Origin of the sequence: Vibrio sp. vnigr-6D03 (assembly GCF_002835515.1) — a bacterium.
GTDB lineage: Bacteria > Pseudomonadota > Gammaproteobacteria > Enterobacterales > Vibrionaceae > Vibrio > Vibrio penaeicida.
Genome location: NZ_PIZL01000016.1, coordinates 1 through 115,343 on the forward strand (window position 1 = coordinate 1; position 115,343 = coordinate 115,343).

94 protein-coding genes, 2 tRNA genes, 2 pseudogenes and 1 CRISPR repeat array (1 of these 99 running past the window's edge) are annotated in these 115,343 nt (G+C 44.3%); of the genes and pseudogenes, 55 read left to right on the forward strand and 43 right to left on the reverse strand.

The genetic code is table 11. From position 1 onward, the window contains the following. Positions 1 to 61: 61 nt before the first annotated feature. Positions 62 to 949, reverse strand: a complete 888-nt coding sequence (locus CW749_RS13095; RefSeq protein ID WP_180958400.1) for an OmpA family protein — start codon at positions 947 to 949, stop codon at positions 62 to 64. A 201-nt stretch (positions 950 to 1,150) separates the two neighbouring features. Between CW749_RS13095 and rnt the strand changes: the two genes are divergently transcribed. Further along, positions 1,151 to 1,801: a ribonuclease T gene (gene rnt, locus CW749_RS13100; protein WP_201797008.1), complete on the forward strand. Its 651-nt coding sequence runs from the start codon at positions 1,151 to 1,153 to the stop codon at positions 1,799 to 1,801. Positions 1,802 to 1,873: 72 nt separating this feature from the next. Continuing rightward, a complete protein-coding gene (locus tag CW749_RS13105; RefSeq protein ID WP_101112584.1) occupies positions 1,874 to 3,199 on the forward strand; it encodes a Na+/H+ antiporter family protein in 1,326 nt (441 codons plus the stop codon). Positions 3,200 to 3,391: 192 nt separating this feature from the next. On the opposite strand, the gene CW749_RS13110 is transcribed toward CW749_RS13105, so the two are convergent. Beyond that, positions 3,392 to 3,724 (reverse strand): Grx4 family monothiol glutaredoxin, encoded by a 333-nt coding sequence (locus CW749_RS13110; RefSeq protein ID WP_101112585.1) that lies wholly within the window; start codon positions 3,722 to 3,724, stop codon positions 3,392 to 3,394. 331 nt (positions 3,725 to 4,055) lie between these two features. Here CW749_RS13110 and sodB point away from each other — a divergent pair, with 331 nt between their 5' ends. The 4 genes from sodB (at position 4,056) to CW749_RS13130 (ending at position 7,714) form a co-directional block, all read left to right on the forward strand. Then, positions 4,056 to 4,640 (forward strand): superoxide dismutase [Fe], encoded by a 585-nt coding sequence (sodB, locus tag CW749_RS13115; protein WP_101112586.1) that lies wholly within the window; start codon positions 4,056 to 4,058, stop codon positions 4,638 to 4,640. A gap of 165 nt (positions 4,641 to 4,805) precedes the next feature. Continuing rightward, positions 4,806 to 6,119: a 3-deoxy-D-manno-octulosonic acid transferase gene (locus CW749_RS13120; RefSeq protein ID WP_237322441.1), complete on the forward strand. Its 1,314-nt coding sequence runs from the start codon at positions 4,806 to 4,808 to the stop codon at positions 6,117 to 6,119. 152 nt (positions 6,120 to 6,271) lie between these two features. Next, on the forward strand, positions 6,272 to 6,775 hold the full coding sequence (locus CW749_RS13125; protein ID WP_101112587.1) for a VC2046/SO_2500 family protein: 504 nt from the start codon (positions 6,272 to 6,274) through the stop codon (positions 6,773 to 6,775). Positions 6,776 to 7,033: 258 nt separating this feature from the next. Then, complete coding sequence (locus CW749_RS13130; RefSeq protein ID WP_101112588.1) at positions 7,034 to 7,714, forward strand: SDR family oxidoreductase; 681 nt, start codon at positions 7,034 to 7,036, stop codon at positions 7,712 to 7,714. 145 nt (positions 7,715 to 7,859) lie between these two features. Here CW749_RS13130 and adhE read toward each other — a convergent pair whose 3' ends face one another. Beyond that, the gene (adhE, locus tag CW749_RS13135) at positions 7,860 to 10,574 is read right to left on the reverse strand and encodes a bifunctional acetaldehyde-CoA/alcohol dehydrogenase (RefSeq protein WP_101112589.1); all 2,715 of its coding nucleotides are present in this window, start codon (positions 10,572 to 10,574) and stop codon (positions 7,860 to 7,862) included. Positions 10,575 to 11,411: 837 nt separating this feature from the next. Between adhE and CW749_RS13140 the strand changes: the two genes are divergently transcribed. Beyond that, the gene (locus CW749_RS13140) at positions 11,412 to 12,290 is read left to right on the forward strand and encodes an ion transporter (RefSeq protein WP_101112590.1); all 879 of its coding nucleotides are present in this window, start codon (positions 11,412 to 11,414) and stop codon (positions 12,288 to 12,290) included. On the opposite strand, the gene CW749_RS13145 is transcribed toward CW749_RS13140, so the two are convergent. The 4 genes from CW749_RS13145 to yejK all read right to left on the reverse strand — a co-directional run bounded on the left by CW749_RS13145 (position 12,274) and on the right by yejK (position 16,810). Then, positions 12,274 to 12,783 carry a hypothetical protein gene (locus CW749_RS13145; RefSeq protein WP_101112591.1) on the reverse strand — a complete coding sequence of 170 codons (510 nt, stop codon included), beginning with the start codon at positions 12,781 to 12,783 and terminating at the stop codon, positions 12,274 to 12,276. The two genes, CW749_RS13140 and CW749_RS13145, sit on opposite strands and share 17 nt — an antisense overlap. Before the next feature lie 204 nt (positions 12,784 to 12,987). Beyond that, positions 12,988 to 14,100 (reverse strand): aspartate-semialdehyde dehydrogenase, encoded by a 1,113-nt coding sequence (gene asd / locus CW749_RS13150; RefSeq protein WP_101112592.1) that lies wholly within the window; start codon positions 14,098 to 14,100, stop codon positions 12,988 to 12,990. A 237-nt stretch (positions 14,101 to 14,337) separates the two neighbouring features. Beyond that, complete coding sequence (locus CW749_RS13155; protein ID WP_101112593.1) at positions 14,338 to 15,738, reverse strand: Hpt domain-containing protein; 1,401 nt, start codon at positions 15,736 to 15,738, stop codon at positions 14,338 to 14,340. A gap of 70 nt (positions 15,739 to 15,808) precedes the next feature. After that, complete coding sequence (gene yejK / locus CW749_RS13160; RefSeq protein WP_101112931.1) at positions 15,809 to 16,810, reverse strand: nucleoid-associated protein YejK; 1,002 nt, start codon at positions 16,808 to 16,810, stop codon at positions 15,809 to 15,811. An 83-nt stretch (positions 16,811 to 16,893) separates the two neighbouring features. Between yejK and CW749_RS13165 the strand changes: the two genes are divergently transcribed. The 3 genes from CW749_RS13165 (at position 16,894) to CW749_RS13175 (ending at position 19,106) form a co-directional block, all read left to right on the forward strand. Beyond that, positions 16,894 to 17,121, forward strand: a complete 228-nt coding sequence (locus CW749_RS13165) for a YejL family protein (protein WP_101112594.1) — start codon at positions 16,894 to 16,896, stop codon at positions 17,119 to 17,121. 25 nt (positions 17,122 to 17,146) lie between these two features. After that, positions 17,147 to 18,943 (forward strand): DUF3413 domain-containing protein, encoded by a 1,797-nt coding sequence (locus CW749_RS13170; protein ID WP_101112595.1) that lies wholly within the window; start codon positions 17,147 to 17,149, stop codon positions 18,941 to 18,943. An 86-nt stretch (positions 18,944 to 19,029) separates the two neighbouring features. After that, positions 19,030 to 19,106: transfer RNA gene (locus CW749_RS13175), tRNA-Pro, on the forward strand. A 44-nt stretch (positions 19,107 to 19,150) separates the two neighbouring features. Here the strand turns inward: CW749_RS13175 and CW749_RS13180 are convergent. Genes CW749_RS13180 through CW749_RS13195 form a run of 4 tightly spaced genes read right to left on the reverse strand, consistent with a single transcriptional unit; the run spans position 19,151 to position 23,412 of the window. After that, positions 19,151 to 20,272 (reverse strand): acetoin dehydrogenase dihydrolipoyllysine-residue acetyltransferase subunit, encoded by a 1,122-nt coding sequence (locus CW749_RS13180; RefSeq protein ID WP_101112596.1) that lies wholly within the window; start codon positions 20,270 to 20,272, stop codon positions 19,151 to 19,153. Further along, positions 20,269 to 21,282: an alpha-ketoacid dehydrogenase subunit beta gene (locus CW749_RS13185; protein ID WP_101112597.1), complete on the reverse strand. Its 1,014-nt coding sequence runs from the start codon at positions 21,280 to 21,282 to the stop codon at positions 20,269 to 20,271. The genes CW749_RS13180 and CW749_RS13185 overlap by 4 nt, the downstream gene beginning before the upstream one ends. Before the next feature lie 20 nt (positions 21,283 to 21,302). Continuing rightward, positions 21,303 to 22,286 (reverse strand): thiamine pyrophosphate-dependent dehydrogenase E1 component subunit alpha, encoded by a 984-nt coding sequence (locus CW749_RS13190; RefSeq protein ID WP_101112598.1) that lies wholly within the window; start codon positions 22,284 to 22,286, stop codon positions 21,303 to 21,305. Beyond that, the gene (locus tag CW749_RS13195) at positions 22,279 to 23,412 is read right to left on the reverse strand and encodes an NAD(+)/NADH kinase (protein WP_101112599.1); all 1,134 of its coding nucleotides are present in this window, start codon (positions 23,410 to 23,412) and stop codon (positions 22,279 to 22,281) included. The genes CW749_RS13190 and CW749_RS13195 overlap by 8 nt, the downstream gene beginning before the upstream one ends. 570 nt (positions 23,413 to 23,982) lie before the next feature. Here CW749_RS13195 and CW749_RS13200 point away from each other — a divergent pair. The 3 genes from CW749_RS13200 (at position 23,983) to CW749_RS13210 (ending at position 33,022) form a co-directional block, all read left to right on the forward strand. Next, positions 23,983 to 25,908 carry a sigma-54-dependent Fis family transcriptional regulator gene (locus tag CW749_RS13200; protein ID WP_101112600.1) on the forward strand — a complete coding sequence of 642 codons (1,926 nt, stop codon included), beginning with the start codon at positions 23,983 to 23,985 and terminating at the stop codon, positions 25,906 to 25,908. Between the two features lie 128 nt (positions 25,909 to 26,036). Further along, positions 26,037 to 26,127, forward strand: a tRNA-Ser gene (locus CW749_RS13205). 817 nt (positions 26,128 to 26,944) lie between these two features. Beyond that, complete coding sequence (locus tag CW749_RS13210; RefSeq protein WP_101112601.1) at positions 26,945 to 33,022, forward strand: TcdA/TcdB pore-forming domain-containing protein; 6,078 nt, start codon at positions 26,945 to 26,947, stop codon at positions 33,020 to 33,022. Positions 33,023 to 33,975: 953 nt separating this feature from the next. On the opposite strand, the gene ptuB is transcribed toward CW749_RS13210, so the two are convergent. The 4 genes and pseudogenes from ptuB to CW749_RS28395 all read right to left on the reverse strand — a co-directional run. Further along, positions 33,976 to 34,767 carry a retron Ec78 anti-phage system effector HNH endonuclease PtuB gene (gene ptuB, locus CW749_RS13215; protein WP_101112602.1) on the reverse strand — a complete coding sequence of 264 codons (792 nt, stop codon included), beginning with the start codon at positions 34,765 to 34,767 and terminating at the stop codon, positions 33,976 to 33,978. Continuing rightward, complete coding sequence (ptuA, locus tag CW749_RS13220; protein WP_101112603.1) at positions 34,754 to 36,367, reverse strand: retron Ec78 anti-phage system effector ATPase PtuA; 1,614 nt, start codon at positions 36,365 to 36,367, stop codon at positions 34,754 to 34,756. Before ptuA ends, ptuB begins: the two co-directional genes overlap by 14 nt. Beyond that, positions 36,368 to 37,315 carry a retron St85 family RNA-directed DNA polymerase gene (locus CW749_RS13225; protein WP_101112604.1) on the reverse strand — a complete coding sequence of 316 codons (948 nt, stop codon included), beginning with the start codon at positions 37,313 to 37,315 and terminating at the stop codon, positions 36,368 to 36,370. Between the two features lie 354 nt (positions 37,316 to 37,669). Then, positions 37,670 to 37,973: pseudogene (locus CW749_RS28395) on the reverse strand (integrase); the annotation flags it as partial. Positions 37,974 to 38,589: 616 nt separating this feature from the next. Here CW749_RS28395 and CW749_RS13235 point away from each other — a divergent pair. Then, positions 38,590 to 39,324, forward strand: a pseudogene (locus CW749_RS13235) (NUDIX domain-containing protein); the annotation flags it as partial. A 493-nt stretch (positions 39,325 to 39,817) separates the two neighbouring features. Here the strand turns inward: CW749_RS13235 and CW749_RS13245 are convergent. Further along, complete coding sequence (locus CW749_RS13245; protein WP_180958401.1) at positions 39,818 to 40,660, reverse strand: helix-turn-helix transcriptional regulator; 843 nt, start codon at positions 40,658 to 40,660, stop codon at positions 39,818 to 39,820. Between the two features lie 71 nt (positions 40,661 to 40,731). Here CW749_RS13245 and CW749_RS13250 point away from each other — a divergent pair, with 71 nt between their 5' ends. Further along, positions 40,732 to 41,466 carry a GMP synthase gene (locus tag CW749_RS13250; protein ID WP_101112605.1) on the forward strand — a complete coding sequence of 245 codons (735 nt, stop codon included), beginning with the start codon at positions 40,732 to 40,734 and terminating at the stop codon, positions 41,464 to 41,466. A gap of 71 nt (positions 41,467 to 41,537) precedes the next feature. On the opposite strand, the gene CW749_RS13255 is transcribed toward CW749_RS13250, so the two are convergent. Both CW749_RS13255 and CW749_RS13260 read right to left on the reverse strand, forming a co-directional pair. Then, positions 41,538 to 42,227, reverse strand: a complete 690-nt coding sequence (locus tag CW749_RS13255; protein WP_101112934.1) for an MOSC domain-containing protein — start codon at positions 42,225 to 42,227, stop codon at positions 41,538 to 41,540. Positions 42,228 to 42,269: 42 nt separating this feature from the next. Further along, positions 42,270 to 42,512 carry a hypothetical protein gene (locus CW749_RS13260; RefSeq protein WP_101112606.1) on the reverse strand — a complete coding sequence of 81 codons (243 nt, stop codon included), beginning with the start codon at positions 42,510 to 42,512 and terminating at the stop codon, positions 42,270 to 42,272. A 200-nt stretch (positions 42,513 to 42,712) separates the two neighbouring features. On the opposite strand from CW749_RS13260, the gene serC reads away from it, so the two are divergent. Beyond that, positions 42,713 to 43,855 carry a 3-phosphoserine/phosphohydroxythreonine transaminase gene (gene serC / locus CW749_RS13265; RefSeq protein ID WP_101112607.1) on the forward strand — a complete coding sequence of 381 codons (1,143 nt, stop codon included), beginning with the start codon at positions 42,713 to 42,715 and terminating at the stop codon, positions 43,853 to 43,855. Here the strand turns inward: serC and CW749_RS13270 are convergent. Further along, positions 43,827 to 44,582 carry an IclR family transcriptional regulator gene (locus CW749_RS13270; protein ID WP_101112608.1) on the reverse strand — a complete coding sequence of 252 codons (756 nt, stop codon included), beginning with the start codon at positions 44,580 to 44,582 and terminating at the stop codon, positions 43,827 to 43,829. The two genes, serC and CW749_RS13270, sit on opposite strands and share 29 nt — an antisense overlap. Before the next feature lie 329 nt (positions 44,583 to 44,911). Here CW749_RS13270 and CW749_RS28400 point away from each other — a divergent pair, with 329 nt between their 5' ends. From CW749_RS28400 to CW749_RS13285, 3 genes are all read left to right on the forward strand, one after another. Then, positions 44,912 to 45,115 (forward strand): hypothetical protein, encoded by a 204-nt coding sequence (locus tag CW749_RS28400; RefSeq protein ID WP_101112609.1) that lies wholly within the window; start codon positions 44,912 to 44,914, stop codon positions 45,113 to 45,115. Positions 45,116 to 45,574: 459 nt separating this feature from the next. After that, positions 45,575 to 45,865, forward strand: a complete 291-nt coding sequence (locus CW749_RS13280) for a DUF1778 domain-containing protein (RefSeq protein WP_101112935.1) — start codon at positions 45,575 to 45,577, stop codon at positions 45,863 to 45,865. After that, positions 45,841 to 46,392: a GNAT family N-acetyltransferase gene (locus tag CW749_RS13285; RefSeq protein ID WP_145997851.1), complete on the forward strand. Its 552-nt coding sequence runs from the start codon at positions 45,841 to 45,843 to the stop codon at positions 46,390 to 46,392. The genes CW749_RS13280 and CW749_RS13285 overlap by 25 nt, the downstream gene beginning before the upstream one ends. 736 nt (positions 46,393 to 47,128) lie before the next feature. Here CW749_RS13285 and CW749_RS13290 read toward each other — a convergent pair. Both CW749_RS13290 and CW749_RS13295 read right to left on the reverse strand, forming a co-directional pair. Further along, positions 47,129 to 47,617 (reverse strand): NUDIX domain-containing protein, encoded by a 489-nt coding sequence (locus tag CW749_RS13290; RefSeq protein ID WP_101112611.1) that lies wholly within the window; start codon positions 47,615 to 47,617, stop codon positions 47,129 to 47,131. Positions 47,618 to 47,809: 192 nt separating this feature from the next. Next, positions 47,810 to 48,742, reverse strand: a complete 933-nt coding sequence (locus tag CW749_RS13295; RefSeq protein WP_101112612.1) for a histone deacetylase — start codon at positions 48,740 to 48,742, stop codon at positions 47,810 to 47,812. A gap of 314 nt (positions 48,743 to 49,056) precedes the next feature. Here CW749_RS13295 and CW749_RS13300 point away from each other — a divergent pair, with 314 nt between their 5' ends. After that, a complete protein-coding gene (locus tag CW749_RS13300; RefSeq protein ID WP_101112613.1) occupies positions 49,057 to 49,758 on the forward strand; it encodes an SDR family oxidoreductase in 702 nt (233 codons plus the stop codon). A 1-nt stretch (position 49,759) separates the two neighbouring features. On the opposite strand, the gene CW749_RS13305 is transcribed toward CW749_RS13300, so the two are convergent. The 8 genes from CW749_RS13305 to accD all read right to left on the reverse strand — a co-directional run bounded on the left by CW749_RS13305 (position 49,760) and on the right by accD (position 58,414). Continuing rightward, on the reverse strand, positions 49,760 to 50,659 hold the full coding sequence (locus tag CW749_RS13305) for a LysR family transcriptional regulator (protein WP_101112614.1): 900 nt from the start codon (positions 50,657 to 50,659) through the stop codon (positions 49,760 to 49,762). 4 nt (positions 50,660 to 50,663) lie between these two features. Next, complete coding sequence (locus tag CW749_RS13310) at positions 50,664 to 51,869, reverse strand: M20 aminoacylase family protein (protein ID WP_101112615.1); 1,206 nt, start codon at positions 51,867 to 51,869, stop codon at positions 50,664 to 50,666. Positions 51,870 to 51,871: 2 nt separating this feature from the next. Beyond that, positions 51,872 to 52,765, reverse strand: a complete 894-nt coding sequence (locus CW749_RS13315) for a VOC family protein (RefSeq protein WP_101112616.1) — start codon at positions 52,763 to 52,765, stop codon at positions 51,872 to 51,874. Further along, the gene (gene epsC / locus CW749_RS13320; RefSeq protein ID WP_101112617.1) at positions 52,765 to 53,529 is read right to left on the reverse strand and encodes a serine O-acetyltransferase EpsC; all 765 of its coding nucleotides are present in this window, start codon (positions 53,527 to 53,529) and stop codon (positions 52,765 to 52,767) included. Before epsC ends, CW749_RS13315 begins: the two co-directional genes overlap by 1 nt. 15 nt (positions 53,530 to 53,544) lie before the next feature. After that, positions 53,545 to 55,083: an aldehyde dehydrogenase family protein gene (locus CW749_RS13325; protein ID WP_101112618.1), complete on the reverse strand. Its 1,539-nt coding sequence runs from the start codon at positions 55,081 to 55,083 to the stop codon at positions 53,545 to 53,547. Continuing rightward, positions 55,080 to 55,997 carry an NAD(P)-dependent oxidoreductase gene (locus CW749_RS13330; protein ID WP_101112936.1) on the reverse strand — a complete coding sequence of 306 codons (918 nt, stop codon included), beginning with the start codon at positions 55,995 to 55,997 and terminating at the stop codon, positions 55,080 to 55,082. Before CW749_RS13330 ends, CW749_RS13325 begins: the two co-directional genes overlap by 4 nt. A 250-nt stretch (positions 55,998 to 56,247) precedes the next feature. Further along, a complete protein-coding gene (gene msrB, locus CW749_RS13335) occupies positions 56,248 to 57,381 on the reverse strand; it encodes a peptide-methionine (R)-S-oxide reductase MsrB (protein WP_101112619.1) in 1,134 nt (377 codons plus the stop codon). 166 nt (positions 57,382 to 57,547) lie between these two features. After that, on the reverse strand, positions 57,548 to 58,414 hold the full coding sequence (accD, locus tag CW749_RS13340) for an acetyl-CoA carboxylase, carboxyltransferase subunit beta (RefSeq protein WP_101112620.1): 867 nt from the start codon (positions 58,412 to 58,414) through the stop codon (positions 57,548 to 57,550). Positions 58,415 to 58,555: 141 nt separating this feature from the next. Here accD and CW749_RS13345 point away from each other — a divergent pair, with 141 nt between their 5' ends. The 6 genes from CW749_RS13345 to CW749_RS13375 all read left to right on the forward strand — a co-directional run bounded on the left by CW749_RS13345 (position 58,556) and on the right by CW749_RS13375 (position 63,499). After that, positions 58,556 to 59,452, forward strand: coding sequence for a LysR family transcriptional regulator (locus CW749_RS13345; protein ID WP_101112621.1), 897 nt, complete (start codon positions 58,556 to 58,558; stop codon positions 59,450 to 59,452). Positions 59,453 to 59,707: 255 nt separating this feature from the next. After that, positions 59,708 to 60,217: a type VI secretion system amidase effector protein Tae4 gene (locus CW749_RS13350; protein WP_101112622.1), complete on the forward strand. Its 510-nt coding sequence runs from the start codon at positions 59,708 to 59,710 to the stop codon at positions 60,215 to 60,217. 419 nt (positions 60,218 to 60,636) lie between these two features. Further along, entirely contained in the window at positions 60,637 to 61,104 is a 468-nt protein-coding gene (locus CW749_RS13360; RefSeq protein WP_101112624.1) for a hypothetical protein, read from the forward strand. Next, positions 61,094 to 61,639: an ATP-binding protein gene (locus tag CW749_RS13365; protein ID WP_101112625.1), complete on the forward strand. Its 546-nt coding sequence runs from the start codon at positions 61,094 to 61,096 to the stop codon at positions 61,637 to 61,639. The genes CW749_RS13360 and CW749_RS13365 overlap by 11 nt, the downstream gene beginning before the upstream one ends. A 68-nt stretch (positions 61,640 to 61,707) precedes the next feature. Further along, positions 61,708 to 62,943, forward strand: coding sequence for a hypothetical protein (locus CW749_RS13370; RefSeq protein ID WP_101112626.1), 1,236 nt, complete (start codon positions 61,708 to 61,710; stop codon positions 62,941 to 62,943). Continuing rightward, positions 62,918 to 63,499, forward strand: a complete 582-nt coding sequence (locus tag CW749_RS13375) for a GNAT family N-acetyltransferase (protein ID WP_101112627.1) — start codon at positions 62,918 to 62,920, stop codon at positions 63,497 to 63,499. The genes CW749_RS13370 and CW749_RS13375 overlap by 26 nt, the downstream gene beginning before the upstream one ends. Positions 63,500 to 63,655: 156 nt before the next feature. Here CW749_RS13375 and CW749_RS13380 read toward each other — a convergent pair whose 3' ends face one another. The 3 genes from CW749_RS13380 to CW749_RS13390 all read right to left on the reverse strand — a co-directional run bounded on the left by CW749_RS13380 (position 63,656) and on the right by CW749_RS13390 (position 68,384). Then, positions 63,656 to 65,635: a DNA topoisomerase III gene (locus CW749_RS13380; RefSeq protein ID WP_101112628.1), complete on the reverse strand. Its 1,980-nt coding sequence runs from the start codon at positions 65,633 to 65,635 to the stop codon at positions 63,656 to 63,658. Positions 65,636 to 65,749: 114 nt separating this feature from the next. Next, the gene (locus tag CW749_RS13385) at positions 65,750 to 66,298 is read right to left on the reverse strand and encodes an NAD(P)H nitroreductase (protein WP_101112629.1); all 549 of its coding nucleotides are present in this window, start codon (positions 66,296 to 66,298) and stop codon (positions 65,750 to 65,752) included. 82 nt (positions 66,299 to 66,380) lie between these two features. Further along, positions 66,381 to 68,384 carry an NADPH-dependent 2,4-dienoyl-CoA reductase gene (locus tag CW749_RS13390; protein ID WP_101112630.1) on the reverse strand — a complete coding sequence of 668 codons (2,004 nt, stop codon included), beginning with the start codon at positions 68,382 to 68,384 and terminating at the stop codon, positions 66,381 to 66,383. Positions 68,385 to 68,554: 170 nt separating this feature from the next. Between CW749_RS13390 and sppA the strand changes: the two genes are divergently transcribed. Next, positions 68,555 to 70,405 (forward strand): signal peptide peptidase SppA, encoded by a 1,851-nt coding sequence (gene sppA, locus CW749_RS13395; protein WP_101112937.1) that lies wholly within the window; start codon positions 68,555 to 68,557, stop codon positions 70,403 to 70,405. A gap of 283 nt (positions 70,406 to 70,688) precedes the next feature. Beyond that, positions 70,689 to 71,702 (forward strand): asparaginase, encoded by a 1,014-nt coding sequence (ansA, locus tag CW749_RS13400; protein WP_101112631.1) that lies wholly within the window; start codon positions 70,689 to 70,691, stop codon positions 71,700 to 71,702. Between the two features lie 106 nt (positions 71,703 to 71,808). On the opposite strand, the gene CW749_RS13405 is transcribed toward ansA, so the two are convergent. After that, positions 71,809 to 72,093 carry a DUF1315 family protein gene (locus CW749_RS13405; RefSeq protein ID WP_101112632.1) on the reverse strand — a complete coding sequence of 95 codons (285 nt, stop codon included), beginning with the start codon at positions 72,091 to 72,093 and terminating at the stop codon, positions 71,809 to 71,811. Between the two features lie 111 nt (positions 72,094 to 72,204). Here CW749_RS13405 and CW749_RS13410 point away from each other — a divergent pair, with 111 nt between their 5' ends. Next, the gene (locus CW749_RS13410) at positions 72,205 to 73,035 is read left to right on the forward strand and encodes a DUF2989 domain-containing protein (RefSeq protein WP_101112633.1); all 831 of its coding nucleotides are present in this window, start codon (positions 72,205 to 72,207) and stop codon (positions 73,033 to 73,035) included. A gap of 38 nt (positions 73,036 to 73,073) precedes the next feature. Here the strand turns inward: CW749_RS13410 and msrB (CW749_RS13415) are convergent, their stop codons facing one another. Then, on the reverse strand, positions 73,074 to 73,529 hold the full coding sequence (gene msrB, locus CW749_RS13415; RefSeq protein ID WP_101112634.1) for a peptide-methionine (R)-S-oxide reductase MsrB: 456 nt from the start codon (positions 73,527 to 73,529) through the stop codon (positions 73,074 to 73,076). 302 nt (positions 73,530 to 73,831) lie between these two features. Here msrB (CW749_RS13415) and gap point away from each other — a divergent pair, with 302 nt between their 5' ends. The 24 genes from gap to CW749_RS13535 all read left to right on the forward strand — a co-directional run bounded on the left by gap (position 73,832) and on the right by CW749_RS13535 (position 102,498). Beyond that, positions 73,832 to 74,827, forward strand: coding sequence for a type I glyceraldehyde-3-phosphate dehydrogenase (gap, locus tag CW749_RS13420; RefSeq protein WP_101112635.1), 996 nt, complete (start codon positions 73,832 to 73,834; stop codon positions 74,825 to 74,827). 275 nt (positions 74,828 to 75,102) lie between these two features. Continuing rightward, on the forward strand, positions 75,103 to 75,990 hold the full coding sequence (locus CW749_RS13425; protein ID WP_101112636.1) for a D-hexose-6-phosphate mutarotase: 888 nt from the start codon (positions 75,103 to 75,105) through the stop codon (positions 75,988 to 75,990). 328 nt (positions 75,991 to 76,318) lie between these two features. Then, positions 76,319 to 77,029 carry a response regulator transcription factor gene (locus CW749_RS13430; RefSeq protein WP_101112938.1) on the forward strand — a complete coding sequence of 237 codons (711 nt, stop codon included), beginning with the start codon at positions 76,319 to 76,321 and terminating at the stop codon, positions 77,027 to 77,029. 10 nt (positions 77,030 to 77,039) lie between these two features. Further along, entirely contained in the window at positions 77,040 to 78,677 is a 1,638-nt protein-coding gene (locus CW749_RS13435) for an ATP-binding protein (protein WP_101112637.1), read from the forward strand. Positions 78,678 to 78,755: 78 nt separating this feature from the next. Further along, on the forward strand, positions 78,756 to 79,769 hold the full coding sequence (locus CW749_RS13440) for a DUF2860 family protein (RefSeq protein WP_101112638.1): 1,014 nt from the start codon (positions 78,756 to 78,758) through the stop codon (positions 79,767 to 79,769). A gap of 81 nt (positions 79,770 to 79,850) precedes the next feature. Further along, positions 79,851 to 80,183: a hypothetical protein gene (locus CW749_RS13445; protein ID WP_101112639.1), complete on the forward strand. Its 333-nt coding sequence runs from the start codon at positions 79,851 to 79,853 to the stop codon at positions 80,181 to 80,183. A gap of 79 nt (positions 80,184 to 80,262) precedes the next feature. Further along, positions 80,263 to 81,081, forward strand: coding sequence for a 23S rRNA (guanine(745)-N(1))-methyltransferase (rlmA, locus tag CW749_RS13450; protein ID WP_101112640.1), 819 nt, complete (start codon positions 80,263 to 80,265; stop codon positions 81,079 to 81,081). An 80-nt stretch (positions 81,082 to 81,161) separates the two neighbouring features. Next, positions 81,162 to 82,055 carry an AraC family transcriptional regulator gene (locus CW749_RS13455; protein ID WP_145997852.1) on the forward strand — a complete coding sequence of 298 codons (894 nt, stop codon included), beginning with the start codon at positions 81,162 to 81,164 and terminating at the stop codon, positions 82,053 to 82,055. Positions 82,056 to 82,327: 272 nt separating this feature from the next. Further along, positions 82,328 to 84,490 (forward strand): TonB-dependent siderophore receptor, encoded by a 2,163-nt coding sequence (locus tag CW749_RS13460; RefSeq protein WP_101112642.1) that lies wholly within the window; start codon positions 82,328 to 82,330, stop codon positions 84,488 to 84,490. A 130-nt stretch (positions 84,491 to 84,620) separates the two neighbouring features. Continuing rightward, positions 84,621 to 85,337: a siderophore ferric iron reductase gene (locus CW749_RS13465; protein WP_180958402.1), complete on the forward strand. Its 717-nt coding sequence runs from the start codon at positions 84,621 to 84,623 to the stop codon at positions 85,335 to 85,337. A 12-nt stretch (positions 85,338 to 85,349) separates the two neighbouring features. Continuing rightward, on the forward strand, positions 85,350 to 86,117 hold the full coding sequence (locus CW749_RS13470) for an ABC transporter ATP-binding protein (RefSeq protein ID WP_101112644.1): 768 nt from the start codon (positions 85,350 to 85,352) through the stop codon (positions 86,115 to 86,117). Further along, positions 86,111 to 87,022, forward strand: coding sequence for an iron-siderophore ABC transporter substrate-binding protein (locus tag CW749_RS13475; protein ID WP_101112645.1), 912 nt, complete (start codon positions 86,111 to 86,113; stop codon positions 87,020 to 87,022). The genes CW749_RS13470 and CW749_RS13475 overlap by 7 nt, the downstream gene beginning before the upstream one ends. Next, entirely contained in the window at positions 87,022 to 89,028 is a 2,007-nt protein-coding gene (fhuB, locus tag CW749_RS13480) for a Fe(3+)-hydroxamate ABC transporter permease FhuB (protein ID WP_101112646.1), read from the forward strand. The genes CW749_RS13475 and fhuB overlap by 1 nt, the downstream gene beginning before the upstream one ends. A 114-nt stretch (positions 89,029 to 89,142) precedes the next feature. After that, positions 89,143 to 90,096, forward strand: a complete 954-nt coding sequence (locus tag CW749_RS13485; protein ID WP_101112647.1) for a ChaN family lipoprotein — start codon at positions 89,143 to 89,145, stop codon at positions 90,094 to 90,096. Between the two features lie 219 nt (positions 90,097 to 90,315). Beyond that, complete coding sequence (locus tag CW749_RS13490; protein ID WP_101112648.1) at positions 90,316 to 90,675, forward strand: hypothetical protein; 360 nt, start codon at positions 90,316 to 90,318, stop codon at positions 90,673 to 90,675. Between the two features lie 586 nt (positions 90,676 to 91,261). After that, the gene (betI, locus tag CW749_RS13495) at positions 91,262 to 91,870 is read left to right on the forward strand and encodes a transcriptional regulator BetI (protein WP_101112649.1); all 609 of its coding nucleotides are present in this window, start codon (positions 91,262 to 91,264) and stop codon (positions 91,868 to 91,870) included. A 19-nt stretch (positions 91,871 to 91,889) separates the two neighbouring features. Continuing rightward, positions 91,890 to 93,350: a betaine-aldehyde dehydrogenase gene (betB, locus tag CW749_RS13500; protein WP_101112650.1), complete on the forward strand. Its 1,461-nt coding sequence runs from the start codon at positions 91,890 to 91,892 to the stop codon at positions 93,348 to 93,350. Between the two features lie 25 nt (positions 93,351 to 93,375). Further along, positions 93,376 to 95,076 (forward strand): choline dehydrogenase, encoded by a 1,701-nt coding sequence (gene betA, locus CW749_RS13505; RefSeq protein WP_101112939.1) that lies wholly within the window; start codon positions 93,376 to 93,378, stop codon positions 95,074 to 95,076. Positions 95,077 to 95,120: 44 nt separating this feature from the next. Continuing rightward, positions 95,121 to 96,059, forward strand: coding sequence for a choline ABC transporter substrate-binding protein (locus CW749_RS13510; RefSeq protein WP_101112651.1), 939 nt, complete (start codon positions 95,121 to 95,123; stop codon positions 96,057 to 96,059). Positions 96,060 to 96,158: 99 nt separating this feature from the next. Then, entirely contained in the window at positions 96,159 to 97,001 is an 843-nt protein-coding gene (choW, locus tag CW749_RS13515) for a choline ABC transporter permease subunit (protein ID WP_101112940.1), read from the forward strand. Between the two features lie 2 nt (positions 97,002 to 97,003). Further along, on the forward strand, positions 97,004 to 98,224 hold the full coding sequence (gene choV, locus CW749_RS13520) for a choline ABC transporter ATP-binding protein (protein WP_101112652.1): 1,221 nt from the start codon (positions 97,004 to 97,006) through the stop codon (positions 98,222 to 98,224). A 164-nt stretch (positions 98,225 to 98,388) separates the two neighbouring features. Beyond that, complete coding sequence (locus CW749_RS13525; protein ID WP_101112653.1) at positions 98,389 to 100,266, forward strand: BCCT family transporter; 1,878 nt, start codon at positions 98,389 to 98,391, stop codon at positions 100,264 to 100,266. Positions 100,267 to 100,463: 197 nt separating this feature from the next. Next, positions 100,464 to 101,861, forward strand: coding sequence for a hypothetical protein (locus CW749_RS13530; RefSeq protein ID WP_101112654.1), 1,398 nt, complete (start codon positions 100,464 to 100,466; stop codon positions 101,859 to 101,861). Between the two features lie 193 nt (positions 101,862 to 102,054). Next, a complete protein-coding gene (locus CW749_RS13535; RefSeq protein ID WP_101112655.1) occupies positions 102,055 to 102,498 on the forward strand; it encodes a hypothetical protein in 444 nt (147 codons plus the stop codon). 57 nt (positions 102,499 to 102,555) lie between these two features. On the opposite strand, the gene CW749_RS13540 is transcribed toward CW749_RS13535, so the two are convergent. The 6 genes from CW749_RS13540 to cas1f form a co-directional block, all read right to left on the reverse strand. Then, a complete protein-coding gene (locus CW749_RS13540; protein WP_101112656.1) occupies positions 102,556 to 102,996 on the reverse strand; it encodes a YcgN family cysteine cluster protein in 441 nt (146 codons plus the stop codon). Between the two features lie 90 nt (positions 102,997 to 103,086). Beyond that, positions 103,087 to 104,074: direct repeats of the CRISPR family, unit length 28 nt; unit sequence TTTCTGAGCTGCCTGTGCGGCAGTGAAC. 130 nt (positions 104,075 to 104,204) lie between these two features. Next, positions 104,205 to 104,756 carry a type I-F CRISPR-associated endoribonuclease Cas6/Csy4 gene (gene cas6f / locus CW749_RS13545; RefSeq protein ID WP_101112657.1) on the reverse strand — a complete coding sequence of 184 codons (552 nt, stop codon included), beginning with the start codon at positions 104,754 to 104,756 and terminating at the stop codon, positions 104,205 to 104,207. 8 nt (positions 104,757 to 104,764) lie between these two features. Beyond that, positions 104,765 to 105,775, reverse strand: a complete 1,011-nt coding sequence (cas5fv, locus tag CW749_RS13550) for a type I-Fv CRISPR-associated protein Cas5fv (RefSeq protein WP_101112658.1) — start codon at positions 105,773 to 105,775, stop codon at positions 104,765 to 104,767. A gap of 9 nt (positions 105,776 to 105,784) precedes the next feature. Next, positions 105,785 to 106,732: a type I-Fv CRISPR-associated protein Cas7fv gene (cas7fv, locus tag CW749_RS13555; RefSeq protein ID WP_101112659.1), complete on the reverse strand. Its 948-nt coding sequence runs from the start codon at positions 106,730 to 106,732 to the stop codon at positions 105,785 to 105,787. A 3-nt stretch (positions 106,733 to 106,735) separates the two neighbouring features. Next, complete coding sequence (locus tag CW749_RS13560) at positions 106,736 to 109,669, reverse strand: CRISPR-associated endonuclease Cas3'' (RefSeq protein ID WP_101112660.1); 2,934 nt, start codon at positions 109,667 to 109,669, stop codon at positions 106,736 to 106,738. Next, positions 109,666 to 110,664, reverse strand: coding sequence for a type I-F CRISPR-associated endonuclease Cas1f (gene cas1f / locus CW749_RS13565; protein WP_272897857.1), 999 nt, complete (start codon positions 110,662 to 110,664; stop codon positions 109,666 to 109,668). Before cas1f ends, CW749_RS13560 begins: the two co-directional genes overlap by 4 nt. 294 nt (positions 110,665 to 110,958) lie before the next feature. On the opposite strand from cas1f, the gene CW749_RS13570 reads away from it, so the two are divergent. After that, on the forward strand, positions 110,959 to 111,207 hold the full coding sequence (locus tag CW749_RS13570) for a YkgJ family cysteine cluster protein (RefSeq protein WP_101112662.1): 249 nt from the start codon (positions 110,959 to 110,961) through the stop codon (positions 111,205 to 111,207). A 162-nt stretch (positions 111,208 to 111,369) separates the two neighbouring features. Further along, entirely contained in the window at positions 111,370 to 111,897 is a 528-nt protein-coding gene (locus CW749_RS13575) for a DUF2799 domain-containing protein (protein WP_101112663.1), read from the forward strand. Positions 111,898 to 111,964: 67 nt separating this feature from the next. On the opposite strand, the gene recR is transcribed toward CW749_RS13575, so the two are convergent. The 3 genes from recR to dnaX all read right to left on the reverse strand — a co-directional run. Then, positions 111,965 to 112,564 carry a recombination mediator RecR gene (gene recR, locus CW749_RS13580; protein ID WP_101112664.1) on the reverse strand — a complete coding sequence of 200 codons (600 nt, stop codon included), beginning with the start codon at positions 112,562 to 112,564 and terminating at the stop codon, positions 111,965 to 111,967. A 21-nt stretch (positions 112,565 to 112,585) separates the two neighbouring features. Beyond that, positions 112,586 to 112,915 (reverse strand): YbaB/EbfC family nucleoid-associated protein, encoded by a 330-nt coding sequence (locus CW749_RS13585; RefSeq protein WP_101112665.1) that lies wholly within the window; start codon positions 112,913 to 112,915, stop codon positions 112,586 to 112,588. A gap of 92 nt (positions 112,916 to 113,007) precedes the next feature. Continuing rightward, a protein-coding gene (dnaX, locus tag CW749_RS13590; RefSeq protein ID WP_101112666.1) for a DNA polymerase III subunit gamma/tau crosses the window boundary here: on the reverse strand, positions 113,008 to 115,343 show its 3' portion. It continues 1 nt past the right edge of the window; the window shows 2,336 of its 2,337 coding nt (coding positions 2-2,337); its start codon straddles the right edge of the window (only 2 of its three bases are visible, at positions 115,342 to 115,343); it ends in the stop codon at positions 113,008 to 113,010.

Consider the following 115,343-nt stretch of genomic DNA (forward strand, 5'->3'; position numbering starts at 1 on the left):
CCTTTGTCAGCAGTCTGAAGCGCCGATTGGCGCTTCTTTTTTTGTTTAACAGAATCTTTTACTAAACCTGTGTACGCCCTAACGAAATCACAACTCGGCGGTTCTTATCTTTGCCAAGAGGAGAGCTGTTATCGGCTACTGGTCTTCTCTCACCAAACCCTTGAACTTCAATTCTATTTTGCGGTAATCCTATCGACTGGAAGTATTCACTCAATACACCAGCTCGGCGCTCGGACAAGCTCTGATTGCCCTTCTTACCACCACTAGAGTCGGTATACGCCGCAACCAAAACCAAATCGATGTCCTTGTTGTGTTTCACGTATTCGGCAATTTTGGCCAGCCGTTTTTGTGAGGCTTTGTTTAGTTGGTCACTGTTGCGATCATAATGCAAAATCGTAAAGGAAATATCTTCGAAGCTGTACGGCAATAGCTGGCTAATGCACATACTAAAAGCATTGTAGGAGTGTTGGAATAGTACCGATGACAGAGCAACCTCTACCCTTTTATCACGGCTTTGCCAGTCCGCATAGCCAAAGGTCGGATAACGCCCCTTTTCAAGTTCGGAGAGAAGTCCCCAAGCAGTTTGCCCCCCAATGTAACCATCAAACTGCTTGAAGAACTTCAAATTGGAAATCTGTTCTGCGTTTTCTCCCGCTCTCCATATAGGCGGCATCGATACCAATGAAACGTTGCGAGTTTCTCCCATAGGGCGATACATTTTTAATTCAAAGTCGAGATTGATTTTCTTGCTAGCACGAGAAGTAAACACAGCTGAGCCGTAATTAGGTATGGGATGCACCAATTGGCACTCTAATGGTGTGTTCACCGACATTTCCCATTTCGACTGACCAGGATTAGCCACATAACGAGTTTGTATGGCGGAAGCACTGCTCGACGCTACCATCGCTAAACCCATAAGGCTAAAATTGAACCATATGTTTTTCTTCATTACTGTCTCTTCTTTCATCAAAACGGCTTGGCGTTGCCGCTTTTGCCACAAAAGCCCCTCTAATTGACGCTTTTATGTAAATTTACATTATCAATGCAAAAACCCCGCCAGATTTTCTATTCCTCTTTAGAAAGGATTAAGTATCGCTAAACGGTATCGCTTGGGTATAATGCGATGCTTGTCACATGGAACAGAATAAATATGACTGAGATAAACAGCGACCTTACATTGAAACAACGCTTTAGAGGCTACTTCCCTGTCGTAATTGATGTGGAAACAGCTGGATTTAATGCAAAAACCGATGCACTTCTAGAAATTTGTGCCGTCACGTTAAAAATGGATGAAGAAGGCAACTTAGTGCCAGCGTCGACCATTCATTTCAATGTCGAGCCGTTTGAAGGGGCAAATTTAGAAAAAGAAGCGCTTGAATTCAATGGAATTCGCGACCCGTTCAGTCCTCTTCGAGGTGCCGTCACAGAAGCCGAAGCACTCAAAGAAATATATAAGCTCGTGCGTAAGGAACAAAAAGCAGCAGACTGTAATCGCGCCATTATTGTTGCTCACAATGCGACGTTTGATCATAACTTTGTTATGGCGGCAAGCGAGAGAAGCAAACTCAAGCGAGTACCTTTTCACCCGTTCGCAACGTTTGATACAGCAACCCTAAGTGGTCTTGCCTATGGACAAACTGTACTGGCAAAAGCATGTAAAGTGGCAGGAATGGAGTTCGATAACAAAGAAGCTCACTCAGCGCTTTATGATACAGAAAAAACCGCAGAGTTGTTTTGTGGCATTGTAAACAAATGGAAAGCACTGGGTGGGTGGCCACTTCATACTGAAACAGAATCTTAATACCGTTATTTCACAACAATAAATCTTAAAACTTATTCGCAAACACTACATCTAAAACTACCTGAGAAATATATGAACCCCGTTGTAATTTCTGTGTGCATCATGTTGGTACTCGCTCTGATGCGAGTCAACGTTGTCGTTGCACTCACTTTTAGCGCCGTCGTTGGCGGTCTTGTATCTGGAATGTCACTCAATGAAGCTGTATCCGCGTTTGAAAGCGGTCTGGGCGGCGGAGCAACCATCGCTCTAAGCTATGCCATGCTTGGCACATTTGCTGTGGCAATTTCGAAGTCTGGTATTACCGATATGCTCGCCAATGCCGTTATTCGAAAGATAAATGGCTCGGAAAGTAAAACAGCGTCCACTGGATTGAAATACTTCATTCTTGTTGCGCTCATTTTAGTTACCATGTCGTCTCAAAACATCATTCCCGTGCACATTGCGTTCATCCCCATTCTGATCCCACCTCTCTTGCAAGTGTTCGCCAAATTCAAGTTAGACAGACGTTTAATTGCTTGCTTGCTCACGTTTGGGTTGATCACCCCTTACATGGTTTTACCTATTGGATTTGGTGGGATTTTTCTAAACAACATCTTGCTTAAGAACTTGCACGACAACGGTTTGGATGTCGTGGCATCGCAAGTTCCTGTTGCCATGTTACTCCCTGCAGCCGGAATGATATTTGGCTTACTCACTGCGTTATTCTTTAGTTACAGCAAGCCACGGGACTATAAAGAGATAACGTTAGATAACTCAGCTCAAAATCAACAGCCAGAAGTGAAAAGCAAAAACATTTGGATAGCTATAGTCGGCATCGTGACAGCGCTTGCCGTGCAACTGGCTACTGGTTCAATGATTATTGGTGCCTTAGCGGGCTTTATGGTGTTCACATTTGGTGGCGTTATTGCGTGGAAAGAAACGCAAGATGTTTTCACTAAAGGTGTTCACATGATGGCAATGATAGGTTTTATCATGATAGCTGCTGCCGGATTTGCAGCCGTAATGAAACAAACTGGAGGCGTTGAATCGCTAGTAGAAGCGCTTTCTACCTCTATTGGGGATAACAAGCCCTTAGCCGCGCTGTTAATGTTGATTGTCGGCTTACTGGTCACAATGGGCATTGGCTCGTCGTTTTCGACCATTCCTATCTTGGCAACGATTTATGTACCATTAGCCATTGCATTTGGCTTCTCTCCCCTTGCAACTGTGGCTTTAGTTGGTACAGCAGCTGCATTAGGAGATGCAGGTTCACCAGCATCAGATTCCACATTAGGGCCTACATCTGGGCTAAATACGGATGGACAGCATGAACATATATGGGAAACCGTGGTTCCGACATTTATTCACTACAATATACCGCTCATCGCCTTTGGCTGGATTGCAGCGATGGTGTTGTAGTTTTTATAGCAGCCCCTAACGCTTGTTGTTTTTAAAAGAACTGTTGTTCTAAAAAATCTGTTGAGCCCTAAAGGACTATTGAAATAAAAAAGGCTTGGTGATCGAAATCACCAAGCCTTTTCTTTCTATTTGTATACAAGAAGCTTAAACACAGAAAGCTTAAGTACAGAAAATTCTTAAGCACAAAAAGTATTATTCTGCGTCTTCAATTTTCGCTGCAGCTTCTTTAATAAGAGGCTGTAGTTCACCTTTCTGGAACATCTCAATGATGATATCGCAACCACCAACTAGCTCACCTTCAACCCAAAGCTGTGGGAATGTCGGCCACTGAGCGTATTTTGGTAGCTCTGCGCGGATATCCGGGTTTTGCAGGATGTCTACATATGCGAATTTCTCGCCACACGCCATAAGCGCTTGAGAAGCTTGAGAAGAAAAACCGCAGCTTGGCAGTTTTGGTGAGCCTTTCATGTAAAGAAGGATTGTATTTTCAGCAATCTGTTGCTTGATTTTGTCGATGGTTTCCATTGCGTCCTCGTTAATGGATGCGTTAACTATCAGACCATTCTACTGGTTTAAGTCAGAATAAAAAGTCCTTAATGACTAGGGTTATTACTTTTTAATCTATCAGGCACTGGGTTCCCATTCTAAGTTTTAAAAAACTCTCTGCTTTTTCTTTTAATAAAGTAAAAACTTGCTAAACTAAATCAAAAATTTGGGCTGAACTTAGTATCTTAAGATTTCTTGGATACAGACAGTATTGGCTCATATAAAAGTCAAAAAGACTTAATAATAAAATACACACTGGAAGCAATCCGAAAGAGGTAGCACTCTTTCACATACAATGGAGAATCGAGCAATGGCATTTGAACTACCAGCTCTTCCTTACGCTAAAGATGCGCTAGAACCACATATTTCTGCGGAAACTTTAGATTTTCACCACGGCAAACACCACAATACATATGTGGTAAAGCTGAACGGTCTAGTACCTGGTACTGAATTCGAAAACAAATCTCTTGAAGAAATCATCAAATCTTCAACGGGCGGTATTTTCAACAATGCAGCACAGATCTGGAACCACACGTTTTACTGGCACTGCCTAGCACCAAATGCTGGCGGCGAACCTACTGGTGCAGTAGCTGACGCTATCAACGCATCATTCGGTTCTTTCGAAGAGTTCAAAGCAAAGTTCACTGATTCCGCAATCAATAACTTTGGTTCTTCTTGGACTTGGCTTGTGAAAAAGTCTGATGGTTCTTTGGACATCGTTAACACTTCAAACGCAGCAACACCACTTACAGAAGAAGGTATTACTCCTCTTCTAACTGTTGATCTGTGGGAACACGCTTACTACATCGATTTCCGTAATGTTCGTCCTGATTACATGGGTGCATTCTGGGCATTGGTTAACTGGGACTTCGTAGCAGAAAACCTAGCAAAGTAAGACAGTACAGATAGAAAATTCGAACCCATGCGATAAGCGTGGGTTTTTTTATGCTCTTATTTTTTGCACTCTTGTTTTTTTGAAATCTGGGCGAATTGCAACTTGATGTAAACATGTAAAAAGGTAGGATATTCACCATATCTCTTAATCCCTCAAAGGCACACCGTGAAATTTGACGCTTATTTAGAAAAGCACTTTCAAATTCTGTTCTTTCTTATTTTGGCTGCTGGCACCCTCTTTTCCATTTATTACTCGGGAAACCAGCTACTAGATGGCGACCAAGACCAAATGCTTTTAAAAGGCTATATGGGCGCTTATGCCGGCAATTGGCTCCCGTTTGGCAACTATGGCAGTACAGTGGGCAATGTGCCCGGCTATCTCTCAGCATTGGTTGTAGGTGGTCCTCTTCTTTTATGGGATTCCCCTTGGGCTCCAATGGCCTTTTTGATCGCCATCCGTATTGCTTCTGTTTTTATCTTAGATGCCGTTCTTAAACATTATTTCTCAAAACCAGTGCGACTGGTTTTTGTATTGCTCGTTTGGTTTAGCCCATGGATGCAATACGACAACGTTCTCTATAACCCTTCTTACCTTCTGTTTTTTGCTGCACTTCATTTTTGGACTGCTTTCAAAATGCGTGAGGGAGTGTCTTTTGGGTACAGCTTTTTGCATGTGCTCTCCATCGGTATGGCAATGCAACTTCATTTCTCATGGCCGTTGTTAGCGTTTGTCTCGTTTTATTTGCTGTATCGTGGCTTAGGGAAAGTTTCTTGGGTAGGCGTTATTTGTGGAGTTTTGGTGACTGGAGCTTCATTGATTCCATATTTCATCGAGATGATGAACAATGATCAAATTGTACAAGAAAGCGACCGCTATATCGGCTACGGATTAACCCATGTATATCCTGTATTAAAATCTGTGCTTTATTGGATTCGCTATGGATCCATGATGTTCTCTAACAAAGCCATCGCAAATAGTACATTTGAATGGATCACGACAATAGAGTTTGCTCGATTAGCGTTAGTCTACTTCTGGAAAGCTTGGGTATTTGGAGTGGGTGCATTTACAGTTGTCGTGTCTGCGCGCTATAGCTGGCGTTTATGGAAACACGTAAAACCAATGATTCGGAAATCTGAAGACGTCGCCACAAAAGAAGATTGGCTGCCACTTTATGCTTTTGGTGTCTTCATTGCGATTCTGATATGCGCAGCATTAGCCCCTATCACATTCAACTATTGGCACTTAATGCTCGCCTACCCTTTCGCCATCATCCCTATTCTATACGGTGTTAAGCAGTTTTTAGAAAGCAAACCAGAGCGCTTTAAGTTGTTCTTCTTGATTGCAGTTTGTCATCTGGTGTTGGTGAATATCGTCGCGTCTAACGACAGTAGGAAATACTCATCATCCGCCAGTTATGTTGAGCAAGTGAATAAGTTTGTAAAAGATCATCATTCTGTGATTTACAAAAAGAGTGAATGAGTACTAAAGATACTAGGTAACTTGCGAAATACTCTGTTAGATCAAAAATAGGCGACCATTTGGTCGCCTATTTTTCTAAATCGAAAAAAACTCAAAATTTCCTAAAGTTAACGATTCTCCTGCCGCTAAAAGAACATTGAGCGAGGAGCGTCATGAACATTCATACATTAGACAAAGCGGCTATCATTAGCGAACTCAATGTGGGCTCTGGCATCAGCCAGGCAGTCAACACTGGGCGTCGCGCCGATTTTGCTTTACTTGTATCCATGTTTTCAAACGATGTTCGAGACAATACCCCCGTTGAAGCCGTTGAGACTCAAGAAATCAGCGATGATAGATTGAGACAACAGTTTGACTTAGCCGAACCTCAGGCACTTCGTTCTAATGAAGAATCCTATGAACGTTCTGCACTGCAGGCAAATTTATTTCATAAATCGGGGATCGCTAGCGCAAGACTCGCTCACGGACTTTCCCCTGATGCTCTAGCCTACTTACCTCAAGGCACTCATGATCTACCTGAAGAGGTTTATCACAACCTCTCAGGCCACGAACGCCGCAAACTCGCTGAAACAACGACCACCAACGTTGTTCCTCAGGAAATTTATAAGCAGATGTCTGAAGCAAGCCTACTACACAAACTTAAGATGTCGGCTTAATCTAAGCCAAGATGCAATCTCATTTTTGAGACAATTTTCAGATCGCAAGCATTTCTAGCGAGACTCAAATCATAAAGAATCACCCCAAAACCCTTTCATCAGAAAACTATGATGTTATTCACATCATGCGCTCGATATTTTACCCATGATAGTTATTCACACGTTACTCCGCGCTTAATAACGACTTATCCAGAGTTCAGTGTGAATAACTTAAAGAACCAAATAATAACAATACGTTAACTAGAGTGAGGTATCCCAATGGATATACGAAACTCAGTGGTTTTAATCACTTCTGCAGGTTCAGGGCTAGGCAGTACATTAGCAGTGCATTTTACCTCTTTAGGGGCTCGCGTTGTTGTCGCTGACACAGATTCGATAGCGCTTTTAGAAACCGTAAAACGCTGCCGCACTTTGTCTGACAGTATTTACTATTACCCGCTTCCAGACCACTCTTCCGAGAGTATTCAGTCTTTGTTTAATTACATTGACGAGCGGTTTCCAAATGGTGTTGATGTGCTGATTAATAATTGGCCCAGCATGCCGCTTCCAAGACTATTTGGCAGTGAACAAGGAGAGGAGTTCACTCACAAATTGTCGTCATTGGCTTCGTCCCTGTATGGTTACGGGAAAGCCAGTGCTCTGAGGATGCGCATGCATAAAAAATCGGGGGTTATTGTAAATTTAACTTCTCACCAGCAACACAATCTGCCGGAAGGGCATGAGAATGTTTCTGCGATGATTGTTGGATTTACTCAAACATGGGCGAAAGAGCTCGACCCGTTTAACATCCGTGTGGGAGGTGTCATACCCACACAATTTCGCACTAAGGACAGTGCCAATGGTGATTGGGCATACGTGCAGGATGAAATGATTAGAAACACTGAATACATAGTCTCCAATGACTATTTTAATGGTCGCGTAATGGCTTCAGAAGCATAGATAACCTGAACTCAGGTTAGATAAACACACGGTTTATTTGCGACTTTTTATAGGAACGATACAGAAAAGCTCCACCAAATGGTGGAGCTTTGTTTTTCCCGAAAGGTTATCGAGTGCTAGCGAGAACCTTTTTCAAGCATCTTGCTTACGCTTCTGCTTTTTCTTTCTTTGTCGCTTTTGCGGCTTTAGGTGCTGGTTTTGCAGCAACTTGGTCTGCTTTTTTCTTAATTACGGTTGTGCCTTCGAAAGTTTCACCTTCAATGTATGGCTTACCGTAGTATGCAGACAGCATCACTTCTTTCAGCTCAGAAATTAGAGGGTAACGTGGGTTCGCACCAGTACATTGGTCATCGAACGCGTCTACCGCTAGTTCATCAATCTTCGCTAGGAAATCAGCTTCGTTCACACCTGCAGCTTGGATAGACTTAGGAATGTCCAAGTTATCTTTAAGCTCGTCCAACCAACCTAGAAGACGCTCGATCTTCTGAGCCGTACGGTCACCTGGTTGAGTTAGGTCTAGATGGTCTGCAACTTCAGCGTAACGACGGCGCGCTTGTGGGCGATCGTACTGAGAGAATGCAGTCTGCTTAGTTGGGTTGTCGTTTGCGTTGTAGCGTACAACGTTATCAATCAACATTGCGTTAGTCATACCGTGCGCAAGGTGGAACTCAGCACCAATCTTGTGCGCCATTGAGTGACATACACCTAGGAATGCGTTAGCAAATGCGATACCAGCGATAGTTGCAGCATTGTGAACTTTCTCACGAGCAATCGGGTCGTTAGAACCGTTCGCATAGCTAGATGGTAGGTACTCTTTTAGCATCTTAAGTGCTTGTAGAGCTTGACCATCAGAGTATTCGTTCGCAAGAACGGATACGTAAGCTTCAAGTGCGTGAGTTACCGCATCGTAGCCACCGAATGCACATAGAGACTTAGGCATGTTCATTACTAAGTTAGCATCTACAATAGCCATTTGAGGCGTTAGCTCGTAGTCGGCTAGTGGGTATTTAGCACCAGTTTTGTCATCGGTAACAACCGCAAATGGTGTTACTTCTGAACCTGTACCTGAAGTGGTTGGGATACAAACCATTTCAGCTTTTTTACCCATTTTAGGGAACTTGTAAATACGCTTACGAATGTCCATAAAGCGCATTGCAAGGTCTTCAAATGCTGTTTCTGGGTGCTCGTACATTACCCACATGATTTTCGCTGCATCCATTGGTGAACCACCACCAAGCGCGATGATGACATCAGGCTGGAAGCTCTTCATTGAATCTGCACCTTTTTGTACAGCAGACAATACTGGATCCGCTTCTACATCAAAGAACGTTTGTACTTCCATACCGTTCGCTTTCAGGATGCTGATGGTTTCATCTGCGTAACCGTTATTGAATAGGAAACGGTCTGTTACGATGAACGCACGCTTCTTACCTTCAAGGTCGCCAAGTGCTACTGGAAGGCTACCGCGACGGAAGTAGATAGACTTAGGTAGTTTATGCCACAACATGTTCTCAGCTCGCTTAGCTACAGTTTTCTTGTTAATTAGGTGCTTAGGACCTACGTTCTCAGAAATTGAGTTACCACCCCAAGAACCACAACCCAATGTTAGTGAAGGTGCAACGTTGAAGTTGTACAGGTCACCGATACCACCGTGAGTCGTTGGGATGTTGATTAGGATACGAGCTGTTTTTAGTTTGTCGCCGAAGTAACGAACACGGTCTGCGTTCTTATCTTGGTCAGTGTATAGACCAGATGTGTGACCGATACCGCCGATCTCAACCATTGTTACCGCTTGAGCCACTGCGTCTTCGAAGTTATCAGCACGGAACAAACCAAGAGTTGGAGACAGTTTCTCGTGAGCGAATTCATCGTCGTATGAAACTTTACCTAAACCTTCACCAACAAGTACTTTCGTGTCTGCTGGTACCGTTACACCTGCCATTTCAGCGATAGCTGGCGCTGGCTGACCTACGATTTTCGCGTTTAGGTTGCCTTCGATTAGAAGAACTTTACGTACTTTCGCTGCTTCGTCTTTGCTTAGAACGTAAGCTTTGTGAGAAGCAAAACGCTCTTTCACTTCGTCATACACTTCATCAACAACGATAGCAGCCTGCTCAGAAGCACATACAACACCGTTATCGAAAGTCTTAGACATTAGGATTGAAGCGACTGCACGTTTGATGTCTGCAGTTTCATCAATAACGACAGGAACGTTACCTGCACCAACACCGATAGCTGGTTTACCAGAAGAGTAAGCCGCCTTAACCATGCCTGGACCACCAGTTGCAAGGATAAGTGCAATGTCGTCGTGCTTCATTAGTGCATTAGAAAGCTCAACAGAAGGTTGGTCGATCCAACCAATGATGTCTTTTGGTGCACCTGCCGCAACAGCCGCATCTAGAACAAGCTTAGCAGCGTCATTCGTAGAGTTCTTTGCACGAGGGTGTGGCGAGAAAATAATCGCATTACGCGTCTTCAAAGAAATAAGAGACTTGAAGATAGCTGTAGAGGTAGGGTTAGTTGTTGGAACGATACCACAGATGATGCCTACAGGCTCCGCGATGGTCATTGTGCCAAGGCTTTCGTCTTCGTCTAGAACACCACATGTTTTTTCATCTTTATACTTATTGTAGATGTACTCAGAAGCAAAGTGGTTTTTGATAACCTTATCTTCAACAATACCCATACCAGACTCTTCGACCGCTTGCTGTGCTAGAGGAATACGAGCTTGGTTAGCGGCTAGAGATGCTGCGCGGAAAATTTTATCTACTTGCTCTTGAGAGAAAGTAGCAAATTCTGCTTGAGCCGCTTTAACACGTGCGACCATTGCATCAAGTTCAGCCAGATTAGTTACAGGCATAATGAATCTCCTAAAATAGAAAAATATTAAAAACTTTTTATTAAGGTTGCTGCCTTAAGTTTTTAACGTTTCGTCAATCACTTATCGAACCACAGTCTTAGTAAATTGCTTTCAGGACTGAGTATAATATTTCAGGCTGTGAAAAAAATTGACTCAGATCAGTTATGAAAAACTAAATACTACTTACTGGGTATATGAAAAGGAAAAACCCAAACAAATGATTGATAATTAAGTATATTTAAGCAAAATAACAATATGCTTAAAAAAGAATCAAACAAATAAGTAAACACAAAAAACAACAGCACTCTGTAAGAAAATTTCATTTTTGTTCATTTCTAGAACAAAATACCTCGATTCCACTCTTGAGATGCAACTGGTTACTCAACCATGCAACCATTTCAGACAGATGAACACAGCGTGTTTTTTAACAACTTTTCATATTCGTACAAAACACCTTTCATTTCCACTTATTTCACAACCTGTAACACATTCATTACCCCATGCTAGCTACGAGTAACAGGCGCACCTAAGAACAGAGCAAATCGTTAGAATACACTTCATCTACAGAAGATAATTCCCTTACCTTTTAAGAAGTTTTTAAGATGGCTTTTATACACATCGCAATGTGTTCTTTTCTAGCCGAAAACATGAGAGAAAAATCGCGTAGTGAATTAAACGTTATCGTTTTAGCGCACATATTTAGTCTTGGCGTGCACATTTAGCTTCTATACCCAAGTATACGAGCGGGCTGACACGAATTTTTGCGTTGCACTTGGACTTTTTATCTACCCGAATTCGGTTAAGATACATGGCAAGAATTTCAAATTTATATTCAACATGCCAAAGCACGCTTTAAAACATCATCTTTACGTCGTTATTTTCGGTACTCATACCACAGCAGGAAGAATTTTCGACATATCGCTTATCATCGCTATTTTGGCATCGTTAACTGTACTGGTTGTGGACTCCACTTTACCGGCAGACAGTATTTGGTCCACTAGGCTTCTTTATGCAGAGTACGCCTTTACAGCACTGTTCACAGTCGAATACCTACTCAGGCTTTACTGCTCACCAAAACCTAGTGCATACGCCAAAAGCTTTTACGGTGTCATCGACCTACTAGCCATTTTGCCCACTTACTTTGTACTCCTTTTCCCTTCTGCCTCTTTTATTGCAGTCATTCGCTTACTCCGTGTAATGCGTATTTTCAGAATTTTGAAGTTGGTTCGCTATCTTCAAGATTCCAATCTACTGCTTCGCTCTTTGTTAATGTCACGTCGGAAAATTCTGATTTTTTTCAGCACTGTCGCCATATTGGTCACCATTTTTGGCTCGCTTATCTTTGTAATCGAAGGGCCACATAACGGTTTTACGAGTATTCCGCAAAGTATTTACTGGGCAATCGTAACCATCACGACAGTTGGCTATGGTGATCTCGTGCCTCAAACCCCTATCGGTAAGGCCATTGCATCACTGACCATGTTACTGGGTTACTCTATTTTGGCGGTGCCTACGGGGATCATTACAGCTGAATTGAATCATGAGATGAATGCGCATCGAAACCTAGTTAAATGCCCTAACTGTTCAAGCAATGGGCATGAATCGGATGCGCTTTACTGTAAGCATTGTGGAGGAGAGTTAGCGTCACCAGACGCGAGAGTCGTGCCTGTTGAAGTGGATGAAGTAAAGAAAGATAAAATCAGCAACCGCGAGTAACACTTTCGACAATAAACCGGTCGCCCACATACATCGGTGCGGTGTACCTAATGTAGCACTGCGTTTCTAAGATACCGTTTCGGCTTGGGTGTTCAACCCATTCGGAACGTGTCAGCAACCAAGAATCTTTACGATTGGTGTGAACCGCATGATGCGCGACCCAAACCCAAGGCTTGTCGGTATGGCGGTATCCCATATTTATATCAACAAAGTTCGCTAAACCACCGATTCTAACGCTTGGGTAACCAAACTGCAGTTGCCCAAACCCTTGCAACATACCGAATTCATCTTGTTCCACGCCTTCTTCAATAGCTTGTAAATTAGCCACTTCCGCAGCATGCGTGACTTTGCTGGCTAACCCCTCAATGAGCGCTTGGTTGTACTCTTTCTGCATACTGAAAAACTTAGGTGCAGCGGTGACTGCCATTAACGAGAACACCGTCATTCCCATTAGCCCTTCAAACATTGAAAACCCATAATTCAGCCTAAGCATTGCCTTTCCTTCAGCTCACAACTTGTACTTTATAACTTGAGTATAGTTGGATGTTAAAAATTGCCAGTCAGAAGTACGTAAACGCTAGGAAATAATTAGGACAGAGCGAACCTGAGAATATAAATAAATGGAAAGGGATTAAATCAAACAAAAAGCGCTTCTGGATTAGAAGCGCTTTCAAAGGAATTTATGTCATTGAAAATATTAATTTTCAGACAAAATAATTCTTAGTGTTCTACGTAACGGCTCTGCAGCACCCCAAAGTAGCTGATCACCTACGGTAAATGCGTTAAGGAAATCGTCTCCCATCGACATTTTACGTAAGCGGCCAACAGGAACAGATAACGTGCCAGTAACTTTAGCCGGTGTTAGTTCTTGCGCGGTGATATCGCGATCGTTTGGAACAACTTTCACCCAGTCATTGTGGGTTGCAATCATCTCTTCGATCTCATCCAATGGGATGTTCTGCTTCAGCTTAATCGTTAATGCTTGAGCGTGGCAACGCATTGCACCAATACGAACACATGTGCCATCAATAGGGGTTGGTGAGCTTTGAGAGCCCAAGATCTTATTTGCCTCTACGCCAGCTTTCCACTCTTCTTTGCTCTGACCGTTTTCGCGTTTAACGTCGATCCAAGGAATCAAAGAGCCCGCAAGAGGTACGCCGAATTGGTCTGTTGGGAAAGAAGAGGCACGCAGTGTTTCTGCTACTTTTTTGTCGATATCGAGAATAGAGCTCGCTGGGTTAGCTAATTCCGTGCTAACTGAATCATTGATTACGCCCATTTGAGAGATAAGCTCTCGCATGTTTTTCGCGCCAGCGCCAGAAGCCGCTTGATACGTCATCGCGCTCATCCACTCAATGTGACCTTTTTCGTATAGCCCACCTAATGCCATAAGCATCAAACTAACCGTACAGTTACCGCCAACAAATGTGTTTGTACCGCCATGAATACCTTGCTGAATTTGCGCTAGGTTAACGGGATCAAGTGTAATAATGGAGTCTTCAGCCATACGTAGTGTCGACGCTGCATCGATCCAGTAACCTTTCCAACCTGCCTGACGCAATGCTGGGTATACTTTCTCTGTATAGCTGCCACCCTGGCAAGTAATAACGGCATCAAGCTGTTTCAAGCTTTCAATATCAAACGCATCTTGAAGAACACCAGCCTCTTTACCAAAGTTTGGGGCTGGAATACCAACCTGCGAGGTGCTGTAAAAAACTGGCTCGATGACATCAAAGTCTTTTTCTTCGACCATTCTCTGCATCAGAACCGAACCGACCATACCACGCCAGCCTACAAGACCTACTCTCATTGTTTACACTCCATGTCTCTTTTTAAACAAACTCCCCCATCTATAAGATTTTTGAGACATGAAAACAAGCCTTTTCAGCCTAAATACACAAAAAAGCCACGATACAGAGGAAATTGACGACTTTTGGAATTGTTTACTTCGTCAGGATTAAGAAAGAAGTAGATGCAGAGATTTGCGGAATGGGGTTAAAAACAAAAACACCATAGAAATTCCATGGTGTTTCTATCTATCAAGAATCTAAGCGGTATTTACTGCACCCAAGTAAGATTCAACATCATCTACAGTAAGCTTCAAACATCGCTCAAGCTCTAATATTGATTGCTCTGACGGAAAAGCGCCCTCTTTCAAAACATTCTCTATTTCGGCGCAAATGTCTCGAAGGCTGGTAGTACCTAAATTGCCTGCAACGCCTTTTAAGCTATGCGCGATTCGATGTGCCTGATCTTTTTCTTTTACCAGTGCATCTTTTAGCTTGTTCACATCATCACCATGGTCTTGCAAAAATACATTGAGAACCATCAAAACAGACTCTTCATCATGATCAAAGGTTTCAAGCATCGCATCTGGGTTAAAACCACTGGGAAGAGCAGTATTTGACACGTTGACAGGTTCACTCGTACTCGTCGAGATCTTGCTTTCGTCCGGCAAAATGAATGACGTATGCGAGTTTACATTCGAGGAGCTCGCGCTTGGCAAATCAGAATGTTGAAGGCTCTCACTTTTGATAAGTGGAGCACCATTCATTTCGTCAGTTGCAGTTTGAGTCGATGTATTCGACCCTTGAGCAATGGAGGTACTTTTAGATTGACTACTAAGCTCATCTCCCTCGGATTTTGTACTTACTGTCCCTAATCGCGTAGGTCGAGATACCCCACTATATACAAACCACGAGAGAGCGAAAATCAACACCCCACCCAAGAGAAGGGTGAGCGTAAAAATCCTTTTTTCAGACTCCTTAAAGCCAAATTTCACCTCATCTATTTCTCGTACTATCGAATGCTTGATGATCTCTTCTGTCACATAGCTAAGCTGCGCATGCTCAGCCAAAATAATCGAGGATTGAGATAGCAAAGTTTGAATCTGTCTTTTATAAGAAGCGTCAAATTGCTCAGACCGAAGCATTATCGATTCAAGCGTCATGAAATTGGGAGGGTTAAGGTTAGTATCCGTATAAAACGAGCTAAACATATAGGCACCAAGCTCATTGTAAAGAGTGACTAACCCATCGGGTACACCTTCACTGCTTTTTGCCTTGAGAATTTGGTCCGAAAGCCCACGAATGTCCATTGCAACATTCAAATAGTTTTCAGCCCGCTCTACAAATCGATCGGTTAGATAGACCAATTGCGCCGTTTCTGGGCTCCAGAAACCTGCGTTTGTGCCGGACTCAATCTGAACAGCAACGGATTTAACCAGCTCAAGGCTAAGAGACATCTGCTCAATATGTTGAGCTCGAATAGGATCGGGGAAAGAAAGGGTATAGCGGAATTCTTCTATCTGGCTAGACAACAAATCTACAGATTCTGCATCCTGACGCAACTGGCTAAACTGAACATAAAAGACGGTAGAAATAACGCCCCAAACCAACAAGACAGCAAAGATAAGGAACTTGATGTTTTTTTTGCTACTTTCATCCATAAAATAGCTCTTTATTGTGCGTGAGTTAATTAGATAAGGTGGCTCTACAACCACCTTATCTATTCGAGTTCTATGAACGACGCGTTAACTGATCTCGCAAGTTAGGCGGCGTACCTTTTAGTGTTAGCGTGTCTGTTTCTGGATCGTAAAAAATGCGCTCGCCTAGCAGCAGACTGTCAAAATTGATAGAAACACCACCACCAGCGCCAACAAACTTCGTTAATTTCCGAACGGTAGAACGGTCACCGGGAAAACTCTCTTCAAGATCATAGCCTTGGTCTTGAGTGTAGTCTAAGAAACTGGTCCCATCATTACTTGTTGGCAATTCGCCAGACAGCTCACGAATTTCAACTTCATCACCCGATTTAATCTGCTCATTACAGTAATCGAAGACTTGCTTACGATATTGAGTTGCTTCTTCTTTTTCAAGTTTTGAGTCCGAGCAAAAATCTTCCACTGCCTGCATGAGAACTTGGTTCTGCACTTTCGTATCAAGCCCGACATCCGCTTGGAGGAAATCTAAGAAGAAATCCGAGACTTTGCGCCCCACTCTCCCCTTAATAAACGTAAGATACCGGTTCGATTCTTCGTCTGTCGCGTAAGTCGATAGGTCTATTCTTGCCGCAATATCCATTTTGCTGATATCAAGATAGTCTGTTGCACTGATTTCTAGCCCTTCTGTCACTTTCAAGCTTTCATTTGATGGAAGCAAGCCCACAAACAAATATTCAGTCGCAAGTGATTGATACTCAGCAAAAACTAAAATACCTTCATCCGCAAATGGGTACTTAGACAATTCTTCTTTTAACCTGGTAGCACTTATCTGAGAAAAATCGTAAAAGCTCTTCTCATTTTGGCGAAGTTCTTGCAACCATGCTTTAAAATCGCTGTCTGGTTTAAACGTACCAAAGCCTTTACCTGCTTTGCTATTAAAAACCCGATGCAATTCGGCAACCAGGTTTTCGGATGATCCTTCATTAGGAAGCGACTCTTGGCGAAAATTAACCGTCAATTCTTCTTGCTCATTTTTAACCAGCTTATGAAGGATGACGTTTGAAAGATGCAGACTCATAATAATTTTGTCGTGTTCTAGTTTCAGTTGAGAGGGAGAGTAGGTTATCATAAGCCGCTTTTACTATCATTATCAGAGTCTATATGCCGATAACATCTAAATACAGTGACGAACAAGTTGAATCTATCTTGGCTGAGATTGCAGCCGTACTTGACAAAAACGGCGCAAATACAGAGCTTTCATTGATGATCGCGGGAAATATCGCAACGAATGTCTTAAATCAAAACGTTCCTGCTTCACAACGTAAGGTAATTGCTGAAAAATTCGCTCAAGCACTTATCTCATCCGTCGATAGCGATGCAACGCACTAATTCAATCAATAAGACTGAAATATAAATGGTAGATAGCGAAAATACATACAGTGAACGCGTTTCTCGTCTTGTGAGTTGGGGGCATTGGTTTGCCTTCTTCAATATCATTGCGGCAATGCTGATTGGTACTCGGTACATTACTCAGTCCCCATGGCCCGACACCCTGCTAGGGCAAGTCTATTTAGCCGTATCTTGGCTTGGGCATTTTGCTTTTTTAATTTTTGCTATCTACATATTGGTGCTATTTCCGCTCACCTTTTTGGTGCCATCGCGGAAATTGTTCCGATTCCTCTCAGCGTGTTTTGCTACCGCTGGTCTTACTGTCTTACTTCTTGATACTCAGGTTTATCAGAACCTTCACCTTCACTTGAATCCAGTCGTCATGGATTTATTGATGAGTGAAGAAGGTAATTTCACCCCTGAGTGGCAACAATTCTTTATTTTTGTGCCCGTCATCTTTTTGATGCAAATAGCTTTGTCTGAATGGGTGTGGCGCAAAAAACGTAAACTTGCACACAAACACATAGGTAAACCGCTGGCTGCTGTTTTCTTCGTGTGTTTTATTGCAAGCCATCTAATCTATATCTGGGCAGATGCATTCTTCTACAACCCAATTACCAGCCAACGCGCAAACTTTCCGCTGTCTTACCCGATGACGGCAAAAAGCTTTATGGAAAAGCACGGCTTACTGGATAAAGAAGAATATTTGGACAGGCTTGATAGCTATTCTGGCGATGTAAAGCTGGTTCAATACCCGATTGAGCCTTTGGCGTACGAAAGCCGAGGCAAAGACTTAAATGTCTTAATCGTTATGGTTGATAACCTAAGAGCCGATGCCGTTACAGCTGACACCATGCCAACGCTAAACGCCTATGCGAGCCAGCACTTGAACTACACAAGCCATTACAGCGCCAGTAATGATATGTATGGCGTGTTTGGATTGTTCTACGGTTTACCAAGCAGCTACGCCGAAAGCATAAAAGCGCAGCAAGATGCGCCTTTATTCCTCCAGCTATTGGAAAAGAAAAACTACAACTTTGGCTTGTTCAGTGGCGACAACTTTGCCGACAAGCTATACCGAGACATTATTTTCAAAGATATTCTGCCGGGTGACTTACCAACTTTGGAATCCACTGACGACAAGTTAGCTATTTCTAATTGGTCTACTTGGCTGGAGTCTAAACCTAACCAACCGTGGTTTAGCTATGTTGAACTCAATGGTTTAGCTAACTTTGAAACAGCTCATCCAACCCTTCCAGGTGACCAATTAGAGGCGCAGCTTAAAGAAGGCTATATGAGTTCAACGATGCAAGCAGACCAGCTATTGGCATCAATGTTTGAACAGCTAGAAAAATTAGAACTGACCGATAATACCGTGGTGATTGTCACTTCAAATCACGGCACCGAGTTTAATGAAACCAAGAGTAGCTCTTGGGGTTCTAGTACTAACTACAGCCGATTCCAGCTTCAAGTACCTATGATCATTCAATGGCCTGGAAAAGAAGCGGTAGAATTTACACATAAAACCAGTCATTTGGATTTATCGCCAACGTTGATGCACCAAATCCTTGGTGTCAGTTCAAACCCGACAGACTACAGCAGCGGACGCAGCTTATTCGATACCGACGAAAGAAGCTGGATAATCGCAGGTAACCGACGTGAAGTTGCTATGATTGCGGATGGTGAAACAACCGTTGTCGACCGTTTTGGTAATTACAAAGTGTACGACTCTGAATACAATAGAAAACGTGACGACAACCCTAAGCTTTCTATCTTGATGCAGGGCTTAACTGAGCAGAAAAGATTTTACACCGAGCAGTGACAGGTGAATAAATATCAATCACTTGTTCATGGTAAAGACTAAAAATCGTTGACTCATCCTCTTGAAAGGGATTACATTGTTTTTATCGGACTGTAGCGCAGCTTGGTAGCGCACTGTCATGGGGTGTCAGGGGTCGGAGGTTCAAATCCTCTCAGTCCGACCATGTTAAAAAAACCGCTGTTTTTACAGCGGTTTTTTGCGTTTTGGTTAAGGCAATCGAGCGAGTACCTCGTTAACCTTATCGACTGCCTCCATTTGAGGCATATGTCCAACGTCTGGTAGAAGTTCGATTCTGGTATGAGTACTTAAGCTCGAATCCTCTACCTCGGGGGTGATTGGCACCACCTTATCTTCCTGCCCCCATATTAGGGTAATCGGTACCTCCAACGCTGACAGCGGTTTCACCAAATTGATGGTCTGTTTTCCGTTGTTTGATAACGCATTGCGAAGCAGATGAAGCGAGGCATCTACGCCATCCAGACGCTTATATTTGAGCAAATCGTCCACCATGGCTCGATTTACTAAACTTTGGTCGGCGAACAAATGCAAAACTGCTGCTTTCATGGCTTTGCGTGAATCTGCCTCAGAAAACCCAACTAAGTAGTCTTCACTGATATCAGACGTTAACCCTGCCGGAGCCAACAAAGTCAACGAAGCTGCCGAACTTGTGTTTTCAACCGCAAACTTCGCTGCCAGTAATCCACCCATGGAGTGCCCTACAAGATGGCAACGTTCGATGTTTTGCGTGCTGACAAACTCCGAAATAGTCTGGCTCAGACATTCAATCGGGTCGCCATTGAGTGCTTTTGTCGATTGCCCGTGACCAGGCAAATCCAACGCATACACCGGATTGCTAGATGCCTCTAGGTTGAACAACCAATTGTCGAGATCGCCGCCAAATCCATGAATGAACAGTAAAGGCGTACCTTCGCCGTCGCGATGCACATAGCGAACAGTACCCGTACTCAGTTCAATGAATTGAGAACGAAGCGACTCTTCGGCCTCTTCCTCTGCGTCGTCCACGGTGGATTCAAACTGCTCAATGTAAGCGTCGATCTCCTCATCCGATACTGAATCGTCCGCTAGTACACCCAGCAAGGCTTTCACATCATAGAGTTCGCCTTCTTCTGCCACTTTTCGTCTCAGCACTCCTGCATCCGGCGCTTCCACCATACTGGCGATTTTGTCGGTCTCAACATCCATGATTACCTGACCAACTTCAATGGAATCCCCCTCTTCCACCAGCCATTCATTCAGGGTGCCTTCCGTCATGGAAAGCCCCCATTTCGGCATAACAATCGGGATGATCGCTGTGTTCTCTGAACTCATAGCCCCTCCTTCATCACGTACTCAATGCGTTTCAAAATCGTATCGGCACTTGGCACATAAGCATCTTCAAGGCTAGGAGAAAAAGGCACAGGCGTATGAGGCGCGGTGACCATTTGCGCTGGCGCTTTCAGGTACGAAAACCCTTGCTCACAGACTTTGGCGCACACATCAGCGGCAATGGAACACCTTTCGTTGGCTTCATCAATACATACAATGCGTCCCGTAACTTCTGCACTTTCCAGCACCGTATCCATATCGATGGGAGAAAGCGTTCGCAAGTCGATAACCTCGCACGAAATGCCCTTTTTCGCTGCTAGGCTCGCCGCTTCCATTGCTCGGTGGACGGTTAATCCGTAAGAAACCAGCGTAACGTCGTTCCCTTCTCGCAATACATTGGCTTCACCAAATGGGATGGCATAAGCCTCTTGCGGCACATCGTCTTCCATTTGATAAAGGCTTTTGTGTTCCAAAAAGATGACCGGATCGTTGTCGCGGATGGATTGCGCCAGCAACCCCTTAGCATCGTAGGCATTTGACGGGCACACCACCTTCACCCCCGGTAAGTTAGTAAACATCGGGGTCAACATTTGGCTGTGCTGTGCCGCAGCGCGAAAGCCAGCGCCACACATGGCACGGATGACGACAGGTGTCTCCGCTCGACCTCCAAACATATAACGAAACTTCGCCGCCTGATTGAGGATCTGGTCGTAACATACGCCAATAAAGTCGATAAACATCAGCTCTGCTATCGGCCTTAACCCACAGGTTGCAGCCCCAATCGCCGCGCCCACGTAAGCGGATTCCGATAACGGAGTATCGATCATCTGTTTAGGGTGTTTGGCGTAAAGCCCTTTGGTGACACCCAGCACGCCGCCCCAAGCGTCATCCTCGCCCGGTGCGCCCGTACCGCCCACGATGTCTTCCCCCATCATCACTACATTTTCATCTCGCGTCATTTCCAGATCGACCGCTTCATTGATCGCGTCTTTAAAGGTTAATTGTCTGCTCATCTTTCACTCCTTGAATTCGATTAGTAGCTCACGTAAACATCGCGATGCAGTGCTTCTGGTGACGGCTCTGGTGCGTCTTTCGCTTGCTGAACCGCATCGTCAATCAGCGCCAATACCTCGCCATCAATGGCAGAAAAATCCCCTTCTTCTGCTAAGCCTGCTTTTAGCACCTGCGCTTTAAATTTCTTGATGCAATCATGATTTTCTCGCAGGTCTTCAACCTCGCCTTTCGCGCGATAGGTTTGTGCGTCCCCTTCAAAGTGCCCGTAAAAACGCACCGTTTTGCATTCCATCAAAGACGGACCATCCCCATTTCTGGCTTTCTGAACGATTTCGCCTGCCGCTTCATACACAGCAAAGAAATCAGTGCCATCTACGGTAATGCCCGGTAAACCAAACCCTGTTGCTCGGTCGATGTAAGACTTGGACGCCACCGCCCAGTCCACAGCAGTCGACTCGGCGTACCCATTATTCTCAATCACAAAAATTACGGGTAATTCCCACACCGCCGCCAGATTTAAGCTTTCTAAAAACATGCCTTGGTTAGACGCACCATCACCGGTAAAGCTGATGCCCACGCCATCGTGCCCCAAATGTTTCGCCGCAAAACCAGCGCCACACACTAAAGGCGACCCTGCACCCAAGATGCCGTTAGCCCCCATCATGCCTTTCGATAGGTCGGCAATATGCATGGAACCGCCCTTGCCTTTACACGCTCCAGTTTCTTTTCCGTAGATCTCCGCCATCATGGCGTGCACATCTACCCCTTTGGCAATACAGTGCCCGTGACCACGGTGGGTAGACGCAATCCGGTCTTTGTCGTGAAGATGCATCATGATCCCCACCGCGACCGACTCTTCCCCCGCGTACAAATGCACAAATCCGGGGATATCACCCCGTGAAAAGTCCACGTGTAGGCGTTCCTCAAACTCACGAATGGTTTTCATCATTCGGTAAGCGTCGAGCAATTTCTCTTTGCTCAGTGATTCGCTGATACTAGGCATCACATTCTCCTTGTTGATTACATAAAAGCATCCTTGCAGCGCATGCGTTCATGCAGGCTTCTACATTGATGGTAAAAAAAGCATTGGGAATCAGCTCGAGGGTCACATCATCTAGCGCCTCTACGATGTGTTCTCGCTCGCCATCCAGCGCAATCGCAGCGCTGCCATAACGAAGACCGACGGGCTGATTCGGGTTAAGGGTTGAAAGGGTTTGAATCGCAACAGGCAAAAACGCTCCGGGTATTAGAGGCACCATTAGGCTAGAAGCGCTCGCGTCTCTCGATAGCTCGACAAACCGCCCACACGGATCCGTACGTTCAACGGGGGCACTCAAGCCAATGATTGAAGAAAGCCCAACTTGCATGGCTGACGCAAAGGTCACGTATACCGCGCGTAGCGTATCCGGTTGCCACACGGCTTTGCTGCCGACAAACCTATCGGACGTTATCGCCGCATCCACTAACGCAATGTCTTCTATTGGTTTGGTTTTGCCTTCTGCGCCGGAGTGGGCTTTCTCTTGAATACGAAGCTGTAACAACTTATTGGGCGAAAGCGCTGTCTCTTTCGGGATTTGACCACTGGCGTACAGCGCCGTCGCCAAACCAATCAAGCTCGGCTCGATGGTTTCGGGAAAGGCGTTATTGGTGCCTGTGGAATAACCGGTAATGGGTGTGTTTCTGGCATGTTTAACCACCAGCCTATGCGTACCATCGCCTCCCAACACCACTATTGCACTAACCTTGCGTTCTTCGCATTCGCAGGCCGCGTTGATAGTGTCTTGATCGGTTCCGGTTATCGGGATGGGTAGAAGTTTGAGATCCGGAAAACCTTGTCGCTCGCCCACTTTTTTAGGCGCAGCTTGTTTGGAACTGGCTTGTTTATATCTGGCTGATTTAGCTAAAGCCGCTTGCCCGCGATTCACCTCTCGCTGCACCATGTCCGATAATCCGGTCTTATCAGGCATCATGCACACCTGATGCACGCCGCCCGCTTTCAAACCGGACAGTATTTTCAATACGATACTCACGCGATCGTTAAGCGTTAGGCTTCCAGAAGCCGCGACCACACGTCTTATGTCTCTTGCGGAGACGGGATTGGCAATCATGCCGACAACACCTTGATTCACAACATCTCTCCTTGATAGCTCCTTTACTAGAGCAAGCAAGATGCCGACTTTGAAATAAATCTATCCAATTGATTTTTATTGATAATTTAAAAATCCACTGAGGGAATTCGTAGCACCGCGACAGGATGCTGCAACAGGTGTTGCACGAGAGCGTTTCAAGAATGAGAAACACACAAAACAGCCGATTTCGACGCCGTTCTTAGGTGCAATCTAGTGGGGTGAATGCTAGATCTGTATTAATGTACTCAAGCTACCTCAAGGTGCAGGATTCAGAGCTCTATCTTCTGTTTCAGTTCAAGCCTCTCTATTGGCAACGAGCAAACGCAGTGGAATGACGAGTCCTTTCCAAGTTCTTTAACGATGAAATGAGACAGAAGATAAGCTCCCAAGGGCGAGTTTGCTTGGTTTTCATGCTGCGTTACCGATTCTTGATTTAGAACCACTAAATCTTCATATCGGTGCCTTGCCTGAAAACCAAACAATTCTCGCTGAACCTAGCATCTTGAGGTAGCTTGAGTACACCCCCAAATGCTCTAAGGTGACTGGGGTATGCATCGAAAGGAATCGATCATGAGAAGTTCAGAAGTGAATGCCATTCGCAGTAACACCTTTATCCGCTCTCACATAAAAGAGGTGGAACATGCCGTAAGCGGTAACGAGGTGGAGCGCGACCCTATTATCCTCAATTCGTGGAAACGCTGCGTCGAGACTCACCAGTTAGCGCCAGCCAGCTTAAAAGAAGCCTACATACTGCCCAGCTACGAACTGAAACTTCATCAGGAACGAACCGATCGACTAATTCACACCGCGCGCCATGCCCTAGAAATGCTGTACAAACAGATATCGGGCCAAAACTACGTGCTACTGCTGACGGATCACGAAGGCGTCACCGTCGATTACATTGGCAACACAACTCAACAAAACGAGCTGAAATCCGCAGGATTGTATTTGGGGTCGTCTTGGTCGGAAGAACGAGCCGGCACCTGTGGCGTAGGATCGTGCATTTATACAGGTCAACCGATTACGGTTCATCAAACCGACCACTTCGATGCCACGCACGGGCAGCTTACCTGCAGCGCTTCTCCCATTTATGGTGTAGATGGACACCTCGCTGCGGTGTTGGACATTTCAGCCCTGCATTCGCCGGAACCCAAAAGCAGCCAATTGCTGTCATTACAATTGATTCGCAACGTTACCAAGCGCATCGAGATGACCACCCTACTCTCCAGCTTTCGCCATCAATGGGTACTGAAACTGAGTAAAACCCCCGAGTTTTTAGAACTCGACCCCGATTGCGCTCTCGCGGTGAATGACGATGGACAAATCGTAGGGTTAACCCATTCGGCTTACGGCATATTAATGAAAGGGCATTCCGCCACAGCCAATCCGTTAAACGCCCATCAACTCGGCGGCTTACCATTGGATAGCCTGCTGGATTTAGACATCAACGACCTGCCGAAATACTCAAGGCGCTACTGCCCCAATCCGGTTGCCGTGACCACGCAATCCGGTGACTTGCTCTACATTCAGGCAATTGAACCCGTTCCGGTCACACCCAAATCCGTTCCTACAGAGCGCCCCATCGCTAAGCCGCTTGAAAGGCTGTTCTTTCGCGACCCGATCATGAAATCGATGGCAGAAAAGGCTTCAACCCTTGCCAATTCTTCTATCTCGATATTGATCTCGGGCGAAACGGGTGCAGGCAAAGAGTACCTAGCCAAAGCGATCCACGACGCTTCCAGAGGCAGGCGTCCTTTTGTAGCGATCAACTGCGCCGCAATTCCAGAAAGCCTGATTGAAAGCGAGCTGTTCGGCTACACCGCGGGCTCATTTACAGGCGCAGACAGAAAAGGCAAAAAGGGGTTAATCGAACGCGCCAATGGAGGCACGCTGTTTTTGGATGAAATTGGCGACATGCCCCTCGCCTTGCAAGCCCGATTACTGCGCGTGATAGCAGAAAAAGAAGTGACCCCAGTGGGCGGGCACACACCCGTGCCCGTTACCTTTCGGGTACTGGCGGCATCGCACCAAAACCTTGAAGACTTAGTGAAGCAAGGGCGGTTCCGAGAGGATTTGTACTACCGCATTTCCGGTGCCAAATTAGAGATGCCGCCCCTGCGGGTAAGAAAGGACATTAAATGGCTGTCGAGCAAACTATTGTTGGAATACGCAGACCAACCCGTTCCCATTAGCCAGGGCACCACTCAACTGCTGAACAAGCACCACTGGCCCGGAAACATTCGCGAGCTGAGTAATGTATTGCAGTTTGCGCTGGCGTTCAGCCAAGGGGAGAAAATTCACCCCGAGCACCTGCCCGATTCGTTCTCGAAATACCAAAGGGACGCACCCACCCTGCCCGTGGATACCCAGCTAGAAACCCTGCTGAATAACCTGAACTGGAACATTACCGCAGCGGCCAACTACTTGGGGGTTAACCGAAGCACAGTACACAGACGAATGAAGCGCTGTGGATTGATCCCACCCAACCGGCGATAAAACCCACAAACTGATCACCGCACAACCAGCCAAACTTCTTTTTTGATGGTTTTGACGTTTTTTCAATCAAACAAACCACTTAGGGGTTTACAAGATTTCTAACCCTATATATTATGCGCCTCAACAACGGAGAGATGGCTGAGTGGTTGAAAGCACCGGTCTTGAAAACCGGCATACGTTAATAGCGTATCTAGGGTTCAAATCCCTATCTCTCCGCCACATTCTAAAAAGCCGCTGATTTTTTCAGCGGCTTTTTTGCATTTTTCTCTAGTCATCGGCGACGGCTACATAGAAAAACTTGCGCCTTGTTCCAAACTGCCTCCCCTACCCCAAGCATACTTTTTGTGACATCGAGTCGGATTATGCTCGCTCATCAAATCTGTAATAACTAAAATTGTTTGTATCTAGTTTCTAGCGATTAACTGCGTTTTATTGCGATAACTGTCTTTTTTATAAAATGTTAACGAAAGAAAAAACAACGCACCGTACAATCCTATGAATATTAGGTAATTTTCAGTTAAGCCTTCTCTTTAGCGTTTAACTTACAATTCTTATCTACTTATGAATTAATTGATAAAACACTCAATGAAAGCCTCTCAATTTTCCTGTCTCTTCACTTTTTAAGCACAACTAATGTTAAAACCATCATTAACTTTCTGCACGTTTGGTCTGTTCGTATTCAAGCTCACTCAATTTTAAAAAATTCCCGATTTTAAAGGTAGATAGAGCCCGAAGTACTGGGCGTGTTCGCAGTTCCAAAAATAAAAAACTCTGTTTTTTATCCAATATTTCCTGCTCGATTTTTATATTAAGGTGAAAAAGTACCTACTGCTTAGCAATCAAGCGGTTATTGCTGTGTTTGCGGATTTTCAATAGGTACATAGCAGTGGTGCTCATACCTGAATATTCTCATTTGTAATGCGCTCACGGGTAATTTTTGCTGAGAAATAAAATGGAAGAAATGAGGCTTATTTTGGCGGTCACTGATGCCCACTTTGCATAACTGAACTTACTTAATTGTTCCTCAGGAGACAAAATGCAAAAGAAATTTTTGACTGTACTCATCTCTTCGTTGTTGGGAGCGCAAATCGTTAGCCTGCCCGATGTCTATGCCATGCCGTTACCTGTAGCGGCTTCAGATACCACCGAAGCGATCACCAGTTTTTCTCGGTCACCGCGAGAGTTTTTAAATCAACACACGGTTGATGTGATTGAGCTAGTGAAAAACGGCGGCTTGCCGACACAAGGCAACGTCAGGCTGGAACCTGCCACTGGAGGATTCAAACTTAGATATACAGAATCCACAGCCGCTGACACAGCCAACGCCTATTTCCTTGGGTTTAACGGTCGCTCTAATCCGGTCCCTGCGTATGTGGACATTCCTAAGAATGCCGCCGAGGGAACACTCATGCTCACTGGATCTTTAACCGGATGTTCCGTGGTCGTGACCGAGCTAAATGATACCCACTATCGTGTTTTTCATGACGGTCGTGTGGGAAGCTCTGTTCTCTACGACAACGTCGTGATGTCGGTCGATTATGCCGATTACGAAGGTAAAAAATCCACCGAGCAAATCGCCGGAGCTTACTTGATTGTCAAAGATGGCGAATGGCAGTTAATGCTTCAGAAACAAAAACAGATCCTCGACGACAAAGGCACTTTCACGTGGGTTAAACGAACTGGAAAAGAAGGCGAAGCGGTGATTCAGCGACCTCAAGTTCCTGATGATCAAGCCCGCATTCACGCCTTTAACCAAGAACGCATTAACGCGCAGAACCACCTGATTCAGGATGCGAAAAGACTTGGCATAAAAGTGACGAGAGTCCCGCAGGATGGCGCTTACACAAAAGACAGCACGGTCAAAGTGGATGAAAACCCTGCGCTCACGGAGTGGGAAGCGTTCAGAAACCAGTTGAGAGAAGAAGTGAAAAAAGAACTCGCGCCTGCCATTCAACAAAAAGACGCATTGTTCGCACAACTTCGCGGCGCTACAGGGGCGCAAAAGCAAGAGATTGAGAAAAAGCTTGAATTGATAAAAACCACCAAAGCCTATTACGAAGAAGAGTTTCTGGGCAGTATCGAAAAAAGTGTCGATACCGACCGTCTATGGATATGGCTTGAGAAAAAGAAACTGGAAGGTATAGATGCTGTCGTTGGCATCGACGTCAATTTGAAAACCAACCCTAATCAGCGCCTCATCGAAAAATTCAATACACAGAAACGAGTCTTTGAAAATCTTAAGGGTCAACGAGGTGAACGTTACCAGTTTGGTGTGGCCAATCATACTACTGTTGATTTTCCGATTCCCATCGGAGACATGACGTCTTTGAACTTGATAAGTTTATTGCTGGACGACACTGTGTCTCTAAACTTTTACCAAAAAGGGGCGCTGGTCAAGCACATAGAAAACAAATTCCGCGACGAGACGAAAAGTATCGCATTGAATCAAACGGCGAAGGTGAGTGAGTACATGACCGCAAGCGGTGCCAACGTTACTCAGCTTCTCCCACAAGATTTTGTATTATCTTGTGGTCCGGGCCGCTGCTTACCGCTCTCTCGTATCATGTCTACTGCCATCGCTCAAAATGGAGAGATGGGAGCGCGGGACTTTTCTTCGTCTCTGTACGATTCCGCTGCCAGCGCAGGCTCTTCCTCAGCTAACACTGTCTACCAAACGATTGGGGCTTTGCATGCCAATACCGACGCAAGATACGCCGAGAGCGACATTGGTCGGCTGAACATCCGAGCGATTACGGACAATTTGGCGGCGACACCTCTGACTGACGGTGGAAGTAAATTCATGCTCATGAACACCGCCAGACACAGTATGCTTGTCGGCAAACAGATGTCGGAAGGACGTGATCGCTACTTCTTCTACGACCCGAACTTCGCGGTATTTAACTTCGATTCCCCCAAGGCCATGCGCACGGCATTGAGAGCGCACTTACTTAAACATAAGTTTGCGCAGTATTACCAAGCAATGGGTACCGAGCAAAACCCGGAATTCGAGATGCGGGTAATCGATACGGATCAGATGGCTAGAGTTCGGCTTGCGACCGGCTTTGATGTCCAAGATTTGGCCCTCCCTTCTGAACGTGCTGCAAACATAAGCGCATCAAACAACGCTGCTCGGTTGGCATATACCAGTGACGCGGTATCTGCCGATCTTAAATTGCAATCAGCACTGAGCGTACTGGAAGGCGCGAACTTAGCACAAGGATTCTTAGAAGCAGCCGATGACTTGTATCGAACCAACAACCTATCGCACGACTGGGTTCCCGTTTTCGAAAGCATGAAACGCACGCAAGATGGCAACTATGCCATACCTCTGGTTCATGCCGAAGACAACCTGACAAGAGAGCTGATCACACCCGATGACCGAATCTGGAAGTTTAAACAGCACTTTGAAGAGTCACTTGGGCGCCTAAAAGAAAACTACCGTTATAGCGAAGGTGAGCTGATCCGCCGAGCAAACATCAGCGACGTGGAGCATGTCGATGGGTTGAATGCAGCATTTGCTGTGCAAACCATACTCACGTGGTTCAACAATCACAGTCGTACCGCCGCTGTAGATGATTCACTGCCAAATGGGCTAAGCAAAGCGCTTAAGGTTCATACCTACATCAACCTGACGCAAATTGCGCATGGTACCGTCATGGATGCCGCAACACTTGTCAACCTATACCGTACTGCTCTGCAAGAAGGGCAAAGTGTCACCAAGTCAACGCTTTCGGCAGTGAGCCATGTGGCAAACACCGCAGTCGGTATTGGCTTAGGGTTGGCCTCTGTGGTTCTGGATTCGTACGAACTGGCACACGCTCAGAATGAAGTTCAAAAAGCCGTTTTTGGTACCCAGTTGGCGTTTGATTCGGCGTCGTTAGCCACCAGTGCCGTCGGCATAGGAGCAGGCATCGTTGGCGCCAGCACGGCCTCTGCGGTCATTGGGGGTGCGGGTGTCATCTTAGGCGGATTGGGTATTGGTTTCACCGCATTGGCACAAGGTTTTGGTGAAATAGCACAAAGAGCCCAAGGTGTGGGTCAATACTTTGCCTTGGTGGACACAGCCTATCGTGAAGGCGGTTATGCCCACGTGAACAAAACGTTAGGTGATGGTGCATCGTATCAGCTCCTTCAGCCTAAAGATGGCGCAGTGATCGCTCAGCTCGATTTAGAGTCAAAACAGATTACTTTCGACAGTCAGTACATTTACAGAACCCACCATGGCAGCACAGGTTCTGGGGCAATCAACTACTTCTTCTGGATTGGGGATCAGCCCAGAATCGTCAGGAAGGAAGATCAAGCAATCAACGTTCGTGAGGGCATAGGATACGGGAACCACGCAACCCTCACCTCAACCGAAGGTGCACTCGTATTGCCCGCAACCCCTAAATCTTACATTGGGTATTCAACATACACGGCATTGCCAGGTGCAACCACCCGACACGACGCAGGGTTCGATGTGATTCGCCGTTTAGAGGTTGATGGTCGATTCGACTTCGATTTCTATGCATTCCCGTCTGAATTCATCCTTACCCGAATTACCCAGAAATACGTGAACACAGACGTCGCAATCAACTTAGGCGCACAAAATCGTCAAATTCTAATGCGCAAACTGGGTAAAGAGCTAAAAGGCAAGCTGAACTATGTTCTGAAAGGCAAAGGTGGCGAATACCGAGTCAACCTTCAGCCAGGAGCAACATTGTCGCTTGAAGTTGAGCCTCAAGCACAAGCCGGAACACGCTGGATCCTAGACGCTCGACAGTTGCCAGCAAGTGACATTCAAGTCGCCAGTGATCACTTAACGGTTGGCGGCATCCGAGTCAATCTTCGCAGTGCAGACCTTGGGCAAATTTTGGTGATCGGTAATCGTGAGGAAGTATTCACGATAGACAGAGCCAATACGGCCGCGCAGCTTTCATCAGAAAATGCCTCTCAATGGGCCAATGCGGATCAATTGCATCAGCATATTCAATCTGAAGTCGACAAACATCACCTTGAAAGTGACTTTGTCGCCGTAGAAAACTTTACGCCACAAGGTCAGCAACAAGCGGTAGGCCAAGCGTTCTATCAGGTTGATAAAAAGCGCTTTGTTTACACCCCCGCTCCGGCTCACGCGGACTTTCTCGCTCAAGCGCAGCTGGTCGCGATAAACGGTGATCTCGCGTGGTTTAATCAGGGCAGTGAAGTCTGGTTGGTCGACGTGAATCAATCCACCATTCTCGCTCAATACCGTGCCTTCGGCTGGGATCACGCTCAGGGCGCAACCACCAGCCGTGTTTGGCAAGAAAACCAGCGACTGTACTGGGCGGTGGAACAATCAACCCAGTCAGGTCAAAAAGCCACATGGACGTATGTACTGGATGAAAGTACTTTGCAGTTGGTGGATATCAACGGTGATACTGAGACCATTACAACACTGACGTCCGGCGGTTTGGGGAACGATATCCCTACGGGTCAGCTCTTTAAAACCCAAAATACCGGTGTTGGTGGGCAAGTGGACTTAGGAGCGAATCAATGGATTGATGCAACCTTGGGAGAGGTGATTTCCATTTCGGCGAATCATCAGGACAAGAACCATCGATTCTGGGTATTGGAGGAACAAGCGGGTAAACGCGGCGTGGTGAAAGCCAATGTGACCAATCACCCCAAAGACTTGATACTTGCGCTGGTGGAAAATCAGGGTAAAGCGAGTGAAAGCTACTACTTTTACTCTCATGCTCAAAAAACCGTGTATCACCAGACAGGCAGAAACGAGGCGGCTACGGTGCTGAGTTTGCCGAGTTCCGTAGGTGGCGTTGAAAAAGTCGCCAACGACAAAGCCCACTTATTCGCGTTCGCGAAAGACAACACTCTGTGGCTCGCCGATAAGAAACCTCTACTCGCTGGTGTAACGGAAGAATGGGTTAAGGCAAACCGGACTCAACTTTTAGCTCGCCTGCATGATATTAGCGATACTCACGATGCAAAACTGAGCCAATTGGTGATATTGGGTGCCAAAGAAAGAGACATTAACAATACGCTTCAAGCCACCAGTATCTGGTACGACACGCAATCCGCACGTCTCGTACAGGCGGGTAGAAACTTGGCTGGAAAGTCATTAACTTTGCTTGGCCTGACCGCGGACCAAAAACACGCGTGGATCTTCAATCAAGATGACGCCAGTTTATATCGTCAGGCAGTGCTTCAGCACGATGGTATGTTAAACGAAGAGTTGGTTGTTCAGGTTCAAGCACCAGATGCCGATCTGTTCCCAACAATGGAAGGAAATATCCTTAAAGTTCGTCAGCAAGGAGAATCTATAGAGATCACCACCAAAGATGGCGTCATCGTTGAACTGAGCGCCAACGCAACTCGTGGAGACAAACCGATACTTCGTGGTGTAACAGAGCAATGGCAACAAGCACATCAGAATATTCGTGCGGGTATTCAGGCTATGAGTGGCATCTACGAGCAGCCACAACCCGTCCGATTGCTCGGTTTGGAAGCGTCTTGGTATCTGCCTAGCGAGGGACAATTAATCACAGCCCCTAACTTGGACACGTCGCACGTCTTGAACTACCTAGGTCAAGGGAAAAGAGGAAACAATTACATTTACGACAGTGATACTCAAAGCCTCTACAGCTCTTCACCAAACGCTATCATCGATTCACTCAAGTCACTGGGTCAGTATGCCACTGCCGTGACCGAATCCGGCCACAGTTTGGTGCTTCAGGGAGCAAAAGGATCAACCAGTGGTGAGTTACCGCAAATCACGGGTATCCATAATGTGGTTTGGAGCGGCAGCGCCGAAAATTACCATTACCGGATTGATCAAGATACGCTCGGCCATTATGAGGAAATCGTGATTGTTCCTAGAGGAAACAATGGAAAACTCGACTTGCCATTTGCCAACGCAACCAGTGTGATTCTTCAACGCAGAGGCGATGCTTTGGCTCTGTACGATCCTCAGTCTAACACTGGCATTCTGATCCAAAATGCGGATCAAGCCGCGCAAAGAAACATGAGCATTGAAGGAAAGCGCCTTGAAAGTATCTTAAATCAAGTCGACCAACTCTCAGGGCAGGCCGGTTACGTTGTCAGTTACAGTGACGTCGTCACCTCAAACACCCCATAACCACTCAAAAGCCCGCCAAATCGGCGGGCTTAACACATTCAGCACAAACTCATCACTAGCGCCATCAATAACCCCAAATGATGCTTATTTATTAGCGATAATGCATATGTATTTAGGCGGATATTCATCCACTCATATGCCTCAAAACTTCTATGTTTCGGTTCAGTGTCTACAATTAAAATGAAGGAAATGGCATTCGTTAATAACGTATCTAGGGTTCAAACCCTATCTCTCCGCCACATTCTAAAAAGCAGCTGATTTTTCGCCAGCTTTTTTCGTTTTTGGGTAATTGAATTGTGGTTTGGATAAATCACTTTTACCCCATTGCGATTTACGACCAAGGAAACCGCTGTATGTTACTAGCCATAGGCGTATTAAATATTCTAATCTGATTTAGCCTACAAAATTCAGGTCCTGCCAGACGACGGCGACAATAACTAGTGCCGTAAGGTTTGATGCGAAGTTTCAGCACAGTGGTATCAGTTAGACATAGTGCAGGAGTAAAAGTAGACTTTTACTCATAATCGATTGGTCCCCAGTTCAAGTCTGGAAGGGGCAGAAAATTCGACAAGGCTCGTGGAGAAATCTACGAGCCTTGTTTTTTCAAGTCCGGCCCATATCCGATATTAAGCCTCCCTCACAAGAATTCCTGCCTGAATAATTCATAGCATCAATATTTCATCTTTAATCGCAGTGAGTCCCCCCCAAACCAAATACTTACATCAAGATGGCTTTGGTAAATGAGACGCCTAAATACACCTTATAAAGCTTTGAGCGTGCTTTTGACCCTCGATAATGTACCGACGACGCCACCGACAACAGAATGGGTTCAAAAAAATTTTAGGGACTAGGCTGAGCAAGGGCTGAGATATGATAGCTGGGTCAGTCTAGTGTGACCGACCCAGCGGCTTAGGGTTTTAGGTATTCAAAGATGCTACGTGTTGTGATGAGGATTAACTTTTTAAAGCTTTTTGGGCAATAAGACTCTGTCTTATTAAAATATCCCTAGTTGTTTGAAAATAAAGGGGTTTCTCTATCCCAGCCCACTTTCGAAGCATAAACTTAAATTTTTTTAGATCCTTCGACTTTTTGAAGGACGCTAACAGCCTCTCAAAGCTAATATGAACTTCTCGCCTAGCAAGGTTTAGGCGATCACAATTCAAATTAAGTTTTTCGATAGTTGACTCCAAAAGTTCGGAGTTTGTCGCGAAATTATTGTATGAAAAGGGCTTTGAGTTTGCTTCATCGACATTAACTTCAAGCTTGCCATAAGCTTTACAGTAATTAAACATGTTACTGCTTAAGTTAACTTCTAACGGAGATACAACTTTCCCTATCCATTTTTTGCTTTCGCCATGATTAGTTTCTAGGTGCTCTTTATAAGAGTCACAGGATTTGTTATCTGGCATAACAAACTGCTCAGTGCTATCTCTATCTGTGCCACCGATACAAACACCAACAACATTGTTCCAATCTAAATGCCAATTCGGTTGTGCATTACCTACAACCCATCCAGATTTAGAGTTGAAATGTTCAACTCTTCGATGGTGCTCATGGACATTAACTTCATTTAAATCGGTTTCGCAATATGCACAAATATAGTTTTGCTCACCAAAAATCTTCTTCTTTATTGCTTTTGCATCTTTACCATTGTTATTTCGAAAGTTCTCCCACGTATCATCAGGATTATGTATTGCATAAACAGTAAGCTCATTAGGAGGTTGAGACTTGTTAATCTTCCTCATACTCTTTCTCCCACTTACGGTTATCTATATATAACTCCAGCTCAACTAAATCCTCGTATCCAGCCCCGAAATGGCGAGAAAGTTGTTTTCTTAGCGCCAAAGCATCTTTAGAATCAAATTCGTCATCATAAACAAGCTCCCTATAACGAATTAAGGCTTTCGTTATTTCATCGTCTGGTGGACGTATGTCAACTTCAAACAAATTTTTTAACACCCAAGATGATACTGCCCCTCTAGTGCCCTTAGGAGCTCGGTACTTTTTACCTTCTTTTAACAGCCAAATAGATGAGCTATCGACAGTATGGCAAACTTGTGGGCTGTGAGTTGTTACTACAAACTGAATATTAGGAAAAGTAGACTCTAGCCTTTGAATCACTTTCTGTTGCCAGGATGGGTGCAAGTGCAGATCTACTTCGTCTATCAAAACGATTCCTGAGCCTTCTATGGGAGCAAGTGCTTTGGGATTAAGCAACGTAAGTCTTCTAGCAATATCTGCAACTAAAGCAAGTATGGTTTTTTCTCCTTGAGAAAGTTGAAGCACACTTAGCTGCTCACCATTCTTTTCTAAAATTAAATCGAGTGGTTTTCTTTGTAATTTTAAATTGTTAAATCCCGGTAAGAATCGATATATAGCATCCTTAACTATATCAAGAGATTTTTCGTCAACACTATACAGAGAATTTAATTGCTCTCTATAACTATTAAGTTCTTTCTTATGATTCTCTAAAATATCAATCAAATCCGGATGCTTTTTAATTAAGTCTTTTAATATAGGACTGCTTATTTCTGATTCTTTTGATTTTATCTTTATTCTTAATTCATCGGCGCTACTTGAGACGTCATTATCGCTTTCAATTAATTCCTTGAACCATCGAAAAAAAAGCTTAAAGTCCGCTTTACCTGACAAGCTTTTATTATATGCTTTAGCTTTATCCCATACGTGGTCATCTTTTATTTCATCGGAATCTTCAATATCTTTTGTAGTAACATCATTTGCTCTTTCAACAGTATAAGAGCAAAAGAGAGGTAACGACAGTTGAGGATCTAATTCATTTGCCTGACGTAATATTTGGCATATATCATTTATTTCAGTATAACTTCCTCGAGCTTTTTTTGTACTCATGGAGGTTTTTTGCATCAACTCCATATTGACTGATTGCTCTTCTATTTCAAACTCAGCAGAAATACTTGAATAGCTTTCACCGTTTTTTATTTCAATTTCTTCTATGAGCTCGCCATTTGATGACTTTGTTGCCAACCTAGAGTTAAGGTGTGTTAAACATTTTTTTATTGCTTCCAGTACGCTTGACTTTCCACACCCATTATTACCAATAAGCAAAGTTGTAGCGTTGTTAGTCGAAAGTCTTAAGTTTAAAAACTCGAAACCTTTATAGTTGTTAAGTTTTATTGATTTTAACTTAAATCTATTTTCTTTCAATTGCTTAGCGCAGGATGTTAAGTAATGCTGCGCTTTTTCTTTATTTTTTTCAACGCTAAAGCCTTCGGCATATGATTGCGCTAGTTGAAAAGATGCAGAAAAATCACCTTTTTCAGATCTAGAAATTAATCGTCGTATTGTCTTACTAGTTTTTTCTTCCATTTAACTAATACCATCATATTTTAGCAATTTAAAAATAAGCTTCTCACCGTACTTAACTTTCATTTTATCGAAGAAACTCGGTTCTATATATTTAGCAAAACCTATAAGTCCTTTTAAATGCTCAATGTCTTCTTTATCCTTAATTGAGTTTGTCGAGAATTTATGTAACAAAGCTCTAATATATCTCTTTCTCTCTCGACCTAACGATATCTTGTTATTATTAGCTAGTGTTATCCCAGTTACATGCCGATTATGTGCTTTAGATGTAAAAGTGGTCTTAGACCTATTTAACTTTATTTTCCCTTTGAATAACTCATGTAAACATTCTTCGATGAAGCTTGGAATATTAAAAAGAACACCTTTATTTAAGGTGGAAAATGTCAAATCATCAGCATATCTGGAGTAATTAACATCATTCAAACCACAATACTCTGTTACAATCCTATCAAATTCATACATTATTAAATTTGATAGAAATGGCGAGGAGGGAGCTCCTACACTAAGTACAAGATTAGGTGTTTTCTTTTTTGTCCTATTCCAAAAAAGTAACTCCACTAATGGATAAATCTCTTCATCAACCAATTCTATATTTTGGTAATCAATTGCATTTAATAGCATAGGTGGTGTTAAACTGTTAAAGAAGTTCTCCAAATCCAACTTTAATAAATAGTTGGATTTAATATGAACGCTGGCATTTTCTTTTATACCAACATTATCCACATATGCCTTAGCTGAATTATGAATTCTTACTAAAGGCTTAATTCGATTGATAATGGAACGTTGAATATTTTTCAATTCAGGTGTAGGTTGTGCAATTACCCTGAACCCAAATGTTCTTTTTGGTATTTTATACACTTTATAGTGAGCTGAGGGGTTGCTCGCTAGGTAGTCATTGAACCCTTTAGGAAAAATATCTGGCGGTATGCGACTAAGAATTGGAAGCTTCATTTATGTACTTACTTTAAAAAAATAAGTGTGATACAGGTTTCCCTGTATCACGATAGCTCTTTACTAAAAGACGCGGAGCGGTATTTCCGATCTGCAATCGTTGCGAAGAATGAGTAACTATTGCAGTTCGGAAATACCGTTCCGCAGCTGCAAAACCACTCAATAAATTAGAGTTTGGCGCAACGCCAAACTAGATTAAATCGTAAGATTAATCCAAATTACGCTAAAGAGCCCTGTTAAATTAGCCTACTTTGCCATATAAATCAATCCTAAAGAAAACGTAGAACTGAAAATCCAACGGGTAATGTAGACATCTAACCAGCTGATTATAAGTCAAAATCACGTCCTTTATTAATTCTGAAAATCATAGAGCGTAGGTTACCACTATTTATGAGGTTCGATGTAAAGCTATGCCTGAGGTCGTGTAAACGGAAGTCATCGTAGATACATACTGCTTTCTTGGTTCGGGCGAATATCTTTTTTTGAAGTGCAATATATCTACCCAGAACATCTCCGGCAAAAATATAGAGGGCCTACGAATCTGAAATCGTCGTTGGTCATGTATTACCTCCTTAGCTAAATTATTGAGCAGAACTGTTCTAGATAGCCCCGACTTTGTATGTAGTAGAAATAGGTTCCAATTGCTGTCATCGTCGACATTATCACTCTAGATTTCCATCTGATTCCCTCAACCCAACTTTCCCCCTAACTCATACTAGATTCGCCCTAGAACCGCTCCTAGTTTTGAGGTTACCGATTCCGGTAAACACCAACCCTGCCGATTAGCCTTCGTTTCTAGCGCTGAGGTTCACTCTAGTACATCACTAACCTAAATCACTTAAGAGATGTCAGACCAATTACCACAGAGGGTTAGTAGTATGTACCTAGCACAGAATTATGCTTACAGAAAGTAATCGAAGACTGGATGATATGGAAAGGACTAGAAAAGATAAAGGTCCGTGAATTTCTTCATGAGCCTTATCGGAATTTGGTGCCCCCCATATTTGAACTGGGGACCGAACGGTTATGAGTCGCTAAGTAGGAATAATGAATAGACGGAACTTTTCGACTTGATTTGCCATACTTCAGGTAATGCAAATAGTCAGAGTGAACTATGGTTTATAACTCGAAATGTCCAAAAACAAGTTACCAAAACCCAATCAAAAAGCCGCTAACCCCAGCGGCTTTTTCACCCTCCCCTCTAGGATTTCTCACCTATTTCAGGCACTTTAGAGTTTTATCCATAATAACTTCTGCCTCAATAAGGAAATTCTTTGGACTTCGAGCTCGATAACTTCAATGGCATCATCCTTTCTGCCGAAACTGTTCCTAATAGTAATGCCGCGTTCGCCAGTGAGCTGCGCGAGGTACTTGGCTATGCCACAGACAACCGCAAAAACCTGATTTGGTTAACCTTACCTATTGAGCAATCCCACCTTATTGGCGAAGCGACAGCGCAGGGCTTTACCTTTCACAACTGTGAAGAACGCACCATCACCCTGATTCACAAACCTAAGCCCGATACTTTTGTGCCGTTTATTCCTACCCACACCGTGGGTGCTGGGGCGTTGATTCAAAACGACCAGCAAGAGATTTTATTGATCAAAGAACACGGCATGCAGGGTTACAAACTGCCCGGCGGGCATGTGGAACTCGGTGAGCCTATTGGTGAATCGGTGGTGCGAGAAGTGTGGGAAGAAACAGGGGTGACGGCAGAATTTAAGTCCATTTTGGGTATCACCACCAAGCACCCATTTCAGTTTGGTAAGTCCAATATGTACATCGTCTGCAAACTAACAGCGACGGATGAAACCATCAACATTCAGGATGTCGATGAAATTGCCGAAGCGAAATGGGTTTCGGTGAATGAGTTTTTGCAAGACGAAATCAACTACCCGTTTAATCGCCAAATGGTCGGTGCCCTGCTCAATCAAGACGGGTTGGCTCTGGTGGAATTAGAGGGCAATACTGGCAGGCACAAAAAACAAGAGACTTTCTTTGCTCAAACCAGCAGTGCGGTTTATTCACCGCTGTCGTTGAATTCCGAGCCAGCATTGAACCTAATGCCTGTTTTGCAACAATTGTTTTTTCGCGAAGAACAAGGGAAGCTGATTGAGCAGCCTGAAATCAATGCCGATGCTCTGAACAATGAAACATTCCAAAACTGGCTTGAATCCAAGCGGGGTTTAACGAACCAAGATGTGGCGAATACCCGCTGGATAAAAACCTGCACGGGTGGCTACATTACCGAGGTGATGTTCCATGAAAACGGCACGTTAGACGAGTTTCGATTGTTCGACCGTTTCCAAACCCAAGGCACATGGCGGCTGGAACATGGGTTATTGGAAGTCGGCATTACCAAGGGCGATAACACCTATCAGTTCACCATTGTCGGCAATCAAGACCACAATATTCATTCTGCGGTTGAGCACAAAAACGGCGAGCTGCATTCTTATCTTAAGTTTGCTCAGGTGAAATAAGGCAAGGCGAAATAGCGGGCGCTTACTCGGCAAATAGCGGGGCTTCATCTAATACGCGCTTTTTGTATTGATTGGGGGTAATGCCAAACATGCCTTTGAAGGTTTTGATGTAGGAAGAGTCGTTCTCATACCCGATTTGGCTCGCTACTGCTTGGATAGGCAGATCGTTATCCAGCAGCGCAAGGGAGTGCACCATTCGAATGTGCTGACGCCATAAGGCAAACGACATACTGAATTCGCTGGCGAACAAGCGAGACAATGTTCTTTCCGACGCGCCAACTTCTTCCCCCCACTCTGCCAGTGTCTGGTTTTGCGCTGGCACTTCGCTTAAGCGTTCAAATATGGTTTTAAGCCGCCTGTCCCGAGGCAACATCGTTTTAAACTGAAAGGGTTCCCCTAGAGCAAATTGGTCGTTTAATACCGCAACCAAATTGCGCAGTATGGCGTCTGATTCTGGTTTCTCACAAAAACGCTCTATCTCAAGCAGCAAGTGGCGCAAGAACGGAGAAAGCGACACCGCTTGAACCTCGGTTGGGCATTTAATATCTGACTCTGAATGCTCTGGGTTTAGCCGCGCAGGGTTGAGGTAAATGCCAATAAACTGGGTGTCACTGAGCGCTACGGATTCGTGCTCTGCCCCTGCTGGCATAAATAAAATCGAGGTGTGCGGAACCAAAAATCGGGCGTGTTCGGTTTGGGTTTGCAGTAAGCCTTTTAGCGGAAAAATTACCTGATGCCAGTCGTGCCCATGCCACGAATCCACGTAACCTTTTTCCATCGAAATGCGCTTGAACAGTGCCACGCTGTGCTGCCGAACCTTTATGACGTGGTTAATGGAAACGTCTTGTCGGGTTGGCGTCATCATGTGTCTGGCTATCCTTATCGGCTTTGGTTTTCCACCACTAAGATTGTCCTGTAACTTAAAGGAGACAATCTATGAACGTGCATTTTATCATCCACGAATATTTTGAAAGTGAAGGCTACTTCGGAACGTGGGCCAAAGACAACCAATTTACCCCCCATTATTCCAAGCTTTACCTTGGCGACGCACTGCCCGCGAACAGTGACGCGTTCGACTTATTGGTGGTGCTTGGCGGTCCGCAAAACCCCGCGACCACAACTCAAGAATGCCCCCATTTTGATGCCAACAAAGAGCGTTCGCTTATCCTGCACACTGTTGAATCTGGCAAGCCTTTGGTAGGCGTGTGTTTGGGAGCGCAATTAATTGGCGAAGCGCTAGGAGCAAAATATCAAACCAGCCCAGAACCCGAGATCGGCAGTTTTCCTATTCAACTCACTTCAGAAGGCATTAAAGACCCGTTGCTGGCTGGCTTTAGCCTTGAGGAACAGGTCGGACACTGGCATGGCGATATGCCGGGGCTGACCGCCGATGCAAAAGTACTTGCTGCGAGCCAAGGTTGCCCAAGGCAAATTGTTCGCTATGGCGATTTGGTGTATGGATTTCAATGCCATCTGGAATTTGTGCCGGAGCAATTCGATGCGCTGATTGAAAACAGCCAACAAGATCTGACTACGTTGAAAGGCAAACCGTTTGTGCAATCCCCAAGCGAGATCAAAGCTATGCCCACTCAACATATGAATGCCTTACTAGGGCATTTTTTACATGGGCTAGTCGCCATGTATCAAGCAAAAAAAGCGCAGCGAGGCTGATCCCTCATTAAGCCCATAACAGTAACACCCTGACACCACAGCAGTGCGAGGCGCCCGTACTTCTGATGATCTTACTTTTGTGCTCCGTAAAGCCGATAGCTCCAATCTTCAAGCTCTCCGGTGGCGAGTCGACGCTCCACCAGCTTTCTCCATGAATCCACCAAAGGGGCATTCAATAGTGACTGAAGGGCTTCTTCTTCCATACAACCTGTAAAAATCAAACCAGTGACTTTGGACAGCGGCCATTCCGGAAAAGGACGTTCCGTTAAGTAGATGTCGTCCCCCGCTCCGATATGACCTTCTTGCAAAATCCGAAAATACCAACCTGTCCATAACGTTTCTTGCAGCAAAAGAGACATATCAGGGCGACCGAAACGGACATTCAGCTTCCAGCACGGCATTCTTCCTTGAGAAACTTCCACCAAGCATTCACCAATTTGGTAAATGTCGCCTAAGCAGATGGTGTCTTCATCCAGCCCTTTTGTACTTAAGTTCTCTCCAAATGCCCCAATTTGATGGAACCTAGGCGCATCACCGAGTTTGGCTATCCAACGTTCGTAGTGTTCGCTGGCATAGGCGTGAAGCGCTTTTTCCACACCACCGTGATAACGTTTGTCGGCTTGTTCGTCGCCTTCTATCCCCAGCTCGTTCACCCAGTGGCGGCCTTCGACTGGGTGTTTGTCGATTCCGCTGCTGACCCCTTCTGCAATTGTGCTGACTTTACCCATCAACAACGATGTGACGATTCCTACTTTGCGCATGGCTTTTCCCTCCATCGATTTTTCCAGAGCTACAGAGTGGAATTACATCAACCCTAGCGGCTGAAACACCGGATTGATCGCCAGCACCTCAAGGCGTGAACTCGTGCTTTTTAACAGGCGTTCCTCGCTGTCGGAAACAAATACCTGCCGTTCAAACCCTTCTGAAATAGGGAAACCCGACAGTGCTATTGCGAGCTTTTCTTTACAGCCTGCCTCGCTTAACGCTTCGATTTGAATGGAAAAAAGCGCTGTGTTGTTTTGGGAAATGTCCACGCGATATCTCATTGCTTCTCCTTATTTCTGACCAAGAAACCGTTGTGCTCTATGGGCGGAGCCGACGGTTAAGAATTCTCTTAGTAAGTTATTGCTCAATATTTAATATTAGGATACGTTATTCACCAATAGTGTACAACTGGCGATTTTAGGAAACGCGTGAACATTTTTTAGCCAATAAGAAACACAGGAATTTGTGAGGTGGAAGTGAGATGGGAAAGGTATACAGTTTCTCGGCGGGGCCGGCGATGCTGCCAAGTGATGTGTTGGTAAAAGCACAAAGCGAATTGTTGGATTGGCAGCAAACGGGCATGTCTGTAATGGAGTTCAGCCACCAAAGTGATGAGTTTACAGGTATCAGGGAAGAGACCGAAGCAAGGCTGCGGGCATTGATGTCGATTCCCGACGACTACCACGTGCAGTTTTCTCACGGCGGTGGCAGCGGTCAGTTCTCGGCTGTGCCGTTGAATTTGATCGACCAGCGTGAATCAGCAAGTAAGCAAAGAGCCGACTTTTTGGTGTACGGGCACTGGGCAAGCGGAGCTTACGAAGAAGCGAAAAAGTTCTGCCTGCCTCGCAAGCTGGATGTTACCTGCATTCGAGAAGGTAAGCATGCCATTTCCCCAGAGCAAGACTGGCACATCGACCCGAGCGCCCAGTTTGTGTTTGTCTGCCCTAATGAAACCGTCAATGGTATGGAATATCACGTACTGCCTGAAACGAACGTGCCTATTGTGGCGGACATGTCATCTTCCATTCTCTCTCGCCCTATCGATGTTTCCCGTTACGGTTTAATTTACGCCGGTACTCAGAAGAACATTGGTCCTTCTGGGTTGGCGATCACTATTATCAGAAAGGATTTGATCCGAGCGGATCGCCACAACATTCCTAAAATTCTGGATTATCGCCGTCAGGTAGAACAGCTTTCCATGGCGAACACACCCCCGACCTTTGCCTGGTATCTGTGTGGGGAAGTACTGAAGTGGGTGGAACAACAAGGTGGCGTGTCGGCACTGTTTACGCAAAATCAGGCAAAAGCCAGCGCCTTATACCGATGTATTGATGAGTCCGAGCTTTACACCAGTGAGGTTCACCCAGATTACCGTTCCATTATGAACGTGACGTTTCGGATTACCTGCCCTAAAACGGAACAACGGTTTTTAGATCGCGCTCATCAGGCAGGGCTGAAAGGATTGAAGGGGCATAAAGTGACCGGAGGCATTCGCGCCTCCATCTATAACGCGATGCCTTATGAAGGTGTGGAGGCGTTAATCGATTTTATGGAAGCGTTCGAAATAGAGCATAAGCAGCGAGTTCGATCTGCGGTTAGTTCGACAAGTAGCCCAACTGCTTAGAGATGTCTCGCGCTGCATTGCTGATCAAATCTAGGCTGCTTTGTTCTACGGTTTCAGAGCTGTCAAAACCGATAAGGATTAGGCTGGCTGCAATTTGCCCGACGGCGTCAAAAATAGGAGCCGCCGCCGCTTTAGCACCGGGGATCACAGGGTTTACCTCTTCTCGAACCGAGACAAAATCGGCTTTAATCTGCTCGCAGCTTTCGGTAAAAGCTTGCCAATGCTGTGAATTGTCGCCCAGCTCTTTCTTAGCGAGAACTTCATACGCCGATACTGGCAGATTGGCTGCGAAGCAACGCCCAACCGCGCTGCTGGTGACAGGGGCGTAAAAGCCGATTTTGAAATTCACCGACACAGGTGAAGGGTGATCGAGGAAACGAACAATCATTGGGCCGTGGGGTGTCCAAACCGCCAATGCCGCCGCTTGCTGGCTGCTTTGCCTTAGTGCATGAAGAAACGGTTCACAGGTTTGAATGATGTCGGTTCTGCCAAGGATTTTTGCGCCCAGTTCCAGCAATTTAGAACCATGAAGGTAATTCCCCGCGTTGTCTTGCACCACTACGCCGACTCTTAGCAAGCTCGCCAGATATTTGTGCAGTTTGCTTTTCGACATCTCCAACTGCGCTGCGGCATCGCTCAGTGAAATGGCGTGTTTTTGATCGGCAAAAAAATCAATGATGTCGAACGCTTGCTCAACGGACTGAATGCCTTGGTTTTTCTTTTCCATAGTGTGTCTTCTGGGCGTACTCGAAAAAATCGATTAGCGCGGGATCTGGTCGCGACTGAATGTTGCTTATACTACCGCGAGATGCTCAATTGTACAGAGATGAACAAGCGAACATGGGCTCGGAAAAGGCATTAAAAAAGGCGAGTTAGATAGATTTATTTCATTGTTATGATTGAGTCAGCTGAAGTATATGCAACATATTACATACTAAATTGGGTGATAAATGTCCGAGAATACTTTGCGAGCTTGAATGACGATTTAGCTATCGATATTTTTGATGCATTGATATTTTTTGACCTTTCATAACATAGAGTCAGTAGCATGTGACAATGTTAAAGAACCCTTCTTCTAGGCTTAAACTTCTTTTCATTACCTTCGCAATGGCATTTATCCTTGGCTTGAAAACTGACTTCGATGCGCAATGGATATTGATGTTGGGAGCGTTTGTCTTTGCTTATAGGTTGATAAGGTCAGATTGTGCGATCAAACGTACGTTAAGTGGTGTGCTGCTGTTGATTTTTGGGTATGGCTAGGTTTAAACCCTTGGTCAAGGCGCAATGCTTTTTAGTGTTTTCATTCTGCTTTGGGTAAGTAATAACAATGATTCTAAAGATGAATAAGGAAGCCAAAACAAATCCCCATTAGAAGATTAGTAACCTCTTAGACCATATTAATAAAGCCAAGTGATTGAGTGGTTGTTGTCATACTTTCGCACTTTGTATCCACTTAAAAAGCACCGGTAATTAACCGTACAAAAATATATTGACTTCCTTGATATCATGGTTGAGAATCTTTGTACGGTTATATACCGGACATATACAAGGAATATACTAGATATATACCGAGTGTATGTTAGAGGTATACCCGTGTTAAATACCAACATGATGAAAATATTTATATTATTTTTCAATCAGTTAAGATTTCAACTATTAAGAAGGAATACCCATTGCATTTGATAGCCATAGAGCTTGATAGTGAACGGGGAGGAAATCATGACAGCAGTTAAGAAAGAGAGAGTTGAGTTTCGAATTTCTGAGAATGAGAAATCTTCTTTAGAAACAGCCGCAGAACTTTCAAACACAACAGTAAGTAAGTTTGTGTCTGAGTCTGCAGTAGTAAGAGCTAGAGAGGTTATCGAAGAACATAAGAGACTACAAATTAGGTCAAGTCAGTGGAATGAGGTTATGGATGCTCTACATAATCCAGCCGAACCAACAGACTTGATGAGAGAAATTATCGATATGTCTTTGGAGGAAACGTGGAAGGTACAAGTCAAACGTTAGAGATGGAGAGGTACGACCCTCAAAATAATTATGACTTCTCAAAATTTGATTGTGGAACAGAGAGTTTTAACTCTTTTCTTACAGAACGGATGAACAAGGAGTATGAGCGCAAAATCTGCATTCCTCATCTCTGTTTTTACAGGGATGAGAGCGATGCGAAAGTTGTAGTGGGTTACTACACACTGGGTAGTAACTCATTTGAAAGGTCTCACCTTTCTGCCAATGAACGTAAGAAAATGACGTATAGCTCGGTTCCTTGCATCTTATTGAGCAAGATTGCCATCTGTAAATCAATTCAGGGAACAGGATGCGGAAAGAGACTACTAGGTCATGCGATAAGAACAGCCTATGTGTCATCGTTAGATGTCGCGGTATACGCCTTGTTCTTGCAGTCACGTGATGACAAATTAGATTTTTACAAGAAAGCGGGTATGATTCAATCAAAAGTACAACCAAATATGTTTATATACCCGCTAAAGCAATACGAAAATGATCTAAAAAGACGTGCAGAAAAAAGACTCAAATAAAAAAATTAACACGTTTTAAAAACTCTTATGAATTCAAACAACAAAGCCGCCTTTATGGGCGGCTTTGTTGTTAATTGGCTAAAACTATCTTCAAAATAATCATTAATGCTCATTAAAACTTCATGTCCTTGAATCGCTCCATACGCTTCATAACAGGTATGTATTCCAGCGCTGTATCCATCATTACTTTCTTACACTGCCTGTAAGCCTCTTTTTGTCTGTGTGTTTAAATTGAGCGTTTCATGTAGTTACGCTTGCTGACCACGTAGCACGTATTACAATGCCACCATGTTCGATAGATTCATAAGGCTCTAAGGTATGCGGCAAACGCGCAAATAAGTCAGGTTCGTTAAGAACGCGCATCCAAAAACGTCCCCACACTTTACACCCAATCTCGTCACGCAGTTTCAAAGCTTACCTATCTTTATGAACCCCATAGAACGCCAATAAATTGAATCGTCAGGTATGTAAATGTGGATCTTAAAACAAGTCTTTGCCTTAGTGATAAACCGTCGTCCAATGTTGGTGTCGTAGATAGATTTACTCATTCAGGTAATTCCTATACTTGCCCTCAAACTCTAAAAGCTTGTATTGCTTAACAGGAGTAGGGGGTTGTATTGTTGACAACAAGCTTTTGCGGTTTCTACCTTGCCATCTCTAATCATTACGTCAACAAAGTGAAGCCTCACAATAGCGAGGCTTTGGTCTTTCAAATATCGTTTTCTTGGGGGGGAGGTTACACTTCAAGCCAGTTTTTAGATTCGTTTTCCCCTTGAACATAGCTGCCAAGGTGGGTGCTGAAGCGTTTGTTGAGTGCGTCTTCTATCAGTGAGCTTTTTAATTCCGCTGGGTAAACTCTCAGGTTTTTTATGGTATCCAGCCCTACCCACTCGACATCTTGAATGTAATCCTGATCGTTAAGACCTATCAGGTTTTCCTTGCTTGGTTCTCCCTCATAACTCTCTATCAAGTAAAAAAACTCGGCGTGATATCGCAATGGGTGCTGCTCTTGAAACTCTCGCACACATATCAAATCGCCCACTTTTACTCGCAAGTTCGTCTCTTCTCGAAACTCTCTGCGCAACGCGTCTTTGGTGGTGGAATCTTCATTTTCCATTCCTCCACCAGGTGGGATCCAATACACCCCAGTGTGGTCTTTCACTCTCACCAAGAGAATTTTTTCATCCTCGATGAGAATACCTGCCGCACGAATTCTATGTTCCATCAATCGTCCTTAAATAACCTGAACCCGGGATAAGGGGTTAGCTAATCTATTCAAATAAAGGTAGATTTCCAATAGATGAATTCTAATGAGCCATTTTTGCTTAAGACAAGGCGAAGCCACGAACCAATAACAAGTTATTGGGAGGGGGTTCAACGAAGTAATAAGTAAAAAGAGCCATTAGAAAGCAATCTGTTATCCCGAGTTCAGGTTAAATACATCAATGGCGGCTTGAATAAGCTGCCTGTGAATAGGTACCAAGTCCTGATGCTCGGTTCGATAACCGCCGCCCACTACGGAGGCAATGGGAATACCGGCATTTTTTGCTATTGAAAACATATAGTGATCACGTTGATAAATGCCTTCTGTGCTCACCAATAAATAGCCTAGTTCATCATCGGTATGAATATCCACGCCTGCGTCATAAATGATCAAATCCGGCTGGTGAATATTGATCGCCATCTCAACCACTTGCTTAAAACTTGAAAGAAATTCCTCGTCTCCGATTTCACGGGCAAGTGGTACATCCATATCCGATGTTGGCTTTCTGGCTGGGAAATTTTTATCACAGTGGAATGACAAAGTAATGATATCGCTTCTATCTTCACATAGGGTTGCGGTGCCGTCGCCGTGGTGAACATCGGCATCGATAATCAAAACTTTATCAATGCTCTCGTTTTTAAGTGCTTCATGCGCTGCCAAAACCAAATCGTTAATCAGGCAAAAGCCACTGCCAAAATCTTTGTGCGCGTGATGATATCCACCACTCAAATGCAGCGCGATACCGTGTTCAATCGCTTGCTTTGCCGTTTCTACCGTGCCCCCTGCAGAGGTTAAGGTTCGGGTGATCAGTTGTTCACTCCACGGAAACCCGATTCGTCGCATTTTTGCTGCGGGCATTTCGCCAGAAAACAGCAGCTGAATGTACGTTTCATCGTGCACCGCCGCCACTTGGTCTACGTTAAGCGCGCATGGCTCCACAAACGCTAATGCCTCACGCCACTGAGTATCGTGTTCACGCGTTTGAACCACGTTTTCGTACAACCTGCGGTATTTGGTGATCGGGTATCGATGTTTCGGTGGAAGAGAGAGCTCTGAATAGATCGGGTGATAAATAACCGGAATCATTAATAAATCGTTGTGAAGATGTTTGGCAGAAGTATATACCTTAGCCCACTCTAGTTACTAGGTTCTGTGGACGCAAAACTTGCAGTATACACCGCTCTCATTAAGGATAATAATTCTCATTTACAATAAATAAAGAATCCACTATCGTCTACGTCTTGTCACTTTCTATGGAATGGATATGAACAAAAATCTGATGCTTATCTCAGGCACACTCTTTGGTGCGCTCGCTGCCATGATTTTATTCGCTTTGATTTGCTTTAGCAGTTGGCTTGCCGTTACTCTTCTTATTTCGTAAAAAACGTTGGAATAGACTCATGCCACATGTCGTTATTACAGGTGCAAACCGAGGAATTGGTCTAGCGCTTGTCAAACATTACTTACTCCAAAGCTGGACTGTTACAGCTACTTACCGTAACGCAAAGAATTCCGCAGAGCTTATCGCGCTTGCTCAAAATGAAGCGGCTCTGACCGCGGTTGAGCTCGATGTCACCGACTACCCTGCCGTGAATCAATTTGCCCAAAGCTCGTTTATCAAGAACGTAGGAAGCGTGGATTTATTGATCAACAATGCGGGTTACTACGGTCCTAAAGGGTATGGGTTTGGCAATACCGATGTGGAAGAGTGGCGAAAGGTGTTCGAAATCAACAGCATTGCCCCACTTAAGTTGGTGGAAGCGTTCTTTGAGAATCTTAACTCTGGTCAGGGAAAAACCGTAGCATGCATTTCGTCTAAGGTGGGCAGCATGGCAGAAAACACCTCTGGCGGCGGCTATCTGTATCGCTCATCCAAAGCGGCGGTGAACTCTGTTGCGAAAAGCCTGCATAACGATCTTCACCCACATGGGTTCCATGTTGTTGCTCTTCACCCTGGTTGGGTGCAAACGGAAATGGGCGGGCCAAATGCGCTTATTTCAACGGAAGAATCTGCAAAGGGGCTTTACGAAGTGATCGAATCTATTGATGCAGAAAAAAGTGGTGGATTCTACGACTACCAAGGTAATACGATTCCTTGGTGATTTACCCAAGCCAGCGTTTTAAGTGTTGAACCAATTTTTGCGGCCCTTCTGAGAGCTGGCGACCGAGCCGCGTAATTAAGTGCACCTCACCCTGCTGTAATATGGGGTGCGCGATGGGTATCGCAACCAGCTGACCGTCGGCTACTTCTCTTGCAACCACAAACTCCGGCAACAAGGTTACCCCCATTCCAGAACGCACGAAGTGCTTAAGCACCGCAATTGAGTCGGTGGTTAGTTTGGGGTGGAATCGGATTCGTTGCTGAAATTCCGCCATACCAATTAACTGACGTACACCATAGTCCACATCCTGCAACCCTATAGGGTACTCAAGCAAAGTTTCTAAGGTGACGGGAGTATCCACCGTTGTCAGTGGATGATCGGGGGGAACAATCGCGCAAATGGGCTTAAGCACAATACTTTGAGAACGTATATTGGGGTGTTTGCTGGGGTGAAACAACAACCCAATGTGCACTTCATCTTGCTCGACTTTGCGAATCACATCGTTCGAACCGCCCAAGGTGACGGAAAAGGTAAGCTCAGGATACTGAATCTGAAATTGAGGTAAAGGCCCCGACATCAAATCGCCAATAAACCCTTCTCCAACCGCCAACTTGATATGGCCGCTTTGCAAACCATGAAGCGACTCTATACTGGTTAGGCACGCCTCTTGGTTTGATATGGATTCACGGTAATATTTTAGGACAATATCCCCAGCATCGGTTGTTGCAACGCCTTTGCGGTGGCGCTCTATCAGCACGCAGCCGAGCTCTTCTTCCAGCATCGAAATCTGACGGCTCACCGCAGAAGGAGCAACATTGAGCTTGTCTGCCGCAGCACGAATCGTCCCTAACATCACTGCTTCATAAAAATACGCCACGCGCTTTTCGTTAATTGGGCTCAAACAGTTATTCCGGTTTCAATTGAGCGTGTACAAGCTCAACCCAATAGCTTGCCCCAAGCGAAAGGATGTCGTCATTAAAATCGTAATGTGGGTTGTGCAATTCTGCGCTTTCTTCGCCCACACCATTACCGACCCATATGTACGCGCCTGGCTTTTCCTGCAACATAAAAGCAAAGTCCTCAGCGCCCATGCTAGGTGCCATGCAGTGCTTCACGTTTTCTGCCCCGACCAAAGATTCTGCGACCTTTGAACACCTTTCGGCATACTCTGGCACATTGATGGTTGGTGGATACATACGGCGATAGTCGACTTCTCCATTCGCCCCATAGGCTTCACAAATGTGATGAACTTGAGTGCGAATGCGAGATTCCAGTAGCTCTTGCACCTCGGGTGAGAACGCTCGACAGGTGCCAGATAGCGTTACACTGTCTGGGATGACGTTGTAGGCTTCGCCCCCTTGCATCTTAGTGATGCTCACCACGCCCGATTCCAACGAACTAAGTGTACGTCCGACAATACTTTGTAGTGATGAGATAAGCTGGCCGGCAATCACCACAGGATCAACGCCAAGGTGTGGCATCGCCGCATGACAGCCTTTACCGGTAATGGAGATATCGAATAAATCCATGGAAGCCATCACAGCGCCGTTATGGACGGCAAATTTTCCTTTTTCTAGCCCAGGCCAATTGTGCATGCCGTACACCGCATCCACGGGAAACTGTTCAAATAAGCCCTGTTCGACCATGGCTCGACCGCCCGCTTCCCCTTCTTCTGCTGGCTGAAATATCAAAACGACCGTGCCCGCGAAGTCGCGGTTTTCAGACAAGTATTTCGCGGCACCGAGTAACATGGCCGTGTGACCATCGTGACCGCAGGCATGCATTTTTCCTTTGTGCTTTGAGCAATAATCAACGTCATTGAGTTCGGTTAGGTTTAAAGCATCCATGTCTGCTCTTAGCCCTATTGCTTTTGATTCATTTACCCCTGAATCGTTCGCTTGTGAACTCGCTAACTTTCCTTTTACTGTTGCAACAACCCCTGTCCCCGCTAAACCGCGGTGTACCTCAAGACCAAAGCTTTCCAGCAATGCCGCGACTTTTTCTGACGTTCTGTGTTCTTCGTACGCGGTTTCAGGGTGAGCGTGTATGTCACGCCTCCACGCCTGCATGTCTTGCTGTAAATCCTCTCCAATGGGCAATTCTGACTTCATATTTACTTCGCCTCTTCTGGGTAGATTTCAATAATTGTGTTGCCAGCGTAGTGGGCAGGGATTCTGACCCCGCCTTCTTCTGTTTGGACGTAATCCACCCCATTTTTGTTCAAATGTTTTTTCGCTTTATCCATCGAGGTGGTACTCACCCGAATCGCGACGCCAGTGGGGAGTTCTTGTTCATCAATGGGCAAATCGATACCAGAGAATCGAGTGCGTGCAAAGTCTGGAGACACGACTTCAAATATTCCTCTGTCGGTTTGAACCTTCAGGTAGCCTTCTTGTAAATCCGTGGCTGCTTCACCATAAATACCGCTGAACCGCGCTTCGAGATCACTTGGGTCATGCGCAATGTACGTTACGCAGGTAATGCCATTTGCGCCATTAGGGTGGTTCATCCAATCTTCTACCCACACCAGTTCTGGTTTGTGCTGATGGCAGAAGAAATGCGAAATAGAGGGCGTTTCAGAATTGATCAGCATGACCAATGAAACAATCGCTTCTTCTTCCGAGCCATCGGGGCGATGCGCTACACGCCTAAAATCGACTATCCCGTTGTTCTCAACACCACGTTCTTCCATCAATTGGTGATCTTGGCGAGCATCTTCACTGTGCAAGGCAACCAATGAGATCCCTTCACGTCTTTCTATCGAATTACTGATGAATCGACCAAACGCAAAACCGCGTTCGTTTTTCATATCCAAAGTACTGCGATCGTAAATGCTGATCACTTCAATGAAGTTTTCAGGGAACATCAATAAGTGGTTATCTGTTCCCCAAGGGTGGTGATGCCTTGGGTTAATGAAGAATCCTAGCCTAGCGAAATCTTCACAGGCTTTGTCCATGTCTTTGACAGCAACCAGCGGATGATCGATCCCTAGGTGATTGTTGCTCATTATTGGTTCCTTGGATGACCGATTGGCGTGGAGAACGAACTCGCTACCGTTGTATTGGGCTCAACAGGTTTTACAACTACCGCGCCACCTGCCACTTTGGCATTTTCGCCGACTTCGATGTTCCCAAATATCACCGCGCCTGCACCAATAAACGCGCCTTTTCGGATTTTAGGGTGCCTGTCTCCCTGGCCTTTACCTGTGCCACCCAAGGTGACGCTTTGGAATATGGTTACGTCGTCTTCAACTACCGCCGTTTCACCGATTACGATACCCACTGCGTGATCAAGAAAAATACCACTGCCAATTTTTGCGGCTGGGTGGATATCAATGCCAAATACGCTGGCCACTTTCGCTTGAATATAGAGCGCCATAGGCTGCATGTTGTTGTGCCAGCAGTAATGGGCAATTCGGTAGCACTGCAATGCTTGGTAACCACCAAAGTAGAGTAATGGCGTGGAGTGATCTTTGATGCTGGCGTTGCTTTCCAATTGGCACAGTAAATCTTGCATCGCCGACTGGGCGATATCACCCGAGCGCAACATCTGCTCACTCAGGAAGTCGTGCCACTTTTCTGCCCCGCTGTGCTCATCCTTGAGTTTTTCCGCCAACACTGAACAAAGTGCGTCATTAAAGCTGCGTCTTTCAAGGATGTGTCTTTGATAAAAGCCCGCGAGCAATGGCATTTGCTGCATAACTTCGAACGCTTCTCCTTGAATGGATTGCCACAGGCGCGCTTTGTCTACTGTTCTTTGGTAATCGTACATTTGCTTGCTCCTTTGCTACTCCACCGAGTACCCGAATGCCATACTCGGTTCCTTTGCGGTTTCAACCCACACGCTTTTGGTCTGCGTGTATTCTTTTAATCCATCGTATCCGCTAGAACGTCCATACCCGCTCTCTCCGAACCCACCAAATGGCGACATCACATTGATTGCCTTATAACTGTTGACCCAAAAGGTGCCAGCGTTAACCTGCGATGCCATGCGGTGCGCGAGACCCACATCTTTTGTCCACACTGCCCCCGCTAAGCCAAACTTGCTGTCATTCGCGATGGTTACTGCCTGCTCTTCATCATCAAATGGAATAACAGAAACCACCGGACCAAATATCTCTTGCTGTGCGACGGACATATCATTGTTTACATTAGCTAAAATTGTCGGAGAATAAAAATATCCTTGCTCTCCGCCTGCAATTTTTGCGTGGTTGCCACCAGCGGCGACTTCCGCACCATCCGCCAACCCGGCCTGAACCAAGTTTTGGATATGAGAAAATTGGGTCTGATTATTGATGGGACCGACCATGGTGCTTTCTTCCCACGGCAACCCTTGCGTGATTTTCTTCGTGGCGGATGCCAGCCTTTCTACCACTTGCTCATAAATGCCTTTTTGCACCAATAAACGTGAGCCAGACACACAGCTTTGCCCTGCGGCGGAAAATACTGCCGCTTGCGCCCCTATTACTGCGCGGTCGATGTCGGCATCGTCAAACACAATATTGGCAGACTTACCCCCAAGTTCTAATACGCAAGGAATCACTCGTTGGGCTGCGGCAGAAGCAATAATACTACCCGTATTGGGTGAACCAACAAACACCACTTTCTTCGTCGCGTTGTGCGCAATCGCGGCTGCGCCTGTTGTGCGGCCCAATCCATTCATGACGTTCACTAACCCTTTGGGAATACCTGCACTTTCAAGTAACTTAACGAGAACCGTTGTGCTTAATGGCGTTAACTCGCTCGGTTTTATTAAGACCGCATTTCCTGCGCATATTGCAGGGGCTATCTGCCAACCGCCTGTAAAAATGGGGGCATTCCAAGGGGTAATTTGAGTCACAACGCCATAAGGTTCATGACGCGTATAGTTTAAATGGCTGGTCGGAATCGGAATCACATCGCCCGTTAGCTTGTCGCACCAACCTGCATAGTACTCAAACATTTCAGCGACCTTCGCCACCTCAACGCGACAATCTCGAATTGGTTTTCCTGCTGATATCGATTCTAACCAAGCAAGATCGTCTGCCGATTGTCGAATGGCATCGCCACATTTCCACATAGCCCGCGCTCTTTCTGGTGCTGTTGTTTTCCACCAGTTTTTTTGCGCCGCAACCGCGGCTTCAGCAGCTTGATCGACTAACGATTCTCCCGCGTCTTGATAGCTAAGGAAACACCCTGCCGTGGCTGGGTTGGTTAAAAAAAGTTCTTCTCCATAGCCTTCAACTAGACGACCATTTACCCAACTCCCAAACGTGGTTGAGCCTAAGAGCGTGTTCAACAATGATCCAACTTGCTGTTCGCCATGGTTTTCGACATTCACTTTCATGAGTTTGCCTCCTTGCGCACGTAATCGACAATGCGATTAAAGTCTTCTGATCCTGAAACGGTGAATTTACTGTCTGACCAAATCTGAGTGACATCTTCCGATACTGGAAGCGAGAGCTGGCATTCTTCTATGAGTTGTTTGGCTAACCCTAAATCTTTTCGCATCAACTGAGCGGTGAAACCTGAATCGAAGCTTTCATTCAGAACCCATCTCGGAAAATTCACCTCGCTGATTGCACTTCTTCCTGAACCGGCATTAAGTCCATCAATCAGAAGTTCCGGATCCAACCCCGCTTTCACACCCAAGGTAATGGCTTCTGCCGTGGTAACTAAATGCGCAGCGCACAGAAGGTTATTCACCAGCTTGGCGACATGCCCACTACCCGATTTGCCAAGGTGCACCGTTTTTGCGCTCAAAGCGTCTAGATATGGTGTTGCTCTTTCGAGTGCTTCTGGCGCACCTCCTACCAAAATCACCATGGTCCCCGCAGAAGCACCTGCCGCACCGCCACTGAGTGGGCAGTCCAGCATTTGATGCCCAAGCCTGTTAAGTTTCTCGGCTAAACAGCGGGTAACATCGGGCTCCGATGTGGTGGTGTCCATAATTAATGTGTTGGGCTTGGCGTGCTCGATAATGCCACCTTCCCCTTCAATAACGGATTGCACATGTTTTGCTGTGGGTAGTGAGAGAAGAATGTTATCAACCGCAAGACAAAGGGATTCCGTATCCGGTACCACCGTAACACCTAAGGCTTTAGCAGCTTCCTGTTGCTCAAAAGAAGGGTCCAGCCCATAAACGGTAAACCCTTCGCGAAGGAGTGTCATCGCCATGCCATGCCCCATACTGCCTAACCCGACAATACCGATGGCTTGCTGCGTTTTCGTATTTTGATTTTTCGTCTGTTGATCTTTCATTTCTTCACATTCCATTAACACTCAATAGAGTCATAGTAGACAAAGATAGGAAAGTGAAGAATGACAACAAACAGACTTTATTGTTCTAATTTTGGCAACATAGAATTGTGTGGATCTTGAAGGCGGTTATAAATGAGGGATAGATAAAAAAAGAGGCGTCGTTGGCGCCTCTTTTGGATTAGTTCTGAAGACCTTAGGTATGTTGCTCTTAGTTATGTAGGCCTTAGCTTTAGAAAAAACTCAGTGCTGTTTACGCCTCAAACAAATACAGGTAGTCGCCGTAACCTTGGCTATCCATTTGCTCTACAGGAACAAATTTCATCGCTGCTGAGTTCATGCAGTAACGCAGACCGGTTGGCTTGGGTCCATCTGTAAACACATGACCGAGGTGAGAATCGCCAAACTTACTGCGAATCTCGGTTCTTGGGAACACCAATTTAAAATCGGTTTTCTCAACCACATAGCTCGTGCTAATAGGCTTGGTAAAACTTGGCCAACCCGTACCCGATTTGTACTTATCTGTGGACGAAAACAGCGGCTCACCTGTAACTATATCGACATAAATACCCGCTTCTTTGTTATCCCAATACTTGTTGTTAAATGGGCGTTCCGTGCCGTCTTCTTGCGTCACGTAATATTGAAGGTCTGTGAGTTTTGCTTTGATTTCCTTATCCGCAGGTTTCTCATACACCTTCGCTGAGGGGGTATGTTTCGCGTCGATCAATTGGCGCAACGTTTTCGGATTCTCTTTACGATCATCACCAAACACTTCATCTAGGTACTGATCGCGACCAGAAGCAAAGCGGTAGTAGTTGTATTTCAGGCTACTCTTTTTGTAGTAATCCTGATGGTAGGCTTCTGCTGGATAAAACGTGTCAAACTCGATCAATTCGGTTTTCAACGGTTTCGGGAAAATCATCGCCTTATCAATTTCCATCATAAATTGCTCGGCAATCTGTTTTTGCTCCGCATTGTGATAGAACACAGCAGGGCGGTAATGTGCACCGCGATCGACGAATGACCCTTTGTTGTCTGTCGGGTCGATATGGCGGAAAAAGTGATCCAACACTTCTTCATAGCTAACCACATTAGAATCGAACGTCACGCTTATCACTTCGATATGACCCGTTCCGCCAGAAGCAACTTGGCGATAGGTTGGGTTTTCTAGATCCCCTCCAGAGTACCCAGACACCACATCCAGCACGCCTGGCAGTTTTTCTAAATCAGATTCTGTACACCAAAAGCACCCACCGGCGAGCGTTGTTATTTCTGATTTACCCGACGCAGTTTTGGTTTCCATTGTATCTGCTGTTCCAGTTTGACTGAGCAAGAAGAACATCACAGGAACAGAGAATCCCACTAATAGTTTCGAGACTGTATTCATAACTTCCTTAACGTCATTTTTATCAATGGAGTTACATAAGAAGACAGGCGTAATCACAAAAAAGTTACAGCGATAATGAAAATTTCTCTCCCTCTTGGAATCGACAGGCAGAAATCTCCTGACCGTACCTATAACTATTCCTTTGGTTAATGGTTTGATTTAACGGTTATATTTCATTAATCGTATTTTTGTAGGTCAGCTTCGCTAATAATCCACCCACTTTACTACGTATTTCTCGTCTATCTACGATCATATCTAACGCGCCATGTTCCAATAAAAACTCGCTTCGCTGAAATTCATCTGGAAGTTTTTCGCGAACCGTCTGCTCAATGACTCGTCGCCCTGCAAATCCAATTCGGGCCTTAGGTTCGCCGATATTTATGTCACCAAGCATCGCTAGGCTTGCCGACACGCCACCAAAGGTTTGGTCTGTTAGTACCGAAATATAAGGCAAGCCCGCATCAGATAAACGCTTTAGGGCAGCACTCGTTTTGGACATTTGCATTAGGGACATTAAAGATTCCTGCATGCGAGCACCTCCACAAGCAGAAAAACACACGAGCCCACATTCTGCATCAATAGCGGCCTTCACTGCTCTAACGTAACGAGCACCCACCACCGATCCCATGGAGCCGACCATAAAAGAATATTCAAAAGCGCAAGCCACCACTGGTAACCCAAAAAGTTCACCTTTCATAGCAACTAAGGCATCTTTTTCACCCGTGCTTTTTTGAGCAAGCGCCAATCGCTCTTGATAGCGCTTTAAATCTTTAAAACCGAGAAGATCTTTTGGCTGGAGTTCACTCGCAATTTCACATCGATTTCCTTGGTCCAAAAAGACATCTAACCTACGTCGTGCCGCCATTCTCATGTGATAATCGCATTTAGGGCAGACCTCTAGGTTTTCCGCTACCGCAGCGCGATAGAGCGTGTGTTCACACGAAGGGCATTGGGTCCAGACCCCATCCGGAATTGTGGATTTTCGTGTTCTGATTATGTTCTTTGTATCTAACAGCTTTTCTAACCAACTCATTGGGCAACCTTATTCAAATACCATACCTATCTGTGAGCACTCTCCAGATAAACCTTTCATGGTATTGCATTGTATAAGCCTACTTTTGGTAATAAAGTGGCGCAAATAGGATTCATAATCCAACAATATGGGATAGTTAGAATGCTAGAGAAGATTGATCAGGTATGGCTCAAGAGCTTTCATTGTGTCTATGAGAACAACAGTTTTAAAAGAGCTTCTGAATTTCTCGACTTACCAACCTCCAACGTGAGTCGCCATGTTGCATTATTGGAAGAGAAGCTAAGCACACGACTTTTCGATAGAACGACGCGCAAAATAGCCCCAACGGAAGCCGGCGAGCAGCTTTACACTCGCACACACCCGCTGCTCAATAAACTTAATGATGCACTTGAAGACATCACTCAACACACGAGTGAAGCCATGGGACAACTTAGGGTTCTGATGCCCGACTCTACGATATTGGCTGAGGCTGTGGTGTCTTTCTGTTCTCAGTACCCTTCCATTTCCTTGTGTTGCGATACCAGTATTCATCCGAAAGAGGATTTGCTGGATGGGTTTGACGTTGTTTTGAGTTTCCACCGCGGGAAACTTGCCGACAGCAATTGGATTGCAAAAGAGATTAAACGCTGGCCAAGTGTGGTGGTGGCGGCACCGAAACTCATTCAAGCTCACCCTTTCCCTTTTCAGATTACCGATTTAAATCATGTACCTTGTATTAGCAGTTTCTCCGTTTTGAACGGCACACCTTGGATCTTCAAAAATAAAAAGAGCGAACTTATCACACAGAAAGTGAACTCTTCATTTAGGGTGAACAGTGGGCATCTTGCTAAATCAGGGGCGTTGGCCGGTCTTGGGTTTGCCATACTTCCAGCGGAGTTTTGCTTTGATGAAATCAATTCAGGTCTTCTCAATACCATTGAACTTGAATATGAACCTGAAGATTTGGTTCTGTATGCGTTTTATGCCTCTAGAAAACATTTGGCAAAGAAAACCGCCATGTTCATTGAACATCTATTGCAGCAATCAAAAGCGGGTTAGCTCTTTTTCGCTGCATATCTTGTTGTGTTCTGGTACGAACGGATTAGCATGCAAAGCAATCTCGAAGGTTGAAATTTCAGCTACCAAATAGCGACCAAAGCAAAGAGTAAAATCGGAGGTAGCGATTCACATAGAACCCGTTCAAGATTTAAAGTTGAATACACCTCGCATTAATGAAAATAACAAATAAATCAATGGATTCCTTGCTTGATATTCTCTGGTGAGAAAAATGCACTAATAAGTCAAGGAATTAAAATGCTAGATTTCAAAACTCTTTGGAGTAAATTTCCCGAGAAAAGTTTAATGCGAGCAAAATGTCAAAATAAGCAGCCAAAATCAACAACTCCATTCGACAATTACTGTGCAATTCTTTTAAGCGAAGCGCTAATAAGAGTTGGCGTATCAACCAAAAACGTGAAAGGAGCTAAGTGCTGGTCGCATAATGGCTCAAAACATATTATCAGAGCAGAAGAAATGGCTCAGTGGCTTAAAAAAGCGAAAATCGGTGGTTTAGGTAAACCAGAAAAGATTAGCCCAACTACCTTTCAAGATGACCTTGCGGGAAGAACCGGTATCATTTTTTTTAAAGATTACTGGCAAAGAGGCAGTGAGTCTTTCGAAAATCGCAGTGGCGATCATATTGACCTCTGGAATAAAAATGAGATCACCAGCTCATCTATGTTAAGTCGATGGTTTCTTGAGCTTTTTAATCGAGTCAGTGATTTAAATGATTCAAGAGAAGTTTGGTTTTGGGAAGTTAAATGATATGAGAAAATTATTTGCTTATGTTGGGCTAACTCTTTTGAGTTTTGTAACCAATTTTTTTATCTATAACTACTCTTTTAATGTTCAAGCGACACCCTTTCTCCATGAAGAACAACGCGTCGAAAGTGCAATGCTGATGTTTCAAACTACGCTTCCGGCTTACTTTTTATCTTCTCTGCTTCTGACATTTTTGTTTTTCTTGGTTGCTAGAAAAATAAAGTAGACCAGCTTGCGAGAGTAATTTATAAACCACATAAAAATTGAAGGTGATCAGTAGTGAACCCTTTCAAAAAGTATGGGGGTTCGCACCATTTCAAAAGAAAACATGGTACATTGCGTCTCACTGCATAAGTAAAATACTGCCACTCTAACATTGGCATACCAGCACCTTATGAAAATTCGAATTGTGAGCACATCATATGTATCCAGAAAGCACACTTTTAGGTAATGAGAATGCACTCGTTGTAAGTTTCAAACCTAAATGGGCTGATAAAATACTTTCCAAAGAAAAAACAGTAGAGCTTCGCCGACAGTTTGGAAAAAGTATAAACAACGATATAACCGTTTTAATATATGCTAGCGCTCCAGTATCAGCTATCGTTGGAACTGTTTCTCTACATTCGATTTCAACTGATTCAATAGACAAGATTTGGGCTAAATTTAATAAGCAGGCTGGAGTAAGTAAGAGGGAGTTTTTCGAATATTTCAAAGGCAAAGATACGGCTACGGCATTAGTATTACAAAATCCCATACGGATTAAAAACATCTCGTTAAGCGTACTGAAGGAACGTTGTAACTTTCGCCCCCCGATATCTTGGAGACACCTAAAAGAACTTGAAAAGGTCATTATTAACAAAAATTTAGAAATTCAGTACGATGAAAAATAAGATACTTGTTCTAGGAGCCTCTGGTATTGGTAAGACTACATATTGCCAATCATACCAACCAAAGCAGCCAAATGTTCACCACGTCATTGCTAGCCAGCACTTAAATAACATACACAAACAAGACAGCCATACACCCATACAGTCGCAATTAGTTGCTTCAATTAATGGACATATTGCGCGACAAACTTCAGGCTTGTTCTTGATAGATGGTCACTTAATAAACAGAGGCGTTAAAGTACCAGTTGAAGTACTCAAGAATTTGAATTTAGATATGATTTTGTTTCTGAAAAGTAACCCTGAACAGATCCTATTCAATAGAAATCATGATGTAAGCAGAATAAGGTCTACTGAAACTATAGATGAAATCATCAACAGTCAAAATTCAGAACTCGAGTACTCAAAATATGTTGCGAACAATCTGTCAATACTATTTTTCGAGTTAAAAAATCCAACTCAATTGATGTTCAACAAAACAATAGATACCTTATCCTCACAAATTGTAAATAAAAAAAAGAAAAAACCCTTACAGCCTTGATTTTAAAACAATATATCTAATATCCTCCTAGGATTAACTGGTCACCTTATGGCATATGGGAACATGCAATGTCTAAATCGAGTTTAAACCAAACAAGAAGTCTGGCCTTTTGGTTTAATTTATCTGATCAAGAAAGATTAAATGATATTGTAAAAGAAACATCTTTACATATTAATTATTGGCAGTTTCTAGATTCTCATGAAAAACGTTCATTTTGTAAAAAATATCTCTCCTTCTTTTCTAAGAATCAGAACCGTAAATCCGATGACTATCTAGATTTAGGATTAATGATTCCAGTAGATGCTGCTTTGGAAGAAATTTATTTTTACTTGCCACTAACACTTAAAAAAAAATCTGTAGAAGACATATCGAAGAACTTCAAAACATCTGATATTGCGAAAGGCATATTCAATGAAAACTTGCAAGTTACAGATATTACAGATAAAAGCGGTCTTCTACTAAAGAAACCTCAAACAAACGGTAGTTACTGTTGGGTACAATCCCTGCATACGACTAGTGATGGAAAGATTTCAGAGAATGCGCTTTCTGTAGAGCCATTTGCAAATAATGATGGCACTCAAATAACAATTCCGAAAAGTATGCTGTCAACAGCGTTAGACAATGCCGATGAGCACAATAAGTGTTATTTTAGAATACGCATTTGCGTTTCAAAATCAGAAGCTAAATCTTTTGTGCATACTATTAAGCCCGCAGATAAATCCATCACCAGTAGTTATGAAAGCACAAAGTTTATTGATTTTAGGCTAAATGAGTCCCGCCTATTACCAAATGAAATTGAGCCACAGATAAGAAAGAGCCAAGGAAAGTTTTGTCTTCCTGCCAGTCGAGTAGATTTTCTGCTTGCAGCAAAAATGCAAGCAGATATCGTCGGAGGAAATAAAGAGTTCCATAAATCAAGGTTTCTTGAGCCTGACCTTTGGAAAAATTACTTCAGCACAGCTATGGAAAATGCACAGCAACATATATCTAACGGAATGGTTGTGTATCACTGGAAAAAGGAAACGAAAAATGAAATACATTTTGATGATTTCATAGCCTTTGTTAAGCTAAGAGAAAGGCTAAGCGGAACGAAACTTGTTTGGCGTTATTTACTTTTTGCCTTTACTATTGGGTTACTTGGCAGTCTTTGCGGAAGTCTCCTTTATTCCGGTCCACCTAACTTAGATGAAATGAAAAATAATTGGAGTAATGTCTTCGACACAGGTAATTCCGAAGACACTGCAAACGGTTCGATGAAAAAGCTAGTGGCACAACAAAATGAAGTCAGAACAACCAATGACTAAGTATTATTCAAGCGCACCTTTAAAGTGCAAAACGGGGGAAATGATGCTTCTTAATTACAATATTACCCAAAGAAATTTGAATGATGCACCTCAAAACTCAGTTAGCATCCATGGAGATACTCATTGCCAGCTAAATCACGAAAAGGTATCCACATACCTTCTAGATCTTTCTAATGAGTACCCAAACATTTTGAATTGGTATGAAAAGAAAGTTGTTCCAGGATTAGCTAACGGAACAAGGAAACTTTTCGTTCACATTAGAAATGAAAAAATTATCGGTTTGGCAATAGCAAAGAATGAGTTAAAAGAGAAAAAAATATGTACAGTGCGTGTTTCACCTCAAATGTATGGTAAAGGTTTGGGAGTGAGGCTTTTTAACGAAGCAATGGAGTGGCTTGATACGTCTACCCCTCATGTCACGGTATCTGAAAGTAAATTCCATTTATTTGAACGTCTCTTTGAACACTACGGCTATAGATTGACATCCACGCATATGTCACGTTATCGAGAAGGGCAAGTTGAATACCTTTTTAATGAAAAAATTGCATTTGAGTAACAACACTCCAAGTAAACAATAAACATTCATCCCTTAATCTACTTTTGACAATGCAAGCACCATAAGGCGTAAAAAATTACGCCCTTACTGGTTTTCCAAAGTTGCTTGGCAGAATGTCTCTACGTCAATACGAACGTTGCCTTACAAGTGCAACATTTAACTCTTCTTCACTGCCGCTCCGCGCTTTCTCGTCGTCCCTGACTTTTTCGCTGTGCTTTTTCCAGTGCTGCGGCGCTTTTTGTAGGATGGTCGCTCAACTTTGGGTAAGTGCCTAAGCGATTCAGGGACAGGGCCAAGTTTTACTGTTTCCATTAAACCCGTAATTTTGGATTCCAATGCTTGCATAAAAGGTTGGTAAGCTTGGTTGCGCTCTGCCATACCTTGAAGTTGATGTTCCCAATTGGCGGTCATGTCTGGGTAGGTGGACTCGTTCGGCAGAGCATGGATCAAACCTCTACCGGCCGGAGAACTTAAAATTGATTTGCCTTGGCGAGTAAGCAATTGGCGCTTGAATAGAGTGTCTAGAATGCCAGCTCGTGTGGCTTCTGTGCCTAACCCATCGGTTTCACGTAGGATTTTTTTGAGCTCTTTGTCTTCCACAAATCGGGAGATACCCGTCATGGCTTGAAGTAATGTGGCTTCGGTGAAATGCTTGGGCGGTTCTGTTTTTCTGTCTTTGATTTCACCTTCACGGCAAGTAAGTACCGTTCCTTCTGGTAAGGGAGGAACCGTATCGACGCCTTCTTCTTTCTCTGCTTTGTCTTTCCCCATCAGTATTTTCCATCCGGGATCAATCAACTGCTTACCAGATGCAACAAATGTTCCGCCAGCGATATCAAAGATCAGCTTGGCTTCTGCAAATATGGCTGGTGGGTAGAATTGCATAAGATACTGACGGGCAATCTGTTGGTAAATCTTCATTTCATTACCAGAAAGCCCGTTTACCGATGCTTTTTTGGGTGTTGGAATGATGGCATGGTGGGCATCGACTTTGCTGTCGTTCCACGCTTTTGATTTACGGGACAAGTCTGCACCTTGAACCGCCTGAGCAAGCTCTTTAGCGTTGTTGCCAATGGCATCAGTTACCGACGCAGCTTGACCAAAATGTTCCACTGGTAAATATCGGCTATCTGAACGTGGGTAAGTAATCAGTTTGTGTTTTTCATATAGCGATTGGCAAACATTCAGCACGTCTTGCGCACTCATACCAAAACGTTTTGCAGCATCGATTTGTAGTGCGGAAAGTGAATACGGGAGCGGCGCGGCTTGCTTGGTTTGTTTTTGTTCCGATTTCGTTACCGTAGCAGGCTGATTAGCGATACGTGAGGCGACGTTCTCTACCAGTTTTCGATTGAGTACTCTGCCCTCTTCATCTTGCCAAGGTTTGCAAGCTTCGCTTGGTTTCCAGCGAGCACGAATATCAAAGCTGCCATTTTGATCTTGGTAAGGGATCAGCGCATGAAGGGTAAAATAGTCTCGAGGGACAAAATTCTCGATTTCTTCGTCTCGACGAACCACCAAGCCCAGCACAGGGGTTTGAACACGCCCTACCGATAACACACCTTGATAACCGGCTTTTTGACCAAGTAAGGTATACGCCCGCGACATGTTCATGCCATACAGCCAATCGGCACGGGAACGAGCGAGCGCCGATACAGAAAGAGGAATGAAATCACGGTTACTGCGAAGCTGAGAAAGTGCACGCTTGACCGCAGGTAAGTTTAAGTCACTGATCAGCAACCTTTCCATATTCTCTTTTTTGCCTTTAGGGACTTTGCAGTAATCGATCACTTCGTCCACCAGCAGTTGCCCTTCACGATCTGGGTCGCCAGCATGAACAAGGTGGCTGCTTTCTTTTAATAGCTTACGGATCACCGTGAGCTGTTTGCTTGACGTCTTACGAGGTCTGAGCTGCCATTGGTCTGGAACAATCGGCAGGTCATTCATGTTCCATTTTTTGTAACGTTCATCGTAGACATCGGGCTCCACCTGTTCCAACAAGTGACCGATACACCAAGTAACGATGTCACCATTCCCACAACGAATAAAAGCATTTTCGTTTTTTTGAGGCTTGGGTAGAGCTGCAGCAATCGCGCGCCCTAAGCTGGGTTTTTCGGCAATGATGAGTCGAGACATAAATGTGAAAAGATTCAGATAAAACAAAAGCCACATTATCTAATGTGGCTTTCAGAATGCAAGAAAAACTGTTTTTTTATACAGTTATTTTGTGTTAATACCGAATCTAGGTCGCTATAGAAATTCGATAAATTGGCTTAAATCACGCTCTGGCACTTTCATTGGCGTGCAGCCCGGAGTACCCACGTAAAGGAAGCCGACGATTTCGTCTTTGCCTTCTAAGCCAAATGCCTCGTGTACCTTCGGGTGGAACATCCAGCTTCCTGAGCGCCAAAATGCTTGGAAACCTTGCGCGACAGCGGCCATTTGCATGGCTTGAACAGCACATCCGGCAGAAAGGTATTGTTCCAGTGCGGGCACTTTTTCGTGCTCAGTAACTTTGGCGATAACGGTAATCACCATAGGGGCACGAAAAGGGGCGTTTTTCAGTTTTTCTATTACCGCTTCTTCACTGTTTTCCGCTTCAGCGGCCGATACCAAAATATCCGCGAGCTTTGCCAACCCTTCACCTTGTGAAATCACAAAACGCCAAGGGGTTAACCCAGCATGGTCAGGGGCACGAAGCCCAGCTTTGATGATATTTTGAAGTGCTTCCCCTTCTGGCGCGGGCGCCGAAAGCTTAGCGATTGAGCGACGATTCAATAAAAGGTCTAACGCTTCCATTTGAAGTCCTTGTTTGTTTTTTTCAAATGTAGCATAAACCTACTCAAATTTAGCCCCCGTTTTTCAGGGGCTATTTCTGTGCTTACAGTGCTACCGCTAACTTCACACCTTGGCGAATGGCTCGAACGGCATCCAGCTCGCCTGCATGGTCGGCTCCACCAATAATATGGAGCTTGTCGCCAAGCTTGCTCCAATCTGACTCAAAGGGCCTTACTGATTCTTGCCCTGCGCAAACCACTACCGTATCCGCATCTAACAGCTTTTCATCACCTTGATGCTCTATGTACAAGCCCTTGCCGTTAAGTCGCTGGTATTGGACACCACCGATTAAATTCACCCCGCGCTTTTCTAACGTACGCTTGTGGATCCAGCCCGTTGTTTTGCCCGGCCCTTTCCCTACTCGTCCATTTCGACGCTGCAACACCCAAACGGTTTTGTCGCTCACCGAATCGGGGTAAGGGTATAGACCGCCAGGGTGATCAATGTTCTTGTCGATACCCCACTCATGCAGCCAATCATCCAAGTCATGACCATTTGGTTCCGTTAACATGGTGGCGACATCAATCCCGATACCACCTGCGCCAATAATGGCAACTTTCTCGCCTACTGGTGTCTTATCGCGGATCAGAGTCTGGTAATCCACCACTTTCTCGGCATTATCGAAGCCCTCAATATTTACTTCACGAGGAGCCACCCCAGAAGCCATCACCACTTCATCGTACCCCTCCAACATGTCAAAGGTGACTTCTGTTTCCAGTTTAAGGTTAACGCCTGTGGTATCAATGCGATTGGCAAAGTAGCGGATGGTTTCACGAAATTCTTCTTTACCCGGGATTTGCATAGCTAAGCGGAATTGACCACCAATACGATCATTGCGTTCATATAAATCCACATCGTGGCCGCGCTCTGAAGCCGTGGTCGCAAATGACAACCCAGCAGGTCCTGCGCCAACAACAGCAATCTTTTTCTTCTTCACTGCTGGCTGAACCACAATTTCCGATTCGTAACACGCTCTAGGGTTAACAAGGCAGCTTGCTCGTTTGCCTTTGAACACGTTATCCAAACACGCTTGATTACAGCCAATACAGGTATTAATAAGGTGGCTTTGCTGTGCTTCAGCTTTATTGACGAAGTCAGGATCGGCCAAGAAAGGGCGCGCCATCGATACCATGTCTGCCTGACCAGAGGCTATGATCTTCTCGGCTTCATCCGGCGTATTGATTCGGTTGCACGTGATAACCGGAACATTAAGGTGCGGCTTCACTTTTTCCGTTACCCAAGCAAAAGCACTGCGCGGAACTTGTGTTGCGATAGTCGGAACTCGCGCTTCATGCCAACCAATACCGGTATTGATGATGGTGACTCCAGCTTTTTCCAGCTCTTTAGCCAGCAAGACGACTTCTTCAAATGTGCTGCCTTCTTCCACCAGATCCAACATGGATAATCGGAATATGATGATGAATTCTTTGCCCACTTTTTCGCGGATTGCTTTTACCGTTTCAATCGGAAAGCGCATGCGATTTTCATAAGTTCCCCCCCATTCGTCGTAACGCATGTTGGTACGTTTACAAATAAACTGGTTGATCAAGTACCCTTCCGAACCCATGATTTCGATGCCGTCATACCCCGCTTCTTGCGCGAGGGAGGCAGAATTAGCGAATGCGCCAATGGTTTTTCGGATCTGACGCCCACTCATTTCACTGGGTGTGAACTTTGCGATTGGGGCTCTGATTTCTGATGCGCTTTGAGAAAAAGGATGCATGGCGTATCGACCTGCATGCAGCAATTGAAGCGCAATCTTCCCACCGTGTTCATGCACGGCATCGGTGACGACTTTATGGGCTTGAGCATGTTTACGTTTACTAAACTCAGCACTGAACGGATGCAGCCTTCCCCGTAAATTTGGTGAAAAACCGCCCGTTACTATTAGCCCCACTCCCCCCTTCGCACGCTCTGCATAAAAAGCAGCAAGCTTGTGTAGACCTTGCTTATCTTCTTCTAAACCGGTGTGCATGGAACCCATTAATACCCGGTTGCGTAACTGGGTAAAACCCAAGTCCAGCGGCGAAAGTAAATTAGAATACATAGGGAGAGCTCACTTTAATTTTATAGTAATGGTATGACCACTCTAAAAGCCCGAAAACAAAAAATCAAACACCTGTTTACATTTTTACAACAACGATCAATCTTCTGTGTTTTTCTTCGCTAAGATCACGTAGGATGGAGCGATTAGCTAAGTACTTGTATTGGAAAGACATGAAAAAGATATTTCGAGTTATAGGTTTGATTTTTAAGTGGATATGGAAGGCGATTTCTTTCCTACGTGTTGCCATCATCAACCTATTCTTTTTGTTTTCTTTAGCGATCATCTATTTCGTTTACACCCAAGCCGATACCACTGCACCTGTTGTGCAAGAAAAATCGGCGCTTGTCATGAATTTGTCCGGCCCGATAGTGGAACAAAGCAGCTACGTTGCTCCTATGGATTCATTCACTGGATCGTTACTCGGCAGTGAACTGCCAAAAGAGAACGTTTTGTTTGATATTGTCGAAACGATTAGACACGCGCAAAACGACGACAACGTGACGGGTTTGGTATTAGCGCTGCGTGAAATGCCAGAAACCAATCTGACCAAACTTCGCTACATTGCTAAAGCGCTGAACGAATTTAAGACCTCTGGCAAACCTCTTTATGCCATTGGTGACTTTTACAACCAAAGCCAGTATTACTTGGCCAGTTACGCTGATAAAGTCTACTTGGCACCAGATGGTGCAGTACTTATGCAAGGCTATGGCGCATACAATCTTTACTACAAAGACATGTTAGAAAAGCTGGATGTTAATACGCATGTGTTCCGAGTCGGCACCTACAAATCTGCGATTGAGCCATTTACTCGTAACGACATGTCTGACGAAGCCAAAGAGTCAGCGTCTCGCTGGCTGACACAACTTTGGGATGCGTTCATTCATGATGTTGCACTAAACCGCCAGATTGAAGCTTCTATTCTTGCGCCTAGCGAAGCTGACATGTTGAAGCTGCTCAACGAAGCTAAAGGCGATTTGGCACAGCTTTCCAAAAACATTGGCTTAGTTGATGAGTTGGCGACCAGACAACAAGTCAGAAAAGCATTGGTTAAAGAGTTTGGTAGTAATGGCAACGACAGCTTTAATCACATCGGATACTACGAATACCTAGCAACAATGACTCCGAAGTTGAATTTTGCTGCTGACGATGTCGGCGTAATTGTGGCCAGTGGCGCGATTATGGATGGTTTCCAACCTCGCGGAACGGTGGGCGGTGATACGATTGCATCACTGATGCGCGACGCTAGAATCGACGACAAAATTAAAGCCGTTGTACTTCGAGTGGATAGCCCAGGCGGCAGTGCGTTTGCTTCTGAAGTCATTCGTAACGAAGTACAAGCTTTGCGTGATGCAGGAAAACCCGTCGTTGTGTCTATGTCGAGCTTGGCGGCTTCAGGTGGCTACTGGATTTCGATGAGTGCAGACAAAATCGTTGCACAACCGACAACCCTTACTGGCTCCATTGGCATATTCAGCGTGATTACAACGTTTGAGAAAGGCCTGAACAACCTTGGTATTTATAACGATGGTATCGGCACTTCTCCTTTCTCTGGTATTGGCGTTACACGTGGGCTAACTCCTGCGGCATCGGAAGCGATTCAACTGGGTATTGAGCACGGCTACCAGCGCTTTATTGGTCTCGTTGGTGAAAACCGTGATATGAGTATTTCAGACGTTGATAAAGTTGCTCAAGGGCGTGTTTGGACAGCGAAAGATGCAATGTCGTTTGGATTAGTCGACCAAATGGGCGATTTTGATGATGCCATCAAGCTGGCTGCTGAATTGGCAGAACTGGATTCATACAACATTTACTGGGTAGAGGAGCCACTATCTTCAACCGAACAGATCATTCAGGAGTTGATGCAAAATATCTCTGTGAATTTAGGCATCGATATGAACAGCGTGTTACCTCAATCGCTACAGCCTGTCGCTAACCAGCTTAAGCAAGACCTAAGCGTAATGCAGAGCTTTAACGATCCTAAAGGACACTATGCATTTTGCTTAAATTGCCAAGTTCAATAGTTCTGACGTTTATACGTTAGCAACAACCTTTTTAAATAGACGCTTCGGCGTCTATTTTTTTATGCTGCTAAGCTTATCTGTAAACACAGCGTATCCATAAACAAACTCGAACTTTGAAACCGTTTAGATAAGCTCGTCTTGTTCAGTGAAGGGGGCTTGATGATCGCAATTACACTTTTGTTAATTGGGATGCACTCTTCCAGTATTTCCTTCTGGGGTTTTGAGCAGAATTCGCTATAATCCCGCCATAATTACAACGTGTAACGAATAGAAACATAGCCCTATGCAAAAAAAACATATATACATCGCTTATACTGGCGGCACTATTGGAATGCAAAAATCTAATCAAGGTTACATTCCAGTTGCTGGGTTTATGGAAAAACAACTTCAAAGCATGCCGGAATTTCATCGCTCTGAAATGCCCGATTACACCATTCACGAATATGATCCACTCATCGATTCATCCGATATGACGCCTATGGATTGGCAGCAAATCGCCGATGACATTCGTGACAACTATGACAACTACGATGGTTTTGTTATTCTTCATGGCACCGACACCATGGCTTATACCGCTTCGGCGCTTTCGTTTATGCTCGAAAACCTTGGTAAGCCAGTCATCGTTACGGGATCGCAAATCCCTCTAGCAGAGCTTAGATCCGATGGGCAAGCCAATCTACTTAATGCATTACACATCGCGGCAAATTACCCGATTAATGAAGTCACGCTCTTTTTCAATAACCAGTTGATGAGGGGTAATCGCAGTACCAAATCACATGCGGATGGATTTAACGCGTTTACGTCCCCTAACCTGCCAGCTCTGCTGGAAGCGGGAATTAACATTCAAGTAAGTAATTACATTGAAGTAGATAAAAAGCCTGCAGGCGATTTTAAAGTGCATAGCATTACCCCTCAGCCAATAGGTGTCATTACTATGTACCCTGGCATTTCACACGAAGTTATTCGAAATACGCTGCGCCAACCTGTGAACGCAATGATTCTTTTGACCTTTGGTGTCGGAAATGCTCCACAAAACCCTGAACTATTGGGTCATCTCAAAGAAGCCTCTGAACGCGGTGTAATTGTCGTGAACCTAACGCAATGTCTCGCTGGCAAGGTAAACATGGGAGGCTATGCTACAGGATGTGCTTTAGCAGAAGCTGGTGTTATCAGCGGGTACGATATGACGCCAGAGGCAGCACTTGCCAAATTGCACTACTTGTTGAGCCAAAACCTCGGTTATGAGGAAATAAAAAGCCAGATGCAAAAAATTCTGCGTGGTGAAATGAGCCTGTAGAGTGATGTATTTCTCATGGTGAGAGATATTACTCATTAGAAAAAACAAGAGGAAGCAAATGCCTCCTCTCTTTTTATTAGAAGTTCTTAATCGATATGCTGTTGATTTATTCTTTATCAATTTTTATTCGAGCGATTTCTTCCTCGCCCTTAGAAAATTCTTTCTTCAGCTCAACTTTGGATTTGAACTCAATTTCACCGCCTGCTGCAACAGACATATGCTGCGCTTCAGTATTGTGCTTGGATTGATACAGCATAACGGCTTGCATACAGGAGTCTCGCTGCTCTTGGTTTAACGGAGTACCATCCGGCCACTTACCCGTTTCTACAGCATAATTTAAGCGCTCGTAAACCTCGGGGGTCATTGCTTCAATAAGTTGCTCTACATTCACTTTCTTTCCTAATTTTAAGTAAATAGGTTTTGAATAAGACCATATCCGGCTACTATGCTTAGTCAAGTAATGGACAACAAATTAGAGCATTAGATCACAAGCGGGATGCCAATGATAAAAACTCGACTTCTTATTTGTATCGCTTCTGTAGCAACGCTTTCTGGATGTTTTGAAGCTCATCAAAACACGGGGGAATTGTGTGAAGCCAATCCGACACTTCGGTGTGAAAAACTCAACATGCGCGACGGGCAATGTCGCATACCAAGAACAAATCTCATCTGGCACCGATATGACGCGCTGAGAAACAATAACGTTGACAAGATACTGAAAGAATTTGAGATCTTACATGAATATCAACAATGTCTTGAGTTAGCGGCTCAGATACAACCCATAGACCAAAGTGATCTTAAAGAGCGCCGATTCAATGCGCTGGTTCATACCTATGATGAACAGAAACGCATATTAAACGACTTAAAGTCGTCAACCGATCCTTACGCGTTGTACTTCCGCTGGACACAAGGCGATGATGACGCCCAACGTGAGTTCTTGCAATTGGAAGGAACGGAAAAACTCAATACCGCCAAACTTCAATATGCGTTAGCTACCTACTACGCAAACCGAGATCGCAATAAAACACTCATTCTTCTTGAAAATGCCTTAACGCTCACCAAAAAAGGTGAGCTAAATAACGAAGTGATTAAGTCATTAGCTAGTACTAATCAATCGCTCGGGAACTTGGAATACGCATATATTTGGGCAATGGTAGGCAAAGAATTTGAGCTACCTATTGCCTCAGATAGAAACCTTAGAAGAATGTACCCATACCCAGAGGAAAAGCTAGATAAGCTAAACGACCTAGCTGATGATGTGGCTGATTCCGTAAAAAGCGGCCTTTACAAACCATCTTTGATTCCGGAAATAGACACACTTAGAAAATGGTAAAAACTCGCTTTGTGAAATTAATTTTCAAAGGTGATGTGTTACACGTCACCTTTTTTAGTATTGTTGAAAATTAACGACACTGAGTTAACACAAAACCGTTCGCCAGTGGTTTTAGGACCATCAGGAAAAACGTGACCCAAATGGCTATCACACGCTGAACAACGAATTTCTACCCTCTTCATTCCGTGACTCAGATCCTCAATATAACGAACTGCAGCCTCGTTAATCGGCGCATCAAAACTTGGCCAGCCGCACCCAGAATCGTACTTGTTTTCCGAGTGAAAAAGAGGGGTATGACAACAGGTGCACTGATATTCGCCGCTTTGTTTATTATGAAGTAATTTTCCAGAAAAAGGAGCTTCTGTTCCGTGTGCCCTACAAACACGATATTCTTCGTCAGTTAGTTGTTCTTTCCACTCTTTTTCCGTTTTTTCAACTGGTTGCGCCTTTTGGTTCACGTTTATATTTCTCCATTTTTTTTGTTTTTTATTCATTTTATTAAACAAAGTCTTGCCTAAGACTGGGGTTGTAGCACATACTTCTTAACCGAAATATGACTTGTGCGTCATTTTTGACACACAGATATTGACTGAATACTTCTACGCATGATTGTTGGCGTTAGATCCACCCAGTCATGTGTAAAAAATATACATTTGCAAAGATATGTTAAAAAAAGCATCGCTTTTTTTTGACTTTAGACAAGTTAACCTTGATTATCTGTTGCAGATTTTTACTGGATTCTGTAATTTTACTACCAGTTATCTTTAATCAGAAATTAAGTTGTGGAGCAACTATAATGACTATCAAAGTAGGTATTAACGGTTTTGGCCGTATCGGTCGTTTCGTATTCCGCGCTGCTCAAGAGCGTGCAGACATCGAAGTAGTAGGTATCAATGACCTTATCGACGTAGAGTACATGGCTTACATGCTTAAGTACGACTCAACTCACGGCCGTTTCAACGGTACTGTTGAAGTTGAAGGCGGAAACCTAATCGTTAACGGCAAAACTGTACGTGTAACTGCTGAGCGTAACCCTGAAGATCTTAAGTGGGATGCAATCGGTGTAGACGTAGTTGCTGAAGCAACTGGTCTTTTCCTAACTGACGAGACTGCACGTAAGCACATCACTGCGGGCGCGAAGAAAGTTGTTCTAACTGGTCCTTCTAAAGACGCAACTCCAATGTTCGTTATGGGTGTTAACCAAGACACTTACGCAGGCCAAGACATCGTTTCTAACGCTTCTTGTACTACTAACTGTCTAGCGCCTATCGCTAAAGTTCTAAACGACAACTTCGGTATCGTTTCTGGTCTTATGACTACAGTACACGCAACTACTGCTACTCAGAAGACTGTTGACGGTCCTTCTGCTAAAGACTGGCGTGGTGGTCGTGGTGCTTCTCAGAACATCATCCCATCATCAACTGGTGCAGCTAAAGCTGTAGGCGTTGTTCTTCCAGAACTAAACGGCAAACTAACTGGTATGGCTTTCCGCGTACCAACTGCTAACGTTTCTGTAGTTGACCTAACTGTTAACCTAGAGAAAGGCGCTTCATACGAGCAAATCTGTGCAACTATGAAAGAAGCTTCTGAAGGTCCTCTAAAGGGCGTTCTAGGTTACACTGAAGACCAAGTTGTTTCTCAAGACTTCATTGGCGAAGTTCAAACTTCAGTATTCGATGCTAAAGCTGGTATCGCACTAACTGAAAACTTCGTTAAAGTTGTATCTTGGTACGACAACGAAATCGGTTACTCAAACAAAGTTCTTGACCTAGTTGCTCACATCTCTAAGTAAGCATTAGTAAAAGACTTTCTTTGATGAAAGATTAAAAAAGGCGACCATTGTGTCGCCTTTTTGTTTATCTATATATCAATAAAAATTAGATTAATACCAATCACAGTAAGTAAGTGCTCATAAATAGCGAAGGAAAAACGCTTGAGAACAAGGCAAAAAATTTCGATAAGTAGTCATTCTACAATCAAATTTTTTAACGCAGTTATCGAGTGTTTTAACAAGCTAGAATGAGTGATTACTTACTACGATTGGTATAACAACATCAGGATAAGAAGATGGAACTAAAAACTCTCCCTGCTCTGACCGTACTTTCAGATAACGTCACAATCGTAGAATATGAAGGCCTTAAAATAGTTCGTGTGATGCATGAAAAAGCTACCGCGGGTATTTCACTTCATGGCGGACACGTTGTTTCTTTCAAACCAACGGGTCAAGAAGACCTTATTTGGATGAGTAAAGAAGCGAATTTTGATGGAAAAGCTGCACTACGTGGTGGTGTACCGGTTTGTTGGCCATGGTTTGGCCGCATTGCCGCACCAGCACATGGTTTTGCACGTACTAGCCAGTGGGAATTGGTTGAACATAGAGAAAATGCCGAAGGTGTTATTGTTAGTCTTGGCTTGAAAACAAGCGACGAAACACTCGCGGTGTGGAACCATCAGTTTGAAGCCATTTTGAATGTAGAAATCTCAGACGATCTTACTATTTCGTTGGATGTGAAAAACACAGATACATCTGAATGGACATTTTCCGGTGCACTTCATACTTACCTCAATGTTGGCAACATCCACGATGCAGAAACAACAGGAATGGGGCCAGAATTCATTGACGGGTTAAACGGCAATCAAGTGACTCAAGGTGGTAGCACACTGACACTCACTGAAAGTATTGATCGTGTGTACACTCAGCCTGAAGGACAAATTAAAGTCGCTGACGCATCCCTAAATCGCTCATTAGTTGTTGAAAATAAAGGTCACAATTCCGCCGTACTTTGGAATCCATGGAAAGACGGAGCGAAAGGTATGGGAGACATGCAAGACGATGGTTATCTAACCATGCTTTGTGTGGAATCAACTCTTCATGCCCCTACTATTGAGGAAGGGAAGACATTACAGCCAGGTGAAAGTCATCAGCTTGTTACCAAGCTCTCATACAACGCTTAAACGTTAACAGACCTTTCAAAGCCATTGTTGTGCACCGAAGCTCGCGTTTAAGTTCGGCGAGAAAATTCCAACTGACCACAATTCAATTGGCATACTTTCAAGCGGCTAACTCATTAGCCGCTGTTTACATCTTTTTACACATTCAGCTCCTAAATAACTTACTCTATTAGTATTTGTTAATCTTTAGTTCGCATCATTACTGATATGATTCAAAATAACCTTTCTGGAGACAATTCAGAGTTCAGGTTACTAGTCACAAATCGTCACAGTCCAGTCAATGAGATTGAAATAAAATTGGCACAATACCCAAGGAGAGGAAATGTATCTAATGGATCCTACTAATCAATACAGCTTAATGCTTGTTGAAGATGATATGGAACTGGCTGAGCTGATCTGTGATTATTTAAAAGGTCATGAGTTCGACGTAACACACGTGAGCAACGGAATAGATGCAGCACAACGAATTGTGGCAGAGCAACCTGATATTGTCATATTGGATGTCATGCTTCCCGGGCAATCGGGTATGGACGTTTGCCGACAAGTGAGAACCGACTACCTTGGCATGATTTTGATGCAAACCGCGCTTGATGACGACATTGATCAAATGATGGGGTTGGAGTTGGGTGCCGATGATTACATTGTAAAGCAAGTACAACCAAGGCTTTTACTTTCGCGCGTTCGCGCATTACTTCGAAGAAATAAACGCACCAACACGCCCGCAGATACTCAAACGGTACTGACGTTTGGCGCGTTAAAGATTGACTTGCAAAAACGACAAGTTTCTATGAACAACAATGAAATCCAGTTAACCACGGCCGAATTCGAGCTTTTACATCTTCTTGCCCAAAACCCCGGAAAAGTCGTATCACGAGACGACATTGTCCAGCAGATAAGGGGTTATGAATACGATGGTCTGGATCGGTCAATCGATCGAAGGATTTCTCGTCTGAGGAGAACACTCTTGGACGATCCTAACCAACCTCAAATCATTAAAACTGTTCGCGGTAAGGGCTATCAGCTCTGCGCTGATAAACGCTAGCGGAGCTTCTATGATTAAGGCATTTTCTCTTCTTTGGCTGGTAATTCTTATCCCGATTGCATTATTTTTCAGCCCGTTCTCCGCCAACCCACTCAACCATATCAGCAATATTTTAACAAAAGACTTTTATGAAGATATTTACGGCCCGACGCTCTATACCCTACAAGAAGACTTAGACGCAATCCCGTCAGAAAACTGGTCGCAATACATAAAAGAGCTGCAACCGCATTTTGGTGTGGACTTAAAGATTGTTGAGATCGCGGACTTTCCATTAGGCGACACCGATTTATTATCAAGCCTAAAAGCAGGGGAAATTGTTTACCATATTTCCGATCCTCCCGCGTTACTCATGCGAATTCATCAAAGTGAACAAGCCATTTATTTTGCTACAGATTTAGCCAGTAACGATTATGGAAGGATGCAAGCTAAGGGGCCGATGTATATTTTGACGCGAGAAATCAAGAAAACGCCCAAAGATCAGCGCGAAGTCGAACTGGAAAAGATTACCCAACAAATGCCCGTTTACGCGACTATTGAACCTTTGGATTCACTCGAGCTCTCGGAAGAAAATGTAAGCCTGCTTTTATCCGGTGAAATCACTTCTGAACTGAGTGAAGAAGGAGGGCTTGTTTTGTTCGCTCAAATTGAAGGTAACGATATTTTGCGCGTAATGGACAGCCAATCGAGCACTATCCAAATTCAGTTCATGGGCGCGATCATCATGGGGATCATGCTCTGTATAGCCGCCGTTATTGTGCTTTGGGCTATCCCCCTATGGCGCGATTTAAAACGCTTAGTAGCAACAGCGAATCAATACGGTAAAGGCGATCTTCAAGCACGCGCAAAAACATCCAGAATGTCAGTGGTAGCGAAGTTAAGCACATCATTTAATAACATGGCTGATAGCGTTGAGAAATTGATATTGGGGCATCGTGAACTCACCAACGCGATTGCACACGATTTAAGAACCCCTCTTTACCGCCTGCGCTTTGCTTTTGAAATGCTCAATGGTGACATCACCACGGAACAAAGAGAAAAGTACAACAACGTCGTTGAAAAGAGTATTGATGACCTCGATCATCTCATCAATCAAACATTAATTCTTTCACGTTATTCTCGCCGTGTTCCGAATGCAAAACAAATCGTTCCATGCGTACTAGAACCTATATTGCGCGCTGAAATTCATCACTTTCAATTGGAACACGCCGATCTTCAGGTCGAATTCAATTGCTCATCCTTACTTCAGGAAGAAGAAATCATGGTCGATCAAAGAGCCATGGTCCGCGCAATGAACAACTTACTTTCGAATGCAGCTAGATTTGCGAAAAGTACCATTGTTGTCACCTTTGAACGCCACCCAAAAACTTGGCAGCTCACCATTGAAGATGACGGCATTGGTATCCCTCAGGCGTTATGGGAATCAATATTTGACCCATTTACACAGGTAGACAATGAAGAAAGAGACACCACAACAGGTCATGGGCTGGGTTTAGCCATTGTTAAACAAATTGCCATTTGGCATGAAGGTGACGTACTGATTTCGCAGTCCTCTCTTGGTGGAGCCAAGTTCATCTTATCTTGGAACGCAAAACCAGAAGAGGATCAACAGGGAAGCCGAGCGAAAGTTGTCACAAACGGTCACAGTTAGTCTTTATTTTGGCATGGAGTAGCGATCAATTATTGAACACAATAGCTACTCAATCTCAACATTTAAAAAGGTACAGGGATGAAATATCTACACAGAACGGTTGGTATCACTTGCTTGATGATGAGCACTCCTCTAATCGCAAACTCAGAAATTGCGGAGCAAGAAACACCATTTGATCCAGGCTGGCAATTTGTTTTATCAGCGAACGTTGGAGTTGGAACCGAGCAATCTCAACTTAATACTCACGATGACAACAAAACAACAGACTCGCTACAAAGCAGCGGAAAATCAACATCTGGATTTGGTGCCTTCCCTTTTGTTCGAGTGGAGTACACATTAGATAGCGGCTATACACAATTTTACTTAGGTCAAAGTGAAGATCAGGTAACTAACGAACAGTTTCAAGCGGAAATTGGTGTGAACCACTATCTGAATGGCGTGGGCTTAATTAATGCTGCGTACTTCCCGAAAATCCCTGGAGTCAATGAAGTTTGGGAAGATGCCTATTTGATTGGATCTGCCCGTAAAACAACAAATTCTAATGCTCAAGGTGGACGAATCGCCTACTCACCAGAGACCACTTTGCCTTTAACGTTCCGCTACGCTTTTGTTAAGTACAACGTAGAAAACGACAAATCTGGTAAAGGGCAAAATTTGTCAGCTGAAAATATGAAAAAGCTGGAAAGAAACAGCCTATACCAAAGAGTGGCAGTTGAAACGGTTTTCCCTCTAACCGACAACATGGCACTTTTGCCTGCTCTAAACTACACCGTTCGTGATGCCGATGGCAAAGCCAACAGTTTCAAAGAGTTTGGTGGTGATTTAGGCCTGCAGTATTCATTAGGAAAGCACAGCTTTATTGTTCACGCTGGTATCGCACAACGCGGTTTTGATGCTAAAAACCCCGTATTTAACAAAAAACAAGACACCTCAATAACCAACTTGTTCGCACTTTATTCCTATGCGCAACCATTTGGTTGGGAAAGAGCGAGTATTAGTGTCATTGGTGGTATTGGCAATGAAGATTCAGACATCAATTTCCATGACACTAAATCCAATTACATTTCAGCAGGTGTTAACTACTTCTTTTAGTTAGCAAATACCCAAGCAGCGCATCGTTTCTTGGGTATCGCTCACTTAATTCGATTCAAATGAGTTTCAAGGAGGAAATCAATGCGTATCACAGTCATTTTGGCCATTACAGCACTATTCACGCTGTCGGGTTGCTCTCGATTTCCTCATAACGATATTATGAAATGGATGCCCCTTCCCTCATTAGAACAAGTGACACCACCGGGCGAATGGGTATTGTTCAGAGAAATGAATTCTTCCGATATGCAGATTGAGCAAAGCCCCTTTCACTCGATCGAATCAGACAGTCTATCGGAAGCGGTCGCTAAAAACGTCATCACAAAAATCAGTTTGTATGTCATGACAGCGCGGTTGCCCTCTCCTCATCAACAATATGCTCGATGGGAACACCTATTAGACGAATACCGAGATTGATGTTCACCGCCTTTGAATCTTTGCAATGGTCGACCTATACCGCTAAAATTTGCGACCCAATTGTCTCTGCGAGTTGAACATGTCTTATCAATGCCCACTTTGCCAAACGAAACTTGATTTCGTTCAGCATCATTATCGATGTGAGAATAACCATCAGTTTGATGTTGCAAAAGAAGGCTACGTTAACCTTATGCCCGCACATCATAAGCGCTCAAAAGATCCCGGTGACAATAAAGAGATGACTCAGGCTCGGCGCCGTTTTCTCGATAGTGGTCACTACGATAAGCTTCGCGATACGGTTGCGAATACATGTCGAGAGTGGCTCGACAATACGTCAGCGCAACTGCTCGATATAGGCTGTGGTGAAGGGTATTACACCAATCAAGTAGAGAGCACATTGCGCGCATCGAACCCCCACGCCAAGGTGTTTGGACTCGATATTTCAAAAGTCGCTATCCGTTATGCAGCAAAGCGTTACAGAGATTGCCAATTCAGCGTGGCGTCAAGCCATCGCTTGCCTTTTGCGGATCAATCTCTTGACGCCGTACTGAGAATTTATGCGCCCTGCAAAGCAGATGAACTCAAGCGTGTTATTCGCCACCAAGGCGTCGTTGTTACAGTTACACCCGCTGCTCGTCACCTATATCAACTGCGTGAAGGCATATACGACGACGTCAGGCTACATGACGAAGCCCATGAAACTATCGATGGCTTTAGTTTATTGGGCGAAGAAAAGTTGAATTACACGATGCCCTTAAATGGAAACGAAGCGCTAGACCTACTTCAAATGACGCCGTTTGCTTGGAAAGCGACGGACGAATTCAGGCAATCTTTGTCTAATTCTTCGACGTTTGAATGCGAGGCAGACTTCATCATCAGAGCCTACCAGAGAGTCTAATCCCTCGTGTTTTGAAGGGTTAGAATCAATACAAACCATGGTATGGTAAGACGATATCGTTAATCAGATTGAGCTATATTTTGAGCGTTACTGACCCTTCATTAAATCGGATAGAAAAATTACTGTCCTATATCCACAGCAACGTCGATTTGCCACTTACTTTGGAAGATCTTTCCAAGCAGAGTTGTTGGTCGCGCTGGCAGCTTCAAAGGGTTTTTCACTCAAAGACTGGTCTCAACGTTGCGCAGTACGTCAGAGAAATTAAGCTCAGTCTGGCCGCAGAACAAATTCTTACTTCTCACGATCGTATGGTGGATATCTCAGTCGCATTTGGGTTCAATTCCGAAATCAGCTTCAGCCGTGCATTCAAACAATACTTTGGCTTAAGTCCCCGAGCATACCGCCAACAAGGCAATCGAAACCGAATCAAAATCCCACTCGTGCGTCCAAGCGCTAGTGCTCCCAGATATCAACCCGATACCGACTACTTCCAGATTCGAATAGAGCACAGAGCAGCCTCGACCTTATATGGTATCCGTGAACCAATAAAAGGCTTGTTTGCCCAAACCCCTAATTTCAAACAAAAGGTTCCTCAAATCTGGGAAGAACTTCATTCGAAGTGTAAAGAAGTTCGAGGACTTTCCCCCCAGCTTGGTGTCATTGACGCTACCCATAGTGTAATGGGTGAAGAAGGCTTGGAATATTGGTCAGGGCTAAACGCCGAACAGTTAAGTGAGCGGACGAAAGCAAAACTTTCCTCTCTAGACATTCCTGAACACGATTACGCGGTGTTACCCGTTCATGGTCCAATAGAAAAGCTAGCCGACTTAGTGGAATGGTTCATTCTATTCTGGCTCCCTGATTCTGGATATCAGGGTGTAGATGGCTATGAAATTGAGGTCTATGATCACAGGTTCAATGCCACCAGCGATACCTCTTATATGGAGTACTGGTTCCCTGTCATTAAAAATTAATGAGTAATTAATCATTAAAATGAGAGTTGCACCAAATTGTTAATTTTCACTTCATCATTAGCTATATGATTCCTACCTGATAATCATTATCATTTGTGTTCACAATAAAAAAGGCATAAACGGCGGGCTCCGCTGAAAGAGAACCACCATAAGGTAACCTATCCATAAGGTAAACTATGGTTATGCTCTCGCTTCTCCTTGATAAAACAACGTGAACACGTCACTACAGCGTAAACATCTCGCTGATTAAAAAGGACATAGCTGAGGTATTAATGAACCAACCATCCCACACCCCGACAATGCGCCGCTCCGTGATTGCACTGGCTGTTGCCGCTACTTTTTCTTACGCACCTTTTGTAAATGCGGATTCGGGAGAGACAGAAACCATTGAAGTCTTTGGTAAAGCCTACCGAAATACCGCGACGAAAACGGTATTAGAGCCGGAAGAAACGCCGCAAACACTTAACGTTATTGAAAGCGAGCAGCTTGAGCAACGAGGCGTAAAATCCGTGATGCAGGCATTGCGATACGCGCCTGGTGTCTCTACAGAAAACAAAGGTGGCGCAGTCGTCTTATCGAACTGGGTAAACATTCGCGGTTTCAGTTCTTCAGACAATTACTACGATGGCTTAATGCTTCCAATGCTACCGGGTTGGAATGTACAACCTCAAATTGATCCTGTTGCCATTGAGCGACTAGAGATTTTTAAGGGACCGACATCGGTTCTGTATGGAACCATGCCTCCGGGTGGGATGGTGAATGTTATCGCGAAAGCACCTCAGCTAGAAAAGAGCACACAGGTTAACTTGGCGACTGGTTCAAATAGCTTGCTTGAAGCCTCTGTGGATACAACGGGCTCACTAAGTGACAACGTGGCTTATCGTCTTATTGCTCTAGCACGAAAATCGGATACTCAGATCGATCATGTTAAAGAAGAGCGATACATGATCGCCCCATCTATTGACTGGTACGTGTCCGACAAGACGTTCGTCAATTTTAATCTGTACTATCAAAACGACCCAGCCCTTGGTCATAACCTCACGCTTCCTCTTGATGCGATTAAGGCAGGTACAGTCTCTCCATCAACATTTGCTGGTGATGTTAACTACAACGAGCTAAAACGTGAATTCTTGCTAACTGGTTATAAGTTCAACCACGAGTTCAACAACAATTGGACCTTCCTGCAAAACTTCCGCTATATGAATACGAAATTCTATCAAGAAGGTACTCAAAGTGGGGACTACACTGCGTCAACGGGTAACTTAAATCGCTCAGCCATTAGCACTGATGAAAATTCGAAAGGCTTTAGCATTGACAACCAGCTATCTGGTTTCATTTCAGCAAGCAACATAGACCATTACCTACTCGCTGGAATCGACTATCGTGGTCTCACAGGTGGAGCCGCCTACACGGCGTTTAGTGATGTTGCCAGCATAAACTTGCACACCCCAAATAACAACAAGCTAAATCCAAATGACTTCTTTAAAGATTCCGTAACCAACACTGATGTCTCTATGAATCAGTTGGGTGTCTACTTCCAAGACCAGATATTGCTAAATAACTGGGTATTCATAGCCGGTGGTCGATACGACCATGTAAAAACAAAGCTTGAATCTGATTACATATACTACAAGTCAAATGGAATTGTACTGCCGAGCCCATTTAAAGGCGAAATTGACACAGATACTTCTCACCATAACTTTTCTTACCGTTTAGGTACGCTATATAAGTTCGAAAATGGTATTTCTCCATTTGCCAATTTCGCTACAAGCTTCCAGCCTGTTGCCGCTTACAATGAAGATCAGGAGAGTTTGAATCCTGAAATTGGTAACCAAATAGAAGTTGGCGTTAAGTACGAATCTTACGAGAGAAACACGACAGCAAGTGCTGCGCTATTCCATATTACTAAAGAAAATGTTGCCTACCGTGCAACCGGGAGCGATCCATATACTCAGATTGGTGAAGTTCGTTCTCAAGGTCTGGAGTTAGAAGGTCAAACGTTGATTAGTGACAACTTAGAATTGATTGCTAACTACACTTATACCGACACTGAAATAACTAAAGATGGTGACGCTTCCAAAGTGGGGCAAGTCCCAGTATTTGTGCCTGAGCAAGCTGCAAATCTTTGGTCAAACTACTACGTTAACGACGGCGCTATGCAAGGGTTACGTGTAGGCGGCGGTGTTCGCTATGTTGGTGAAGCGGTATTAAATGACAGTACTGATAAGAATCTTGGGAAAGTGGAAAGTTACACGCTCGTCGATATGTCGCTCGGGTACGATTTAAGTCGATTCAGCGATTCCCTAAATGGGGCTTCGGCAAACGTCGTGGCAAATAACCTTTTCAACACCGAATACTACACCTGCTGGAACGAAAGCCACTGCTGGTACGGTCAGGAAAGGACGGTGGAGTTAAATGTCAAAATTGATTTTTAATCAACCGTAAAAAAGCGCAAAACAGGTGGTGTGTAAACATCACCTGTTTTCGCGTTTTAAGATCATACCCAAGTCACCTCAAGATACTTGGGTATATGTAACTATTTTAAAACATGGAAAGCGAATAGCCGTGCAAGAGTCATTTCACCAACAACTTTTCAGTGCATGCGAACAAATTACGCCTTACCTATCAGGCAAAATAACGGAGCCAGACGAATCAATGCTCCGTTCGCACCATAGCGGTGAGGCATTCTTCAATCAGCTGTATTCTCAACTGCAAGTTTTGCACCCTGAAGCAGGAAAAAGCTATTGGATAACTCGATGTTGGGACTTGGCCACTTGGCAACCTCTTTATATTGCCTTTATCAGCGTATATGGCTTCAAAACACTGCCCGATTTCAATTCTTTCGGGCAGTCCAAAATGGGTTCTTTTGTCACGGGATTTTGCTTTTCAAACCAAAAACATCGACATGGTGAAGTGCAAGAGTTAGTCCCCGAAGCTGCATTGCAACTGAATGTATTATTTGAAGAATACAGAACCCAACTCGATCAACAGTATCGTTGTCGGCCAGGTTTTGTGAAGCACTTGCTGGCTGACGCTATCGTAAATTGTTGCTTAAGACTGAAAGAATTTGACCCTCAATTAACTCTGGATGACATAAGAAACAATGCCGCCATGTGGCTCAGTGCATTTCAATTACCTCTGGATCAAATCAGTCGAATTGAAGAAAAACAAGGTGCCCTCTCCTACGTGAGAAAAAGCTGTTGTTTAGTATACAAGACAACTCAAGGGGCGCTTTGCGAAGACTGTCCTCGATTCAAAAACTCGTCCCCGATTCAAAACTAAGAACGAAAGCGTATGTATCAACTCAATCAAATCAAAGTCATTCGTGAAGAAAAAACCATTTTGGACATCGATGAACTTTCCATTGACCCCAAAGGTTTTACCGTGGTTTTGGGTCATAACGGCTCGGGAAAGTCCACATTGGTTAACCTGCTCGCTAAACAATTCAGTCCAGAAGAAGGTCATATTCAGCTCGGTCAGCAGCCACTCGAAAAGTTTTCTGCAAAATCATTGGCTAAGGAAGTCGCTTATCTTCCGCAAAAGTTGCCCGAAGTTGCAGGGTTGAATGTAAAAGAGTTAGTTCGATTAGGTCGCTACCCTTGGCGTGGTGTCTTTGGACAGTGGAATAGTGAAGATAATCAAATTATCGAAACATCCATGCTTCAAACAGAAGTCCACTCAATGAGCAATGAACAGGCAGACCGGCTATCTGGTGGCGAGAAACAGCGTGCTTGGATCGCTATGTTACTAGCGCAGCAATCTAACTTTTTGATCCTTGATGAGCCCACCTCCGCTTTGGATGTCCAGCATCAATATCAAGTGATGGATCTACTCCAAGAACTCAATCAACATTCAGGTAGAGGTGTCTTGGTAATTCTTCACGATTTGAACTTAGCGTTACGCTACGCCACTCACGTTATCGCATTGAAAAAAGGGAATATCCTGTTTGAAGGAAAACGTGAACTTTTGCTTGATGAAGAGCGATTAGCCAGTCTCTATAACACTCCAGTATCACTGATAGACCACCCTAACAACGACCACAAGGTAGCCATAATATGTTAAAGAAAGCATTGTTTACCCTATTCTTTTTCAGCTTCACTTTGCAGGCACAAATCATCGCTGAAGATAGCCGTGGCGAACAGATTCTTCCCAACACTCCCGTTAGGGTTGCTGCTCTCAATTGGGACATAGCCGAACAAGTTCTAGAACTCGGTGTAGCGCCTGTCGCCATACCAAATATCCCTGAATACAGAGCTTGGGTGGTTAAGCCTGAAGTCCCAGAGTCGGTTGAAGATGTTGGGACGCGTATGGAACCAAACCTCGCTCGCTTAGAACAGCTAAAACCCGATGTCATCATTATTGGTTCACCGCAAATTGACTTAACCGAGCGCCTAGAAAAAATTGCACCCGTTTTGTATTACCACACATACAAACAAGAACCAGGCAATGTAGAGCGCTCCATAAAGCACTTCCGCCAAATTGCTCATGCTCTGGGTAAATCCGATGTCGCCGAACGTAGACTCAAGCAAATGTACTCTAAGATTGATGCGCTAAAGATCAAACTCGATAAAGCCTATGCCGGTCAGAAACCGAAGGTAGCGGCATTTCGTTTTGCTAGTACCACGACGGTCTACCTTTACGGCGAAAACTCTAGTACCCAAGAAGCACTTCAACTTTTGGGATTTGAACCTGCCCTACCACAGCCAACCACTCAGTGGGGAGTCACTCAAAAGCGCTTGAAAAAACTGTACTCCATTGGTGATGGTGTCGCGCTGTACTTTAAGCCGTTTAAACAGGAATCCGAGTTGGAGAAATCCGTAATGTGGAACGCGATGCCTTTTGTTAAAAACAACAAAGTCGCTTCGGTTTCTCCCGTTTGGAACTACGGCGGAGCCATGTCTCTATTGTATGTAGCAGAAGCGCTCGCAGAAAGCTTAGAGTCGGTTGCACCGAGTGCAGGTGAGTAATGGCAATGCTACGGATAGGTTTATTGTTAATCCCCCTAATACTGGCGTCTGGCTATATTGGCAGTGAACTCACGCTTAACCAGCAGTGGCAGATCGTTTCTGACATGGTGATGTCAAAGTTCTACGGCTTAGAGTTTTCACCTGTTGAATTTGAAGAAATACTTTTTGTAGAAGCCCACCTTCCTCGATTACTGATGGCTATCATGGCCGGTGCTGTTCTTGGGTTGGTTGGTAGCCTTCTCCAACAACTGACACAAAATCACCTAGTCTCACCGCTAACGTTAGGCACATCTGCCGGAGCATGGTTGGCACTTATGTGCGCCACGGTGTGGCTACCCACATTGAGTGCGTTTACTTCCACATTGGTGCCCTTCATTGGCGCAATGGTCAGCCTGGCTGTTGTAATGTGTATTGTCGGCTTGAAAGATCTATCTGGTCTTCGAGTCGTGCTTGCAGGAATGGCGGTTAATATACTCTTTGGTGCGATCGCAACAGGAATTGCTCTTTTTCACGACCAATTTGCAAAAGACATTTTCTTATGGGGCGCAGGCGACCTCGCGCAGAACGGCTGGCAACAGGTAGATTGGCTCTTCCCACAACTGTTACTTGGGCTCGTCATATTATTGATTTCCCCTAGAATCCTTGCACTGTTGAGGCTCGGGCATACCAATGCTGAAGCTCGCGGTCTTAACCTAGTTCCTGCTTTCTTTGGGCTCATTGTGCTTGGTCTTTGGTTGGTTTCTTCTGCTATTGCGAGTGTGGGCATTATAAGTTTCATCGGGCTTATCGCACCGAATATTGCTCGCTTTGCTGGTGCCAGAACCCCCAAAAGCGAACTTTGGGTGAGTATGGTGCTGGGAGCATGTTTATTGCTGTTTACCGATACGCTCACCATCGCTATCAATTATGTATCCATTAGCGTCATTCCATCTGGCACCACAACAGCCCTCATTGGTGCACCTGTACTGGTTTGGTTTGCTCGCAGTAAGTTAAAAGCTCATGACCAAATGAGCCTTTCTTTACCCAATTCAACTGCCCGCTACCAACCAAAAACGTTGTACAGTGCGGTGTTCAGTACGGGATTACTCGTCATACTAGGCGCATTTTTCTATAACACTGGCGACGCCTCTGGTTGGGTATGGCAAGTACCCACCGAATTTGTTTGGAGCCAGCAATATCCAAGAATGCTCACAGCCTTTAGCGCAGGATTTGGGCTAGCCATTGCCGGTGTCATTTTACAGCGAATCATATATAACCCGTTGGCTAGCCCAGATATTCTTGGCATTTCAGCAGGTGCCAGTTTGTTTTTGGTTGTAGGAATGATGTTGTTAGGAACAACCTTATTCGAACTCCAATTCACATTAGCGTTTATCGGTTGCCTTGCAGTTCTAGGCTTGTTACTGCTGCTTGGCAGAAAACATGAATACTCGCCCGGAATGCTCATTCTTACGGGAATAGCACTCACAGCCCTAATAGAATCATTGATCCATTTCGTGCTAGCACAAGGCAGTGAAACTGCGTATTTGTTGCTAACTTGGCTATCCGGGTCAACTTATCGTGTAGAAGCAGGCTCTGCCATTGCATTATTTGGTTGTACGGTAATTCTTTCAGGGCTGGCGCTCTCTCTCCATCGATGGCTAACGCTAATCTCGGGAGGACGAGGTTTTGCTCAAGCAAGAGGGTTAAATGTTCCGGCTAAGTTTAAGCTACTGCTGATTTTGGTTGCGTTGCTTTGCTCTGCCGTAACGGCGACGATGGGACCGGTATCGTTTATTGGCTTACTCGCTCCACATGTTGCGGTTATGCTGGGAGCAAAGCGCGCAAAAGATCAAATGTGGGTCGCAGGCTTCACAGGCGCTTCGCTGCTGATGTTCGCTGACTGGCTTGGGCAAAATGTGGTCTATCCGGGACAAGTCTCTGCTGGTATTGTCGTTTCTATCATTGGTGGTGCTTATTTCCTATTGCTTCTGATGAGAAGTAACTTAAACCGCTTTGCCACTAGGTGATTAGGTGTAAACGAATCAGAATGGGTCACCTTACCAGTCCTTAATGAAAATCATTCTCACTCGTTGAATAATGATAAGGGCTGGTCTACACTGCCCGCTCTTTCGGAGATGACTATGAAAAAAATAATTCCTTTACCCATGCTTCTTTTGGCAGGCTGCTCTGCCGTTACTACTTCGCAATCAACCGTAACTTCCCCAGCATCAGCGATTGTTTCCAACTTTTACGATTATAAAATTTATTCCTCCGAAACTACGTTGCCTTTGCAGCAATTAGTAAAAGAGTTAAAGAACGCAGATGTGATTTTAGTCGGTGAGTGGCACAGCCATGCTGGCACTCATAAATTTCAAACGGATTTGTTCGCGGCCATGAACCAATCAGGGTTACCAACCACACTTGCGATGGAACAGTTTTCTAGAGACAAGCAAGATCTTATTAACGACTATTTGAACGGAGAAATAGGCGAACAAACCCTAATTCAACAGGGTAATGCTTGGCCAAATTACACCAGTGATTATCGCCCTCTGGTTGAGTATGCACGTTTGAATAAACTGGATGTTATAGCCGCAAACGCGCCGAAGAAAACCGTTAAGTGTATCGGCAGAAAAGGACTCGGTTGGACTCAAAACCTAAGCAAGGAAGAACGTGGATTTATTGCGGAAAACATAGACACCAGCGATTCACCCTACAAACAAAAATTCATGGCTTCCATGCACCACGGAAAACCAGAACAAACCGCCAACCAATACGCTGCACAGGTTACGTGGGATGAAACAATGGCGGAAAGTATTGTTCATTATCTAAACAAGAATTCCGATAAAAAAGTCTTGCTCACTGCTGGCAAATTTCATGTGTCCGACGGGCTTGGAACTGCTGCGTCTATCCAGCGTAGAAACCCAGATCTCAACATTGCCATTATTGAGCCCGTAACGGAAATCACTGCAGACAAAAAAGGCTATCAAGTGTTGGTTGCAGAGCTGCCACCAAGGTACATAAAACAAGAAAATAGAATGAAAGCTTACCATCAATTAGGTAAGCGAAACTCAGGCTTAAACTGCGAAAAAGAGTAACCCTCAATTTGTTCTGAGCTTTATTTCTTTGGCGATGAAATGGGACCGAAGGTAGAGCTCTGAATCCTGCACCTTGAGGTAGTTTGAGTATATGGACTGATTCTTGCTTAAAAATCTATCAGATTGAGTAGGAAAAATAATCAGACTAGGCAGAAAAAATAGTCAAAGTTATTTGCGGATCTGCCGATAAAGTATTCAGACCATATTGAGGAGAACAATATGACTTCGATTGGAGCGGAGCCAGTTAGGGTTACCCCTACAGCCACAGCGACAAACAGCGCGAAATCAAAAGCGGTAGAAGATACCGTTCCCGGTTCAGCTGTCAAAGTCGAGCAGAACAAAGTCACGTTGTCTAATGAGGGCAAAGCCTTACTTGCCGCACTTCAGCAGATTGAAAAAGATGCTGCGGCAAATCCAGAAGATAAAGGTGTGGGTGACAAAGTCGAATCCTTTGCTCATGGAGCATTAGGAATGGATCACCCTGATAAGTTTAAAGAAGAAGATGATACTTCCTATTCCGCGGGGCAATATTTGTCCGCAGCGGCAACCATAGGTGGAATCTTGGCACTGTTGGTATAGCTTAAAGCCAGTATAAATTAGCCTTTACCGACATTGCCTTCTTCTTATAGCTTACGTGCTTAACTAAATACGCGAAACTTGCGCTCAACAACCAGAGTGCTAGCTTCTTGCGTTGTGGCATTCTTTTGCGGCTGCCTATTTCCCACTCAGACTATTAAACAACCTATCTTAACACCTGCAAACATACCAATGTATGCTCACTCACTTTCATTAGACCACTTTGTATTTATCATTCTTATTGAATACGAAAAGTATCTGGCTAAAAACTAAAAAAATATTCCTACCGAAATGAGCGATGTAATTAAACAGTACTAAATATGTGCTCTTTCGTTACAAGCTTGAGCTCCTCCTTAGATGAAATTCCAGAATAAACATAAAATACAGTAAGTTAAATAACGTGAACTTCACTTACAGATATGTTACTCAAGGTGAGGTATTTAACATTTCTCAGCCAGAAAAGGTTCTAATCTCCCTACTTTTAGTCAAATCCTGAGCGACGTTTTTAAAAAATATGTTTTGAGTACTAAGCATTTTTAGGGCATTATTTTTATTAATTGATCGTTCAATTAAAAATAAGGAAGCCGTCATGCCCAAGGTTGGGATGCCAGAAATCAGGAAACCACAGCTTGTTCAAGCAACGATGACCGTCATCGATCGAGTTGGGTTGCATGCTGCAAGCATTTCACTGATCAGCAAAGAAGCTGGTGTATCGAGTGGGATCATTAACCACTACTTTGGCGGTAAACATGGTCTTCTTAAAGAAACCATGAAAGAGATTCTTCGTCAGCTCTCTTCAACAATTACTGAACAATTAAGTCAGTTGCCTAAAAACGCTCATCAACAACGTATCAACGCCATTATTGATGGCAACTTTGTGGGCTACCAAGCAGAAAACAAAGTCGCAAAGACTTGGTTAGCATTTTGGTCTTATTCAGTCCACGACCCAGAACTAAAACGACTTCAACGTGTAAACGAAAAACGCCTTCTCTCGCATTTGAAAATTGAGCTAAAAGCTTTGTTTGAGAAGGAACAGGCAGAAATTATTGCCCACGGTATTGCCGCTTTAATCGACGGTGTTTGGTTAAGAGGAACATTGAACCCTAAAGGGATTGATGCGGAAAAAGCACGCCTCATTATCAATGATTACTTAGACAAACAACTGACTTTCTATACGCAGCAACTAAACACAAAATAACGACAGCCAGTACTTTTAAATGAATATGAAATCACTTTATATCGACGGTCACGCATGTGACGCAACTTCGCAAGAAAGCTTCACAACCTATAACCCTGCGACAGGACAGCCATTAGCTGAAATTGGTCAGGCTAGCCAACAAGATCTGGAACGTGCCATTCAATCTGCCAAGCAAGGATTTAGCGTTTGGTCCGCCATGTCGCCAACCGAGCGCAGCCGGATCTTACTGAAAGCGGTGGCTCTGTTACGTGAAAAAAATGACGAACTGGCTAAATTGGAAGTATCGGATACGGGTAAACCCATCCAAGAAGCCATAGATGTTGATATTGTGACTGGCGCTGATGTGATTGAGTACTTCGCAGGTCTAGCACCCGGTATGCAGGGTGAGCAACAACCCTTGAGTGAAAACCAATTCTTCTATACACGTCGCGAGCCTTTAGGCATTTGCGCAGGTATAGGAGCATGGAACTACCCTATTCAAATTGCTATGTGGAAATCTGCTCCTGCCTTGGCTGCCGGAAACGCAATGATCTTTAAGCCTTCGGAAGAAACACCGTTATCCGTATTAAAGCTGGCTGAAATCTTTACTCAAGCTGGGCTTCCAGACGGCGTATTTAATGTCGTGCAAGGTGATCATCGGGTCGGTCAAATGCTTACCGCACATCCAGACATTGCCAAAGTCTCCTTCACTGGTGAATCCGGAACCGGAAAACAAGTCATGGCAGACAGTGCGAAAACCTTAAAACAAGTCACCATGGAACTAGGCGGTAAGTCACCAATGGTGATCTTTGATGATGCCAAGCTCGATGGCGCTGTTTCTGCAGCTATGGTTGCCAATTTCTACACGCAGGGTGAGGTTTGCACCCACGGTACACGCGTTTACGTTCATGAAGCCATTTACGATGCATTCATTGGCCAATTAAAAGAAAGAACTGAAAAACTGATCGTCGGTGACCCAACCGAAATGCAGACTCAAATCGGTGCTCTGATTTCCAAAGAACATTTGGGCAAAGTGTTAAGCGCAATTGAAGCGGCAAAACAAAGTGGCGCCACGCTACTCACTGGCGGTTATCAGGTTACCGACAACGGGTTGGAAAACGGTAACTTTGTTGCACCGACAGTATTTGTGAATTGTGAAGATGGGATGCCACATGTTCAAAGTGAAATTTTTGGCCCTGTTATGTCTGTGCTGAAGTTTTCAGACGAACAAGACGTTATCAAAAGAGCCAACGACACCACTTACGGATTAGCCGCTGGTGTGTTTACTCAAGACCTATCCCGAGCGCATAGAGTCATCCACCAGCTTCAAGCGGGCATTTGCTGGGTAAACACTTGGGGTGATTCACCAGCAGAAATGCCAGTTGGAGGCTATAAACATTCCGGTATTGGCCGCGAGAACGGGCCGGAAACGTTACGTCATTACACTCAGACCAAAAGTGTGCTGATTGAACTTGGCGATTATGAAAGCCCATACGCTTAAGCGGCAGCCAAACGGAGATAAAGAAATGGAGCAACGCTACGATTATATTATCGTTGGTGCCGGTTCAGCGGGTTGTGTGTTGGCAGATAGGCTCTCTGAAAGCGGTGAACATCAGGTTCTGCTGCTTGAAGCGGGTGGCACGGATAAAAGTATCTTTATTCAAATGCCCACTGCTCTTTCTTATCCGATGAACACGGAAAAATACGCCTGGCAATTCGAAACCGTAGAAGAGAATGGGCTTGATGGCAGAAAACTTCATTGCCCAAGAGGACGAGTTTTAGGTGGAAGCTCATCTATCAACGGTATGGTGTACGTCCGCGGTCACGCTTGTGACTTTAATGAATGGGAAGAACAAGGCGCTAAAGGGTGGGATTACCCCTCTTGCTTGCCCTACTTCCAACGCGCAGAGTCTTGGTCGGGCGGTGCGGATGAATACCGTGGTGGAGAGGGCCCCGTTGGCACATGCAACGGCAACGACATGGCTCTGAACCCGTTGTATCAAGCCTTTATAGAAGCCGGAAAAGACGCAGGCTACCCAGAAACTTCGGACTACAACGGTTATCAGCAAGAGGGCTTTGGCCCCATGCACATGACGGTAGACAAAGGCGTACGAGCTTCGACTTCCAACGCCTACCTTAGGCGTGCGCTTAAGCGCTCAAACCTAACATTGTTAAAAGGGGTCGTCGTTCATCACGTTTTGCTGGAAGAGAAAAAAGCCATTGGTATTGAATTCGAACGTTCAGGCAAGCGAACCAAATGCTATGTAAACAAAGAAGTCATTTCGAGCGCTGGCTCAATCGGCTCCGTTCAATTATTGCAGCTTTCGGGAATTGGTCCATCTCACGTGCTTGAACAAGCCGGTGTGGAACTGAAACATGAATTACCCGGTGTGGGAGAAAATCTGCAAGACCATCTAGAGGTTTATTTCCAATATCGATGCAAAGAACCTATCACGCTTAACAGTAAACTCGGACTGGTAAGTAAAGGGTTGATCGGCGCAGAGTGGATTTTGACTCGTAAGGGGTTAGGCGCAACTAACCACTTCGAATCTTGCGCGTTTATCCGATCACGTAAAGGGTTGAAATGGCCAAACATTCAATACCATTTTTTACCCGCTGCCATGCGTTACGACGGACAAGCCGCATTCGAAGATCACGGTTTTCAAGTGCATGTAGGGCCTAATAAACCCGAAAGCCGAGGCACAGTTGCCATTGTATCTAGTAACCCTTTAGACAAGCCTAAAATCGAGTTTAACTACATTTCAACCTCACAAGATCAACAAGACTGGCGAGACTGCATTCGATTAACTCGAGAGATTCTGTCTCAACCTGCGATGGATGATTACCGCGGTGAAGAAATTCAACCAGGGCTTTCCATCACCAGCGACGAAGCGATTGATGAATGGGTAAAGCAGAATGTCGAGAGTGCTTATCACCCTTCATGCAGCTGCAAAATGGGGGCCAATGACGATGTAATGGCGGTATTGGATGAAGCCTGCCGCGTACGTGGAATTCAAGGACTGCGAGTAGTTGACTCTTCTATTTTCCCAACCATTCCAAACGGCAATCTGAATGCGCCCACCATTATGGTGGCCGAAAGAGCAGCCGACATTATTTTGGGCAACCCACTATTAGCAAGAAAAGATTTACCCGTTTGGATAGCGCCAAATTGGGAAGAGAAACAAAGAACAGAGACACCAAAAAGAGACGTAAAGTCTATTGATTAAAGTTAGGGTCTGCTGACCTTTGTAACTATTACAAGGAAATTACTATGTCTATGATGACAAAAACCCTGTCGACACTCGCACTTAGCACGATAGCGGCTAATGCCTATGCCAACCAATGTGAGACAGTACGTTTTTCAGATGTGGGCTGGACAGACATTACCGCAACCACGGCTGTCACGTCTGAACTTCTGAAAGGCCTGGGTTATACAACCAAAATCGATCTGCTGTCTGTGCCTGTTACGTATTCCTCAATGGCGAACGGTGATATCGATATCTTCCTTGGCAACTGGATGCCAACCATGGAGGGAGATATCGCTAAATACCGTGAAGCTGGCACTGTCGAAACTGTTCGTGCCAACTTAGAAGGGGCAAAATACACCCTTGCCGTTCCTAAATACGTTTACGATGCGGGCGTAAAGAATTTTGCCGATTTAGCAAAACACGCTGACAAATTTAAAGATCGCATTTACGGCATTGAACCTGGTAATGATGGAAACCGCCTTATTCAATCCATGATCGACAGCAATGCATTTGGGTTAAAAGACTTCAGCCTCGTTGAATCAAGCGAAGCGGGCATGGTTTCTCAAGTGGCAAGGTCGGTACGTCGCAACCAGTGGATCGTCTACTTAGGTTGGGCTCCTCACCCAATGAACAGCAACGTCGATATGGAATACCTCGACGGTGGTGATGATTTCTTCGGTCCTAACTATGGTGGAGCAAATGTCTACACCAATGTGCGTGCAAACTACCTAAATGAGTGTAAGAACGTCGGTCAACTTTTGCAGAACCTAGCGTTCAGCCTCGAAATGGAAAATGCTTTGATGGAAGCGATTCTTAACCAGAATGTCAAACCTTCAAAAGCAGCACTTCAATGGCTGAAAGACAACCCAAAACAAGTTGAAGCTTGGCTTAAAGGTGTAAAAACCCTTTCCGGTAGCGATGCTGCTAAAGCCGTAAATAGCTACGTTAATTCAAACGCATAATATTAATTGGGGGGTGTTCGCCCCCTGTTAGCGTTAATTTCCTCTATTAACTTAGATTTTATTCTTAACTTGGGTTTTATCCTTAAACAAGGTTTTATTGTGGACTTTATAACTAACAACAAAATTCCTGTTGGTGAGTGGATGGAAACAGGCGTTGATTGGCTCACCATGAACGGTGCTGGCTTTTTTGATGCCATTTCAATCCTCCTTGAAACCGTCATCCTTTTTGTTGTCGACATCTTTAAGTGGATGCCTCCCGCTATTCCTATCGTACTAACCGCTGCATTGGCGTGGTATCTACACCGAAGTATTCCCCTAGTGATATTTATCATCGGGGCCTTGCTAACCATTCTTAATCTAGGCTACTGGCAAGAAATGCTGGAAACCTTTGTCTTGGTATTTGCTGCGACAACGATTTCCGTATTAATTGGTATTCCAGTGGGCGTAATGGCAGCACACCGACCATGGCTCTATACCCTGCTTCGGCCCATATTGGATCTCATGCAAACTGTCCCAACGTTCGTTTACCTGATTCCGACGCTGGTATTGTTTGGTTTGGGCATTGTTCCGGGGCTTATTTCTACCATTATCTTTGCTATTGCAGCCCCAATTCGCCTAACGTACCTAGGCATTACAAAGGTTCCAGAAGAACTTATCGAGGCTGGAAAGGCATTTGGTGCCAGCAAAATGAAGCTGCTTTTCAAAGTCGAGCTGCCTGCTGCACTACCAAGCATAATGGCAGGCATTACTCAGTGCATTATGTTATCGCTTTCAATGGTGGTTATCGCTGCGCTGGTCGGCGCTGATGGCTTAGGGAAACCCGTGGTACGTGCGCTCAACACCGTGAATATTTCTCAGGGGTTTGAAGCAGGCCTCGCCATTGTGCTTGTCGCCATCATTCTTGATCGACTGTGCAAATCACCGAATCAAAAGGAAGTGTAATCATGGATGCGATTAAGATTCAAAACCTTGATGTTGTCTTTGGTGATAAGCCTCAACTTGCCTTGGATTTACTGGATGAAGGTAAAACGCGCCAAGAGATCATCGATCAGACCCAGCAAGTCGTAGGTGTCGATAACGTAACGATGAGCGTAAAGGAAGGCGAGATTTGCGTTCTTATGGGGTTATCTGGATCTGGTAAATCCAGTCTATTGCGAGCAGTGAATGGCTTGAACAGCATTACTCGCGGTTCGCTTCAAATTAAAGATGAAGGTAATCAAGTGGAGCTATCGTCTTGCGATGAAAATACGTTGCAACGGCTTCGTACTCACCGCGTGTCGATGGTATTCCAAAAGTTTGCCTTAATGCCTTGGTTAACGGTTCTTGACAACGTTGCGTTTGGACTCGAGATGCAAGGCATGTCAAAAGCGCAACGTCGAGCAAAAGCCAGAGAACAACTTGAAATGGTAGAACTGGCGGATTGGGAAAGTAAGTACCCGCATGAACTTTCTGGCGGTATGCAGCAACGCGTTGGGCTCGCGAGAGCATTCGCGATGGATACCGACATTTTGTTGATGGATGAGCCCTTTTCGGCTTTGGACCCATTAATTCGAGCGCAACTGCAAGACGAATTAATCCAACTCCAAAAGAAGCTCAACAAGACCATTTTATTTGTCAGCCATGACCTTGATGAAGCATTAAAAATTGGCAACAACATTGCAATAATGGAGTCAGGCAAACTTATCCAGCATGGTAAGCCAGAGCAGATTGTCCTATCTCCTGAAAACGATTATGTGAAGGATTTTGTCTCCCATACCAACCCACTGAACGTGCTTAAAGGTCGCTCTTTAATGCAGCCAGTGAGTGATTTAAAACAAAATGGTGCGAAATGGCAGATTTGTCCAACGCAGCAAGTTTGGGTTGAAGAACGCAATAATCAACTTTGCATAGACAGCTCTGTCTATTCGGGGAATTCATCGGCTCAAGAAAATAAAGTAGATTTGAAACTGGTCGATTGGCGTGAAGAATCTGTCACACTGAGTGATATAAAAAGAGACTCCGTTGTCATTGCCAGCCCAGATATCGGTATGCGTGAAGCCATTACCCTAAAGCAACATAGCGGTCTACCGATTCTGCTGGTCGAAAACAATGAGCTGATTGGTGTGCTCGACGACAGTGATTTTTACGCGGGGTTATTGGGCAAGCACCACCACAACGCGGCTTAACTCTCATTTATTCCCTAGCCTCTTCAAGTACAGAGGCTAGGATTAATTGTCACTTACAATCAACATCTGCACGCTAAAATTTATCCTCAGGACAAATATCTTTGTTTGTCCAAATCTCAATCACAAATTCATAATAGCCCACTCATTTTTTGTGGAAAATTCTTGTGAATAACCCCTTTTCTCTTATCGACAAACCCACTTTTTTTGGCGCGATCGCACTGCTGACGTTGATAACGATTCCACTCATTCTGTTCCCTATTGAAGGGGCACACTGGATATCGATAGCCAAAAGCTTTATGACAGACAAACTAGGGTTTCTTTACCTTACTCTCGGTATTAGTGCTTTTTTCTTTATGATTTATGTTGTGTTTAGCGACATGGGGCAAATCAAGTTGGGAGAAGCGGATGAGAAACCTGAATTCGCTACTGCTTCTTGGGCAGCCATGCTTTTTTGCGGAGGGATAGGTGCCAGTATCTTATATTGGGGCTGTATTGAGTGGGCATATTACTACCAATCTCCCCCGTTCCAGCTAGAAGCCGGCAGTGAAGAAGCGGTGCGATGGGCGGCCACCTATGGCATTTTTCATTGGGGGCCGATTGCTTGGTCGATCTATTTGATCCCCGCATTGCCCATTGCTTACTTTTTCTATGTACGTAAACAGCCAGTGCTAAAGGTTTCTAGTGCACTAATGCCAGTACTTGGTGAAGCTCGAACCCAAAAAGCTCCCGGAAAAATCATTGATGTGCTTTTCATCTTTGGTTTGTTAGGTGGAGCCGCAACAACCTTAGGGCTAGCGGCACCTTTGATTGGCGAGGGGCTCAACCAACTCTTTGGTATTCCTCAAAATACCTATAGCCAAATTGGTGTGCTTTTGGTCTGCACCGCTATTTTCGCCTATTCCTCATATGCGGGCATGGAAAAAGGCATAAAGATTCTCAGTAACATCAACTTTTGGGGCGCTATGGGGTTACTGGCCTTTGTGCTCGCGGTAGGGCCTACCATTTTTATGCTGGAAACGGGGTTAGATTCGCTTGGAAGAATGCTCTCTAACTTCTTTACGATGGCTACATGGGCAGAGCCCTTTGGCGGTTACGGCAGCTTTGATAACACGCACTTCCCACAGGATTGGACCATTTTCTATTGGGCATGGTGGTTGGTTTTCGCACCAAGCATGGGGCTATTCGTTGCCCGTATTTCACGTGGAAGAACCATCAAACAAATGGTTACTGGCTCGATATTCTTTGGCTCCCTAGGTTGTTTCATGTTCTTTATGATTTTGGGGAACTACGGGCTATCGCTCCAGCTCTCGGGCGAATTGGATGTGGTCGCTATTTTAAATGCAGAGGGTGCGACCAAAGCCATCTTTGCCATGTTAAACGCACTGCCATTTAACAAAGTCGTGATTGCAGTATTCACTCTACTCTGCATCATTTTTACCGCGACCACATTCGATTCCATTTCTTACATTTTGGCGTCAGTGGTTCAAAACAATGTGTCGGAAGAACCCATGCGTTGGAACCGAATGTTTTGGGCATTTACCTTGTCTTTTCTGCCCACAGTATTGATGTTTCTGGGTGGATTAAGCACGTTACAAACCGCTGCAATTGTGGGTGGATTACCACTTTTGGTCATCTCCGTTATGTTAATGGTCTCCGCAGTACGAGCTACCAGCTTGGACATTCGTCACCAAGAAGATTACGTGGAGCCGACCATCAATATCGAAGACTTGCCCGATATGGATCCTTGGTCTTCAGAAGGAATGGCACTTGCGAGATTTGAACGCAGTAAAGACGCCGCCCAAGAAGCAGCAGAGCAAGAGCGAGATGCATTCAATCAGTTAATCACGATGAAAAAACGTATTCGCGCCTATGTACTTGAACATTGTGACGATGAAAATGTAGCCGACCATCAACTACCAACGGAGATGCAAGAAGAGCTTCAGACCTTGCAGAGCCTGATGACAAAAGCCAAGGAAAACAAAGAACTTTTGTCTCAGCAAGCACAAGAAGCAAGGATGGAGTTTAATCAGGCAGTAAATTGATATTTAATCCCATAGGGCACCTCGCGGTGCCTTATCTTGCTCCGTCCTTTCAGCTTTTTCCTTACGATAACTAGGTTTATAAATCGGATCATTCTCTAGAAAATACCTTCAAAATTCAGTTAAGCAATCTATATCATAACTTTGGGTTTTATCTTTAAAAACCAAACTCTTATTTTATGTATTTCTAAGGAAAGGAAATGATGGATAAACGTAGCTTAACCGGCAACCTCTCAAAGTCACTCTTGGTGTTATCGGGAATGAGTATTTTCACGACAGCAAATGCTCAAGGTTTACAAGACGAATACGGTCTAACACTTGATAGCAACCATGTAATAGGCTCTCAACCTGCGACTGTTGCTCAACCCCCTTTGATGTCTCCACTTTCAAGAACTTCCGCTCGCTCTTCCTCGAGTAATTGGTATATCCAATCTAAAGAAACCATTCGATACTGCGAGTGGTGGGATGGTGAAATTCCACGTATTGCTCCAATAGATTCTTCGATACAAATAGAAGCTAGGCGCCCAGGAAGACACTGCAAACTCTGGACAGAGTACCCGAAATATACTTATGGTACTGCCCACGTTTACAAAGGTAACGATAATGTTCTGGATAAACCTGTCGTCGTCGTTCAGCCTTATCACGTCAGCATTGACAGTAGCGGGTATACACAACAAAACTTCTACAACGATGTTAACTCTGGCGGCTTAATGTCCAGCCTCAGAAACGCAGGTTACGATGTTATTTTGTATCGCTATCACAATCAGAATGGCGGAATCGCTTATAACGCCAAAGGTGTGCAGTTACTGCTCGAAAAAATTAACAGCCATTCCACTGTCACTTCCACGTCATTTGTTGGGCTATCGATGGGTGGTGTAGTCGCACGTTACGCGCTCACCGAGCTCGAAGATCAAGGCAAACTGGATAAAGTTTCCACCTATATTTCTTATGACGCGCCTCACCTAGGAGCAAACTTCCCCCGCACCATTATCGACAATACCAAGCACCTACTCAGTAAAGTTGATAGCAGATTATGTGGGTTAAGCGGAAAATGTCGAGAGGCGAGAAGAGAACTGCAAGCCATTCTTAAAAAACTAGATACGAAAACGTTCCGTGAGCTGATCATCAACTCACCATCTGGCAGTTCGGACCGTTACGCACTTCTTTCTAAGCTCCGTAGCCTTGGTCACCTGAACACCATTCCTACACTTGCCATCACAAATGGGGCTAAATCTAAAACTCAAGGCGCTTCGAGTAGAAAACTCACAACTCACTTCAAGTTGCATAGAAAGTGGTACAACGGAGGCAGCAAATACTACAAGATTTACACAAACCCTAGTTTAGACAATACAGCGGGCGGATACGCCGATTTCTACCTTGTATTTTCAAACCTAATTGCCTCCCAAGCGCACCCAATAACACCATACGTTACCGTGGGGCAAAAACACTCTTTTGTTTCAACCAACTCTGCGCTCGCAGGGAACGAGTCTAACTTTACTGAGGTAGCAAGTTACCCAAGTAACAATGAGGCTCACATGACACTGACTTATTCAAAAGCTCGCAAAATAAGACAGTGGCTTGACGCTAACCAATATTAATCAACACGCCCCCAAACCAGTTAGGGTTTGGGGGCAATACCCATCACTGTTTATTGCACAATTACAGCAACAAACATCAAATAAAACCTGTATCGGACTCACTTTATAAATATGAATGAAGAAACGGTTGCTGGCTTAGTCTCAATATTGTATTGGTGAAATCAATTGTCAGCACGGTCGTTTGGAGCAGTAGTTGGAAAACGTACTAGAGGAAATAGAGAGTAAAATTGAGGGTTCAGCTCGCAAAGGATCGCTATTGCGCTATATAGGCTACATTCTCTTTATTTGTGCAACCTCACCTTTAATTTATGGGTTAAATTGGTTGGTAGAGCATGGTCACACATCATCAAATGTTCTGATCTGTTCTGTAAATGCAATGTGCGGAGTCATTTCTATCGTAATCTACAGTATTGCTAGAGTAATGATAAATCACGGAGCGGCTTATACACTTCGTTCAGGTCAGTACGAAGATTTCCGAACCTTTCTAAGAAGTTCGAACCTAAGTACGTTAACGCCAGAACAAGTATTCTCTGCATTAAGCAAATTTCGAAGAGCAACGATTGATTCCAGCGTAAAAATATCGCATGAGAGTTTATATTCAGATCTTGCAAAACTGGTTGCGGCGAAAATAAAGTAATGTAGGCTGATGTTGAGTAGATAGGGGTAAATAATCTATTGATAATCCCTGATACACCTAGTTCCTACTAGGATGATTCAAAATATGGTCTTCCCAGTCCACCACATCAATTTCATAGACCACTTTGTTGCGTACGCTTTCACCTGCTGCATGCATGGCAGATTTGGATCCAGTGATTAACGGGTGCCATTCCGGCAGGGATTGGCCTTCAGCAAGAACACGATACGAGCAGGTTTCAGGTAGCCAGTGGAATTCGTCAATTTTGTCGCGAGTCAGTTTTAGGCACTCTTCGCCAGATTGGAAACGGTTAGGGTAATCTTTGCAGCCGCAGGTCTTATCATTTAGCCAACTGCATGCAACATTGGTGTAGTAAACCTCATCGGTATCTTCATCCATCAGCTTATGCAGGCAACACTTTCCGCAACCGTCACAAAGAGATTCCCACTCTTTTTCTGTCATTACTTCCAGTGATTTTGTTTCCCAAAATTGTGCCATGATTTTACCTGCTTAATGTTCACGCCTTAACCGAATACGTTAAGGAGGCGTCGTTATATCCGTTCAGCACCAGTAGTGCAAGTGATTTAGATTATTCTATGCTGCCTGTGCGGCAGTGAACTTCCCGCGATACTCCGCGAGCCCTTGCCAGTTTTTCTGAGCTGTCTATACGGCAGTGAACGATAGAGTTGGTACTCGAACTGCTTATCGAATTTTCTGAGCTGCCTGTGCGGCAGTGAACAGATGCTGATCTAAGGTTGTGCCACGTTCGTTTTTCTGAGCTGCCTGTGCGGCAGTGAACTCATTAACAGTAATGTATCCCATTGAGTAATCTTTCTGAGCTGCCTGTGCGGCAGTGAACAGTCCCTCAACAACAAACTGTGTCACTCTTACTTTCTGAGCTGCCTGTGCGGCAGTGAACGGAAGCTGTTTCAACATATTCAAAATATAGAATTTCTGAGCTGCCTGTGCGGCAGTGAACGTGCCAGGGCGAATTCATCGGCGGTCAGTGTATTTCTGAGCTGCCTGTGCGGCAGTGAACGTTACTTCCATTGGCATATCTAGAAGATAATTTTTCTGAGCTGCCTGTGCGGCAGTGAACGGACCACCGAGCTTTACTTTCTATTTGTAATTTTTCTGAGCTGCCTGTGCGGCAGTGAACTTGAAAGGCGTTTCTCGTACCATTACGCAAAATTTCTGAGCTGCCTGTGCGGCAGTGAACTCACTCAGCAATCATTCGCAGCCAAGCAATATTTTCTGAGCTGCCTGTGCGGCAGTGAACGCACATATGCATGCGCAGCTTGTGAAACCGGATTTCTGAGCTGCCTGTGCGGCAGTGAACCCGACTATGACCGAATGCCGCTCGATGTTGATTTTCTGAGCTGCCTGTGCGGCAGTGAACCAATAGCCCGCCAATGGGATCACGTCCAGAATTTTCTGAGCTGCCTGTGCGGCAGTGAACTTGATAACGACTGGTATCAGATTGATAACTACTTTCTGAGCTGCCTGTGCGGCAGTGAACATGAGAATGTGTTTATCGTATCCAATCCATTATTTCTGAGCTGCCTGTGCGGCAGTGAACAATAGATTACCATCAAAAAAGTAAGTTACAACAAATCGTTAGATTAAAAACCAAGCTTTAACCTTATAAAAACAGACCAATTGTAACTCACTGTTTTATATATTTATTTTTAAAGAGCAAAAAAATAAGGTTAAAACCAAGGTATCGTTGCCTTCCGGCTTAAACCATAAGCATCAAAAATGCCATCGCTCGAATTCTCTTTAACGTCACTAAACTCAAAAAATTTCCGATAGATTTGTTTGGTTGAGCTACTACGCAAATCTAAATAAGGATTATCAAAGCTTTGGCTTAACATTTTAACCTTGTAGCGCTTTTCTCCTTCCTTATCTATTGTACCTCTCGCGACTAATCGCCTTAGCTTTGCCTTACTCATGTTGCTTCTTTTCTCGGAAATGACGCGATATTGAGTTTGTTCTGGCACAGCTAATACATGGCTTACTTGGCAGTAACCACTAAGTGGTCCTAACCACTCCAGCCCTTGGAGATCATTCAGCAAACTCGACTCACCATGGATACGAAATAATCGTCCAAGTTTCACATGCACTTGCGGAAAGCTAATACCGATCTGGTTAGTATTCAGTGTTACCAACGCTTTATGAAACTTTGTGTATAATTTACTACTGAGTTCGGCTTCCCCTATTTCAGCATCAGGCTTTAGTCGTATATCAATATAAGAATCCATGCTTCCTCCTAAACTCGAATATTTGAAACATACGCAAGACCTTTTTTACCTAAGTAAAAGCTTGACACGCCCGCATTTTCAATGAGTTTTTTGATTTCTAACCCTTTCTCTCTATCGACATCAATGATGATTTCTAATTGACCACTGGCTTTGGTCATCATTGATTTTACTTCTCCCTGCCCTTTTATTTTTTCTTTTTTAATAAAAGGATTACCCCAGATGGTTTTTTTTGGACCTGTGGTATATCGCCCCATAAAGTCTTTTTTTGTGAAACCACGTTTTGAGATACCACTTATTCCACCAGCTTTCGTTTTTGCTGAAGACATATCGAATTGTCGTTCTAAGCGCATCAGTTGAAGATATAAAGCAGAACAATACAGACTGACCGTCACTACTTGTCCTTTTTTATTTAAGTACTCTATATCAGGAAAAATAGATTTAAGGGTAACGACCGCATTTGCCACCGCATCTTTATTTTCTTGGGGTTTCTCTTTATTCAGAAATTCAAGGCGACTGATAATACTTAGAGGATCAAGTTCAATTCTCCTATCAATCACTATATCATCGACTATAAAATCGCATAATGTAGATACATCCATATTTAGTACGCCCCAAAACATTGGTGAGTATTCGGATGTAAAAATGGGATCGGACACTTTGATCATGCCAGTAAATGAATTCTGATCTGTACTGCCATTCATATTTCGGATAAACGTCATTTCATTTGTAAACTCAGGCTTATCCTCAAAAGAAACTTTGCTTTCTAACTCCTCAAAATAATATGATTTCTCATACATTTTGCTACGTGCTTGATAGAGCTTTCGTTGATCACCAATTAATCGATTCAGTAACCCCATTACAGTATCTATTGTATTTTCACAGACTTTAAAGTTACCTTCTTTTTTTAGGTTGGTCATGGATCCTAAAAACTCTCTTCCCTTTTTTGGGATCGCTTCATTATTAGAACCTCCTAAAAAGGAATTACGCCAACATGAATCATATTCAATCGTTATTTTCATATTGATTGCCTATTTTGCGTAAAAATATTGAGCAAATTGAGAGTGTGGCTCGCTAACGATTTCAGATTCATTACGCTTTATACGCATCATTTTATGGCTATCATTATAATCCACAGTAATTTCATCAACATACATATATCCCTTGGCTTGACGAATACTCAAATCGGCGATGCGTGACAATGTATGCTCAATCAATGCCTTTACTGCGTCATCGTTTAACAAAATACCGCACTCACCTTCTTCGAAAATGGTTCCTTTACGAACATAGTTACTATGGAAAGTAGTGACGGGGTTTAAAGATGGGTTTAGCTCTTTGATAAAGTTTTGCACTGTTGCTGCAACCTCTTCACCTTGCCCTTCTTTTATGATCATGCATGCTCGGTCAAATTTCTTGTCCAACGAAATAAACTGTAGCTGCTCTATGCTAATAGAACCATATGAAAGATATTCTGTATCACCAAAAGTGGTTTTCGAGAAGAAGGATGAACTGTCTCGTTCACCTGCCTGACCAAATTGCTCATAATTGCCATTCCCTAATTGATCGACAAAGTCTTCAACAAGCAAAGGGCTGGTTCTTTTACATTGACTCGAAGGCACTACGTAACCACGGATAAGCCCTGTGATAGATGCTAAAACTTTCTCTAAGTTTTTTTCTCCAGCAAAATGCAGATCAAACGCTTGTTCTTTAAACAAGTGATGGCGAATACAATTTTGGCTTATGTATAAAGGCGTTTTTTTGAAATCGATATCCGTAGCTTCTTTTTTATATTTATAGCCAGTCTCGTCTTTTATTTTTCCTGTCAAATTTGAATAACCTCTTAGCTTTGGAAGCGTATGGTTATCAACAGTCTTTCCATTATCGCCAGTTAGTGTCGTTGGACCATTCCAATTCACAACACCATGACCTAGAGCTTTAATTTTGAAATCAACACTTTTAATGCCTGTTATTTTTTCCATCGTTTATTCCTCATCTTCTGTTGTTTGATTAATTTGCTTAACTGCCATTGCGCCTATGGGTTGTTTATCACAGACTGCATAATAAATAGCGTGCGGGTGACGGGCACTTTCTCCGCCTACTGTGAGTAAATCGTTCGTGGTATAACTTAAATAAATCGGGGATTCTGGATCTCGGGCTTCATTGAGCAAGGTATTATCATTATATGATTTCGTACCTCCCATTATGTTGTGATGCTTTTTGAACATGTGAGAAAGGAGGTCTTTATCGCTTTGCCCGTACCCTAAAATCGCATTGGTGGAATACGTTAAATTATCGATGTTACTTTCATCGTCGAGTGGGATTGAATAAGCATATTGCTCTAAATACCGCGGCTCTGAGTGGCTTAAATCCACCACGGCAAGTTGCGCAAAACGATTGTCACCACGTAATGACCCTTTACTTATTTTGCTGCGTTTTTTCTCCTTGCTCTTTTTGGGTGGTACGACAATGGGATCGATAACCTTGGCGTTAATTCTATTGACACTTTCTTTTAATGCTGCCACCAAATCATTTTCAATGAACTGCTTTGTTTTCTCTGAACGGTGGAAATCTTTATAAAGTATGTAAATGTCAGGCAAGCTAAAGTTCTTACCTTCTAAATTGATTAGTAAGTGCTGATACCATTCGCGCACAGACTTGAGCACATGGAGTTTTGATAAAAAGCGGGAGGCAGGGCTGTTCCCTTTTGAGGCGGCAATAGGCTCAGGCACCGCCAAGGTATAAATGTTTATTTCTTTGTTAACGCCAAACCTGTCTAGCCGCCCTAAGCGCTGTAAGCAATCTTCTGCGTTAGTGATTTCCGCAACCATGTAATCACAACTGATGTTCAAAGAGGCTTGAACAATTGGGCCGCTGCGTAGCACTTCGAATTTCCGCGTGCCGTCGCGTTTGTATGATTCAAACACCTCTGCGAACCATTTTTGTTTATCGCTTTTGATGAATTTTGAATGCAGTAACACTGCATTTTCTTTATGTTGATTAGCGATGAAGCCATTCTGGGCGGTGAGAGCCATATTACTTATGACAAAAGTACTGTCACGTTGAGGCATGAATAGTGGGTTAGTAGTATCAAGCTTGGTGTCATCAAACACGTTGAAGTCGAGTTGATACTGGCTTTGATTAAATGATGGCATTTCGATGATGTCATCTTCATGAATATCCAATAACTCTTCAACAAAGACATAATGAGGGGTTGCCGACACCAATAGGGTATTGGCTTGCTGCCCTTTCAGTTTTTTCGTGGCGATAAGTTCAGCAAACAGTAAATTAAATGCTGGCACATTCACGTATTCGTGAAATTCATCAAAAACAACATGGTTATTTAAAAAATCGATGAGGGTATTGGCGTTTGTGTGGCTGATCACAGAGCCAAAAATTTGATCGATGGTGGTAATGACGATATCGCCAGAAAAGCTTTCCCCTTCTGGTATGGGATTATCCCACTGATTATGGAATTTAAATTCACCTGTATTTATTTCAATCGTACTATTCGGTAGATATTGCTCTGAGGTCAATTCATAAAATAAGCCTTGGCAGACTTGCACTCGGGGGCACACCCAAATTATGCGTTTTGCTCCTTGTAGCTTTGCCCACTCCAACGCGATTTTGGTTTTGCCACAACCTGCAGCACCGGCTAATACTGCCACATCTTCTGCGTAGGTTAACTGTTTGGCAATATCACCTTGTTTAAGGCTGCGCTCACTATTTGGATAAAATGCCCCTAGACAAGCTTCAATGCTGGAAGTGAGTGTTGACTCTACTTCAAGTAATTCATTCACTTTATCTTCTAATGTGCGCTGCAATATTGCCTCGTGGAGCTCTGTTGCGCTCATGGCTGATATTATTCTGTCGGCTGTAATGACACAGGCTCGCACAATATTATTTAATGCGTTTATTTTTACGTTACTACGATTCGCTGAAACGGATTCTTCTATCTCATATTCTTTGTAGCTAGGCGTGTGCAATGAGCTTGGAATCGCAGACTCCAGTTCTGAAACGGTTTTATTATCAATCGCTTTACTCAGCATTGAGTGTTCAGTCGAACGGTATTTTTTGTCTACTCCTGCGACTTGCTTTAGCAAGGATTGCGCCTGCCCTAAGATATCGTGAAGAGAAGCGCCCTTCTGATTGGCGATCAGTTTTTTACCAATGTCTTTATATGTCGTGAAACTGTTTTTGTCTTTACGGTAGGGTTTTGCATGATGCCAATAAATTGCGTGTTTTATCGATTCTTTATTGCTTGAGTTCAGGGTTTTTAATTCGGCACTGTCTAAAAACTGATAAAGCAGTAGCGACACTTCATTGTGCCTAGGGTGTTTTTCAAAACTGAATTTCGCATCGTCAATATGCTGCCCATCTTCTGCTACAAAGTGCTTCTTTTTTGGGTTTGTTACCCAGTTTTGAAATTTGGGGTCTACCTTTCCTAAGTCATGTAGGCAACCTGCGATAAAATTTGCCATTGAGAATTGTGTACTCTCAGGGAATAACCTTTTATGCAGCGCTTCGGCAAAATATCCCACGGCAAATAAGTGCTCTACTAGCGGCTGAAGTTGTGTATTGGCGTAAAGCACACCCGATTTGGGCTTGTCGGTAATAACATCCATAAAAACCTCTTTTTGTGTTGTATTCACTGGCACTACACCTTCTAAATTGAATTTATTTTTATTGCCTACCACCCATAAAAACTGGCTACGGGATCGCGAGCGTAACCAATGGCAACTTACGGCTGTGCTACGGCTGGCGGTTTTACGCAGCATTTTTTTAACAGTGATTAACCCATCTTCGGTGATCAGGGTTTGCCATGTGTTGTCACCAATGCGGTTGGCGAAGGCATCGAGTACCCGGCGGGTTTTCTTTAGGGCATTTTTTTCGCATTGGCTAACGAAGGTGACCATCATAATGTGTCATCCTGCTTAGTATTTTCGATGTGTGCTGCATTGGAATCTTTTAGGGCTAAGCTCTTTACGGTTTCAAACATAAAATCAAGGGCTTTGTGATCGGTAAAGGCTTGCAACACTTGTTGGCGAAACTCTTGTTCTGTGGCGTTTTCCTTGGCGCATATGAATGCCCATGGGAGCACGATGCCATCTTTAATTAGGTCGGCGACATCGAAAACCAACGCTCCTCTGCGGGTTTTCCCATGCATAACAGCAAACCCGTGCGGTATGCCTAACACCCATAAACAACTGGCAGCCAACCCGTAAGCCAGGTAGTTACCGTGATTGAGAAATCCGTTGGCTTTGTCGGTACTGCTTGGCTGGTGTTGGCGAGTAAAATTTTTGGCTTTGGTATTATTGGCGGCATATTTGTAAAGTGATTTGGTTAACTGAGCTTCGGTGAGAAGGAGGTCAGATTGCTTTTTGGCTGCATCCGTTCTTGTATAAAAGGTATCTAGGACAGTTTGTATCTTTTCGCTGTTACAATCGAACCCCTCTACTTTTAAGTCGCGGTCTTTTTGCCATACCTTTTTCAAGTAGTTTATGCGTGCTTGCTGGAATGTTTTTGCGGCAGCCAGCCGTTTTTCATCATCAAACCAGAACTTCATCCATCCGTGTAAATACTCGGTTGGTCGGTACTCGCTTTGTGGAGTAAACCACTCCACCTCGCATGCCATATGTAAAGGTGTTCCGCCACCGCCACTAAAACCGACTAAAACCCCTGCTTGCGCTAACATTCGCATGGCAGCTTGGGTGATGGAGGTGCCATTGCCAAGTAACAATACTGTGGTATTAGCTATTGGGATATTGAAATACTGATTGTCATTTTTAGCTTCTGTTAGGTAGAGAACCCGTCCATCCTTTTGCATGACTCGACAGTATTCCAAGTAATACATGTTGGCGCGTTTGGAATGCAGGATGGCTTTAAAGTCACTGGGGAGAAGTCTGTATCCAATGTTTACCCTATTAGATTAATTACCGTCGATATATAATCACGGAATGTGCCATATCGGCATATTATCAGGATTTTTATTGGGAGAAATGCTTGCTAGATCATGGTATATGAAACCTATTTAATTTCGATGTAATGCTCTACGTTGTTCAGGGATAACCACCTCCAACAAAACGAATATGGATTACACAAAGCAAAAGCAGTTAAAAATACGAGGAATTTAGAAAAGGGGGAACGGTGGTGCCACCTGCCCTATTTTCTGCTAATATCGCGCCCTATTTTTTAAAGGTTGATTATTATGGACTGTCGATTAGGTTGCGGGGCGTGTTGTATTGCTCCAAGCATTTCTTCCCCTATTCCGGGAATGAAGAATGGTAAGCCTGCTGGTGTGCGATGCATTCAGCTAAACGACGATAACCTCTGTAAGCTATTCGGACAACCAGAACGTCCTAAGGTATGTCATCAATTTAAACCTTGCCCAATTGTGTGCGGGTCAACCAATGCAGACGCCCTCGCTAATATTGCCGAACTCGAACGTCTAACTTAGTTTTCAACCTCGATTTAAGTACGCGTTTTTGATTTGGAGCCAATTATCAGGTTTTTCAATAACTTTATGCTTGAACAACAAAACATTTCTCGAACTTTATAAAGTTAATATTGTCCATTTATACCGTCAATTTCACATTTGTATGACAGGTATAAAAACAAAATGAAAAATCAAAACATCTTTTTCTCGCTTCTGCTGACCGTTTTTCTGGTTTCCGGCTGTACTTCTATGTCCATTGAAGAATGTCAAACCACACACTGGGGAGATCTTGGGTACCAGCAAGGTCAGGTAGGAGAGAACCCTAATATTATTAACGACTACGCTAAAGACTGTTCCGAAGGTGGCATAACCGTTGATAAAGAGGCTTGGAGTCAAGGTTATGAGCGAGGTCTTATCCAGTATTGTTCGCCTAGAAATGGCTATCAAGAAGGGCGTAACGGTCGAAGCTATTACGGCGTGTGTGACAACGAACAGTTTAATCAAAACTACGAGCTCGGCCGACAAGCCTATCTAAAACAAGAGCGACTTAACGATATTAAAAAGGAAATCGAGGATATCGACCGTAAGTTACGCGACAAAAATGGTCTAGACCCTGATGAACGTAAACGACTTAATGATGAGCGCAAAAGCCTTACAAACGAAAGAGCCAGTTTGCTCAGTACGAGCTACCAATTTAATGTTACGTTCTAATACACAAATGCCGCAGAATTTGCGGCATTTTTAAAGCAATCAAAACTGTCGGGTTAAGATGCAAACATTACAGTTTGTGTCTTCCCAAAATTGAATGAGACAGTGTAGTCCCATCAACCAGATCCAGCTCGCCTCCCATAGGCACGCCGTGAGCAATCCGAGTCACGTCCACGTCGTGTGCATGACAAAGCTCTGCGATATAATGGGCTGTCGCTTCGCCTTCTACAGTGGGGTTGGTTGCCAGTATCACTTCAGTAATATCTTTGCGCCTTAACCGGAAATCGAGCACATCAAGCCCAATATCACTTGGTCCAATTCCATCTAACGGAGACAAATGCCCCATTAACACGAAATAACGACCAGAATACTGACCTGTCGCTTCAACTGCAGCAATGTCGGATGGGCTTTCCACCACACACAACTGACCATTTTCTTGGCGCTTAGGGTTAAGACAAATGTGGCAGGTTTCTTCTTCGGTAAACGTTCTACATTCGCTGCAATGACCAATTTCTGTCATTGCTTGAGAAAGTGCATCCGCTAATTGAAGACCGCCTTTTCTATCGCGCTGTAACAAATGAAAAGCCATACGCTGCGCCGATTTGGGACCAACCCCAGGTAGGCAACGTAAGGCTTCCATCAATTGTTCCAGCATATGGCTGGTTCGCATAAATTGTATCTACTGCGTCAATTAGAAAGGCATTTTCATGCCTGGAGGCATTTGCATTCCACCAGTGACTGACGCCATTTTCTCTTTTTGAGTTTCTTCAACACGGCGCGCGGCATCGTTAAATGCTGCTGCAATCAGATCTTCAAGCATTTCTTTGTCGTCTTCCATCAAGCTTTCGTCGATGTCAACGCGGCGAACACTGTGGCTGCCAGTAATGGTTACTTTAACTAAACCAGCACCGGACTCACCAGTTACTTCCATGTTCGCGATTTCTTCTTGAAGCTTTTGCATGCGCTCTTGCATCTGTTGGGCTTGCTTCATTAGGTTGCCCATACCGCCTTTACCAAACATTTCTTTTCTCTCTGGTTTATCTTAGGTTATGAATTCTTTATGGGGGTAAAAGACCATGCTTTCAACGCCCATTCCAATTTGTCATCTGTAAATCAGATTGGTCTCACGCTATCGGCGTCTATTTCGGCTGCAAAACGAGCAGTAATAAACTGTATGTGAGGATCCTGAGCCAGACTATCATGAGCTTGTTGCAGTTTGCTCTGATACAGTTTGTCTCTTAATTCCAATGGAGATTCCCCCTCTTCGCCAATTTTGACAATAAGCTCACAAGGTTCTTCCAATGCTGTTGCCAACGCTTCCGCTAAATCTTTTTGCGCTTTTTCGGTATTTAGGTGCGCTTGAGTGGCTCTCAAGGTCAGGTGGATAACATTACCCTCTTTTTGATACGCAGAGTTCAGTGCCAGTTGTTCCACTAACTTTGCAGTATTCAATTTTTGAATCAAGGCAGACCAATGATCGGCGGCGACCGATTCATCGACCAATTTGGCTGCCATTTCAGGTGTTTTTGTGTGCTCTAGTGCTTTCTTAATCTGAGTAGGTGTCAGTTCAGTCTTTTTCGGTTTTTCTACTGGCTTGGAAGGCTTCCACTGGTAAGGTTCATTGGTCGCCTTTTTTTCTTCAGCGCTCGTATTTGAAGAACGAATAGTTGACGAATGGGTCATTGTCGAATTAGCTGGCGACACCTGCCCAGCGGATGCAAACTGCGCTATGCGCTCTGCCGCCGTCTGCTTTTTGGATGCTGGTGTCGCGCTAGCCTTTTTTGGTGACGCGCCAATGCTTCTATTTTCACTGCTCGCTTTGCTTTCGCTTCCGGCTTGATTACGACGGCTTCTTAACTGGTGACGTAGCCCCGATATAGGATTTGCAGACGCTGATTGCTGCTGCACCGCTGTATTGCTTGGAGATGCAATCTGATTCCCTTGATTTGAAACCGATGAATTTGAAACTGATGGATTTGGAGCCGAAACAGAGGATGGAGCATAAGCAGGATCATCATACTGCGGTGGCATCATATCTTGCTCGTAGTCACCGTAATTTGGCATATCACCATAATCTGGAGCGGGTTCGTTCGAAACAAATTGCGAAGCTGGTTGCTGTTGCTGTTGCTGTTGCTTAGCAGGGTGTCGAGCTTCTTTAAGCTTGTCACGCGCAGCATCCGCAGGTGAAGTGGGTGCTGACACTTCAGGCGCTCCACCTATTTGCTGCTTATTATCAGGTGGCGATTGTATACCCGAGTTAGCACTAGCAGAAGATGGTCTAGCAGGCTTTGAACTAATGGCTGCAGAAGTTTCTTCTTTAGGTTTGTTCTCTTCTGGCTGAGCATTCAAAGGTAGCGCTTTGACACCTGCTGGTTTAAAGGCAATTAAACGTAGCACAATCATCTCCGCACCCATTTTAGGTGACGGTGCGATGGCGATATCCTCACGTCCTTTAATCACGATCTGATAGTAAAGCTGTACTTCCTCTGGGGAAAGTGCCTTGGCCAACAGCTCTATTTTTTCCGCATCCGGCTGCCCTTTATCCAATGTTGCAGGTAAAGCCTGATACATAGCGATTCGGTGAAGCTGAGTAGCAAGCTCTTGGAGCAACCCATCCCAATCCACACCATTTTGCGCGAGCCGAGTCAGTGCATCTAGTGCCGTTTGAGCTTGATGAGAGCTGATAGCTTCGAGCAGGTGAATGGCTTGGTCAGTATCTAATGTACCAAGCATGTTCGACACCGTATTGGTATCAATAACACCATTACCGAGCGCGATTGCTTGATCGGTTAAGCTTAGCGCGTCTCGCATACTGCCGTCGGCTGCATGAGAAATCATGCCCAATGCGCGTGGTTCAGCGGTGATTTGCTCGTGCCCAAGAATATGATCAAGTTGCTGATGAATATTATCCACACTGATCGGTTTCAAATGAAACTGAAGGCAACGGGAAAGGATCGTAACTGGGAGCTTTTGCGGATCCGTTGTGGCAAGCAGAAATTTCACATATTCAGGCGGCTCTTCTAATGTTTTCAGAAGCGCATTGAAGCTGTGACGAGAAAGCATGTGAACTTCATCTATCAGGTAGACTTTAAACCGACCACGAGCAGGCTTGTATTGAACGTTATCCAATAGCTCGCGCGTATCTTCTACCTTCGTACGAGAAGCGGCGTCGATTTCGAGCAAATCTACAAATCGACCTTCATCAATCTCTTTACATGTAGAACACTCACCACAGGGTTTAGCCGTAATTCCGGTTTCACAATTTAACCCTTTGGCAAACAAGCGACCTATTGTCGTTTTGCCGACACCACGCGTTCCACTGAACAGATAGGCATGATGCAATCGGTTCTGGCTTAGTGCATTTTCCAACGCAGTGAGAACATGACCTTGCCCAACGACTTCGCTGAACTGGTGTGGTCGCCACTTACGTGCTAACGCTAAATAACTCA

What these genes read in the sequence shown, in the direction of transcription:
- CW749_RS13095 (WP_180958400.1), bottom strand. Translation starts at nt 949, where the DNA reads ATGAAGAAAAACATATGGTTCAATTTTAGCCTTATGGGTTTAGCGATG.
- rnt (WP_201797008.1), top strand. Translation starts at nt 1,151, where the DNA reads ATGACTGAGATAAACAGCGACCTTACATTGAAACAACGCTTTAGAGGC.
- CW749_RS13105 (WP_101112584.1), top strand. Translation starts at nt 1,874, where the DNA reads ATGAACCCCGTTGTAATTTCTGTGTGCATCATGTTGGTACTCGCTCTG.
- CW749_RS13110 (WP_101112585.1), bottom strand. Translation starts at nt 3,724, where the DNA reads ATGGAAACCATCGACAAAATCAAGCAACAGATTGCTGAAAATACAATC.
- sodB (WP_101112586.1), top strand. Translation starts at nt 4,056, where the DNA reads ATGGCATTTGAACTACCAGCTCTTCCTTACGCTAAAGATGCGCTAGAA.
- CW749_RS13125 (WP_101112587.1), top strand. Translation starts at nt 6,272, where the DNA reads ATGAACATTCATACATTAGACAAAGCGGCTATCATTAGCGAACTCAAT.
- CW749_RS13130 (WP_101112588.1), top strand. Translation starts at nt 7,034, where the DNA reads ATGGATATACGAAACTCAGTGGTTTTAATCACTTCTGCAGGTTCAGGG.
- adhE (WP_101112589.1), bottom strand. Translation starts at nt 10,574, where the DNA reads ATGCCTGTAACTAATCTGGCTGAACTTGATGCAATGGTCGCACGTGTT.
- CW749_RS13140 (WP_101112590.1), top strand. Translation starts at nt 11,412, where the DNA reads ATGCCAAAGCACGCTTTAAAACATCATCTTTACGTCGTTATTTTCGGT.
- CW749_RS13145 (WP_101112591.1), bottom strand. Translation starts at nt 12,783, where the DNA reads ATGCTTAGGCTGAATTATGGGTTTTCAATGTTTGAAGGGCTAATGGGA.
- asd (WP_101112592.1), bottom strand. Translation starts at nt 14,100, where the DNA reads ATGAGAGTAGGTCTTGTAGGCTGGCGTGGTATGGTCGGTTCGGTTCTG.
- CW749_RS13155 (WP_101112593.1), bottom strand. Translation starts at nt 15,738, where the DNA reads ATGGATGAAAGTAGCAAAAAAAACATCAAGTTCCTTATCTTTGCTGTC.
- yejK (WP_101112931.1), bottom strand. Translation starts at nt 16,810, where the DNA reads ATGAGTCTGCATCTTTCAAACGTCATCCTTCATAAGCTGGTTAAAAAT.
- CW749_RS13165 (WP_101112594.1), top strand. Translation starts at nt 16,894, where the DNA reads ATGCCGATAACATCTAAATACAGTGACGAACAAGTTGAATCTATCTTG.
- CW749_RS13170 (WP_101112595.1), top strand. Translation starts at nt 17,147, where the DNA reads ATGGTAGATAGCGAAAATACATACAGTGAACGCGTTTCTCGTCTTGTG.
- CW749_RS13180 (WP_101112596.1), bottom strand. Translation starts at nt 20,272, where the DNA reads ATGAGTTCAGAGAACACAGCGATCATCCCGATTGTTATGCCGAAATGG.
- CW749_RS13185 (WP_101112597.1), bottom strand. Translation starts at nt 21,282, where the DNA reads ATGAGCAGACAATTAACCTTTAAAGACGCGATCAATGAAGCGGTCGAT.
- CW749_RS13190 (WP_101112598.1), bottom strand. Translation starts at nt 22,286, where the DNA reads ATGCCTAGTATCAGCGAATCACTGAGCAAAGAGAAATTGCTCGACGCT.
- CW749_RS13200 (WP_101112600.1), top strand. Translation starts at nt 23,983, where the DNA reads ATGAGAAGTTCAGAAGTGAATGCCATTCGCAGTAACACCTTTATCCGC.
- CW749_RS13210 (WP_101112601.1), top strand. Translation starts at nt 26,945, where the DNA reads ATGCAAAAGAAATTTTTGACTGTACTCATCTCTTCGTTGTTGGGAGCG.
- ptuB (WP_101112602.1), bottom strand. Translation starts at nt 34,767, where the DNA reads ATGAGGAAGATTAACAAGTCTCAACCTCCTAATGAGCTTACTGTTTAT.
- ptuA (WP_101112603.1), bottom strand. Translation starts at nt 36,367, where the DNA reads ATGGAAGAAAAAACTAGTAAGACAATACGACGATTAATTTCTAGATCT.
- CW749_RS13225 (WP_101112604.1), bottom strand. Translation starts at nt 37,315, where the DNA reads ATGAAGCTTCCAATTCTTAGTCGCATACCGCCAGATATTTTTCCTAAA.
- CW749_RS13245 (WP_180958401.1), bottom strand. Translation starts at nt 40,660, where the DNA reads ATGATGACGCCAACCCGACAAGACGTTTCCATTAACCACGTCATAAAG.
- CW749_RS13250 (WP_101112605.1), top strand. Translation starts at nt 40,732, where the DNA reads ATGAACGTGCATTTTATCATCCACGAATATTTTGAAAGTGAAGGCTAC.
- CW749_RS13255 (WP_101112934.1), bottom strand. Translation starts at nt 42,227, where the DNA reads ATGCGCAAAGTAGGAATCGTCACATCGTTGTTGATGGGTAAAGTCAGC.
- CW749_RS13260 (WP_101112606.1), bottom strand. Translation starts at nt 42,512, where the DNA reads ATGAGATATCGCGTGGACATTTCCCAAAACAACACAGCGCTTTTTTCC.
- serC (WP_101112607.1), top strand. Translation starts at nt 42,713, where the DNA reads ATGGGAAAGGTATACAGTTTCTCGGCGGGGCCGGCGATGCTGCCAAGT.
- CW749_RS13270 (WP_101112608.1), bottom strand. Translation starts at nt 44,582, where the DNA reads ATGGAAAAGAAAAACCAAGGCATTCAGTCCGTTGAGCAAGCGTTCGAC.
- CW749_RS28400 (WP_101112609.1), top strand. Translation starts at nt 44,912, where the DNA reads ATGTTAAAGAACCCTTCTTCTAGGCTTAAACTTCTTTTCATTACCTTC.
- CW749_RS13280 (WP_101112935.1), top strand. Translation starts at nt 45,575, where the DNA reads ATGACAGCAGTTAAGAAAGAGAGAGTTGAGTTTCGAATTTCTGAGAAT.
- CW749_RS13290 (WP_101112611.1), bottom strand. Translation starts at nt 47,617, where the DNA reads ATGGAACATAGAATTCGTGCGGCAGGTATTCTCATCGAGGATGAAAAA.
- CW749_RS13295 (WP_101112612.1), bottom strand. Translation starts at nt 48,742, where the DNA reads ATGATTCCGGTTATTTATCACCCGATCTATTCAGAGCTCTCTCTTCCA.
- CW749_RS13300 (WP_101112613.1), top strand. Translation starts at nt 49,057, where the DNA reads ATGCCACATGTCGTTATTACAGGTGCAAACCGAGGAATTGGTCTAGCG.
- CW749_RS13310 (WP_101112615.1), bottom strand. Translation starts at nt 51,869, where the DNA reads ATGAAGTCAGAATTGCCCATTGGAGAGGATTTACAGCAAGACATGCAG.
- CW749_RS13315 (WP_101112616.1), bottom strand. Translation starts at nt 52,765, where the DNA reads ATGAGCAACAATCACCTAGGGATCGATCATCCGCTGGTTGCTGTCAAA.
- epsC (WP_101112617.1), bottom strand. Translation starts at nt 53,529, where the DNA reads ATGTACGATTACCAAAGAACAGTAGACAAAGCGCGCCTGTGGCAATCC.
- CW749_RS13325 (WP_101112618.1), bottom strand. Translation starts at nt 55,083, where the DNA reads ATGAAAGTGAATGTCGAAAACCATGGCGAACAGCAAGTTGGATCATTG.
- CW749_RS13330 (WP_101112936.1), bottom strand. Translation starts at nt 55,997, where the DNA reads ATGAAAGATCAACAGACGAAAAATCAAAATACGAAAACGCAGCAAGCC.
- msrB (WP_101112619.1), bottom strand. Translation starts at nt 57,381, where the DNA reads ATGAATACAGTCTCGAAACTATTAGTGGGATTCTCTGTTCCTGTGATG.
- accD (WP_101112620.1), bottom strand. Translation starts at nt 58,414, where the DNA reads ATGAGTTGGTTAGAAAAGCTGTTAGATACAAAGAACATAATCAGAACA.
- CW749_RS13345 (WP_101112621.1), top strand. Translation starts at nt 58,556, where the DNA reads ATGCTAGAGAAGATTGATCAGGTATGGCTCAAGAGCTTTCATTGTGTC.
- CW749_RS13350 (WP_101112622.1), top strand. Translation starts at nt 59,708, where the DNA reads ATGCTAGATTTCAAAACTCTTTGGAGTAAATTTCCCGAGAAAAGTTTA.
- CW749_RS13360 (WP_101112624.1), top strand. Translation starts at nt 60,637, where the DNA reads ATGTATCCAGAAAGCACACTTTTAGGTAATGAGAATGCACTCGTTGTA.
- CW749_RS13365 (WP_101112625.1), top strand. Translation starts at nt 61,094, where the DNA reads ATGAAAAATAAGATACTTGTTCTAGGAGCCTCTGGTATTGGTAAGACT.
- CW749_RS13370 (WP_101112626.1), top strand. Translation starts at nt 61,708, where the DNA reads ATGTCTAAATCGAGTTTAAACCAAACAAGAAGTCTGGCCTTTTGGTTT.
- CW749_RS13375 (WP_101112627.1), top strand. Translation starts at nt 62,918, where the DNA reads ATGAAGTCAGAACAACCAATGACTAAGTATTATTCAAGCGCACCTTTA.
- CW749_RS13380 (WP_101112628.1), bottom strand. Translation starts at nt 65,635, where the DNA reads ATGTCTCGACTCATCATTGCCGAAAAACCCAGCTTAGGGCGCGCGATT.
- CW749_RS13385 (WP_101112629.1), bottom strand. Translation starts at nt 66,298, where the DNA reads ATGGAAGCGTTAGACCTTTTATTGAATCGTCGCTCAATCGCTAAGCTT.
- CW749_RS13390 (WP_101112630.1), bottom strand. Translation starts at nt 68,384, where the DNA reads ATGTATTCTAATTTACTTTCGCCGCTGGACTTGGGTTTTACCCAGTTA.
- sppA (WP_101112937.1), top strand. Translation starts at nt 68,555, where the DNA reads ATGAAAAAGATATTTCGAGTTATAGGTTTGATTTTTAAGTGGATATGG.
- ansA (WP_101112631.1), top strand. Translation starts at nt 70,689, where the DNA reads ATGCAAAAAAAACATATATACATCGCTTATACTGGCGGCACTATTGGA.
- CW749_RS13410 (WP_101112633.1), top strand. Translation starts at nt 72,205, where the DNA reads ATGATAAAAACTCGACTTCTTATTTGTATCGCTTCTGTAGCAACGCTT.
- msrB (WP_101112634.1), bottom strand. Translation starts at nt 73,529, where the DNA reads ATGAATAAAAAACAAAAAAAATGGAGAAATATAAACGTGAACCAAAAG.
- gap (WP_101112635.1), top strand. Translation starts at nt 73,832, where the DNA reads ATGACTATCAAAGTAGGTATTAACGGTTTTGGCCGTATCGGTCGTTTC.
- CW749_RS13425 (WP_101112636.1), top strand. Translation starts at nt 75,103, where the DNA reads ATGGAACTAAAAACTCTCCCTGCTCTGACCGTACTTTCAGATAACGTC.
- CW749_RS13430 (WP_101112938.1), top strand. Translation starts at nt 76,319, where the DNA reads ATGGATCCTACTAATCAATACAGCTTAATGCTTGTTGAAGATGATATG.
- CW749_RS13435 (WP_101112637.1), top strand. Translation starts at nt 77,040, where the DNA reads ATGATTAAGGCATTTTCTCTTCTTTGGCTGGTAATTCTTATCCCGATT.
- CW749_RS13440 (WP_101112638.1), top strand. Translation starts at nt 78,756, where the DNA reads ATGAAATATCTACACAGAACGGTTGGTATCACTTGCTTGATGATGAGC.
- CW749_RS13445 (WP_101112639.1), top strand. Translation starts at nt 79,851, where the DNA reads ATGCGTATCACAGTCATTTTGGCCATTACAGCACTATTCACGCTGTCG.
- rlmA (WP_101112640.1), top strand. Translation starts at nt 80,263, where the DNA reads ATGTCTTATCAATGCCCACTTTGCCAAACGAAACTTGATTTCGTTCAG.
- CW749_RS13460 (WP_101112642.1), top strand. Translation starts at nt 82,328, where the DNA reads ATGAACCAACCATCCCACACCCCGACAATGCGCCGCTCCGTGATTGCA.
- CW749_RS13470 (WP_101112644.1), top strand. Translation starts at nt 85,350, where the DNA reads ATGTATCAACTCAATCAAATCAAAGTCATTCGTGAAGAAAAAACCATT.
- CW749_RS13475 (WP_101112645.1), top strand. Translation starts at nt 86,111, where the DNA reads ATGTTAAAGAAAGCATTGTTTACCCTATTCTTTTTCAGCTTCACTTTG.
- fhuB (WP_101112646.1), top strand. Translation starts at nt 87,022, where the DNA reads ATGGCAATGCTACGGATAGGTTTATTGTTAATCCCCCTAATACTGGCG.
- CW749_RS13485 (WP_101112647.1), top strand. Translation starts at nt 89,143, where the DNA reads ATGAAAAAAATAATTCCTTTACCCATGCTTCTTTTGGCAGGCTGCTCT.
- CW749_RS13490 (WP_101112648.1), top strand. Translation starts at nt 90,316, where the DNA reads ATGACTTCGATTGGAGCGGAGCCAGTTAGGGTTACCCCTACAGCCACA.
- betI (WP_101112649.1), top strand. Translation starts at nt 91,262, where the DNA reads ATGCCCAAGGTTGGGATGCCAGAAATCAGGAAACCACAGCTTGTTCAA.
- betB (WP_101112650.1), top strand. Translation starts at nt 91,890, where the DNA reads ATGAATATGAAATCACTTTATATCGACGGTCACGCATGTGACGCAACT.
- betA (WP_101112939.1), top strand. Translation starts at nt 93,376, where the DNA reads ATGGAGCAACGCTACGATTATATTATCGTTGGTGCCGGTTCAGCGGGT.
- CW749_RS13510 (WP_101112651.1), top strand. Translation starts at nt 95,121, where the DNA reads ATGTCTATGATGACAAAAACCCTGTCGACACTCGCACTTAGCACGATA.
- choV (WP_101112652.1), top strand. Translation starts at nt 97,004, where the DNA reads ATGGATGCGATTAAGATTCAAAACCTTGATGTTGTCTTTGGTGATAAG.
- CW749_RS13530 (WP_101112654.1), top strand. Translation starts at nt 100,464, where the DNA reads ATGATGGATAAACGTAGCTTAACCGGCAACCTCTCAAAGTCACTCTTG.
- cas6f (WP_101112657.1), bottom strand. Translation starts at nt 104,756, where the DNA reads ATGGATTCTTATATTGATATACGACTAAAGCCTGATGCTGAAATAGGG.
- cas5fv (WP_101112658.1), bottom strand. Translation starts at nt 105,775, where the DNA reads ATGAAAATAACGATTGAATATGATTCATGTTGGCGTAATTCCTTTTTA.
- cas7fv (WP_101112659.1), bottom strand. Translation starts at nt 106,732, where the DNA reads ATGGAAAAAATAACAGGCATTAAAAGTGTTGATTTCAAAATTAAAGCT.
- CW749_RS13560 (WP_101112660.1), bottom strand. Translation starts at nt 109,669, where the DNA reads ATGATGGTCACCTTCGTTAGCCAATGCGAAAAAAATGCCCTAAAGAAA.
- CW749_RS13570 (WP_101112662.1), top strand. Translation starts at nt 110,959, where the DNA reads ATGGACTGTCGATTAGGTTGCGGGGCGTGTTGTATTGCTCCAAGCATT.
- CW749_RS13575 (WP_101112663.1), top strand. Translation starts at nt 111,370, where the DNA reads ATGAAAAATCAAAACATCTTTTTCTCGCTTCTGCTGACCGTTTTTCTG.
- recR (WP_101112664.1), bottom strand. Translation starts at nt 112,564, where the DNA reads ATGCGAACCAGCCATATGCTGGAACAATTGATGGAAGCCTTACGTTGC.
- CW749_RS13585 (WP_101112665.1), bottom strand. Translation starts at nt 112,915, where the DNA reads ATGTTTGGTAAAGGCGGTATGGGCAACCTAATGAAGCAAGCCCAACAG.